Raw genomic sequence first — 115,343 nt, 5'->3', positions numbered from 1 at the left:
AAAATGAATGTTTTTTAATTCTGAATTCGAGATTTTCGATAGGTTGGTGGTTATGGATCTGCGTCGGTTTATTACGCTGAAAACGGTAGTGGAAGAGGGCTCGTTTCTGCGGGCTTCGCAAAAGCTGTGCTGTACTCAGTCGACGGTAACTTTTCATATTCAACAGCTTGAACGTGAGTTTTCCCTGCAACTGTTCGAGAAAATAGGGCGCCGAATGTGCCTGACCAATGAGGGGAAAAAGCTGATGCCGCATATCCATGAACTGACGCGTGTGATGGAGTTGATTCGTGAAGCCGCAAGGCAGGATGCGGAACCCGGCGGAGAGCTGCGCGTGGCGACAGGTGAAACCTTACTGGCGTACAAAATGCCGCAGGTTTTACAACGTTTTAAGCTGCGAGCGCCGAATGTCAAATTGTCGCTACAGTCGCTGAATTGCTATGTGATACGTGATGCGTTGCTGAATGACGAGGTCGATCTGGGCGTTTTTTATCGCGTAGGTAATGATGACGCGCTCACGATGCAGCAACTGGGGGAGCAGTCGCTGGCGCTGGTGGCCTCTCCACTGCTACAGGATGCTGATTTTACGCAGCCAGATCAGCATATTCCCTGTAGCTTCATCATCAATGAACCGCAATGTGTCTTCCGCCAGCTGTTTGAAAGTACGCTACGGCAGAGGCGGATTACGCTGGAAAACACCATTGAACTGTGGAGTATTGAAAGCATTAAACAGTGTGTGGCTGCTAACCTGGGCATCAGCTTTTTACCACGTTTTACCGTTGAACGAGAACTTAGTACCGGTCAGTTGAAAGAGCTGCCGTTTGGCGCGCCGTCGCTATCGATCATGGCGCTGTGCGCCCATCATGCCGGGAAAGCGGTCAGCCCGGCAATGCAGATATTTATGCAGTGTATGGAGGCGTGTTTTACCGTGGAAGATAAAAAAATGCCGGGTTAACGAACCCGGCATTATCATCACTCTTCGCTGGATTGCTCCTGCATTTTCGTACCGCTTGGCTTGCGGCGCTTACCGATATTTTTTGTATCGCGGTGACGTTTCTTCACGCGCGGCTTCTCTTTTTCTTTCTCTTTTTTCTTCTCGGCGCGTTTCGCCAGCACTTTTTTCGACGGTTTGCCGGTCAGCTTTTCGCTTGGCGCACGCGTGGTCGGGCGAAGCTCATCAATGACGCGCGCTTTTAGCGGCTCTTCGATGTAGCGACCGATTTTCAGCAGCAACAGATGGTCGTGGGCTTCTACCAGCGAGATTGCAGTGCCTTTGCGACCCGCACGGCCTGTACGACCAATGCGATGCAGATAGGTATCGCCACTGCGCGGCATGTCGAAGTTAATGACGTGGCTGACGTCAGGAATATCAATCCCGCGTGCCGCGACGTCGGTCGCGACCAGGACGTTAACGCGACCGTCGGTGAGACGCTTAATACCTTCGTTACGTTTGATCTGCGCCATCTCACCTTCAAGATAGCAATTGTTGATCCCTGCCAGACGCAGCGTTTCAGCCAGTTCATGGACGCGTTCACGTTTACGTACAAACACGATAGAACGGGTTGCATCGTCTTGTTTTAGCAGGTGCTTCAACAGCGCAACTTTATGTTCGAAATTGTCGGCACGGTAGTACCACTGGTGAATTTTCTTACGCTCGCGGGTTGACGGATTGGCGGAAACCTCAACCGGGTCTTCCAGCAGACGCTCGGCAAAATCTTTAATCGCATCGCCTTCCAGCGTGGCGGAGAACAGCATCGTCTGTTTACGCCAGCGGGTCTCACCGGCGATATGCTCAATGTCCTGAGCGAAGCCCATGTCGAGCATCCGGTCAGCTTCGTCAAGGATCAGTGTTTCAACCGCCCGGCAGTCAAAGTTCTCTTCTTTTATATATTGCAGCAGACGGCCCGTCGTGGCGACCACGATATCCTGGTTTTCGCTAAACACTTCAGCATGGTTCATATAGGCCACGCCGCCGGTAATCGTGGCGATATCCAGATGAGTATGCTTAGCCAGTTCACGAGCGTGATCGGCAACCTGCATTGCCAGTTCGCGGGTTGGCGTCAGGATCAGAATACGCGGCGGCCCCGATTTTTTACGCGGAAAGTCGAGCAGGTGCTGCAACGCCGGCAGCAGATATGCCGCCGTTTTACCGGTGCCTGTCGGCGCAGAACCGAGTACATCACGGCCATCGAGCGCAGGCGGAATGGCGGCAGCCTGAATGGCGGTCGGGCGAGTGAAACCTTTATCCTGGAGGGCATCCAGCAGGCTTTCGTCGAGTTCAAGTTCGGAAAAAGTCGTTACAGTCATGTTCTACCTCTGTGTGGGGCGCTGATTATAGACGTTACGGCCGCAATCTTCATCTGTTTGTATGGATATCCCTTCTCAGGTATTGTTTTCACTCGGCGCTGTCGCCGTTTTTTGCAAGGTTGTTTTTACATGTCTCAGTCTGGCTCCGTTCTTCGTCGTAACGGATTTACGTTTAAACAGTTTTTCATCGCACACGATCGGTGTGCGATGAAAGTGGGAACTGACGGTATTTTACTCGGGGCGTGGGCGCCGGTCGCGGATGTAAAGCGAATTCTGGATATCGGTACTGGAAGCGGTCTGCTGGCGTTAATGCTGGCGCAGCGGACGGATGACAATGTGCCTATTGACGCCGTGGAACTGGATGCCGGGGCTGCCATGCAAGCGCAGGAAAACGTTGCTCACTCTCCCTGGCCGCATCGAATAACAGTGCATACTGATGATATTCAGTGTTGGGCGCCTCGCCAGACGGTACGCTTTGATCTTATTATCAGCAACCCGCCTTATTACGAACCCGGTGTGGAATGCGCCACGCCGCAGCGGGAGCAGGCGCGTTACACCGCTACGCTGGATCACCAGACGTTATTGGCTATTGCGGCGGATTGTATTACCGAAGACGGCTTTTTTTGCGTAGTCTTGCCGGAACAAATAGGTAACGCTTTTACGCAGCAAGCGCTCAACATGGGATGGCATTTGCGGTTACGTACTGACGTTGCGGAAAACGAAGCGCGCTTGCCGCACCGGGTTTTGCTCGCATTCTCCCCGCAAGCCGGGGAGTGCTTTAGCGACAGATTAGTAATTCGCGGGTCAGACCAGCATTATTCTGAAAGTTATACGGCGCTGACCCAGGCATTTTATCTGTTTATGTGAGGCGTTAACGGCGAAAGGAGCGATGGGCCTGATTCAGCCAGTTGTTGCGGATAATCCAGCGTAAAGTGCAGCCCCCGGCTCTCTTTACGCATCATCGCGCAACGCACAATCAGTTCGGCCACTTGCACCAGATTGCGCAGCTCCAGTAAATTATTCGAGACGCGAAAGTTGGCGTAATATTCGTCAATCTCTTGTTGCAACATAGTAATACGCCGTAGGGCGCGCTCCAGCCGTTTCGTCGTGCGCACAATGCCCACATAGTCCCACATCAGCAGGCGCAGTTCATGCCAGTTATGCTGAATTACCACCCGCTCATCGGCGTTCTCCACGCGGCTTTCATCCCAGGCGGGAAGGACGTCAACGCTGTGGACAGAAGGCATTCGCCTGTCGATATCCATTGCTGCGGACCAGCCGTACACTAAGCATTCCAGCAACGAGTTGGACGCCATACGGTTAGCGCCGTGCAGGCCGGTGTAACTGACTTCGCCAATGGCATATAAGCCGTCTACATCGGTACGACCATAATCATCGACGACCACGCCGCCGCAGGTATAGTGTGCGGCAGGAACAACGGGAATCGGTTCTTTGGTTAAATCCATACCCAAATCGAGCAGTTTCGCATAGATCATCGGGAAGTGCTGGCGGACAAAATCGTCAGGCTTGTGGCTGATATCGAGAAACATACAGTCTGCGCCGAGTCGTTTCATCTCATGGTCAATAGCGCGGGCGACAATATCGCGCGGCGCCAGTTCCCCGCGTTCGTCAACGTCCGGCATAAACCGTGAACCGTCCGGACGTTTAAGGTATGCGCCTTCGCCACGCAGCGCTTCGGTAAGGAGAAAATTACGCGCCTGCGGGTGATAAAGGGCGGTGGGATGAAACTGGTTAAATTCCAGATTAGCGACCCGACAGCCTGCGCGCCAGGCCATCGCGATACCGTCGCCGGAGGAAATATCCGGGTTAGTGGTATATTGATACACCTTTGAGGCGCCGCCGGTCGCCAGCACCACCGACTTCGCATGACAGGTTTCAACCCACTCTTTATTGCGATTCCAGATCCAGGCGCCGACGACCCGGCGAGGCCCCGGCAGACCCATTTTATCGGAGATAATTAAATCAACGGCGTTGCTGCGTTCCAGCACCTGAATATTAGGATGATTTTGCGCCCGACTGACCAACGTGGTTTCGACTTCCTTTCCGGTAGCGTCGGCGGCATGAAGGATACGGCGATGACTATGGCCGCCTTCACGCGTGAGATGATAGCTCTCCTTGCCGTTTGGCTGGACATGCGTATCAAACAGGACGCCCTGATCGATAAGCCACTGCACGCAGGTACGAGCGTTGCTGGCGACAAACTCCACCGCGTGGCGATCGCAAATTCCGGCGCCGGCAATCAGCGTATCTTCGACATGCGACGCAATACTGTCGGTTTCATCAAACACGGCGGCAATACCGCCCTGCGCATAAAACGTGGAGCCCTCGCTCACCGGCCCTTTACTCAGGACGATAACCTTATGCTTTTCAGCCAGACGCAGCGCCAGCGAGAGCCCGGCCGCGCCGCTGCCGATAATTAACACATCACAGGACAGTTCAGGAGTTGTCATCATGGTTTTTTGTTTAATTTACTAAACACGGTTGCGGCAGATTAGCACTATATGGCGCTAAAAAGCACGTGATGATTTCGCTGGTGTTGTGCTTATTAAACATAAAATAAAAATACGGCGAGAGATAAACGGCAAAAAATATTTTATAGGGCAGGGTGTTAGCGTCGGATTTTGTAGTGAAATAAAGATGCTGTTAGGTTACTCTGCAAACGACGAAATGGGCATTTCTGTACAGATAGTGCGTTGTTCAGCATCTGTAGACTTATAATGGAAGATAAGACCTGTCTACAACATGACAAACAAAAACAAATGCGTAACGGAACTTTACGAAACATAGACACTCTAACCTGTTGCTTGCTCATAGTGCGGCTTATGGAGTGGCGTTTCGAAAGCGCGTGGAAATTTGGTTTGGGGAGACATTACCTCGGATGAGCGAGCAGTTAACGGACCAGGTCCTGGTTGAACGGGTCCAGAAGGGAGATCAGAAAGCCTTTAACTTACTGGTAGTGCGCTACCAGCATAAAGTGGCGAGTCTGGTTTCCCGCTATGTGCCATCGGGCGACGTTCCCGATGTCGTACAGGAATCATTTATTAAGGCCTATCGCGCGCTGGATTCTTTCCGGGGGGATAGCGCTTTTTATACCTGGTTGTATCGTATTGCGGTCAATACCGCGAAGAACTACCTGGTTGCGCAGGGGCGTCGTCCGCCTTCCAGTGATGTAGACGCGATTGAAGCAGAAAACTTTGAAAGCGGCGGCGCGCTGAAAGAAATTTCGAACCCTGAGAACTTAATGTTGTCAGAAGAACTGAGACAGATAGTTTTCCGAACTATTGAGTCCCTCCCGGAAGATTTACGTATGGCAATCACCTTACGGGAGCTGGATGGCCTGAGCTATGAAGAGATAGCGGCTATCATGGATTGTCCGGTGGGGACGGTGCGTTCACGTATCTTCCGGGCGCGGGAAGCTATTGATAATAAAGTTCAACCGCTTATCAGGCGTTGACGATAGCGGGATACTGGAAAAGGTATTAGGCATGCAGAAAGAAAAACTTTCCGCTTTGATGGATGGCGAAACGTTGGATAGTGAGCTGCTCAAAGCGCTTACGCACGACCCGGAAATGCAGAAAACCTGGGAGAGTTATCACCTGATCCGCGATTCAATGCGGGGGGATACGCCTGACGTTCTCCATTTCGATATATCCGCTCGCGTGATGGCCGCTATTGAAAACGAGCCAGTACGTCAGGTGTCGCCATTAATCCCTGAGGCCCAACCCGCTCCGCAGCAATGGCAGAAAATGCCGTTCTGGAAAAAAGTGCGTCCGTGGGCGGCGCAGCTTACCCAAATGGGCGTGGCGGCGTGCGTTTCACTTGCAGTTATCGTCGGTGTCCAGCACTATAATGGGCAATCTGAAACATCCCAACAACCTGAAACGCCGGTTTTCAATACCCTGCCTATGATGGGGAAAGCCAGCCCGGTAAGTCTGGGAGTGCCTTCTGAAGCAGCGCCTGTCGGCAGTCAGCAACAGCAGGTACAGGAGCAGCGTCGTCGCATTAATGCCATGTTGCAGGACTATGAACTGCAGCGCCGACTGCACTCCGAACAGCTTCAGTTTGAGCAGGCGCAAACCCAGCAAGCCGCGGTACAGGTGCCAGGAATCCAAACTTTAGGAACGCAATCGCAGTAATGAAGCAACTTTGGTTTGCCATGTCCCTTGTGGCGGCTAGCCTGTTCTTCTCAGTAAACGCCTCGGCCGACCCTGCGTCCGGGGCGTTATTGCAGCAGATGAACATCGCCAGTCAGTCACTGAATTACGAGCTGTCATTCGTCAGCATCACGAAACAAGGCGTTGAATCTCTGCGTTATCGACACGCACGCCTGGATAGTCGCCCGCTTGCGCAATTGCTACAGTTGGACGGTCCCCGCCGGGAGGTCGTACAGCGTGGTAATGAAATCAGTTATTTTGAACCGGGCCTTGAGCCGTTCACCCTGAACGGTGATTATATTGTCGATTCTCTGCCTTCCCTGATTTACACCGACTTCAAGCGCCTGGCGCCTTACTACGACTTTATTTCTGTCGGACGCACCCGTATCGCAGACAGATTGTGCGAAGTTATCCGCGTTGTGGCGCGCGATGGTACGCGTTACAGCTATATCGTCTGGATGGACATGGACACCAAACTACCGATGCGCGTTGATCTGCTGGATCGCGATGGCGAGACGCTGGAGCAGTTCCGCGTTATTGCGTTCACGGTGAGTCAGGATATCGGCAGCAACATGCAGGCGCTGGCGAAGGCGAATCTGCCGCCGCTGCTTTCTGTTCCCGGTGGCGAAAAAACGAAATTTAACTGGAGTCCATCCTGGGTACCGCAAGGCTTTAGCGAAGTTTCCAGCAGCCGTCGTCCGTTGCCGACGATGGATAACCTGCCTATCGAATCGCGGCTTTATTCTGACGGTCTGTTTAGCTTTTCCGTCAATGTGAACCGGGCGACGCAAAACAGCAGCGATCAGATGCTGCGCACCGGGCGCCGAACGGTTTATAGCAGCGTTCGCGACAACGCGGAAATCACCATTGTCGGCGAGCTTCCGCCGCAAACGGCGAAGCGCATTGCCGACAGTATCAAATTCAGGGCAGTACAATGATTAAAGAGTGGGCAACCGTTATCTCCTGGCAGAATGGTCAGGCGGTGGTGAGCTGCGACGTTAAAGCGTCATGCAGCAGCTGCGCCTCCCGTGCGGGATGCGGCAGTCGCGTGCTGAATAAATTAGGGCCGCAAACCACGCATACCATTGTTGTGCCAAGCGCGGAGCCGCTGGCGCCGGGGCAGAAAGTCGAGTTGGGCATCGCCGAAAAAAGCCTTTTAGGTTCGGCATTGCTGGTCTATATGTCGCCTTTAGCGGGGCTATTTCTTTGTGCGGCGCTTTTTCAGATGCTGTTTGGATCTGACCTTGCCGCATTAAGCGGGGCCGTGTTGGGCGGCGTGGGCGGTTTTCTGGTTGCCCGCGGCTATTCCCGAAAACTGGCGGAGCGTGACGCCTGGCAGCCGGTGATTTTAAACGTTGCCCTCCCGCCTGACCTTGTTCGCGTCGAAACTACCTCAATCGAAACGCGCCAGTAAACGTTTTGCCCAACGGTACACCTGCCGCGTTGGGTTGTTGTCCCGATAAACATGCGCTTTTCCTGCGTTGCGGTGTTTTACAGGAAAAAGCGAGGCGTTTTCCAGTTCCCGCTCTCCTTACACTATGAACATTTCCTCGCCTTAGCGTTGTAGTGTAGAATGCGGCGTTTCAGTTAAAACAGACGTTAAGCTCAGAACAGCGACCTCTAAAGTCTGGTCAACCAGGCGTAAGGCATAATAATTTATCTCTATGAAGAACATACGTAACTTTTCGATCATTGCTCACATTGACCACGGTAAATCGACGCTGTCTGACCGTATTATCCAAATCTGCGGTGGCCTGTCTGACCGTGAAATGGAAGCTCAGGTACTTGATTCGATGGATCTTGAGCGTGAGCGCGGTATTACTATTAAAGCCCAGAGTGTGACGCTGGATTTTAAAGCGTCTGATGGTGAAACTTATCAACTGAACTTTATCGACACGCCGGGACACGTTGACTTTTCCTATGAAGTTTCCCGTTCGTTAGCCGCCTGCGAGGGCGCGCTGCTGGTGGTGGATGCCGGCCAGGGCGTAGAAGCGCAAACGTTGGCGAACTGCTACACCGCGATGGAAATGGATCTTGAAGTGGTGCCGGTGCTTAACAAGATTGACCTGCCGGCCGCCGATCCGGAGCGTGTGGCGGAAGAAATCGAAGACATTGTCGGTATCGATGCGACGGACGCGGTACGCTGCTCCGCCAAAACGGGTGTCGGCGTGACGGATGTTCTGGAACGCCTGGTGCGCGATATCCCGCCGCCGCAAGGCGATCCGGACGGCCCGCTGCAGGCGCTGATTATTGACTCCTGGTTCGATAACTACCTGGGCGTGGTATCGCTGGTGCGTATTAAAAACGGCACCATGCGTAAAGGCGACAAAATTAAAGTGATGAGCACCGGGCAGACCTACAACGCTGACCGCCTGGGGATCTTCACGCCAAAACAGGTTGATCGTACCGAGCTGAAGTGCGGCGAAGTAGGCTGGCTGGTCTGCGCCATTAAAGATATCCTCGGCGCGCCGGTTGGCGATACCTTAACCTCAGCGCGTAACCCAGCGGAAAAAGCGTTGCCGGGCTTTAAGAAGGTGAAACCGCAGGTCTATGCAGGTCTGTTCCCGGTCAGCTCCGACGATTATGAAAGTTTCCGCGACGCGCTCGGCAAGCTGAGCCTGAACGATGCCTCACTGTTTTATGAACCGGAAAGCTCCTCGGCGCTGGGCTTTGGTTTCCGCTGCGGCTTCCTCGGCCTGTTGCACATGGAGATCATTCAGGAGCGTCTGGAACGCGAATACGATCTGGATCTGATCACCACTGCGCCGACCGTGGTGTATGAAGTAGAAACAACGGCGAAAGAGACTATCTATGTTGATAGCCCCTCCAAGCTGCCGCCGTTGAATAACATTTATGAACTGCGCGAGCCTATCGCCGAATGTCATATGCTGTTACCACAAGCCTATTTAGGTAACGTTATTACGCTGTGTATTGAGAAACGCGGCGTACAAACTAACATGGTATATCACGGTAACCAGGTCGCGTTGACCTATGAAATCCCGATGGCGGAAGTGGTGCTCGACTTCTTTGACCGTCTGAAATCAACGTCGCGCGGCTATGCGTCTCTGGATTATAACTTCAAGCGCTTCCAGGCTTCCGATATGGTGCGTGTTGATGTGTTAATCAACAACGAACGTGTCGATGCGCTGGCGCTGATCACGCACCGTGATAACTCGCAAAGCCGTGGTCGCGAGCTGGTGGAGAAGATGAAAGATTTGATTCCACGCCAGCAGTTTGATATCGCGATTCAGGCGGCGATTGGTACGCATATTATTGCCCGTTCGACGGTAAAACAGTTACGTAAAAACGTGCTGGCGAAGTGCTACGGCGGCGATATCAGTCGTAAGAAAAAACTGCTGCAGAAACAGAAAGAAGGTAAGAAACGCATGAAGCAGATCGGTAACGTCGAGCTGCCTCAGGAAGCGTTCCTCGCCATTCTGCATGTCGGTAAAGACAATAAATAATCCCTAAGGAGTTGGCATGGCGAACATGTTTGCCCTGATTCTGGTGATAGCCACACTGGTGACGGGCATTTTATGGTGCGTTGATAAGTTTGTTTTCGCGCCAAAACGTCGGGCGCGCCAGGCTGCCGCGCAAACGGCGTCGGGAGATGCGCTGGATAACGCTACGCTCAATAAAGTGGCGCCTAAGCCAGGCTGGCTGGAGACCGGGGCGTCGGTTTTCCCGGTTCTGGCGATCGTTCTGATCGTTCGTTCATTTCTTTATGAACCCTTTCAGATCCCGTCAGGCTCAATGATGCCGACACTGCTTATCGGCGATTTTATTCTGGTGGAAAAATTTGCCTACGGCATTAAAGATCCGATCTACCAGAAAACCCTGATTGAGACCGGTCATCCAAAGCGCGGGGATATTGTGGTATTTAAATATCCGGAAGATCCTAAGTTAGATTACATCAAACGCGCCGTCGGTTTGCCGGGCGATAAAATCACTTATGATCCGGTTGCGAAAGAGGTGACGATTCAGCCTGGCTGTAGCTCCGGTCAGGCGTGCGAAAATGCGCTGCCGGTTACCTACTCTAACGTTGAGCCGAGCGATTTTGTACAGACCTTTGCCCGCCGTAACGGCGGAGAAGCGACCAGCGGTTTCTTTGAAGTTCCGCTAAACGAGACAAAAGAAAACGGCATTCGCCTGACCGAACGTAAAGAGACGTTAGGCGATGTGACGCACCGCATCCTGATGGTGCCGATAGCCCAGGATCAGTTGGGCATGTATTACCAACAGCCAGGACAACCGCTGGCGACCTGGGTTGTACCACCGGGACAATATTTCATGATGGGCGACAACCGCGATAACAGCGCGGATAGCCGTTACTGGGGATTTGTTCCGGAAGCGAATCTGGTCGGTAAAGCGGTCGCTATCTGGATGAGCTTTGACAAGCAGGAAGGGGAGTGGCCGACAGGCGTACGCCTGAGTCGTATCGGCGGTATTCACTAACTGTGACGAAATGATCGTTCACGCTGCCGTCTTTTTAGCGGCAGCGTGAATTATTTCCTGGATAAATTCCCTCAGACTAACGACATCCCCTGTCGTTGTGTATAGAATATTCCCCCGAAGTTTTAGGTTGGCGCCGTTTGGTCGCCACGGCACACGAAACAGCGTTGGTTATAGACAACCTTCTTTCCGCTGCAGCGATGCGGCAGGACAGATGACGTGTATCAGGTCTGTTTCGTGTGCTGGATTGTTGACGCATTCATTTATTGGTATCGCATGAACCCCATCGTAATTAATCGGCTTCAACGGAAGCTGGGCTACACTTTTAATCATCAGGAGCTGTTGCAGCAGGCATTAACTCATCGCAGCGCCAGCAGTAAACATAACGAACGCCTGGAATTTTTAGGCGATTCAATCCTGAGCTTCGTTATCGCTAACGCGCTTTATCACCGTTTCCCACGGGTGGATGAGGGAGATATGAGCCGTATGCGCGCCACGTTGGTACGTGGTAATACGCTGGCGGAATTAGCCCGTGAGTTTGATTTAGGCGAGTGCCTGCGTTTAGGGCCAGGCGAATTAAAAAGCGGCGGATTTCGTCGGGAGTCCATTCTGGCGGACACCGTTGAAGCGTTAATCGGCGGAGTATTTCTCGATAGCAATATCCAGACCGTCGAGCAGTTGATCCTTAACTGGTATAAAACCCGTCTGGATGAGATAAGTCCGGGCGATAAACAAAAAGATCCTAAAACGCGCTTGCAGGAGTATTTGCAGGGTCGCCATCTGCCGCTGCCATCTTACCTGGTTGTGCAGGTACGCGGCGAGGCGCACGATCAGGAATTTACTATCCACTGCCAGGTCAGCGGCCTGAGCGAACCGGTGGTTGGCACGGGTTCCAGCCGTCGTAAGGCGGAGCAGGCTGCCGCCGAACAGGCGCTGAAAAAACTGGAGTTGGAATGAGCACCGACAAAACTTACTGCGGATTTATTGCCATCGTCGGACGTCCGAACGTTGGCAAATCCACCTTGCTGAACAAACTGCTCGGGCAGAAGATTTCGATCACTTCCCGTAAAGCGCAGACCACGCGCCACCGCATTGTCGGTATTCATACCGAAGGCCCGTATCAGGCAATCTATGTCGATACCCCGGGACTGCATATGGAAGAAAAGCGCGCCATTAACCGTTTGATGAATAAGGCGGCGAGCAGTTCGATTGGCGACGTTGAGCTGGTGATTTTCGTTGTGGAAGGCACCCGTTGGACGCCGGACGACGAAATGGTCCTGAACAAACTGCGCGATGGCAAAGCGCCGGTTATTCTCGCCGTTAACAAGGTGGATAACGTGCAGGAAAAAGCCGATTTGCTGCCGCACCTCCAGTTCCTGGCAAGCCAGATGAACTTTCTTGATATCGTACCCATCTCTGCTGAAACGGGTATGAACGTCGATACCATTGCCAGTATCGTGCGTAAACATTTACCGGAAGCGATTCACCACTTCCCGGAAGATTATATCACCGATCGCTCTCAGCGCTTTATGGCGTCTGAAATCATTCGTGAAAAGCTGATGCGTTTTCTCGGCGCCGAGCTGCCGTATTCCGTTACCGTTGAGATTGAACGTTTTGTTACCAACGAACGCGGCGGCTATGATATCAACGGGCTGATCCTCGTCGAGCGCGAAGGGCAGAAGAAGATGGTGATTGGCAACAAAGGCGCCAAAATCAAAACCATTGGTATTGAAGCGCGTAAAGACATGCAGGAGATGTTTGAAGCGCCGGTACACCTGGAACTGTGGGTGAAAGTGAAATCCGGCTGGGCCGATGACGAACGCGCTCTGCGCAGTCTCGGTTACGTAGACGATCTGTGAGTTAACACAGCGTGGAAGGGTGGCAGCGCGCATTTGTCCTGCACAGTCGCCCCTGGAGCGAAACCAGCCTGATGCTGGACGTCTTCACGGAAGAATCGGGGCGCGTGCGCCTTGTCGCCAAAGGCGCGCGATCTAAACGTTCCAATCTGAAAGGCGCGTTACAGCCTTTTACGCCGTTATTGCTACGCTACAGCGGACGCGGCGAGGTGAAAACCCTGCGCAGCGCCGAGGCAGTTTCTCTGGCGCTGCCGTTAAGCGGTATTACGCTCTATAGCGGCCTGTACATCAACGAACTCCTCTCTCGCGTACTGGAATATGAAACGCGCTTCTCCGAACTCTTTTTTGATTATCTGAACTGTATTCAGGCGCTGGCGGGAACCACCGGCTCGCCTGAACCGGCGTTGCGACGTTTCGAACTGGCGTTGCTGGGTCATCTGGGGTATGGCGTCAATTTCACCCACTGTGCAGGCAGCGGCGAACGGGTGGATGACACCATGACCTACCGTTACCGCGAAGAAAAAGGCTTTTTCGCCAGCGTCGTCATCGATAACAACACCTTTACCGGACGGCACCTGAAAGCGCTGGAGGCGCGGGAATTTCCGGATGTAGATACCCTGCGTGCCGCTAAACGCTTTACCCGTATGGCATTAAAGCCGTATCTTGGGGGAAAACCGTTAAAAAGCCGGGAGCTGTTCCGGCAATTTATGCCCAAACGCACAGTAAAAACGAAGAAAGATTAACGAGGATTGTCATGGCTGAATTACTGTTAGGCGTCAATATTGACCACATTGCCACGTTACGTAATGCGCGCGGCACCGACTATCCGGATCCGGTACAGGCGGCGTTTATTGCTGAACAGGCAGGCGCGGACGGCATTACCGTACACCTGCGCGAAGATCGTCGCCACATTACCGATCGCGATGTGCGCATTCTGCGTCAGACGCTGCATACGCGTATGAATCTGGAGATGGCGGTGACCGAAGAGATGCTGGCGATCGCCGTAGAAACCAGGCCGCATTTCTGTTGTCTGGTGCCGGAAAAACGCCAGGAAGTCACCACCGAAGGCGGTCTGGATGTGGCCGGACAGCGCGATAAAATGCGTGATGCCTGCGCGCGCCTGGCGGCGGCTGGCATCCAGGTTTCGCTCTTTATCGATGCCGATGAAGCGCAAATCAACGCGGCGGCGGAAGTCGGCGCGCCGTTTATCGAAATCCATACCGGCTGCTACGCCAACGCAGAAACCGATGCGGAACAGGCAAAAGAGCTGGCACGTATTGCCAGCGCCGCGACCCTGGCGGCCCGTCTGGGGCTAAAAGTAAATGCGGGTCATGGCCTGACCTACCATAACGTCAAAGCTATTGCCGCACTGCCGGAAATGCACGAGCTCAATATCGGTCATGCCATTATTGGTCGGGCAGTGATGACGGGGCTGAAAGAGGCGGTGGCTGAAATGAAACGTTTGATGCTGGAAGCGCGCGGCTAATGGCGATTCTCGGCCTGGGAACGGATATTGTAGAGATTGCCCGCATTGAGGCAGTGATCTCCCGTTCCGGCGAACGTCTGGCAAGGCGTGTGCTCAGTGACAACGAGTGGGCTATCTGGGAGACGCATCAGCAGCCGGTGCGTTTTCTCGCCAAGCGTTTTGCGGTCAAAGAGGCGGCAGCGAAAGCTTTTGGCACCGGCATCCGCAACGGTCTGGCGTTTAATCAGTTCGAAGTGTTTAACGATGAGCTGGGAAAACCACGTTTGCGGCTGTGGGGCGAGGCGTTAACGCTGGCGGAAAAACTCGGTGTGGCGCACATGCATGTCACGTTGGCCGATGAACGCCATTACGCCTGCGCTACGGTCATTCTGGAAAGTTAGATTTGCCGGATGGAGGCGTAAACACGTTACCTGACCTACAGGCCGATATATTGTCGGCCTGATAAGCATAGCGCCATCAGGCATTGTTGCGTTGGAAGTGCGTTAACCCGCTTACAGTTTATCTGCGTGATGCATCAGAACAAACTTATCCCACAACTGTTCTTCGGTTTCGACATGGGCGGGATCCTGCAAAATCGTATTGGGGATCGGGCAGACTTTCTGACAGGTCGGCGTTTCGTAATGGCCTACACACTCGGTGCATTTGTCGCTGTTAATCTCATAAATGCTGTCGCCCATTGAAATCGCCTCATTCGGACACTCCGGCTCGCACATATCGCAATTGATACATTTTTTGGTGATTAACAGCGCCATCAGGAAATTCTCAGAAACAACACAAATCGGGCGGGCATTATACGCCTATTTTCTGCTCGGGCCAGCTCTTTTCTGGCGCTGATTTGTTATCTACAGTGTAAAAATTTTTGATCTGCTTGAGCAGGCAGATGGTTGCGTTATCCAGTGAAAGGTCATTACTGTGCACCAGCATGACAGGAATAAAGAATGCGGGGATGCCCAGTGAAACCAGGCGAACATTTTTGGGTGTCGATAAATGGGTTAGCGAGCGGGTAATAAATGCGATGCCAATCTGCGCTTCGGCATACTCAAGGCATGAGTAGTGGTTATCCAGTTCGCAGATGACGTTAGGAACGACTTTGCGGTTATTAAATTCAGTGGTGATGATCCCTCTTAATAGCAGAGAGTCATTAAGCACGATAATGGGCTGGTCGTTTAAATCTTTTAAATGCAGACGTTCGCGTGTCGCCAGAGGATGAGAAAGTGGGATTGCAGCGATAATTTCATCTTCAAACAGCATGGTCGAGCTTAGCTGGGCAGGGAGCGCTGTTCGATAAACAATGCCAATATCAACGGCGCTATCCGTCAGCTTTTTAATGGTTTGCTCAGTTGAGAACTCTTTAACATTTAAAGATATTTCCGGATGGTGCGCCATAAAGTTGCGAAAAGCGGGCAGGACCAGGTAGCTGCCTGACACGCCGATTGAAATAGTATCGCGCTGTTGGTCCTGATAGGGAAGAAGTTCATTTTCTGCATTTTTTAAATCCAGCATTATTTTGTTAGCGTGTCGTTGCAAAATAATGCCTGCTTTTGTTAATTTAATTCCTCTACCTTTTCGCTTAAATAATATTGTTTTAAGTGATGACTCAAGTTGTTTGATTTGCTGACTTAATGATGGCTGAGTGATAAACAGGCGACTGGCTGCCCGACCATAATGTAATTCATCACACAATATCAGGAAGGAGTGTAGTTGTTTGATATTCATTAAAATTTAATGCCAATCGATTGGGTTTTGTTATAACGATTATAAAAAATACCAAATTGTTTGCCTATTTTGCTTTTTTTAAACTGTGATCAGTGCATTTTAAAAAGGGAAAATTATGTCGGCATCAATCAACCGCTGGGGAATGCTTGCCGCTCACGTGTGCATCAATTTTGTGCTCGGGGGCGTCTACGCATTTAGCTATTTCAAAACACCACTCATGGCGCAATATCACTGGGATCCGGCTACGCTGGCGTTAGCATTCTCTATCAACATGGGGATCATTCCTTTACCGATGATTTGGGGTGGGAGAATGATCGACAATGGTAAAGGAAAGCAGGCGATAGTTATCGGCGGTATCCTGTTTTCTTTAGGTTTTATCTTGTCCGGGTTTGTGGATAATTTGCCCATGCTGTTTTTAACCTACGGCGTCATTGCCGGGTTGGGATCGGGCCTGGCTTTTACGGGTAATCTTAATAATATTCTGAAATTTTTCCCTGACCGTCGCGGTCTGGCTAGCGGTATCGTACTGGCGGGTGTTGGCGTCGGGACGCTACTTTGCACCCGCCTGGCCGAATATTTTATGGCGCAAACTCACGATGTTAGTCGGGCGTTGTTATATCTGGGCATTGTTTATCTGGTGGTTATTTTTATCGTCCAGTTCTTTATTCGTAGCGCGCCAGCAAAAGATAGTGGAGGAATTAAAGCGTCGCCACTGGATAAAGACTATCGGCACATGCTGAAAGATCTGCGCTTCTGGCTGCTGTTTATGATTCTGGCGCTGGGCGTGTTCTCTGGGATGGTAATTAGCTCAAGTTCTGCGCAAATTGGTATGACGCAGTACGGTTTACTGTCCGGTGCATTAGTCGTTAGCCTGGTCTCGATATTTAACTCGATCGGTCGCCTGTTCTGGGGAGGGTTAACCGATAAATTAGGCGGCTATAATACGCTGGTTATTGTTTACCTCTTTACTTGCTTGTGTATGCTGCTGTTATTTTTCTTCAATGGCAATACTTCGGTATTTTATTTCAGCGCTCTGGGCGTGGGCTTTGCTTATGCCGGTATATTAGTTATCTTCCCTGGCTTGACCAGCCAGAATTTTGGTATGCGTAACCAGGGACTAAACTACGGCTTTATGTATTTTGGTTTTGCCGTCGGTGCGGTTATTGCTCCTTATGTAACGTCCGCTATTGCAAAATATACCGGAAGCTACAATACAGTATTTATTTTGACAACGGTGCTATTGCTTATTGGAGTCGTGTTGACCCTGATAACGAAAAAATATGTCGCAACGGTTTTAGCCAAAATTCATTAATCAGATAATAAGGAAATAAAAATGAAAATTGCAATCGCAGGTGCAGGCGCTATGGGATGTCGTTTTGGCTATATGCTGCTGGAGGCCGGGCACGACGTGACGCTTATCGATGGTTGGCAGGAGCATGTCGACGCTATTCGTAGCAAGGGGTTGTTTGTCGAAACGGAAACGACTCAGAAGTATTACCCCATCCCTGCTATGTTGGCTGATGAATCCCAGGGGGAGTTTGAGCTGGTTATTCTGTTTACCAAAGCCATGCAGTTGGATAGCATGTTACAGCGTATTAAGCCGCTGCTGCCAGCCGCGAAAGTGGTGATGATTTTATCTAACGGCCTGGGAAATATCGAAACCCTGGAGAAATATGTCGATCGGCAGAAAATCTATGCGGGTGTGACGTTATGGTCCAGCGAACTGGAGGGGGCTGGGCATATTATGGCCACCGGTACCGGAACGATTGAACTGCAGCCGATTGCCAGCCAGGATTCGGCTCAAGAGGCTAAGGTCATTGCCACCCTTAATAGCGCTGGATTGAATGCTGAAATAAGCCCTGACGTATTATTATCGATCTGGAAGAAAGCAGCCTTTAATAGCGTAATGAACACCTATTGCGCGTTACTGGATTGTAATGTCGGCGGATTTGGTCAGCGGCCTGGTGCTTTAGATTTAGCGCAAGCGGTAGTTGATGAGTTTGTGTTAGTTGCTGCCAGCCAGAATATTCCGTTGACTGAGCAAATGGTGATGAATACGGTGAAGAAAGTGTTCGATCCGCGTGAGAGCGGCCACCACTATCCTTCTATGCATCAGGATTTACATAAAGGCCGACTGACTGAAATCGACTATTTAAATGGTGCGATTGCGCGAATCGGCGCTCAGAACAATATTGCCGTACCGGTTAACACACTCCTGACGCAATTGATTCACGCTAAAGAAGCGCAATAAACTTGATGGCTCTTCTGCATGAGGCGGAAGAGTCATTTTCAAACCAGTTTTTTTACCAGCGCCTCGCTATGGCGAATACGCTCCGGCGCCCGCTCTAAATCCTGTTGTACCAGCGTCATAAACAGTAAGTCGGTCAACATCATTTGCGCATGTGTTGAGGAGATAGCGGCGCTGCGCGTCGCCTGCTCTTCAGCAATCGTATACAGACAGCGGGTGGCGCGCTGCTGCAAGGCGTTGGGAGAAAAACCGGTAATGGCCAGGATTTTCGCGCCTGCGCGTAATGTTTCGTCCGCCGCCAGGTTCAGCTCGCGCCGCTCCCCGGAATAAGAGATCGCCAGCAGCAGATCCTCCGGCGCCAGCGCCTGCACCGTCGCCAGCAGGGCGTGCATATCGCGCTCAACCACCGCGTTAATGCCAATCTTCAGTAGCTTCCAGGCAAAATTTTGCGCCACCAGCCCAGAGGCGCCAATCCCGGTGATCACAATACGGCGGGCGTGGCGCAGCATCGTGACGCTTTCTAACAGCTTTTCTTCACTGTTAACGTCCAGCGTGGCGTGCATCGCCGCCACATTCTCTTTAATTAATTTTTCTCCGACCAGGCGCATCGGATCGTCGCCGCGAATCTGGTTATGAACGGGAACGGAATGCGGATTAGGATTGCTGGCCAACGCTTCGCTGATAGCCAGTTTCAACGCCGGAAACCCTTTAAACCCCAGTTTTTGCGCGAACTTGACTACGCTGGATTGGCTGACGCCCGCTTCGGCCGCCAGTTGCTGTGAGCTCAGATGCCGCGCCGTATCCGGTTGCGCGAGCAGATAATCCGCCAGTTTCCTGTCGCTTTGCGCGAGATCCGGATAACGCTGGCGAATACGAATCAAACAGTTCATGAGCAGCTCCTGCGAAACGTGATGGCGACGACAAAACGAAATTTCACTCGCCTGGGGGAATATTCTATTCCATCATGGACGCTTATTATGAATTAAAAATTCCAGAGGGACAAAAATGAATCTTGGTACCTTAGTGTCTGAAACCCGTAACCCGCAAACGATGGATCTGGATGCGTTGTCTACTCCTGAATTAGTTAAGCGTTTTAATGAACAGGATACGCGGGTAGCGGAAGCAGTAAAAGCCACTCTGCCTGACGTTGTGCGTGCGGTGGATGCCGCTGCGGCGGCGCTGAAGTCTGGCGGACGTATCATCTATATGGGCGCGGGCACCAGTGGTCGGCTTGGCGTACTGGATGCCTCAGAATGCCCCCCGACGTTTGGCGTTCCGTACGGTCTGGTCGTCGGGCTGATTGCCGGTGGGCCGGGCGCGTTGCTGAAAGCGGTCGAAGGCGCGGAAGACAGCCAACAGGCAGGCGAAGACGATCTTGTCGCACTAAATCTGCAAGAACAGGATCTGGTCGTGGGGCTCGCGGCGTCGGGTCGTACACCCTATGTGATTGGCGGCCTGCGCTATGCGCGACAGTCCGGTTGTACCACTGTTGCCGTCTCCTGTAATCCAGATTCGCCTATTGCGCGGGAGGCTAATATCGCTATTTCTCCCGTTGTCGGGCCGGAAGCGCTTACCGGCTCCACGCGGCTGAAATCCGGCACCGCGCAGAAAATGGTGCTCAATATGATTTCTACCGGCGCGATGGTGAAATTCGGCAAGGTCTATCAAAACCTGATGGTGGATATGAAAGCCACCAACGTCAAACTGGTCGATCGCGCGTGTCGGATGGTCGTTGAAGCGACCGGGATAGGTCGTGAAGAGGCGGAAACGTTGCTGAAACAGACCGATTTTGAGGTTAAGCCCGCCATTTTGATGGCGCTTACGGGTCTGGATGCTGCAGCCGCCAGGGAAAAACTCGCCGCTCATCAGGGCTTTTTAAGGGCGGCGTTAGAACACTAAAGAGGTGTGTATGGATAAGACGGCAGCGCTCGCCAGCGACATTTTACGTGGTATCGGCGGAGAGCAAAATATTCTGCGCCTGGAAAACTGTATGACGCGAGTCAGGGTGGAGGTACAGGACGACAGCCAACTGGATATTCCGCGCTTAAAAGCGTTGCCTGGCGTCAGTGGATACGTAAAGCAAGGGGAGCAACATCAGCTGATCGTTGGGCCGGGGAAGGCTGCGCAGGTGGTTGATGCGATGCGCGTGCAGATTGCCGCAGGTGGTGTAAAGCCGGATGACGCTATGGCGCGTACCAAATCCGAGGTGAAAGCGAAGTATAAAGCGCCGATGAGCGATGCGTTGCGTAAGCTGGCGAATGTTTTTATTCCGCTTATCCCTGCCTTTATCGCATCCGGCTTGATTACCGGCATTATCAACATTCTTAAACGTCCGGATATCGTCGGCGATGTTGCCGTCCATTATCCTAACCTGCTGGGCCTGATGGGGATATTTGGTAGCGCGGTATTCGCTATCATGAATATTCTGGTTGGCGTCAATACCGCGAAAGTCTTTGGCGGATCGCAGGCGTTAGGCGGCGTGATGGCGGGGATCCTTTCCAGCCCGCAACTGGCGCAGATTACGCTCTTTGGCGAGGCGCTTCAGCCGGGACGGGGCGGCGTTATCGCCGTCCTGCTGGTGGTGGCGTTAATGTGCTGGATTGAGCGCCAGTTCCGTAAGCTGCTGCCGGGGTCGCTGGAGTTAATTCTTAACCCTTTATTGACGACTGTTATCACCGGCGCGGTAGCGATTGTCGCTCTGCAACCGCTTGGCGGCTGGATTTCAGACGCTATCGCTCACGGCGCGTCCTGGGCTATCGATCGCGGCGGTTTTCTGGTGGGCGCGGTGTTAGCCGGAACCTTCCTGCCGTTGGTACTGACCGGGCTGCATCAGGGGCTGGTGCCTATTCATGTGGAGCTGGTGCAAGCGCACGGCTATAACGCGCTGTTTCCCATCCTGGCGATGGCGGGCGTTGGTCAGATAGGCGCGGCCATTGCCGTACTGATGAAAACCCGCAATGCGCGGCTCAAAAAGGTGATTAAAGGCGCGCTTCCGGTCGGACTGCTGGGGATTGGCGAGCCGCTGATTTTTGGCGTCACGCTGCCATTGGGTAAGCCATTTATTGGCGCTTGCCTCGGCGGCGCGGTAGGCGGGGCGTTGATCAGCTACTGGAAAGTGGCGACGGTAATTACCTTTGGTATTTCCGGTTTGCCGCTGGCATTAACAATTGTTGCCGGAAAAGTCCTGTTCTATCTGTTAGGCTATTTAATAGCGGTAATTGCCGGGTTTATTTTTACCTGGCTGCTGGGGTTCAATGATCCAGAGGAGTAAGGTTTGGTCAGCCACGAGCGTCGTGTCGTCTTTTTTGATTTGGATGGAACGTTACATCAACAGGATATGTTCGGCAGTTTTCTGCGTTATTTGCTGCGCCGTCAGCCGCTAAATGCGCTGCTCGTACTGCCGTTGTTGCCCATTATCGGTATCGGTTTACTGGTAAAAGGGCGTGCGGCCCGCTGGCCGATGAGTCTGTTATTGTGGGGCTGTACTTTTGGCCATAGCGAAACGCGTTTGCAGGCGCATCAGGCGGATTTTGTCCGTTGGTTTCGCGCTAACGTCACGGCGTTTCCGGTTGTACAGGAGCGTCTGACCACCTATCTATTGAGCTCTGACGCGGATATCTGGCTTATTACCGGTTCTCCGCAATCATTGGTAGAGCAAGTCTATTTTGATACGCCGTGGTTGCCGCGCGTTAACCTCATCGCCAGTCAGATGGCGCGACGGTATGGCGGCTGGGTATTAACCGTGCGCTGTCTGGGCCATGAAAAAGTCGCGCAACTGGAACGTAAAATCGGTACGCCGCTGCGTCTTTATAGCGGCTACAGCGACAGCAAACAGGATAACCCGCTGCTTTATTTTTGCCAGCATCGCTGGCGGGTGACGCCGCACGGCGAGCTGCAGCAGCTCGAATAGTGAAACGCATAGCGTCTGTGTATAATGCCGCCCGCTTTCATTACCGGAGTTACCTCTTTGTCTGATGTCGAATTAGATCACGAATACTGGATGCGCCACGCGCTGACGCTGGCGAAACGCGCCTGGGACGAACGCGAGGTTCCGGTTGGCGCGGTATTGGTGCATAACCATCGCGTCATTGGCGAAGGCTGGAACCGACCCATTGGCCGCCACGATCCTACTGCGCATGCTGAAATAATGGCGCTGCGTCAGGGCGGTCTGGTATTGCAGAATTACCGGTTACTGGATACCACGCTGTATGTCACGCTGGAACCCTGTGTGATGTGCGCAGGCGCTATGGTGCATAGCCGCATTGGACGCGTTGTCTTTGGCGCGCGCGATGCAAAAACTGGCGCGGCCGGATCGCTAATTGACGTGCTGCACCATCCGGGAATGAATCACCGGGTCGAGATTATTGAAGGGGTGTTGCGCGATGAATGTGCGACGCTGCTCAGTGATTTTTTCCGTATGCGTCGTCAGGAAATTAAAGCTCTGAAGAAAGCCGACCGTGCGGAAGGCGCGGGGCCGGCAGTATAGCGCAATGCCGGATAAGACGTTGCGCGTCGCCATCCGATAAGACCATCGCGCTATTTTTCTTCTTTCTTCTGCGGCGTAAACAGTAAAGACGGCGAATGCGTCAGGTAGCCTGATGACTGCGATAAAAACGACAGGAAGGGGAAGGGGGCTTTATTCAGCTCCTCCGGCGACACCGCCGGGTAATCCTGCGCCAGTTTCATAGCTTCCGCTTCCTGCTTTTCTTTTTCCTGCAAATACCCCACCAAACTTATCTGGTATTTACGGATATTTTCCACATAAGCATAAGCCTCATGTCCACGCGCGTAACCGTAGGTTAGCTTACTGTAATACGGTTTTTGGCTTAACAGAGGCAAACGCTGCTTCACATCGGTCCAGCTATCCGGATTGCCTTTGGTTTTTACCGTCAGCGATCTGGCATCGAGCATGTGCGCATAACCCATATTGTAGGCGGCTAAGGCAAACCAGATACGCTCGTCTTCCGGAACGGTTTCGGGAACTTTAGCCATCATATCTTCAAGATAGCGAGCGCCGCCGCTGATGCTTTGCTCCGCATCGGTACGGTCGGTCAGCCCCAGACTTTGGGCGGTATTTTTAGTCAGCATCATCAGGCCGCGCACGCCGGTTGGCGAGGTCGCCAGCGGGTCCCAGTGTGATTCCTGATAAGAAATCGCCGCCAGCAGGCGCCAGTCTATCTCTTTGGCATATTTTTTAAATAACGGTTCCAGCTCCGGCAGGACGTTATCTACTGCTCGCAGGAAAGAGCGGGTATCAACGTAGTCGAAATCATCGCCATGTCCCAGATATTTCTCTTCGATCCGCGCCAACGACCCGTCTTCATTGATCGAATTGAAAAAATCGAGCAGCGCGGCGGAGAGCGTATTATCGTCGTCCAGTCGGCTAAACCAGGTCACGGGCTGTTCATCCGTGACATCCAGCGCCACGGCCAGCTCGGGATGAACGCGCTGAAACAGACTGATCGCCACTGAATCGGCAATGGTGTAATCCAGTTTGCCGCTGATGACCTCTTCCAGCAGCGTCGTCGAGCCTTTTTTATCATCCACTTTCCAGCTCAGGTCAGGAAACTTTGTCTCTTTTAAACGCTGTAAGTCATTGACCACGACGTGCCCTGGCGCAATGGTAAGCTGATTCTCGTTAACGGTCGCCAGCGAACGTGGGCGATATTGTCCGACCCGGTAAACGAGCTGTTGCGAAACCGAATAATACATGGGACCAGGCTGATAGTTTTTAACGCGTGCGCTGTCGTAGACCAGCCCAGCCGCGAGCAGGTCGGCATTGCCGTTATCCAGATCGTCAAACAACTGGCTGATATTCTGGCGCACCGTCACTTTCAGCTTCACGCCGAGATAGTTGGCGAACTGCTGCGCCAGTTCATAGTCCAGACCATATTTTTTACCGTTGATAACGGAATAGGTTAATGGCGAGTCGATCGTACTGACGCGCAGTATCCCCCGGGCTTGAATCGCGGCGATATGGTTTTCGGTTTTACCGAACCAGGGGATTGAGGGCCAAAGGGCTGCTGCCAGCAGCAGCGTCAATATGCCGATGAACAGATAATTAATCTTTAATTTTTTCAATTAGTTAATTCTCTGGATCGTGCGTTGCCTCGGGCTGAAAAAGATGTTTTGCTGCAATAGATAAGTCATTAATGAGCGGCATTTTGCGTAACAATGCGCCAGTTGGCAACTTATTCGCAACGATAGCCGCACCGTATGACAAGAAAAAGCGGTGATTTTATTTCTACGCAAACGGTTTCGTCGGCGCGTCAGATTCTTTATAATGACGGCCGTTTCCCCCCTTGCGCACACCGAAGCTTAGAAGACGAGAGACTTATGATGGAAATTCTGCGTGGTTCGCCTGCACTGTCTGCATTCCGTATCAATAAACTGCTGGCGCGCTTTCAGGCTGCCAACCTCCAGGTCCACAATATATACGCTGAGTATGTCCATTTTGCTGACCTGAACGCCCCGTTAAATGATAGCGAGCAGGCGCAGCTTACCCGTCTGTTGCAATACGGCCCGGCGCTTAGCAGCCATACGCCGGCGGGTAAACTCCTGTTGGTCACACCGCGTCCTGGTACCATCTCCCCCTGGTCTTCAAAAGCAACGGATATCGCCCACAACTGCGGCCTGCAACAGGTTGATCGTCTGGAGCGTGGCGTAGCGTACTATATCGAGGCTTCGACGTTGACGGCGGAACAGTGGCGACAAGTGGCCGCAGAGCTGCACGACCGTATGATGGAGACGGTGTTCTCTTCTTTAACCGATGCGGAAAAACTGTTTATCCACCATCAGCCTGCGCCGGTTTCCAGTGTCGATCTGCTGGGAGAAGGCCGTCAGGCGTTAATTGACGCCAACCTGCGTCTTGGTCTGGCGCTGGCGGAAGATGAAATCGACTATTTGCAGGAGGCGTTTACCAAACTGGGACGCAACCCGAACGATATCGAATTGTACATGTTCGCCCAGGCGAACTCCGAGCACTGCCGCCACAAGATTTTTAATGCCGACTGGATTATCGACGGTAAACCGCAGCCGAAGTCGCTGTTTAAAATGATTAAAAACACCTTCGAAACCACGCCGGACTATGTGCTCTCTGCCTATAAAGACAATGCCGCGGTGATGGAAGGATCTGCGGTGGGGCGCTACTTCGCCGATCACAATACTGGCCGTTACGATTTTCATCAGGAGCCCGCGCACATTCTGATGAAGGTCGAAACGCATAACCACCCAACCGCTATCTCTCCGTGGCCGGGGGCGGCGACCGGTTCCGGCGGCGAAATTCGTGATGAAGGCGCCACCGGGCGTGGCGCGAAACCAAAAGCCGGGCTGGTGGGCTTCTCCGTTTCCAACCTGCGTATTCCGGGCTTTGAACAGCCGTGGGAAGAGGATTTTGGCAAGCCGGAACGTATTGTCACTGCGCTGGATATCATGACCGAAGGTCCGCTGGGCGGCGCGGCGTTTAACAACGAATTTGGTCGCCCGGCGCTGACCGGTTACTTCCGTACTTATGAAGAGAAAGTGAACAGCCACAACGGCGAAGAGCTGCGCGGCTACCATAAGCCGATCATGCTGGCGGGTGGGATCGGTAATATCCGCGCCGATCACGTGCAGAAAGGCGAGATCGTCGTGGGCGCGAAGCTGATCGTCCTTGGCGGCCCGGCGATGAATATCGGCCTCGGCGGCGGGGCGGCTTCTTCAATGGCTTCCGGCCAGTCTGATGCGGATCTCGATTTTGCCTCTGTTCAGCGCGATAACCCGGAAATGGAACGCCGCTGCCAGGAAGTGATCGACCGCTGCTGGCAGTTGGGCGACGCCAACCCAATCCTGTTTATCCATGATGTGGGCGCGGGCGGTCTCTCCAACGCCATGCCGGAGCTGGTGAGCGACGGCGGGCGTGGCGGGAAATTCGAACTGCGCGACATTCTTAGCGACGAGCCGGGCATGAGCCCGCTGGAAATCTGGTGTAACGAATCCCAGGAGCGCTATGTGCTGGCGGTCGCGGCTGACCAGTTGCCGCTGTTCGACGAACTGTGTAAGCGCGAACGCGCGCCGTATGCGGTCATTGGCGACGCTACCGAAGAACAGCATCTCTCGTTGCATGATAACCATTTCGACAATCAGCCGATCGACCTGCCGCTGGATGTCCTGCTGGGCAAAACGCCGAAAATGACCCGCGATGTGCAAACATTGAAGGCGAAAGGCGATGCGCTGAACCGCGCGGATATCACGATTGCCGACGCGGTAAATCGTGTTCTGCATCTGCCGACCGTGGCGGAAAAAACCTTCCTTGTCACTATTGGCGACCGTAGCGTCACCGGTATGGTGGCGCGTGACCAGATGGTTGGCCCGTGGCAGGTCCCGGTGGCTGACTGCGCGGTCACTACCGCCAGCCTCGACAGCTACTACGGCGAAGCGATGTCGATTGGCGAGCGCGCGCCGGTGGCGCTGCTGGACTTTGCCGCTTCCGCCCGTCTGGCCGTCGGTGAAGCGTTGACTAACATTGCCGCGACGCAGATTGGCGATATCAAGCGCATTAAGCTTTCCGCTAACTGGATGGCGGCAGCCGGTCATCCTGGCGAAGATGCCGGTTTGTATGACGCGGTTAAAGCGGTGGGAGAGGAACTCTGTCCGCAGCTTGGCCTGACGATTCCGGTGGGCAAAGATTCGATGTCGATGAAAACCCGCTGGCAGGAAGGCAACGAACAGCGCGAAATGACCTCGCCGCTGTCGCTGGTGATTTCCGCGTTTGCCCGCGTGGAAGACGTGCGTCACACCCTTACGCCGCAGCTGTCAACGGAAGATAACGCCTTGCTGCTGATCGATCTTGGCAAGGGCCACAACGCGCTGGGCGCAACGGCACTGGCGCAGGTCTATCGTCAGCTTGGCGACAAACCCGCGGACGTGCGTGACGTCGCGCAACTGAAAGGCTTCTATGACGCCATGCAGGCGCTGGTCGCTGCGCGTAAATTACTGGCCTGGCACGACCGTTCCGACGGCGGTCTGCTGGTGACGCTGGCCGAGATGGCCTTTGCCGGCCACTGCGGCGTGCAGGTCGATATCGCCGCGCTGGGCGATGACCATCTGGCTGCACTGTTCAACGAGGAGCTGGGCGGCGTGATTCAGGTACGCACTGAAGACAGAGACGCGGTCGAAGCGCTGTTGGCGCAGTACGGCCTTGCTGACTGCGTCCACTACCTTGGTCAGGCCCTGGCTGGCGATCGCTTTGTGATTACCGCTAATGACCAGACGGTATTCAGCGAAAGCCGCACTACGCTGCGTGTCTGGTGGGCGGAAACGACCTGGCAGATGCAGCGTCTGCGCGACAATCCGCAATGTGCTGACCAGGAACACGAGGCGAAAGCGAATGATGCCGATCCGGGCCTCAACGTGAAGCTGTCGTTTGATATTAATGAAGATATCGCCGCGCCGTACATTGCGACAGGCGCACGACCGAAAGTCGCTGTACTGCGCGAGCAGGGGGTGAACTCTCACGTGGAGATGGCGGCGGCGTTCCATCGTGCGGGCTTTGACGCGATTGACGTCCATATGAGCGACCTGCTGGGCGGTCGTATCGGTCTGGGCAACTTCCATGCGCTGGTGGCTTGCGGCGGCTTTTCCTACGGCGACGTGCTGGGGGCGGGTGAAGGCTGGGCGAAATCCATTCTGTTTAACCATCGGGTGCGCGACGAATTCGAAACCTTCTTCCATCGTCCGCAGACGCTGGCGCTGGGCGTGTGCAACGGTTGCCAGATGATGTCGAATCTGCGCGAGCTGATCCCGGGCAGCGAACTGTGGCCGCGTTTTGTACGTAACCATTCTGACCGCTTCGAAGCCCGCTTCAGCCTGGTGGAAGTGACGCAAAGCCCATCGCTGCTGCTGCAAGGAATGGTAGGCTCACAGATGCCGATTGCGGTTTCCCATGGGGAAGGGCGCGTTGAGGTGCGGGACGATGCGCATCTTGCCGCGCTTGAGAGCAAAGGCCTGGTCGCCCTGCGCTACGTTGATAACTTTGGTAAGGTGACCGAAACCTATCCGGCTAACCCGAACGGTTCGCCGAACGGCATCACGGCGGTGACGACCGAAAATGGTCGGGTGACGATTATGATGCCGCATCCGGAACGCGTATTCCGCACCGTCGCCAACTCCTGGCACCCGGAAAACTGGGGCGAGGATAGCCCGTGGATGCGTATCTTCCGTAATGCGCGTAAGCAGCTAGGGTAGTTCCATTCGTTGCCGTCCCGTATTTGGGTGGTGTCGCGAAATGCCGACATCACCCTAAATACAGTGTCGCTAAAAGGTGACACTTAACTCATTGTTTTTCGATTAATATTAAGGTGATGGTGTTTAGTGTTGCCTTTTGGCGACATATTGCTTAAGTTTTGCTCGTTAGCGCCAGAGTGAGGTTAAGTTATAAAATATATTAAAATCATCATGTTAATTAATTGTTTTGCAACCTGGCACAATTACTGCATAATGATAACCAGTGGCTCATTCACCTTCTTATGTCAGCCCCTTAGGGACGCGCTACATAAACTTCGAATGACGCACAACAAGGTGCCTGCCGTCCAACTTCTGATAATAGCGTAGCTTTATCAACCTCCGGGCGAAACGTCGAGTTAGGCACCGCCTTATTCCATAACAAAGCCGGGTTTAGCTCGGCTTTGTTGTATCTGGCGCTTCCCTCGGTTAGCATCTTTTTTATTCTTCTTTTATGTGAGCGACACGTTGAAGCGCTGGTCTGTTTTCCCCCGTTCTTTACGACAATTGGTCATGCTGGCCTTTTTGCTGATCCTGCTGCCGTTGCTGGTTCTGGCCTGGCAGGCGTGGCAAAGCCTTAACGCGTTAAGCGATCAGGCTGCGGTGACTAACCGCAGCACGCTTATTGACGCCCGGCGCAGCGAGGCGATGACCAACGTCGCGCTGGAGATGGAGCGAAGCTACCGACAGTATTGCGTGCTTGACGATCCGACGCTGGCAAAAGTGTATCAAAGCCAGCGTAAGCGCTATAGCGATATGCTGGACGCCCATGCCGGCGTCTTGCCGGATGATAAGTTGTATCAGGCGTTACGCCAGGATTTAAACGCGCTGGCGCAATTGCAGTGTAAAGATAGCGGCCCGGAAGCGGCAGCGGCCGCGCGTCTGGAGGCCTTTGCCAACGCGAATACGGAAATGGTGCAGGCGACGCGTACTGTGGTTTATTCGCGTGGGCAACAGTTACAACAAGAAATCGCCGAGCGCGGACAATTTTTCGGCTGGCAGGCGCTGGTGCTATTTCTGGTGAGCCTGTCGATGGTGCTACTTTTTACCCGCATGATTATCGGGCCGGTGAAAGGAATTGAACGGATGATTAATCGCCTGGGCGAAGGCCGTTCTTTAGGGAATACCGTCACCTTTACCGGTCCGCGTGAATTACGATCGGTGGGGCAGCGCATTATCTGGCTGAGTGAGCGTCTGTCGTGGCTGGAATCCCAGCGCCATCAGTTTCTACGTCACTTGTCCCATGAGCTGAAAACCCCGCTGGCCAGTATGCGCGAGGGGACAGAGCTGCTGGCCGATCAGGTGGTTGGGCCGCTGACGCCGGAGCAAAAAGAGGTGGTCGATATTCTGGATGACAGCAGTCGTAATTTACAAAAATTGATTGAGCAATTGCTTGATTACAACCGGAAACTGGTAGACAGTGCCACAGAGCTGGAAGCGGTCGATATCGCGCCGCTTGTGGATATGGTGGTTTCCGCCCACAGTTTGCCTGCCCGCGCTAAAATGATGCATACCGATGTCGACCTGGAGGCCGAACGCTGCATAGCAGAGCCCATGTTGCTGATGAGCGTGCTGGATAATCTCTATTCCAACGCGGTGCACTATGGCGCTGAATCCGGTAACATTTGTATCCGTAGTCGCTCTCAGGGCTCCACGGTTTATATCGATGTGGTTAATAGCGGCGAACCGATTCCGCAAACCGAAAGAGAAATGATTTTTGAGCCTTTTTTCCAGGGAAGCCACCAGCGAAAAGGGGCGGTAAAAGGCAGTGGGTTAGGGCTGAGTATCGCCAGAGATTGTATTCGTCGAATGCAGGGAGAGATCCAACTGGTGGATGACAACGCGCAGGAAGTCTGTTTTCGCATCTCGCTGCCATTGCCTGCATCTGACAAACACTAATATGAATTTAAGCCTGGTGCGTATGTCACACGTTTTCGTCCAAACTATTAAACGATGCCTTTTGCGGTGGGGAATACCGGTGGGCATATCGTGTCTGGCGCTGACCGCATGTGTTCCCCATGCTTCACAGCAACTGCCCGGTAGCGCAGCGCAGGACACGCTCCCCCATTATCAACTGGCAGATTATCTCCCGACGGCGTGCGCGGATATCTGGTCGCTACGCGGGCAGGCGGTGGAGACGAATCCGCTGTACTGGCTACGCACGATTGACTGCGCCGATCGTCTGATGCCGGTTCAGTCGCGCGCAGAGGCGCGCGCGTTGACGGATGATAACTGGCAAAATGCCTTCAGGCGCGGGATTTTACTGGCGGATGCAAAAATTACGCCGCCGGAGCGGCGCGCCATAGTGACCCGTCTGGAGGCGTTAAGCGCGCAAATACCGGCTCAGGTACGGCCCGTCTACCAAATCTGGCATGACGGTCAGGCGCTGCAACTGGCGCTTTCTGCCGAACGTCAGCGTTATAGCAAACTCCAGCAAACGTCAGATAGTGAGCTGGATGCGCTGCGCCAGCAGCAACAGGCCTTGCAAACGCAGCTCGATCTTACCACCCGTAAGCTGGAGAGTTTAACCGATATTGAGCGCCAGCTTTCGACACGAAAACCGGCAGGGAATTACAACGCCGATACGCCGCATACGAATGACAAACCCGCGACGTCTGAAGATGGCGCGGCGCCGTCGCCGTCACAAGATGAGGTAACGCCATGATAAGCCGTAAACCGGCGCACCTGCTGCTGGTCGATGACGATCCCGGATTACTGAAATTGCTCGGTATGCGCCTGACCAGTGAAGGATACAGCGTCGTGACCGCAGAGAGCGGCCAGGAAGGACTGCGGGTACTGCATCGGGAAAAAGTGGATCTGGTAATAAGCGACCTGCGCATGGACGAAATGGATGGTATGCAACTGTTCACAGAAATTCAGAAAGTACAGCCGGGAATGCCGGTTATCATTCTGACGGCGCATGGTTCCATTCCGGATGCGGTGGCCGCTACCCAGAAAGGCGTATTCAGCTTTTTGACGAAGCCGATCGACAGAGACGCGTTATATAAAGCGATAGATGAAGCGCTGGAGCAGTCCGCTCCCGCGACGGACGATAGCTGGCGCAACGCTATCGTTACCCGTAGCCCGCTGATGCTGCGACTGCTTGAACAGGCGCGCATGGTCGCGCAGTCGGATGTCAGCGTATTGATTAACGGACAAAGCGGCACCGGGAAAGAGATTTTCGCACAGGCGATTCATAATGCCAGCCCGCGCAGTAACAAGCCGTTTGTCGCCATCAACTGCGGCGCGTTACCGGAACAGTTGCTGGAGTCCGAATTATTCGGCCATGCGCGCGGCGCCTTTACCGGCGCAGTGAGCAATCGTGAAGGGTTGTTCCAGGCGGCGGAAGGCGGCACGCTGTTTCTGGATGAAATTGGCGATATGCCCGCGCCGTTACAGGTGAAGCTGCTGCGGGTGTTACAGGAGCGCAAAGTCAGGCCGCTGGGCAGCAATCGCGATATTGATATCGATGTGCGAATTATTTCCGCGACGCACCGCGATCTGCCGAAGGCGATGGCGCGGGGCGAATTTCGTGAAGATTTGTACTACCGGCTGAATGTCGTGAGCCTGAAAATTCCGGCGCTGGCGGAGCGTACCGAAGATATTCCGCTGCTGGCTAATCATCTGCTCAGACAGTCGGCACAGCGGCATAAACCGTTTGTTCGCGCCTTTTCTACTGATGCAATGAAACGGCTGATGACGGCAAGCTGGCCGGGCAACGTGCGCCAACTGGTCAACGTCATTGAACAATGCGTGGCGTTAACCTCTTCGCCGGTGATTAGCGATGCATTGGTCGAGCAGGCGCTGGAAGGCGAAAACACCGCGCTGCCCACCTTTGCCGAAGCGCGAAACCAATTTGAACTGAACTATCTGCGCAAGTTACTGCAAATTACCAAAGGTAACGTGACGCACGCGGCAAGGATGGCGGGGCGCAACCGCACGGAATTCTATAAACTACTCTCCCGTCACGAACTGGATGCGAATGATTTCAAAGAGTAGTTTTCATGCCGTAAAGTAGCGCGAAATATGTTACGTTTAACCGATCAAAACACAGGCGACCTTTTCAAGGAATAGCATGAAAAAGATTGATGCGATTATTAAACCCTTCAAGCTGGACGATGTCCGTGAAGCGCTGGCCGAGGTAGGTATTACCGGTATGACGGTCACCGAAGTCAAAGGCTTTGGCCGTCAAAAAGGCCACACCGAGCTGTATCGCGGCGCGGAATATATGGTGGATTTTCTGCCGAAGGTAAAAATTGAAATCGTTGTGCCTGACGACATCGTGGATACCTGTGTTGACACCATCATTCGTACCGCGCAGACGGGGAAAATCGGCGACGGTAAGATCTTTGTCTTTGATGTCGCCCGCGTTATTCGTATCCGTACTGGCGAAGAAGACGACGCGGCTATCTGATGTGCCGATTCGCTGCCCGTCCCCTCCTTGTGGGCAGCGAACCACCGTTTAATCGCCCTGCGGTAGCGCCGATGTAGTCCGGGTGCAAACCCATCTCAGGCCGACAATGGCGACGATCAGCGCCACGCAACTTAGCGTCCACTCGCCCATTTGCGAGAAAAAGTGTCCGTAGGCGGCTACCGCCGTATCACTAATTTGCGATTCCGTGGTTTGTTGCGCGACGACGCCAGCCAGCCAGTTAGCGACCGCGCCGGTCGCCAGCATATAAATACCGGTTAGTACGCCCGTGACGCCAGGCAGGTTGAGGCGGGTAATTTGCGCCATCGCGACCGGATCAATAAACAGCTCCGCAAAGCCCATCAGCGCCAGCCCTGCGATCATCATTCCCATTGATGCCTGCCCATCTAACCGGGCCTGATGCGCGTTTAGCGCCAGCAGCATAAAACCGCCGCCCATTAATACCAGCCCCACGGCAAATTTAAGCCAGACGCGCAGCACCGAGCGGGCGCTCTCTTTCGGGCTGCTCAGCCACGCCAGCACCACGCCCGCCGCCATCACCGCAATCGCATTGACCGACTGGAACAATGCGGTGGGGACGGTCATGTTCAGCCAGTGGCGGTTGACAAAACGGTCGATGAATAAACTGATCGAACTTCCGCCCTGCTGCGCCAGAACCCAGAAGAGAGTGCCGGTGATCATTAACAGAACGATTTGCCACAAGGCGCGACGGTGTTCGGGAAATTTAACCATAATACGGGCGATGAGTTGCGCCGCGAAGACGCAGACAATGGCCAGCACATAGCCAGACCAGTTATTTTCCAGCAGGAGGGTGAAGAATACCGGCGCGATACACAGCATTAATACCAGCCAACCCCAGGTTGGAAGGGCGAATTTAACCGCCCGCAGCGCGGGGCGATTAACACCGCGCGTCTGCTGAAAGTGGCGATGACCGCTTAAAAAGATGAGCAGGCCGATGAACATTCCTACGCCCGCCAGCGCAAAGCCGACATGCCAGCCATACCACTGCGCCGCCAGACCACAGGCGATCGGCGCGGCTATCGATCCTATATTCCCGGCGGCGTAGAGCAGCGAGAATCCCCCGTCGCGGCGGTTGTCATCAGGGGCGTAAAGTTCGCCCAGCAGACAGCTAATATTGGATTTAAACAAGCCGTAGCCGCAGATAATAATGGCCAGCGCCGCATATAAACTCAGCGTTGAATCAGATTCTAAGCCCAATACCACATGACCCAGCGTCATCAATAAGGCGCCGGTGATAACCGCCACGCGGTTGCCAAGCAGGCGGTCGGCAAGCCAGCCGCCAAGAATAGGGGTAACGTAAACTAAAGAGGCGTAGGCGCTGAAGAGGTTGATCGCGTGGCTGTCATTAAAACCAAGCTGGTGGGTAAGATAAAGGATGAGTAAGGCACGCATGCCGTAAAAGCTGAAGTATTCCCAAATTTGAATCGCCACGATGTAAAAAATCGCGCGCGGTTGTGAGGGTGTTTTCATAAAGTCTCCTTGCTGCGTGAAAAAAGGGAAGTGGCAAGCCACTTCCCTTTGGTACTTATTTCGTATTTTCTTTCAGCACCTTAACGGTGTAACGTCCGTCTGCCTGACGATAGGCGCCGTGGATATCGGTTTCGAAGCCCGGATAGTGGGCGCCGATTTCGCACAGCATTTGCAGGAATTCCAGTACCGGACGGCTTTCCTCGGTGATCATTTCACCAGGCATCACCAGCGGCACTCCCGGAGGGTAAGGAAGGATCATGTTGGCGTTGACGCGACCAACCATCTCTTCAAGATACACCTCTTCCGTTTCGCCATGCAGCTCTTTCTGGAACGCAGTATACGGCGTCATCACCATTTTCGGCAGCACTTCAAACGCACGGTACATTAAGTCCGGCAGATTATGGTGTTCGACCAGTTTATGAATATTCTGTGCCAGTTCCTGGATGCGCATATTTTCATAAAACTCAGGCGCTTCGCGGTACAGTGCCGGCAGAATGTTTTTGACGCGCAGGTTCAGGTCAAAGGCGCGTTTAAATTCAGTGAGCGCGCGCAGCAGGCTCAGAGCTTTGGTTTTGTCGATACCAATGCTGAACAGGAACAGCAGGTTGTATGGACCGGTTTTTTCTACGATGATGCCGCGTTCATCGAGATATTTGGCGACCAGACTTGCCGGAATACCGAACTCATCCATCGTACCGTCTTTCTTCATCCCCGGCGTCAGGATAGTGACTTTGATCGGGTCGAGGTACATGTGTTCGTTATCGATATTTTTGAAGCCATGCCATGCGCTATCTGAACGCAGCGGCCAGCACTCAGCTCCATCGATATGTTCCGGCTGCCATACGTCAAAGAACCAGCCGTCAGATTCGCTTTTCAGGCGTTTAATTTCTTTACGGAATTTAATCGCACGTTCAATAGAGCCGTTAATCAGGCGTTTACCCGCATTACCTTTCATCATCGCCGCTGCGGTTTCAGTAGACGCTACGATACCGTAGTGCGGAGAAGTGGTGGTATGCATCATGTAGGCTTCGTTAAAGGTTTCTTCGTTAATGTCGCCTTTAACATGAATCATGGATGCCTGTGAAAACGCCGCCAGCAGTTTATGCGTGGACTGGGTTTCATAAATGATTTTGCCTTCTACACGGTCGCCGCTCATACCGCATTTACCCTGATAAATAGGGGAGAAATTGGTGTAAGGCACCCAGGCGGAGTCAAAATGAATGGACTTCACATCCAGAGTTTTCTTGATGTAGTCAGTGTTATACAACAGACCGTCATAGGTTGAGTTAGTAATAACAGCATGGACCGGCCAGGTTGCGTTAGGCGTCTCTTTTACCCGTTTAGCGATAGTGGCGTGCTGGAACTCGCTTTGCGGAATACCGCCAAGAATACCGTAGGCGTTACGGGTTGGGCGGAAATAAATCGGCGTAATGTCGCTCATCATCATCAGATGGGTCAGCGATTTATGGCAGTTACGGTCAATCAGTACCGTGCTGCCTGCCGGCGCGGAGTACATACCGACGATTTTGTTCGCCGTAGAGGTGCCGTTCGTCACCATGTAGCTACGTTCGGCGTTAAAGACGCGGGCGATATACTCTTCCGCTTCTTTATGCGGGCCGGAGTGGTCCAGCAGTGAACCCAGTTCGGAAACGGAAATCGAAATATCGGATTTCATCGTGTTCGGGCCGAAGAAATCATAAAAGATGCTGCCGACGGGGCTTTTCTGGAAAGCGGTCCCGCCCATGTGGCCAGGCGTACAGAAAGTATATTTCCCTTCGCGCACATATTTGAACAGTGCTTTTGTCAGCGGCGGCAGAATATTGTCGATGTATTCATCGGTATTCTGGCGAATTTTCGCCGCGATATCGGCTGCGGCGCCTAAAGCATATTCAAAGAAGCGAACCTGCATTCTCAGATCGTTGAGGCTGACGTCCAGCGTAGAGTAGCTGTTGGCGAAGGCGTACAGCGGCATATACTCGTTCAGCTTGCTAATCTCTTCGCAAAGCTCAAGGTTATATTTATCCCAGTCGAAAATGACGCCGCAAAGGCGGGAGTTATTTTCAATCAGCTTCAGCAGGTCTTCTCGGTCGTTTGGATAGACGATACGGAAATTTAAACCTTCCAGTGCACGATGCAGTTCACGAATAGGCTCTTCTTTAAAGTAGACGCCCATGTGGTTCATGATAGCAATAACGTTCATAGTCTTGTTCCTGGTAAAGTGGGCCCCTCCCGCTACGCTATAGCAGGTGACGAAAGGGGCTTTGAGAAAAAGGAGTTAGCGGTTAAAGCGCTTCAGCCGTATTGTTGTCGCTGTCGTTGTTCTGGCGCTGGTGCATTTTGCGACCGTAGAACATCAGGATGATCAGACTGACGATAAAGGTGCCGGAGAGTTCGAAGGAGCTGGCGCCCATCAGTGCGATGAAGCAAAATGCGCAGCCCAGTACAGAACAAATCAGGCTTACCGAGTTACGGATGTTGAACCCTTCGAAGCGAATCAGGTCAACACAGGAGTAGAAGTACGGCAGCATGGTAAGCAGTACGGCAATCCCGGTCAGTTCGCCGAACAGGTCGGACGCTTTACCGCCGCTGGAGTTCATGATGGTGATCAGAATCATCAGCGCCGTCATTTTCACCGCAGCCAACAGCAGACCTTTTTTCGGAATACCGTTTTTATCCATTTCACCGTAAATTTTCGGGAAGTTGCCGTCGTTGGCGGCGCGAACCCCAGCCTGGCCGACCAGCATCATCCAGGAGCCCAGAGACGTCAGGCAGGCGAAAGCGGTAAAGGCGGAAACCAGCGGCGCAGCCCAGCCACCCAGAATCGTGGAGGTACTGATAGCGAACGGCGCGCCGGAAGAGGCCATAACGGAAGCTGGGAACATCCCGGCGATAACCTGAGTCGCGGCGATATAGATGATGCCTGCCAGCGCGGTACCCAGCATGGTTGCCAGCGGTACGGTGCGTTTCGGGTTTTTCACCATGCCGGTGCTGACGGCGGCAGACTCAACGCCAACGAACGCCCACAGGCAGAGCAGAATACTTTTAACAATGGCGTGAGAGTCGGTCGTCGTGGACGTGTTCCAGTTCGCGTGATAGGTCGCGATATCGAACCAATGCCAGCCGGCGACTGCGGTCAAGACTACCGGGATCAGCACCAGGAATAGGCCAATCGTTGTCAAGCGGCTGACCCAGGCCCCACCCAGCATATTAATAAAGGTGAACAGCCAGACGATAGCAATACAGGCAATACCTGCCGGTATTGGATTATTTAATGCCGGGAAGAACGTAGAAAGATAAGAAACAGCGGTAATGCCGATGGCTAAGTTACCAATCCAGTTTGCGTGATAATAAAGAACGCCGGTCTGGAAACCAAACGCCGGAGATATTTCCCCAGCATAAGCGATAGGGCCACCCTGTTGAGGGTTTTTGGTTGCCAGCCTCGCATAAACATAAGCCAGCGACATTGCCCCAATAATAGAAATTACCCAGCCCCAGATGGCAATGCCACCAATACTGGCAAGGTTGGCGGGTAATAATGCAATCCCGCTCCCCATCATATTACCGGCAACGACGCCAGTACAGGCAAATAGCCCGATCTTTTTGACAGAACTCATGTTCATTTCTCCTGAGCTGTATTTTTAAGAACCGGGCTTATGCTTCATATATGCTGCGTGCCCGTTCAACTGTCGACAAGATTAACGAATGGGTTGAGATAAGTCCTAAAGAAAAAGTGAAATAAACACAAACATGAAAAAACTGATAGATTGATTTTTTTGAATTAACATATAAACATCATGGAAAATATCATGAAAGGATAAACATCGTTTAATTACAAAGGGTTATATTTACATTTCTTTGCGATGAATATGTTGCCAAAATTAACATAAGCTATTTTTGGCAACATATTTTTCACAAAATAAAAGCGAAAAATTTAATATCTTTTCGCTTTTATTTGTCATGGTTCAGCGTTAAATTTAATCTTCTGCCAGAAAACTATTCAGATAAGGGACAATTTTCTGAACGGATGTCTGAAATACGCCGTTCTCGATCCAGTACAGCGTGTTTTCACCTGGACGTAAATTAAAGGCGGTCAGATAGGCATCAGCGGCCAGACGATTCTCACCTTTCATTTCGTAAACTTTCCCCAACAGGACATAGTTAAACCACGACATTTCAAGCTCGATGCTTTTATTGATTTCCTCATACGCTGCATCGATATCACCTTTGCCCAAAAGATCAACGGTCTTGATTTTATAATAAACAGACGTTTTCTCAACGCCCGGAATTTGATCTATTTTTTTAAACTCTTCGTTCAGTGCGGCCACTTGTTCTTTATCAAACGGCTGCTGTGATTGCCGTAATACATCTACCAGCACTTTATATTCATAGGCATAGTTGAAATCAGGCGTTTCCTTAATAATGCCATTCAGAATATCGCTGGCTTTACCTAGCGCCTGCGCATCGCCGCTCAGAATAAGCTGGCGCGCCTCATAAAAACGCATCAGCGCGGTATTTTGCGGCGTTCTGAACAGGGCCAGTTGTTCTCGCATACGATTAGGCCAGGGCTGTGTTAAAACGAAAGACAGGCTATTAAACAGATCATCCTGGATGGACAACTGGTTAGTATTGGTGACGAAATAACGCTTATCCAGCATGGTTGAACCATCGGCGTTATCAATGAGCACTACAGACATAAAGCACTGCTGCGCCCGATAGTGGCGCTGATTGACAAACTGAATGGTTAACGTCTTACCGGAGCTGCTTGGCTCATTGACCCGGTAATTGGTTTTATCGTGCACCATAAAAGTCGAGTAGGTGTTCAGCAGGTCGGTGATTAAGCCACCCAGACCGATGGCGTAGGACTCCTGCGAGACCCAGTTATTACAGGAATTGCCGCCTTCAAAACGAACATCTATATCTCGTGGGTTAAGTAATAACCGCGTTTTTGTTACCGCGGCATTATGATCTACCACCGACATCACGATAAACACCACCAGCGTCGCCAGCGAGAGCAGGAACATCACCCACGTCCAGAAAGCGGCGATACGCGGCTTTTTCGCCTTTTTAGTCGGCGTTTGCAAAGAGGCGGGCGGCACAGGCGCAGCGGCAGGAACCCCCTCTGTCGGTTCTGCATTCGTCGCTGCGATCGGCGGCGGCGACGTTGATGGATTATCGATCTCATCGCTATTTTCTTCGCACCAGATAACCGGCGCCGTCAGCTTATAGCCGCGTTTAGGTACGGTAACGATGTATTCAGCATTGCTGTCTCCGCCATCTCTTAATGATTTGCGTAGTTCAGAAATGCTTTGGGTGACAACATGGTTGGTCACGATGGTGCGCATCCAGACATGATCAATAATGTTATCCCGGCTTAACACTTCATCCGGATGATGCGCAAAATACATCAGAAGATCGATCAGCCGTGGTTCAAGAGTAATCTGGCGTCCCTGACGACTGATCTGATTAACAGAAGGTGTAACCAGCCACTCTCCAATGCGTACAACAGGTTGCTGCATAAAAAGATGCCCTAACGAGCTAAGTCAAACGTTAATAATAACACGATTTGCACAGACTTTTTTTATTCCCCTTTTTTGTAAAAGAAAGGCATAAAAAGCAGCGCAATAAGCAGGGGAACGGGGAGGAAAACGGGCGTTCGCCTTAACGATAACGCCCGTTTTTTCAGAGGATTTCTTGCAATTACAGCACTTTATGCGGGCCGAAGCATTCGTAATGAATGTTTTCGTTATTCACGCCAAGTGAAACCAGTTGTTTTGCGGCAAACTGCATAAAGCCTACCGGGCCGCAAAGATAGAACTGCATTGCCGGATCGCTGATCGCGGCTTCCAGTTTGCTTAAATCCATCAGCCCTTCGCTGTCAAAGACGCGTTGGGTGCGATCGGCCTCGGTTGGCTCGCGGTACCAGGTATGGGCAGTGAAACGCGGCAGTGTACGGCCCAGCTCGCTCACTTCGTCGGCAAACGCATGGACGTCGCCGTTCTCCGCCGCGTGGAACCAGTTCACCTGCGCGGTATGCTGTTCTTTCGCCAGCGTATCGAGCATCGCCAACATCGGCGTCTGGCCGACGCCAGCGGAAATCAGCGAAACGGGGGTATCAGCGGCGACATTCATAAAGAAGTCACCTGCCGGCGCAGCCAGATGCACCACATCGCCTACGCTGGCGTGATGGTGTAACCAGTTTGATACCTGGCCGCCGTCTTCACGCTTCACGGCAATACGGTACCCTTTGCCATCGGGTTTACGGGTCAGTGAATATTGGCGGATCTCCTGATGCGCAAAACCTTCCGGCTTCAGCCAGACGCCCAGATACTGCCCGGGACGGTATTCCGCCACCGTACCGCCGTCGACCGGTTCAAACTCAAAGCTGGTGATCAGTGCGCTACGCGGGGTTTTCGCAACGATGCGGAAGGGGCGCGTGCCTTCCCAGCCGCCGTCTTTGCTGGCGTTCTCGTGATAAATCTCGGCTTCCCGATGAATAAAGACGTTAGCCAGTACGCCATAGGCTTTGTCCCACGCGTCCAGCACTTCCTGGCCCGGGTTGAACATTTCGTCCAGCGTCGCCAGCAGATGTGTCCCGACGATGTTGTACTGCTCCGGCTTAATCTGGAAGCTGGTGTGCTTCTGCGCGATTTTTTCTACCGCCGGCAGCAACGCCGGTAAATTTTCGATATTGCTGGCGTAGGCCGCGATAGCATTAAACAGGGCTTCACGCTGATCGCCGTTACGCTGGTTGCTCATATTGAAGATTTCTTTGAGCTCCGGGTTATGCGTAAACATACGGTCGTAGAAGTGGGCGGTCAGTTTCGGTCCTGTTTCAACCAGCAGGGGAATGGTGGCCTTTACTGTAGCGATGGTTTGTGCGTCAAGCATACGTGCTTCCTTTATGTGAAAATCTAATGATGTATATCAAATGCATCTTATAAAAATACCCTTGCATTGTAAATGGATCTTCTCTGCTTTACGTTATGGATGTAACAACGTGAAAAATCTGCATCACAAAGCTGAAAAGAAATCCGTTGAAATTCGTCAGACTCTCGTTCAGGAAACCCTTATCTGACGCACAGGTAATCGTTTGCGTAAAAACCTTTGTCAAGACCTGTTATCGAAGAATGATTCGGTTATACTGTTGGCCGAAGTCCCACGGACTGCCTTTTCAGGCACAAATTTTATTGTTAGCTGAGTCAGGAGATGCGGATGTTAAAGCGTGAAATGAACATTGCCGATTATGATGCCGAGTTGTGGCAGGCTATGGAGCAGGAAAAAGTACGTCAGGAAGAGCACATCGAACTGATCGCCTCCGAAAACTACACCAGCCCGCGCGTGATGCAGGCGCAGGGGTCTCAGCTGACCAACAAATACGCTGAAGGTTATCCGGGCAAGCGCTACTACGGCGGTTGCGAATACGTTGATGTCGTAGAGCAGCTGGCTATCGACCGCGCGAAAGAACTGTTCGGCGCCGACTACGCTAACGTGCAGCCGCACTCCGGTTCTCAGGCTAACTTCGCTGTTTACACCGCGCTGCTGCAGCCGGGCGACACCGTTCTGGGTATGAACCTGGCGCAGGGCGGCCACCTGACTCACGGCTCCCCGGTTAACTTCTCCGGTAAACTGTACAACATCGTACCTTACGGTATCGATGAGTCCGGTAAAATTGACTATGACGAGATGGCGAAGCTGGCCAAAGAGCACAAGCCGAAGATGATTATCGGTGGCTTCTCTGCCTACTCCGGCGTGGTTGACTGGGCAAAAATGCGTGAAATCGCTGACAGCATCGGCGCATACCTGTTTGTCGACATGGCGCACGTGGCGGGCCTGATTGCCGCAGGCGTTTACCCGAACCCGGTTCCGCACGCTCACGTTGTCACCACCACCACCCACAAAACCCTGGCGGGTCCGCGCGGCGGCCTGATCCTGGCGAAGGGCGGCGATGAAGAGCTGTACAAAAAACTGAACTCCGCCGTGTTCCCAAGCGCGCAGGGCGGCCCGCTGATGCACGTGATCGCCGGTAAAGCGGTAGCGCTGAAAGAAGCGATGGAGCCGGAGTTCAAAGTTTACCAGCAGCAGGTGGCGAAAAACGCCAAAGCGATGGTAGAAGTGTTCCTGAACCGCGGCTACAAAGTGGTGTCTGGCGGCACTGAGAACCACCTGTTCCTGCTGGACCTGGTGGATAAAAACCTGACCGGTAAAGAAGCTGACGCCGCGCTGGGCCGTGCTAACATCACGGTGAACAAAAACAGCGTGCCGAACGATCCTAAGAGCCCGTTCGTGACTTCCGGTATCCGTATCGGTTCTCCGGCGGTTACTCGTCGCGGCTTCAAAGAAGCGGAAGTGAAAGAGCTGGCTGGCTGGATGTGTGACGTGCTGGACAACATCAATGATGAAGCCACCATTGAACGCGTGAAAGCGAAAGTGCTGGATATCTGCGCCCGCTTCCCGGTTTACGCGTAAGCGCTTGTGTTGTGAGAATGGCCCGATGGCGCTGCGTCTGTCGGGCATTACTTATGCGCCATAACGTGACGCCGCCGGAAGTCATTATCCGGCGGCGTTGTCGTTTGAACTTCTCCCTCCGCCTGTTAACCTTATGTTACCCTTGCCAGCGCAACCGTTTACCGCCAGACTATCGCCTCCAAACGGGAGGGAATCATGGCATTGCATTCCACGCGCTGGCTGGCGCTCAGTTATTTCACCTACTTCTTTAGTTACGGTATTTTTCTGCCCTTCTGGAGCGTCTGGCTCAAAGGTCTTGGGCTAACGCCGGAAACCATCGGTCTTCTGCTGGGCGTGGGTCTGGTCGCGCGTTTTCTCGGTAGTCTGCTCATTGCGCCTCGCGTAAGCGATCCTTCGCGGTTGATCTCCGCGCTGCGCGTACTGGCATTGCTGACGCTGGTATTTGCGCTGGCATTTTGGGCAGGAACGCATGTCGCGTGGCTAATGGTGGTGATGGTTGGGTTTAACCTCTTCTTTTCACCACTGGTGCCGCTGACCGATGCGCTGGCCAATACCTGGCAAAAGCAAATTACCCTGGACTATGGTCGGGTGCGGCTGTGGGGGTCCATCGCCTTCGTGATAGGGTCGGCGCTGACCGGTAAGCTGGTGAGTTTATACGATTACCAGGCGATTCTGGCGCTACTGACGCTCGGCGTCGCCTCGATGTTGCTGGGTATGTTGTTACGTCCCAGCGTGCCGCCGCAAGGGGAAAGCCGTCAGCAGGAGAGCGCAGGCTGGCCCGCCTGGCGTACGCTGGTGGCACAAAGTTGGCGTTTTCTCGCCTGCGTCTGTTTGCTGCAAGGGGCGCACGCCGCCTACTACGGTTTTAGCGCCATCTACTGGCAGGGGGCTGGCTATTCAGCATCGGCGGTCGGCTATTTATGGTCGTTGGGCGTGGTGGCGGAAGTGATCATTTTCGCCCTGAGTAAAAAGCTATTTCGCCGGTTTAGCGCCCGCGACTTGCTGTTGCTTTCTGCTGTGTGCGGCGTGGTACGCTGGGGACTGATGGGCTGGAGTACGGCGTTGCCGTGGCTGATTGTGATACAAATCCTGCACTGTGGCACGTTTACCGTTTGCCATCTGGCCGCCATGCGCTATATCGCTGCGCGTCAGGGAAGCGAGGTGATTCGTTTGCAGGCCGTCTATTCCGCTGTGGCGATGGGCGGCAGTATCGCGATTATGACGGTATTTGCCGGTTTTCTGTATCAACATCTGGGCGGCGGCGTATTCTGGATTATGGCGCTGGTGGCATTGCCCGCTATCTTCCTTCGGCCCAAAGTGGTTGCCGCGTCATGATTCCAGGATCTTGCGGATCTGCTGCTGTTGGTGCTCTGTGAGGGCGCGATCCGCATGAATTAATGGCGGTGAGAAGAGCGGTAGCGGCGTGGCGTAAGGGGTAACAATCAGCGCTACGCCGCGCGGGCATCCCTCTTTTTGAAACGCCTGGAGCGATATCCGTCTGATATTCAGCGGCAACAGGGTCAGTTCACGCAGTTGCTGCTCAATATGCGTCTCCAGCGCATCATTTTTATCCGCTAACAATACGATCTGTCTCTCATGCAAATCGTTATCCTGCATCAGCCAGGCGCCGAAAATCACTGCCACCAGCCCCGTCTCTTCCTCGGAAAAGTGGATACCATATTCGGCTTCAAACCCGGCGAGCGCCTCACGTGTGGTGCGAACCAGACGCGGATAAAGACGGTTGAACTCTTCCGGAAGCGTATTATCGATGCCAATCGTGAATAAACTTCGGTTCAGCGCCTGGGCGAGATGGACATACAGCTGATCGTTAAGCCCTTGTTCGTCGCTGAAGCGTACGTTCCCTTTTTCTCGAAAGCGCAGCACCAGCCGCGCCACCTCCAGTCGCAGTTGCTGCGCCCGTTGATGCGTGTCGCGAATCGGGTCGGGGAGGCGAATCATTGAAAACAGTAACGCCATAAACAGCGCTTCATTGAGCGGTGCGGCCTGCATCACGTGGCGCTGCCAGTGACGACCAATTTCCTGGGCGAGTGGATATTCCGCGCACGACTGCGCCCAAATCTGCTGTACAGGGTTGAACTCCGGGGTGATGCCGGCATGGTGTTGTAGCAGACAATACTGTAAAAAGAGACGCAGGAACTGCACGTCGCGATGTTCAAATGGTTTTTGCAACCGGCGGGCGCACAGATTGATGAGCGCGTGCAGATTAATATCGTCATACAGCGGACGCGCGATACCGCGCTGCTTTAGCGCGTTTTTTAAGGCCGGGGTAAACTGTTGCGTGACGAAGGTCGGGCATAAACGCAGGCCGCGCCTGAGCCAGTGTAAAAGGCAAAGGCGCTGATCGAGTGCTGTACCTTCGATCCGATAGCAACCGTTCTGGCATGTTGTGATGGCAAGGCGATGATAGCGCTGGATCTCCAGGCTTGTCTCAGTGATATCCTCACGGGCAGTATCATCATCAACGCCATTAAGCGCGCTGAAGATTTCCACCGTGGCAATTGGCTCCGGCTGGAAAAGCGTCAGCAATACCTGACAGCGGCGCTGGGGAGCGGAAAGTACAGATGGTGGGGCAATTGTCGGCATCATCTGTCAGGTCTCCCGTTAGTTTGTCTGGTAAGGATAGCTAAAGTTTGCGTGTGAAAAATGTGATAAGCGTGCTTTTAGGCCAGGAATGCTGAGGAACGTCACAGAATTTTTATCGCGAGGAACAGATGAAGCCAGTGAAACGCAGCGCCTTAACACTATTTCTCGCCGTTTTATCTTTCGTGGCGGCAGCGCATCCGCACAGCTTCATCCGTCTGCAAACGCAGGTGGTCAGTGAAAATGAGCAATTTGTGGCGTTAAAAATGCGCTGGACAATGGACGCGCTGACGTCCGCAGATCTGCTGTATGACGCCGGAAACGCGGCACCGGGGTCAGAAATATGGAAAAAGTTGGCGGCGGAAGTGATGGCTAACGTACTTGGGCAGCACTACTTTACAGAAGTGTGGCGCAATGGCGCGAAAGTGAAGTTTAAAAACAGGCCGACAGAATACGGTATGACGCGTGACGCGCATCAGGCGGTATTGACCTTTACGCTACCGCTGGCTGAACCGCAGCCGTTAAGCGGACAGACTTATACCTTTTCAACGTTTGATCCCTCTTATTATGTCGATATGCATTATGACCAGGACAGCGATATCACGATGCCGGAACCGCTGCGCGAAAAGTGTCGGATTCAGGTTTATACTCCTGCGCCCGGCGAAGAGACGCTACGTTTCGCCCAGTCGCTGGATAAAGAGGACGCGCCGCCGGAGGATATGGATTTAGGTAAACAGTTTGCCCAAACGGTGACCTTGCAATGTCAGTAATTTTTTCTCAACGCACTCCGGGGCGACGCTGGCTCTCGCTGTGGCCACTGGCGTTATTCCTGCTGCTGATGCTGGTTGGCGGTCTGTGGATATGGCAGGCCTGGCCGCAGGTGATGTTGAAAAGCGCTCTTTGGCAGCGGGACGTGAATCAGCAGTTGAGCGCGCTGCTTAACGCGGTGGCGACGCATCCTGAGCGGGCGGGCGGATCGTTGCTTCTGCTGAGTTTTATGTATGGCGTGCTTCATGCGCTGGGGCCGGGACACGGCAAAGTGGTGATCGCGACATGGCTGGCGACGCATCCTTCGAAGCTGAAATCAAGTATCGTGTTAACCCTCGCCGCCGCGTTATTACAGGGGTTCGTGGCTATCGGGTTGGTGGTGGGCGTGCTGACCGTATTGCAACTTCCGGCCAGGCAGCTCCATCTGAGCGGTTTCTGGCTGGAAAAGGGGAGCTATGCGTTAGTTGGCGGGCTGGGCATCTTGCTGTGCTGGCGGGCCATAAAAAGGTTACGCGCGCTGCTACGTAAACCTGCCTTTATCGCTTTTACGCCGCGCCATGTTCACCATGAAAAATGCGGCTGCGGACATCAGCATTTACCGACGCAGGAACAATTGCATAGCGGCGATGACTGGCGCGCGCGACTCATGATCGTACTGTCTATGGGGATGCGGCCCTGTTCCGGCGCGATAATGGTGCTGTTATTCAGTAAAGTGATTGGCGTTTTTAGCTGGGGAATGGCGTCGGTACTGGCAATGGCGGCGGGAACCTCGCTAACGATTACCTCGCTGGCGCTGCTGGTACACACTTTTCGTGCTCTGGCGGTGAAACTCAGTGGAAACAAAGCGCCGGCGTTATGGCGGCAGGTAGGCTGGTCAACGCTGGCGCTGGCCGGAGGGGTCATACTGCTTGTTGCGGCGCTGGTCATGTGGTTTAGCGTGCCGCAGCCTGTGGGCGGGCTGCGGCCATGGCGTGGTTGATTAGTGCCCGGCGGGTTTGAGATGCATCCGCGCGACGGATTCGTCTTCGGCCCAGTAAATGCGTTCGGCGACCATCGCTTCCGGATTGAGCTGAACGCCGCGCAGTACCCGTTCTTTAAAACGCAGGTAGCCGCCTTTGTCGATCAGATGGCCCATATGGAGATAGATCGGTTTTCCGCCGAGCATCTCTTTTTCAAATTCATACAGGTTAACGATCACCTGCTTTATCACATCTTCAGTCACCCAGTTGAGGAAGAGCTTGCCGACGCGCGGCGTCTTTTTACTGGTGCGTCCGCCCAGACGGACTTGCCAGAGCTGATCCGGCTTACGTTGCCAGGCCAGCGTCGGACAGGCCAGCACGCACTCGCCGCAGCCGATACAGGCGGACTCTTCTTTGACCGCTTTGCCGTTCTTCAGCGCCAGGCAGCCTACCGCGTGGTGACTACAGGCCTTCACGCAGGCGCCGCAACCGATACAGCGATCGGCAGTGAAGCGCATTTTCGCCACGCCAATAATTCCCAGATCGGCCATTGACGCCTTCGCGCAATCATTCGGGCAGCCAACGATGACCGTTTTGAGATGATAAGGGCTGGGATAGACCAGTTTTTCAAGACGACGGGACAGACCGGTCGTGTCAGTGTTGGCTTTCTGGCAAATGCGGTTCCCCTGACAGGCGACAATATTTCGCCCGCCAATAGCGAGATAGCCCGCTTTGGTATCCTCAATCTGGACGTCGCACAGTTCTATTTCAATCTCGCGAAGAAACGGCTCCAGCGCGGCGTTCACGTTGTCGATATCTTCGTAACGGATACCCGGCATCGCCAGCTTCTGGCGGGTAGTGAGGTGAATTTGTCCGTTGCCCCAGGTTTCGGCGATGTCACGCGCCACCGTTAGCAAATGCGCAGGCAAAATACCACCGGGAATGCGGACGCTGATCATGGCTTCGCCGCGCACTTTTGACAGGCGATATTCGTTTTTCGCACGGGCTTTAATGATATCAATATCAATGCTCATGATGTTCTCCTTAATCGGCAAAACGTTGCGCGACAGCGTAGTTAAATATCGGGCCGTCGGTGCAGACATACACTTCGCCCATACGGCAGTGGCCGCACTTCCCGACGGAGCAGGCCATCCGGCGTTCGTAGTCCACCCAAATTTGCTCCGGCTTGAGCCCTTTTTGCAGCAGCATTTTTACGGTAAAGGTAATCATTATTGGCGGCCCAACGACGATGGCCTGCATGGTGTCGATATCGCTAAGCGTCATGTCGGCAAGCCGATCGGTCACCCGACCAATCTGGTAACGGTCATCAGCCTCGCCTTCATCCAGCGTGAGCACCAGATTATGTTTGCCGCGCCATGTCGCCATTTCTTCTTTGTACAGCACGCAATCGCGATTTTTATAGCCGAGAATCATATCCAGCTGACCAATTTCCTGGGGATTCTCAACGAAATAGCGCATTAAGCCTTTCACCGGCGCGACGCCCGTGCCGCCTGCGACAACCAGTAAGGGTTTATGGCGCAGCGTATCGACCGGATAGCCATTGCCATAGCAGCCGCGTAGCCACACGTTGTCGCCTTCTTTCAGCGTAAAGAGGGCGCTGGTCACTTTTCCGACATTACGAATCAGCAGATCTATCCAGCCGTCGCCGTAGTCGGAAACGGAGATGGGCGCTTCGCCGACGCGCGGCAGCGACACCTCAACAAATTGCCCCCAGTGCGCGGGAAAATCGACGGCCACGCGGAAATTCCACTCCAGCGGCGTGTGGCGAGTAATACTGAGGATGCGGTACGCCGCAGGCAGCAAACTGTGCTGCGGTTTATCATGACAGGAACAATGTGACATGCGTTATGCCTCCTCTGCCAGCGCCTGCCGAACGGCAGCGGTCATTTTATTGATAATCAAAGAAAATTTGATGTATTGCGGGCAGCGATCGTCGCAGCGGCCGCAGCCGACGCACATATGTTCAATGCCGTTGCGCGCTTTGTAGTCATTGACCTTATGCAGGGCGCGGTAGCGCAGACGCTCGCCGGGTTTTTCGCGAAAACCATGACCGCCGGCCATGTCGCTAAAGCCCGGCACCATGCAGCTTGCCCACTGGCGACGGCGTTCGCCGCGCTGCGGATTTTCATCATAGGCGACGTCAAAGACGCTATAGCAGGTACAGGTTGGGCATCCGGTAGTGCAGCGGCCACAACTGATGCAGCGGCTGTCGTAGGCGTCCCATAGCGGATGGCGGGTGAGAATGTCGCGAATTTTTTGCGGATCGCGGCAAACGCTGTCCGGCGTGACGACGGTTTCCCGGTTTTCGCTGACGAAAGAGGGGGTATAGTCAGCCTCCTGCCCCAGCCCTTGTATCGCCGCCTCGATAAAGGGATCGCGGATGCTGACAAGCGCGCCCTCATCGCTAAAACGCATGGCGGCGCTATAACAGTCAGTTTTATTGGTACCCATTGAGACGCAGAAACAATTTTCGAAGCTTTCTTCACACTCAATAAGGACGAAACGAATATGCTCCCGTAGCAGTTGATAACTGTAATCGGAATTATTCCCATTTGATAAATACATATAATCCAGCCGCGACATGGCGTTAATGTCGCAGGCACGGGCAAAGATGATTATCGGGGAAGTGTCTGTCTCGGCAATTTGGATGGTGTCTTTATCGAAATAAAAGAGCGTTTCGGTGATAGGGGCAATTATGGTATTTGGCGACATGTGCGATTTCTCGTGCCAGATGAGATCGCGCCAGCCGCTAATCCGTTGATAAATAATGTTGTCAGTGTCGGAAAAACGCCCGCCGCGAAACTCTGCGGACGGGGCAAACACGCGCCATTTTTTGTTTAATCGCTGGATAAGCAAACTAAACTCGTCAGGCGTAATTTTGATAGCCATCACATACTCCACAGTAATATTCAGGAAAAACAAATGAAAATAAATTGTTATAAAAATCAGTTGAATATTACTGTTACGCTAGCGCTAATCCACCGCCTTCGCTAACGGGAAAAAATGGTTTTTACTATCGGTATAATAAATATATTCTTAATCATAAAATATGCATATATACAGCGTCGCGCTATTTAGCGGATAGCGCGGTCTGAATAAATTTAATCATTGCATCACGGTAAAGGTTTGCATAACGTCCGGAAAAAGCATCAATGTGATCGCCGTCAGGAATGAAGATTTTTTGTTTGGGCTCCCGGGCGAGGGCATACAATTTCTCACTGTCCTGCCAGGGAATAACATGGTCTGCCGTGCCATGAAGAATCAATACCGGAATGGGGCTGACGCTGGCGATATTGCGATCCGCGCTATAGCGGTCATCAAGCAAATAGCCGCTGCCCGGGATCATCTGGTTGGCGATGGAGGAATAGGATAAAAACGTTGAGTCGAGGATAATCGCACGTATGCCCGCCTGGTCGGCGTAGCGCATATTTGCGCAGCCTACGCAGTGGCCTACGGCGGCCAGTACATTATTGCCGCCCAGGCTCTGCCCCAGCAGTATCAGGCGCTCGGGGTTAACGTCGGCGCGATGCCGCACATAATCTATCGCGCTTTTCGTATCATCCAGTAGCCCTTCTTGTGATGGAGTGCCCTCCGATTCGCCAAAACCACGGTAATCAAACATAAACAGGTTTACGTTGCGTTCTGGCAGCCAACTGACTAACGGCCAGTGCGCCGACATATTTCCGGCGTTGCCATGGACATGAATCACCGTCGCGACGGCGTTTTCCGGCCTGCCGAAAGCAGTGGGAATAAACCAGCCGTGCAGATGCGTGCCATCTTTGGCGGTAAAGGTAATGGATTCAGCTTCGGCAGGGGTTGGCCCATAGACTTTATTGTCCGGGTAATAAAAGGCATTGATCGCTACGCGGGGTAGCAGATAAATACAGACCACAATGATAAACAGAATAAAAAGGGATTTGACGATGCGTCGGGTATGTTGAAGGGTCATGTTCGCTTCCTTGCCGCTTTATGCCAATAGCGGAGCAGGGAGCGATCGTACAAAAACATGCAGGCAAGTAAAGCGATGAGGCTGTGTTTAGGAAAAACGCCTGAAAAGGCACGGCGGATGAGTGGCCCCATCCGCCGAAGAGACTTAGCGCTTCAGCGCATCGCTCAGTTCGTCGCGCATATTCGCCAGCATGGCTTTAACGACGCGCGGATTCCCCGCCACGATATTACCGGTCATCATGTAGTTATGACCGCCGGTGAAATCGCTGACGATACCGCCCGCTTCACGAACCAGCAGTTCGCCCGCGGCGAAATCCCACGGACGAAGGCCAATTTCAAAGAAACCATCGACACGACCTGCAGCCACATAGGCCAGATCCAGCGCGGCGGAACCGGTGCGGCGGAAATCGGCGCATTCGGTGAACAGCTTGCCGATAATATTAATGTAGGTGGTCGCGTATTGTTTGGCTTTGAACGGGAAGCCAGTAGCGAGGATAGTGCCGTCCAGATCGCGCGCGGTACTGCCGCGCAGACGGTAGCCGTTCAGCTGTGCGCCCTGACCGCGGGTGGCGGTGAACAGTTCGTTACGCATCGGATCGTACACGACAGCCACTTCAGTACGGCCTTTAATGCGTACAGCAATGGAAACAGCGAAGTGTGGCAGACGTTTGATGAAGTTGGTGGTGCCATCCAGCGGATCGATAACCCATTGAACATCCTGATCTGTGCCAACGTGCTCACCGCTTTCTTCGGTGATAATAGTGTGTTGCGGGTAAGATTTGCGAATGGTGTCGATAATCACCGCTTCAGCGGCCTTATCTACATTGGTCACAAAATCGTTACTGCCTTTTTGGCTCGCTTCTACAGCGTCCGGAGTTTCATAGTTTTTGGCAATTACATTACCCGCCTTGCGCGCTGCGCGCACGGCGATGGTCAGCATCGGATGCATCGGTCTCTCTCACTGGATGTTAAAGAACGGGAAAACGGCGCAGAGTATAGCAGCGAGATCGGAATCTGTCTTGGTTTTATGGTAAGATGTCAGAATAATCTTTAGCTGAAGAAAGACAATGCTGCAAAACATTCGAATTGTGCTGGTGGAAACCTCCCACACCGGCAATATGGGCTCTGTGGCTCGCGCTATGAAAACCATGGGCTTAACTAACCTGTGGCTGGTAAACCCGTTGGTGAAACCGGACTCCCAGGCCATCGCCCTGGCGGCAGGCGCCAGCGATGTGATTGGTAATGCGCAGATCGTCGATACGCTGGACGAAGCGTTGGCTGGCTGTAGCCTGGTGGTCGGCACCAGCGCCCGCTCCCGCACTCTGCCGTGGCCGATGCTTGATCCGCGCGAGTGTGGCTTAAAAAGCGTGGCGGAAGCGGCAAATACGCCGGTTGCGCTGGTTTTTGGTCGTGAGCGTGTCGGGCTGACTAACGATGAGTTGCAAAAATGCCATTATCACGTCGCGATTGCCGCTAACCCGGAGTACAGCTCGTTGAATCTGGCGATGGCGGTACAGGTCATCGCGTATGAAGTCCGTATGGCCTGGCTGGCGACGCAGGAAAACGGCGACGCGGCAGATCATGAAGAGACACCGTATCCGCTGGTGGACGATCTTGAACGTTTCTACGGCCATCTGGAGCAGACGTTGCTCTCCACTGGCTTTATTCGCGAAAACCATCCGGGGCAGGTGATGAATAAATTGCGCCGTCTGTTTACCCGCGCCCGCCCGGAAAGCCAGGAGTTGAATATTCTGCGTGGGATTCTGGCGTCTATTGAGCAGCAGAATAAAGGCAAGTAACCGCGTTAATGCCGCACGGAACGCTAAATACCTGACTAATTTACTCAAGTAAATAGTTGACCAAATTACTCGGGAATGTCAGACTTGTCCCTGCTATGCAATACCCCCATTTTACAATAAAAAACCCCGGGCAGGGGCGAGTTTGAGGTTAAGTAAGACATGAGACTGACATCTAAAGGGCGTTATGCCGTGACCGCAATGTTAGACGTTGCGCTCAACTCCGAAGCGGGCCCGGTACCGTTGGCTGATATTTCTGAACGTCAGGGGATTTCCCTTTCTTATCTGGAACAGCTATTTTCCCGTTTACGTAAAAACGGTCTGGTTTCCAGCGTACGCGGGCCGGGCGGCGGTTATCTGCTGGGTAAAGATGCTGGCAGTATCGCGGTCGGCGAAGTGATCAGCGCGGTTGATGAATCCGTTGACGCGACCCGTTGCCAGGGCAAAGGCGGCTGCCAGGGCGGCGATAAATGCCTGACCCATGCGCTGTGGCGTGATTTAAGCGATCGTCTGACCGGTTTTCTCAACAATATTACCTTAGGCGAGCTGGTGAATAACCAGGAAGTTCTGGATGTGTCTGGTCGCCAGCACACGCATGACGCGCCGCGCGCCAGTGGTCGTGCGCAGGACGCTATCGACGTTAAATTACGCGCTTAATTAAAATATTACGCCATCTCTTCTGGCGGCCTCATGCGGTGAATGCCGCGGTCGTCTGAAGGATGAAGCGTAAAAAAGAATTCAGAATCAGGCCGGGACGCGGACGTCCCGTCAACACGGTCGTACATCCAGCCGGTTGCCTGATTCCTTGCATTGAGTGATGTACGGAGTTTAAGAGCAATGAAATTACCGATTTATCTCGACTACTCCGCAACCACGCCGGTGGACCCGCGTGTTGCCGAGAAAATGATGCAGTTTCTGACCCTGGACGGAACCTTTGGGAACCCGGCGTCTCGTTCACACCGTTTCGGCTGGCAGGCTGAAGAAGCCGTCGATATCGCCCGCAACCAGATTGCTGAACTGGTCGGCGCCGACCCGCGTGAAATCGTCTTTACCTCAGGGGCGACGGAGTCCGATAACCTGGCGATCAAAGGCGCTGCCAACTTTTATCAGAAAAAAGGCAAGCACATCATCACCAGCAAGACCGAGCACAAAGCGGTGCTGGACACCTGCCGTCAGCTTGAGCGCGAAGGGTTTGAAGTGACCTACCTGGCGCCGCAGCGCAACGGCATCATCGATCTCAACGAGCTCGAAGCAGCGATGCGTGACGACACCATTCTGGTTTCCATCATGCACGTGAACAACGAAATCGGCGTGGTGCAGGATATCGCGACCATCGGCGAAATGTGCCGCGCGCGCGGTATCATCTACCACGTTGACGCCACCCAGAGCGTGGGCAAACTGCCTATCGACCTGAGCCAACTGAAAGTGGATCTGATGTCCTTCTCCGGTCATAAAATTTATGGCCCAAAAGGCATTGGCGCGCTGTATGTGCGTCGTAAGCCGCGTATTCGCATTGAAGCGCAGATGCATGGCGGCGGGCACGAACGCGGTATGCGCTCTGGTACTCTGCCTGTCCACCAGATCGTCGGCATGGGCGAAGCTTACCGTATCGCGAAAGAAGAGATGGAGACCGAAATGGCCCGTCTGCGCGGTCTGCGTAACCGTCTGTGGAACGGCATCAAAGATATTGAAGAAGTTTACCTGAACGGCGACCTTGAGCAGGGCGCGCCAAACATTCTCAACGTGAGCTTTAACTACGTTGAAGGCGAGTCGCTGATCATGGCGCTGAAAGACCTGGCGGTCTCTTCCGGTTCCGCCTGCACCTCCGCCAGTCTGGAACCGTCCTACGTGCTGCGCGCGTTGGGCATGAATGACGAGCTGGCGCATAGCTCTATCCGTTTCTCTTTAGGTCGTTTTACCACTGAAGAAGAGATCGACTACACCATTGATCTGGTACGTAAATCCATTGGCCGTCTGCGTGACCTTTCTCCACTGTGGGAAATGTACAAGCAGGGTGTGGATCTGAACAGCATCGAATGGGCACATCATTAATCGGTATCGGAATCAGGAGAATTTATAATGGCTTACAGCGAAAAAGTAATCGATCACTATGAGAACCCGCGTAACGTAGGGTCGTTTGACAACAACGACGATAACGTGGGAAGCGGCATGGTTGGCGCTCCGGCCTGCGGCGACGTCATGAAGTTGCAGATTAAAGTTAACGATGAAGGTATCATTGAAGACGCGCGCTTCAAGACTTACGGCTGCGGTTCCGCTATTGCCTCCAGTTCTCTGGTAACGGAGTGGGTGAAAGGGAAATCCCTGGACGAAGCGCAGGCGATTAAAAACACCGACATTGCAGACGAACTGGAGCTGCCGCCGGTGAAAATTCACTGCTCTATTCTGGCGGAAGACGCGATTAAAGCCGCTATTGCGGATTACAAAAGCAAACGCGAAGCGAAATAAAATAGAACGTTAACATTGAGGTTTTGTTATGTCGATTACACTTAGCGACAGTGCAGCAGCGCGAGTTAATACCTTCCTGGCCAACCGTGGTAAAGGGTTTGGTCTGCGTCTGGGCGTGAGAACCTCCGGCTGCTCAGGTATGGCTTATGTACTGGAATTTGTTGACGAGCCAACGGCGGAAGACACCGTGTTTGAAGACAAAGGCGTTAAGGTAGTGGTTGACGGCAAGAGCCTGCAATTTCTGGACGGTACACAGCTGGACTTCGTAAAAGAAGGTCTGAACGAAGGGTTTAAATTCTCCAACCCGAATGTGAAAGATGAATGTGGTTGCGGCGAAAGCTTCCACGTGTAACCGTGTTCCGCTGTTATACCGAGCATTCGTGCTGCAGAAAAGCGGCAAGCGAGTGAATCCCCAGGCGCTTACTTGAGTAAATGACTGGGGGAACCCGCGCAGACAACGCATCTGCGGCGCGAAGTAAGAAGGTATAACCCCACCGTGGTCGCCTGCGTGTGGGGTTTGTTCTGACAGGCTATCCCTGAGAATGTTATGGATTACTTCACCCTCTTTGGCTTACCAGCCCGTTATCAGATTGACACCCAGGCGCTGAGCCTTCGTTTTCAGGATCTGCAACGCCAGTATCACCCTGACAAATTTGCCAACGGCACCCAGGCGCAGCAGCTTGCCGCCGTCCAGCAATCCGCCACGATCAACCAGGCCTGGCAAACGCTGCGTCACCCTTTGACGCGCGCGGAGTATCTGCTTTCCTTACACGGGTTCGATCTGGCCAGTGAGCAACATACGGTACGCGACACCGCGTTTCTGATGGAACAACTCACGCTTCGCGAAGAGCTGGACGATATCGAGCAATCAAAAGACGACGTGCGGCTGGAAAGCTTCATCAAACGCGTACAAAAGATGTTTGATGCTCGTCTTCAGCAAATGGTGGAACAGTTGGACAACGCCGCGTGGGACACGGCGGCGGATACGGTGCGCAAACTGCGGTTTCTCGATAAACTGCGAAGCAGCGCAGAACAACTCGAAGAAAAGCTGCTCGATTTTTAACTGGAATCTAACATGGCCTTATTACAAATTAGTGAGCCTGGTTTGAGCGCCGCGCCGCATCAGCGTCGTCTGGCGGCGGGCATCGACTTAGGCACTACCAACTCTCTGGTTGCGACGGTTCGCAGCGGCCAGGCGGAAACTCTGCCTGACCACGAAGGGCGCCACCTGTTGCCTTCAGTGGTTCACTATCAGCAGCAGGGCCATACGGTCGGTTACGCTGCGCGTGACAATGCCGCGCAGGATACGGCCAACACTATCAGCTCTGTGAAACGCATGATGGGACGCTCGCTGGCGGATATCCAGGCGCGCTATCCGCATCTGCCTTACCGGTTTAAGGCAAGCGTTAATGGACTGCCGATGATTGACACGGCGGCTGGATTGCTCAATCCGGTACGCGTATCGGCTGATATTCTCAAAGCTCTGGCCGCGCGGGCTAGCGAATCGCTCTCCGGCGAGCTGGATGGTGTGGTGATTACCGTTCCCGCCTATTTCGATGATGCCCAACGTCAGGGAACGAAAGACGCCGCGCGGCTGGCAGGCCTGCATGTACTGCGCCTGCTCAACGAACCGACGGCAGCGGCGATTGCCTACGGTCTGGACTCAGGCAAAGAAGGCGTTATTGCTGTTTACGATCTCGGCGGCGGTACCTTCGATATCTCTATTTTACGCCTGAGCCGCGGGGTGTTTGAAGTGCTGGCGACGGGCGGTGATTCTGCGCTCGGCGGCGATGACTTTGACCATCTGCTGGCGGACTATATTCGCGAGCAGGCGGGGATTGCCGATCGTAGCGACAATCGCGTTCAGCGCGAACTGCTGGATGCCGCGATTGCGGCGAAAATTGCCTTAAGCGATGCCGATACCGTTCGCGTTAACGTTGCGGGCTGGCAGGGGGAGATCACTCGCGAGCAATTTAACGATCTCATTTCCGCGCTGGTTAAGCGCACGCTATTGGCCTGCCGTCGCGCATTGAAAGATGCCGGCGTTGAGCCCCAGGACGTTCTGGAAGTGGTCATGGTCGGCGGTTCGACCCGTGTGCCGCTGGTTCGTGAGCGGGTGGGCGAATTTTTTGGCCGCACACCGTTAACCGCTATCGACCCGGATAAAGTGGTCGCTATCGGCGCAGCGATTCAGGCCGATATTCTGGTCGGCAACAAGCCGGACAGCGAAATGCTGCTGCTGGACGTGATTCCACTCTCTCTTGGGCTGGAAACGATGGGCGGCCTGGTGGAAAAAGTCATTCCGCGCAACACCACTATCCCGGTGGCGCGCGCGCAGGATTTCACCACCTTCAAAGACGGCCAGACCGCGATGTCTATCCATGTGATGCAGGGCGAACGCGAACTGGTGCAGGACTGCCGCTCGCTGGCGCGCTTTGCGCTGCGCGGGATTCCGCCGCTGCCGGCGGGCGGGGCGCATATTCGCGTGACCTTCCAGGTAGACGCCGATGGCCTGTTGAGCGTCACCGCAATGGAAAAATCCACCGGCGTCGAGGCCTCCATTCAGGTCAAACCTTCCTATGGCCTGACCGATGGCGAAATCGCCTCGATGATCAAGGATTCCATGAGTTTTGCCGAGCAGGACGTGAAAGCGCGTATGCTGGCGGAGCAAAAAGTCGAAGCCGCGCGCGTGCTGGAAAGTTTGACCGGCGCGCTAACTGCCGACGCCGCGCTGTTAAGCGCCGCAGAACGTCAATGCATTGATGATGCCGCCGCACATTTAAGCGCGGTCGCACAAGGCGATGATGTTGACGCCATAGAACAAGCCATTAAAAACGTAGATAAACAAACCCAGGAATTTGCCGCTCGCCGCATGGACCAGTCGGTTCGTCGCGCGTTGAAAGGCCATTCCGTAGACGAGGTTTAACATGCCGAAGATTGTTATTCTGCCTCATCAGGATCTTTGTCCGGATGGCGCAGTTCTGGAAGCTGAGACCGGTGAAACCATTCTTGACGTTGCGCTGCGCAACGGCATCGAGATTGAACACGCCTGTGAGAAATCGTGCGCCTGCACCACCTGTCACTGTATTGTACGTGAAGGCTTCGACTCCTTGCCGGAAAGTTCGGAAGAAGAAGACGATATGCTGGATAAAGCGTGGGGGCTGGAGCCGGAAAGTCGACTGAGCTGCCAGGCCCGCGTTACCGACGACGATCTGGTTATCGAAATTCCACGTTACACAATCAACCATGCGCGTGAGCATTAACAGAGGGTAGTATGGGACTCAAGTGGACCGATAGCCGCGAGATCGGCGAAGCGTTATACGACGCATATCCTGATGTCGATCCTAAAACCGTTCGTTTCACCGATCTGCATCAGTGGATCTGCGAACTGGACGATTTTGACGACGACCCTAACGCATCCAATGAAAAAATTCTGGAGGCGATTCTGCTAGTCTGGTTGGATGAAGCAGAGTAAGTCAAATAACGGGCTGCCCTACGGCGGCCCGTTTGCTAATAAGGAAAATAACAATGACAGAAGCCATGAAAATTACGCTTTCCACGCAGCCTGCCGATGCGCGCTGGGGCGATAAAGCCACTTACAGTATTAATAACGACGGTATTACCTTGCATCTTAACGGTAAAGACGATCTGGGGTTGATCCAGCGTGCGGCGCGTAAAATCGACGGCCTGGGAATAAAACAGGTCGCGCTGACAGGCGAAGGATGGGATATCGAGCGTTGTTGGGCATTCTGGGCGGGTTACAAAGGACCAAAAGGCGTCCGTACCGTAATGTGGCCGGATTTAGACGATGCCCAACGTCAGGAACTGGATAACCGCCTGACCATTATTGACTGGGTGCGCGACACCATTAATGCTCCGGCGGAAGAGCTTGGGCCGGAGCAACTGGCGCAGCGCGCGGTGGATCTGCTGTGCAGCGTCGCGTGCGATAGCGTCACTTACCGTATCACCAAAGGCGAAGATCTGCGCGAGCAGAACTATATGGGGCTGCATACCGTAGGCCGTGGTTCTGAGCGTCCGCCGGTGCTGCTGGCGCTGGATTACAACCCGACGGGAGACAAAGATGCGCCGGTTTATGCCTGCCTGGTCGGTAAAGGTATCACCTTTGACTCCGGCGGCTACAGTATCAAACAAAGCGCTTTTATGGACTCAATGAAATCCGATATGGGCGGCGCGGCGACAGTAACGGGCGCGCTGGCGTTCGCCATTACCCGTGGGCTGAATAAACGCGTAAAACTGTTCCTGTGCTGCGCCGATAATCTGATCAGCGGCAATGCGTTTAAACTGGGCGATATTATTCGCTACCGTAATGGTAAGAATGTCGAAGTCATGAATACCGATGCGGAAGGGCGACTGGTACTGGCGGATGGCCTGATTGACGCCAGCGCGCAACACCCGCAGCTAATCATTGATATGGCGACGTTAACCGGCGCGGCGAAAACGGCGCTGGGTAACGACTACCATGCGCTATTCAGTTTTGACGATACGCTGGCGGGGCGCTTGCTGACCAGCGCGGCGCAAGAGAATGAACCGTTCTGGCGTCTGCCGCTGGCGGAGTTTCACCGTAACCAGCTGCCGTCTAACTTTGCGGAACTGAACAACACCGGCAGCGCGGCGTATCCCGCTGGGGCAAGCACCGCCGCGGGTTTTCTGTCGCACTTTGTTGAAAATTACCGCGAAGGCTGGCTGCACATTGACTGTTCCGCCACTTATCGCAAAGCGCCGGTTGAGCAGTGGGCTGCCGGGGCAACCGGTCTGGGTGTGCGCACCATCGCGAATTTGCTGACCGCCTGAACGGTGTTTTTGTAGGCCGGGTAAGCGAAGCGCCACCCGGCATTTTGCCTGATGGCGACGCCGTGCGTCTTATCAGGCCTACAACCCATATACATAATTTGTGATTCCTATGTCCGAAACTAAAAATGAATTAGAAATCTTGCTGGAGAAAGCGGCGACTGAGCCCGCGCATCGTCCGGCATTTTTCCGTACCTTACTGGAGTCCACCGTCTGGGTGCCGGGCAGCGCTGCCGAAGGCGAGGCGATAGTGGAAGACAGCGCTCTGGATTTGCAGCACTGGGAAAAAGAAGACGGCACGACCGTCATTCCCTTCTTTACTTCTCTGGAGGCGCTGCAGCAGGCCGTGGAAGACGAACATGCATTTGTGGTGATGCCGGCGCGCACGCTGTTTGAAATGACGCTTGGCGAAACGCTATTCCTCAACGCTAAATTGCCGACCGGCAAAGAGTTTATGCCGCGTGAAATCAGCCTGCTTCTCGCTGAGGAAGGCAGTCCGTTAAGTACGCAGGAAGTGCTGGAAGGCGGCGAGTCGCTTATTTTATCCGAAGTGGCCGAGCCGCCGTCGCAGATGATTGATTCCCTCATTACGCTGTTTAAAACCATCAAACCGGTGAAACGCGCATTTCTCTGCGCGATTAAAGAACATGCGGACGCCCAACCCAATCTGCTGATTGGCATTGAGGCTGACGGCGAAATTGAAGAGATCATTCACGCAGCGGGCAATGTGGCGACCGACACGTTACCGGGTGACGAACCGATCGATATTTGTCAGGTGAGGAAGGGCGAGCAGGGTATCAGCCACTTTATCACCGAGCATATCGCGCCGTTCTACGAGCGCCGCTGGGGCGGGTTCCTGCGCGATTTTAAACAGAACCGCATCATCTGAAGAAAAGAAAGCCGCCCAACAGGGCGGCCTCCTGGCTTACCTGCTCTGGACGTTGAGCGTTACGGGAACAGAACTACCTGGGTGGCTTCTGTCTGCGTGAAGACACAACGTGCCAGAAACAAGAAGCACGACACAAAAGCATCGTACCTTCATGTTGCAGTCCTTGCGAAGACCGCATCACGGCAGCACCGCTGGCGATAATGCCGTGATAGCAGGCACTACGGTGTGCCTGCGCTTACGGCCATGGGTTATCCTCTCCTGAAGCCAGCGCCCGTTTGCGAGACGGCGGAAAGGGCCGGGAAAGATAATACCTCAAATGTTGAATAGTTTCCCGGTAAATCATATTGACATTTGCTCCCTTAAAAGGGAGTATTAATCCCCTACGGTGTGCCTGCGTTGCTATGGCAACAAAGCCTGCTGGAAAGGCCGCGAACCGGACCAGCACAAAAAAACCGCTCAACTGAGCGGTTTTTTTGTGGCCTGCTTAAACCGAATTTATGTAGATTCGTTTTAAATCAGCCTGAACGGTAGGCCGGATAAGCGTGAGCGCCACCCGACATCATGTCGATTAATCGACGAGCGCGTCCAGTTTTGCCCAAAACTCCTCATGATAATCCTCCAGGTCAAGTAAAGCGGCATCGCGTTGTTCATTCATTTTTTGCTGTGCCTTCCATTGCGGAAGATGTAAATCCTCTTCGGTAAAGCCAATGTCTTTAGCGCCCGAAATAATATTATAGAGATATTCCACCAGAGAAGACTCCGCCAGCCAGAATTCATTACGTTCCATGCGGGCAATAGGGTATTCGCCGTTGGCATCCCGTTCTGTGATATAGATAAAAATGGCCTGATCGCCGACATGATCGATACGAATTAATGCCGGAAGACGGGGATCGTTACTCCAGACAGGCATCAGATCTTCAATATCAATACCTGAGCTATCCATGCCAGCGCCGTAATACGCCTCTTCATCAGGAGAGTAAGAATGTATTACTCCCTCTTTATCAATAGATCTTTGTAATGTTTCAATCACAGGCATATTATAATTGCTAAGTAGATCGCGGTCGTAGGCCAGTAGCGCCTTCAGGCTTTCAGGTAACTCAGTGGTTTCCGTATTTTGCGGATCGCGATACTTACGCACTCGCAGACGACTTATTTCCTCGGCAGACATAGGAGTAGGTACCTTATTACGGTTAACCTTTTTAACCAACTCAATTAAATTAGCGAGTAAAATATCCATTTTCCATCCTTAAAAATTATCTTTACAGGAGTTATTTTCCGGTGAAAACCAAAACAGCGGTGATGATACTCCTTATACCCGGCGTAAAGTATTTACCGATAAAAAATAGGATTTTATTAAGAGAAAATAATGCCCGTTTGCAGGACAGTGGAAAAGAGCTGAATAAAAACAATGTCTGTAGATCGTTTTACATCAGCCTGAACGGTAGGCCGGATAAGCGTGAGCGCCATCCGGCATGGCAGATATTAAGCGGGTTCAACCGGTAAATCGGTACGCGCGCCCCATTCGCTCCACGCGCCGTCGTAAAGCGTGACGTCAGGCACATCCAGCGTGGCGAGCGCCAGCACCACGACCGCGGCCGTCACGCCGGAACCGCAGCTGGCGATAATCGGTCTGTCGAAACTCACGCCGTGGCTGAAAAAAACCTCATTCAGTTCGTCAGTGGTCTTTAATTCGCCCTCATACACCAGTTCCGTCCACGGAACGTTTAGCGCGCCAGGAATGTGTCCGCGCCTCAGCCCCGGACGCGGTTCATCAGCCTGAGCGTTAAAACGCGCCGCCGGACGCGCGTCAACGATTTGCGCGGTTTTTTCATGGCTTGCCAGCAATACGTCGGTGAGGCGCACCACGGCTTGCGGCATGAATTTCGCCTCAAACTCGCCTCCTTCATGCGCTTCCTCGCCTTCGCGCAATAGCCATTCGTCGCGCTGCCAGCCCGCCAGTCCGCCCGCCAGAATGGACACTTTCTCGGCACCGAACGTGCGCAGCATCCACCATGCCCGCGGAGCGGAGAACAGATTGCCTTCATCGTATATGACCAGGTGTTTATCCTGACGAACACCCAGTTCACGCATGGCCACCGCAAACGCTTCCGGGCGCGGCATCATATGCGGCAACGGCGATGCGCGATCGGAAAGCGCTTCAATATCAAAAAACAGCGCGCCGGGAATATGTCCGGCGCGATATTCGCCCGCCATATCACGATGTTCCTGTCCTGGCGGCGCCATACGGGCGTCAAGAATTTGTATTTCCGGATCATCAATATGTTCGGCAAGCCAGTCGGCGGCGACAAAAAAGGCGGTGGTCATGGGCATCTCCATTGTTACCTGGTTATGGTCAAATTGTCGGACGTTTCCCGAAAAGGGACAAGTAGAAGAGGCTGTTTTGGCTGGCGAAACCACATTTCTGCGTAAAATTTTCGCATCATCACAGCAATACGGACTTACACAATAAAATTTCTCGCGCATAATATCTCATCAACCGTTGCTGACAGGCCGTTAAGGCCAGGGATGAAAGATGAAACATTTACGCGTGGTGGCCTGCATGATCATGCTGGCGCTGGCGGGATGCGATAACAACGATAAAACCGCCCCGACGACTAAAAGCGAAGCGCCAGCCGTAGCGCAGCCCTCGCCCGCGCAAGACCCGTCACAGCTACAAAAGCTGGCGCAGCAAAGCCAGGGCAAAGCGCTCACGCTATTAGACGCCTCCGAAGCGCAGCTCGACGGCGCGGCGACGCTGGTGCTGACGTTTTCAATTCCTTTAGATCCTGAACAGGATTTCTCCCGTGTGGTTCACGTGGTTGATAAGAAAAGCGGCAGCGTTGACGGCGCATGGGAGCTGGCGCCAAATTTAAAAGAGCTAAGGTTACGTCATCTGGAACCTGAGCGCGTGCTGGTGGTCACGGTTGATCCCGCCGTTAAGGCGCTGAATAACGCCACCTTCGGCAAGTCTTATGAAAAAACGATTACCACGCGTGATGTCCAGCCCAGCGTCGGCTTTGCCAGCCGGGGATCGCTGCTACCGGGGAAAATCGCGGAAGGACTGCCGGTCATGGCGCTTAACGTCAACCACGTTGATGTGAACTTTTTCCGCGTTAAGCCCGGATCGCTGGCGTCATTTGTCAGCCAGTGGGAGTACCGTAGTTCTCTCTCTAACTGGGAGTCCGACCATCTGCTGAAAATGGCGGATCTGGTTTATACCGGTCGTTTTGATCTTAATCCGGCGCGCAATACGCGTGAGAAGCTGCTGCTGCCATTAAGCGATATTAAGCCGCTGCAACAGGCGGGCGTATATGTGGCGGTAATGAATCAGGCTGGACACTACAACTATAGTAATGCCGCTACGTTGTTTACCCTTAGCGATATCGGCGTGTCCGCGCACCGTTACCATAATCGGCTGGATATCTTTACGCAAAGCCTGGAAAACGGCGCGGCGCAGTCGGGAATTGAGATCGTTCTTCTGAATGATAAAGGGCAGACGCTGGCGCAGGCGACGAGCGACGCGCAGGGACATGTGCAACTGGAAGCTGATAAAGCGGCGGCGCTATTACTGGCGCGTAAAGAGGAGCAGACCACGCTGCTCGATCTCACGCTTCCGGCTCTGGATCTGTCGGAATTTAATGTCGCTGGCGCGCCCGGCTACAGCAAGCAGTTCTTTATGTTCGGCCCGCGCGATCTCTACCGACCGGGCGAAACGGTTATCCTCAACGGATTACTGCGCGATAGCGACGGTAAAACGCTGCCCGATCAACCCGTTAAGCTGGAAGTGGTAAAACCAGACGGACAGGTGATGCGTACCGTCGTCAGCCAGCCGGAAAACGGGCTATACCGTTTGAATTATCCGCTGGATATCAACGCGCCGACCGGCTTGTGGCATGTCCGCGCCAACACCGGCGATAATTTGCTGCGGAGTTGGGATTTCCACGTGGAAGACTTTATGCCGGAGCGGATGGCGCTCAACCTGACGGCGCAAAAAACACCGCTGGCGCCTGCGGATGAGGTGAAATTCTCCGTTGTCGGCTATTACTTGTATGGCGCGCCTGCTAACGGCAATACCCTGCAAGGGCAACTTTTCCTGCGTCCGCTGCGCGACGCTGTCGCGGCGTTGCCTGGCTTCCAGTTCGGCAATATTGCTGAAGAGAATCTTTCGCGCAGCCTGGACGAAGTTCAACTGACGTTGGATAAAGGCGGACGTGGTGAAGTGAGTGCTGCCAGCCAGTGGCAAGAAGCGCATTCGCCGCTGCAGGTAATTCTACAGGCCAGCCTGCTGGAGTCTGGCGGTCGTCCGGTCACTCGTCGCGTAGAGCAGGCGATTTGGCCTGCCGATACGTTACCGGGAATTCGTCCACAGTTCGCCGCCAAAGCGGTATACGACTACCGTACGGATACCACCGTTAATCAACCGATTGTCGACGAAGACAGCAACGCCGCATTCGATATTGTTTACGCCAACGCGCAGGGCGAGAAAAAAGCGGTGTCCGGTTTACAGGTGCGGCTCATCCGCGAGCGTCGCGACTATTACTGGAACTGGTCGGAAAGCGAAGGCTGGCAGTCGCAGTTTGATCAAAAAGATCTGGTGGAGGGTGAGCAGACGCTGGATCTGAACGCGGATGAAACCGGAAAAGTCAGCTTCCCGGTGGAATGGGGCGCGTACCGTCTGGAGGTCAAAGCGCCGAATGAGACGGTCAGCAGCGTTCGTTTCTGGGCCGGCTATAGCTGGCAGGATAACAGCGACGGTAGCGGCGCGGCGCGTCCGGATCGCGTCACCCTCAAACTGGATAAAGCGAATTATCGTCCAGGCGACACCATGAAATTGCATATCGCCGCGCCGGTCGCCGGTAAAGGTTATGCGATGGTGGAGTCCAGCGATGGTCCGCTGTGGTGGCAGGCGATCGACGTGCCGGCGCAGGGGCTGGAGCTCACGATTCCGGTGGATAAAACCTGGAATCGCCACGATCTCTATCTCAGTACGCTGGTGGTGCGTCCCGGCGATAAATCTCGTTCCGCGACGCCAAAACGCGCCGTGGGGTTACTACACCTACCGCTGGGGGATGAAAACCGCCGCCTCGATCTGGCGCTGGAAAGCCCGGCTAAAATGCGCCCGAATCAGCCGCTCACCGTCAGGGTGAAAGCCAGCGTTAAACACGGCGAAATGCCAAAACAGATCAACGTGCTGGTCTCCGCGGTCGATAGCGGCGTATTGAATATCACCGATTACGCGACGCCGGACCCGTGGCAGGCGTTCTTCGGTCAAAAACGCTACGGTGCGGATATCTACGATATTTACGGCCAGGTCATTGAAGGGCAGGGGCGGCTGGCGGCGTTGCGTTTTGGCGGCGATGGCGACGACCTTAAGCGCGGCGGAAAACCGCCGGTAAACCATGTCAATATCATCGCGCAGCAGGCGCAGCCGATCACGCTCAATGAGCAGGGCGAAGGGGTCGTAACGCTGCCGATTGGCGACTTTAACGGCGAACTGCGGGTTATGGCGCAGGCATGGACAGCGGACGATTTTGGTCGCGGCGAAAGCAAAGTCGTTGTCGCCGCGCCAGTGATTGCCGAGCTGAATATGCCGCGTTTTCTGGCGGGAGGGGATGTTTCGCGACTGGTGCTGGACGTCACCAATCTGACCGACCGCCCGCAGACGCTGAATATTGCGCTCGCCGCCAGTGGGTTACTGGAACTGCTTAGCCAGCAGCCGCAACCGGTCAACCTGGCGCCGGGCGTGCGCACCACCTTATTCGTTCCGGTACGCGCGCTGGAAGGTTTTGGCGAAGGCGAAATCCAGGCGACCATTAGCGGTCTGAATCTGCCGGGAGAAACCCTCGGCGCGCAGCATAAGCAGTGGCAAATCGGCGTGCGTCCGGCCTGGCCTGCCCAAACGGTAAATAGCGGCATTGCGCTGGCGCCGGGAGAGAGCTGGCATGTACCAGAGCAGCATCTGGCAAACGTCTCGCCAGCCACGTTACAGGGACAACTGCTGTTAAGCGGAAAACCGCCGCTCAATCTGGCGCGCTACATTCGCGAGCTGAAAGCATATCCGTACGGGTGCCTGGAACAAACCACCAGCGGGTTATTCCCGGCGCTGTATACCAATGCCGCTCAATTGCAGTCGCTCGGTATTACCGGCGATAGCGATGAAAAACGGCGCGCCGCGGTGGATATCGGCATCTCCCGCATACTACAGATGCAGCGTGATAACGGCGGTTTTGCGCTATGGGATGAAAATGGGGCGGAAGAGCCCTGGCTAACGGCCTACGCGATGGATTTCCTCATTCGCGCGGGCGAGCAGGGATATAGCGTCCCGCCGGAGGCCATTAACCGGGGCAATGAGCGACTGCTGCGCTATCTGCAGGATCCCGGCACGATGCTGATGCTGATTCGTTATAGCGATAATACCCAGGCCAGTACTTTTGCCGCTCAGGCTTACGCCGCGCTGGTACTGGCGCGTCAGCAGAAAGCGCCGCTCGGCGCGCTGCGCGAAATCTGGGAGCGCCGTAGTCAGGCGGCTTCAGGACTGCCGCTGATGCAATTGGGCATCGCGTTAAACACGATGGGTGATGCCAGACGCGGCGAAGAGGCCATTACGCTGGCTCTGAATACGCCGCGTCAGGACGAACGGCAATGGATAGCGGATTACGGCAGTTCTCTGCGCGATAACGCTCTGATGTTGTCGTTACTGGAAGAGAACAACCTCAGACCGGACGCGCAAAACGCGCTATTAAGCTCGCTTTCTGAGCAGGCCTTCGGTCAGCGCTGGCTCTCTACCCAGGAGAACAATGCCTTGTTCCTCGCCGCGCATTCGCGACAGGCCAGCGCGGGCGCCTGGCAGGCGCAGACCTCTTTAGAGGCGCAGCCGCTGGCGGGCGACAAGGCGCTGACCCGTAATCTGGATGCTGACCAGCTGGCCGCCCTTGAGGTGACGAACACCGGTAGCCAGCCGCTATGGCTGCGTCTGGATAGCAGCGGCTATCCCTCATCTGCGCCTGAGCCTGCCAGCAACGTTTTGCAGATTGAACGACAAATACTGGGGACCGATGGTCAGCGCAAATCGCTGTCCTCGTTGCGTAGCGGCGAACTGGTGCTGGTCTGGTTAACGGTAGTGGCCGATCGCAATGTGCCGGATGCGCTGGTGGTGGACCTGCTCCCGGCCGGGCTGGAGCTGGAAAACCAGAATCTGGCTGACAGCAGCGCCAGCCTGCCGGAGAGCGGTAGCGAAGTGCAAAATCTGCTTAATCAGATGCAGCAGGCGGATATTCAGTATATGGAATTCCGCGACGATCGGTTTGTGGCTGCCGTCGTTGTCAATGAGGGCCAGCCCGTGACGCTGGTCTACCTGGCGCGCGCGGTAACGCCGGGGACGTACCAGCTTGCGCAACCGCAGGTGGAATCGATGTACGTGCCTCAGTGGCGGGCAACCGGCGCGAGCGAGGGGCTGCTGATTGTGACGCCTTAAATGAACGGTTGGCGTGGTAAACGTGGCCGCTGGCTGTGGCTGGCGGGCGCGCCGCTTTTTATTTTCCTGGCGTTATGGGCAGCGGATAAACTCTGGCCGCTGCCGCTCAATGAGGTCCATCCTGCGCGGGTCGTGGTAGCCCATGACGGTACGCCGCTGTGGCGCTTTGCCGACGCCGGGGGGATCTGGCGTTATCCGGTGACGATTGAAGAGGTCTCTCCCCGCTACCTGGAGGCCCTAATCAATTACGAAGATCGCTGGTTCTGGCGGCACCCTGGCGTTAACCCTTTCTCCGTCGCGCGCGCGGCATGGCAGGATCTTACCGCCGGGCGCGTTATTTCCGGCGGCAGTACGCTGACTATGCAGGTGGCGAGACTGCTGGACCCGCATTCGCGCACGTTCGGCGGTAAAATCCGCCAGCTTTGGCGCGCCCTCCAGCTTGAATGGCATTTGTCCAAGCGCGATATCCTGACGCTGTACCTGAACCGCGCGCCGTTCGGCGGCACGCTACAGGGTATTGGCGCTGCAAGCTGGGCCTACTTCGGCAAGCCGCCCGCGCGCCTGAGCTACGCTGACGCGGCGCTGCTGGCCGTATTGCCGCAGGCGCCGAGCCGGTTACGCCCCGACCGCTGGCCTGCGAGAGCCGAAGCGGCACGAAATAAAGTGCTGGATCGGATGGCGGCGCAGGGCGTCTGGCCTGCCGAAACGGTACGCGAGTCGCGTGAAGAGCCGGTCTGGCTGGCGCCGCGTCAAATGCCGCAACTGGCGCCGCTTTTTGCCCGAATGATGTTGAGTAAAAGCCAGAACGACAAAATTGTGACCACGCTGGACGCCGGATTGCAGCGGCAACTGGAAGATCTGGCGCGGGCATGGAAAGGGCGGCTGCCTGCACGCAGTTCGTTGGCGATGATCGTTGTCGATCATACCGATATGAGCGTGCGCGGCTGGGTCGGATCGGTAGACCTTAATGACGACAGCCGTTTTGGTCATGTCGACATGGTAACGGCGATCCGATCGCCGGGATCGGTACTCAAACCCTTTGTGTATGGTCTGGCGCTGGATGACGGCTTGATCCATCCCGCATCATTATTACAGGACGTTCCGCGCCGCACCGGAGATTACCGCCCGGGAAACTTCGACAGCGGATTTCACGGCCCGGTCAGCATGAGCGACGCGCTGGTACGCTCGCTGAATCTGCCTGCCGTTCAGGTGCTTGAAGCCTATGGGCCGAAACGATTTGCGGCAAAACTGCGTAACGTCGGCCTGCCGCTATATTTGCCTGCTGGCGCGGCGCCCAATCTTTCGCTGATTCTGGGCGGCGCGGGCGCGCGGCTTGACGAGATGGCGGCGGCATACAGCGCGTTCGCTCGTCATGGGAAAGCGGCGAAACTACGGTTACAGCCGGACGATCCGCTGTCGGAAAGACCATTAATGTCGCCGGGAGCGGCGTGGATCATTCGACGGATTATGGCGGATGAAGCGCAACCCTTGCCGGATAACGCGCTGCCGCGCATTGTGCCGTTGGCGTGGAAAACCGGCACCAGTTACGGCTATCGCGATGCGTGGGCTATTGGCGTTAACGCGCGCTATATCATCGGCATCTGGACAGGCAGACCCGACGGCACGCCTGTGGTGGGGCAATTTGGTTTTGCCAGCGCGGTGCCATTGCTTAACCAGGTCAATAATCTGTTACTGGCGCATACGGGACGCCTGCCGGAAGATCCGCGTCCGCAGACGGTAAGCCGCGGCGTCATTTGCTGGCCGGGCGGACAGACTCTGCCTGCCGGAGACAGCAACTGTCGCCGCCGACTGGCGACATGGCTGCTCGATGACAGCCAGCCGCCCACGCTGCTATTACCTGAGCAGGAGGACATCAACGGTATTCGTTTCCCGGTCTGGCTGGATGATACGGGGCGGCGTGTCGCTGCCGACTGTCCGCAGGCGCGTGCGCATACGTTTATCGTCTGGCCGCGGCCGCTGGAGCCGTGGCTGCCGCCTGCGGAAAGACGTAGCGCCCGCTTGCCCGCGGCGTCCGACCACTGTCCGCCGCTACAGGGCAGTGATGCCGCGCCGTTAATGCTGTCAGGAGTGAGGGATGGCGCGGTGATCAGGCAATTGCCAGGCCAGGAAAATGTCACGCTGCCCGTCTCGACTACCGGCGGCAAAGGGCGTCGCTGGTGGTTTTTAAATGGCGAACCTGTTAATGGCGAAAATAATCGCCTTTCTTTATTACTCAATATCGCTGGACGTTATCAACTTGTCGTAATGGATGAGTCCGGTCAGGTTGCTGCGGTTAATTTTGAATTAATACGTTAACAACTCTTCAGAATAAATTATGAATTTCATTTAATTTAAAGTTAATGAGAATTATTAATTTTTCCGGAATTACCCTTAATGAGGGAGCTTGATAAATATCAAGAGATCTGACACTTAAAAACGTGAGAATGGGTTTTTATTTGACGAGTCGGATCATGAAAAATATAAAAAGCCAGGGAAATGGCGAACAGCCCGCTATTTCTCGCCGCCACTTTATCCAGGCCAGCTCCGCGCTTATTGCGTTACCGTTTGTCTCCTCGCCAGCTACCGCTCAGGCGCGCGCTGTGACGGCCACTGAAAACAGGCCTGCGGAAAAAGTCGTTCAGACATGCAGCACTTTTGACTGCGGGGGCAAATGCGATATTCGGGCGCATGTTAGTGACGGTATCGTGACGCGAATTTCAACGCGACCGGATAATGCGCTGGATGCGCAAATGCCGGTGATGCGTGCCTGTGTTCGTGGACGCGCATACCGTAAATTTGTTTATCATCCTGACAGACTTAAATATCCCATGAAGCGCGTAGGAAAACGCGGTGAAGGAAAGTTCGAGCGAATTTCCTGGGATGAAGCGACAACCTTAATCGCCGATAATTTAAAATCGATTACTGAAAAATATGGCCCGGCTTCGCGTTATGTTCATGTTGGCACCGCCGTTTCCGGCGGCACCTTTTCCGGCGATAAAATGGCGCGTCGCCTGCTGAATCTGACCGGCGGCTATCTCGAAAGCTACCATTCTGTGAGTATGGGCAACACGGCGGCCGCGACGCCTTATACTTACGGCATTGCCGCCAGCGGCAGTTCGCTGGATACGCTTTTGGAGACCAAACTGGTGATTCTGTGGGGCCATAACCCGACGGAGACCATTTTTGGTCATACCAACTATTTCTTGCAGAAGATGAAGCAGAACGGTACGCGGTTTATCGTGGTCGATCCGCGCTATTCCGACACCGTTTCGTCGCTGGCGGATCAGTGGATCCCGCTACTGCCCACCACCGACAATGCGCTGATGGACGCGATGATGTACGTCATCATCAGCGAGAATCTGCACGATCGCGCATTTATTGCGTGCTACGCTATCGGTTTTGACGAAGACTCAATGCCGGAAGGCGTACCGGCTAACGAATCGCTGGTGGCGTATCTGACCGGCGCCAAAGACGGTGTCGTTAAGTCTCCCGAGTGGGCGGAAAAGATCACCCATGTGCCGGCGCAAACCATTCGCCAGTTAGCGCGTGATTACGCGAATACCAAACCCGCCGCGTTGATTCAGGGGTGGGGACCACAGCGCCACAACTGCGGCGAGCGCACCGCGCGCGGCTCGACCCTACTGGCGACCATTACCGGTAATGTCGGCATCAAAGGCGGTTGGGCTGCGGGTTACGGCGGCTGCGCTAACCGTAAATTCGCCGCGGGTCCGGAGATGCCGGATAACCCGGTAAAAGCCAAAATTTCGGTGATGAACTGGGTGCAGGCCGCAGACGACGCCAGCAAAGTGACGCCGGATATTGGGCTGAAAGATGCCGATAAGCTGGACAGTAACATCCGTATTCTGTTCTCGCTGGCCGGAAACTATCTGGCGAATCAGAACCCCGATCTGCACCAGGCGGTACGCGTACTGGAGGATGAATCAAAGATCCAGTTTATTGTCGCCAGCGATCTGTTTATGACGCCGAGCGCGAAATACGCTGATCTACTGCTGCCGGAAACCAGCTTCATGGAACGCTGGAACATCGGTGAAACCTGGGGCACGGCAAGCTACCTGATACTCTCTGAAAAACTGATTGAGCCTGAATTTGAGCGTCGCTCCGACTACGACTGGCTACGTGAGGTGGCGGCGAAATTAGGCATTGAGAATGAATTTAGCCAGGGGCGCGATGAGAAAGCGTGGATTGAACACATCTGGGAACAGACGCGCCTGGCGATGCCGGACGAAAATCTGCCGGATTTCGCCACGCTGCAAAAGACCCGTCAGCATCTGTTCAAAAGCGCGCCATTTATCGCCTTTGAAGACAATATTCGCGATCCGGAAAATCATCCGTTCCCGACGCCGTCAGGGAAAATAGAGATCTTCTCGAAGCGCCTCTACGACATGCAGCATCCGGAAATCCCGGCGTTATCGCACTACGTTCCCGCGCATGAAGGCCCGGAGGATGCGCTGGCGAAAGATTTTCCGCTCCAGTTAATTACGTGGAAAGGAAAAAACCGCGCCAACTCAACGCAATACGCTAACCCGTGGCTGATTGAAGTGCAGCATCAAACATTGTGGATCAACCCGCAGGATGCGCAAAAGCGCGGCATTACGCATGGCGACATGGTGCGCATTCATAACTCACGCGGGATTTGCGAAATCCCGGCGGAAGTGACGCCGCGCATTATTCCTGGCGTTGTCGCGATGCAGGCCGGCGCCTGGTGGCAGCCGGATGAGAACGGTATTGATAAAGGCGGCTGTGCGAACGTCCTCAGCTCGGCCCGTATTACCGCGCTGGCGAAGGGAAATTCACATCAAACCATGCTGGTGGAGGTGGCTAAAGCATGAGTCAGTTTACACATTACCCGCCGGTGAGCGATAAACAACTGGGATTTTTCATCGACTCCTCACGCTGCTCCGGTTGTAAAGCCTGCCAGGTGGCCTGCAAAGACAAAAACAATCTGGAAGTAGGCCGTCGTTTCCGCCGCGTCTATGAAGTCAAGGGCGGAAGTTTCATCCCGACCGGGCAGGGCGGGGTCAGCAATAACGTATTTGCTTATATGCTTTCCATTTCCTGCAACCACTGTGCGGACCCTGTCTGCACTAAAAATTGCCCGACTACCGCTATGCATAAACGCCCGGGCGACGGCATCGTGCGCGTTGATACCGACAAATGCGTCGGCTGTGGCTATTGCGCCTGGTCCTGCCCTTACGGCGCGCCGCAGCTTAACGAGCAGACCGGCCAAATGTCCAAGTGCGACATGTGCGTTGATTTACTGGCGAAAGGTGAACCGCCCGTCTGTGTTGCGACCTGTCCGCTGGAGGCCATCAAGTTTGGCCCGATTGATGAACTGCGCGCGAAGTACGGTAGCGTATGCGACGTTAACGGGCTGCCAGATTCATCCATAACCAAGCCTAATCTGGTTGTCAAAGCGCATCAGGGCGCAGAAAAAGAGGGTAAACGCCATGCATGAGTTACCGCTGCTGATTTTTACGCTCTGTTTGCAAGGGTCTGTGGGCGTGACTCTGTGGCTGGCGTTGGGCCGCCAGTACGCCGTAGAGGGACGCGTGCCTGCACGCGGCGCGCTTCCCGCGATGGCGGGGGCGTTTGTACTGGCCTGCGTGGGGCTGCTTGCTTCAGCGCTGCACATGGGCTATCCCCTGAATGCGCTAAATGCGTTACGTCATGTCGCCAGTTCGTGGCTGAGTCGCGAAATTGTCTTTGCCAGCCTTTATCTGGCGGCGCTGGGACTGGGGGTTGTGCTGCTGTTTTTCCGAAAGCCAGGCTGGCAGCCGCTGCTGGCGCTGGCGGCAGCGTTCGGGCTGGTGGATGTATTCTGCATGGCGCAGGTTTATATCCATGCCTCGGTGGCGACCTGGCAGCATAGCAACACGCTGGCGCTGTTTTTTGGCACATCAGGCATTATCGGCTCGGTAGTCATTGCGCTGGCTTATCTGCGCAACGCTGGCGCCGCAATGCGCTGCGCTGTGATAGTGGTCGCACTGATGGTGCTGATTCGCCTGATCATGCAGCCGCTATGGCTGGCGGATATTAATGCGGTGGATACGACGGTCGTCACTTTCCCGCATCATCCGCTACAGGCGCTGGCGCAGTTGCGTGACGTCTATCTTCTCGGCTGGTGTGTCTCAGCGGCGGGAATGCTCTGCTTTGCCGCAGGCGGTCTGCGAAACGCCAGAGGAACTCTGGTGGCGGGCAGCGTATTGCTGCTTATCGGCGAGATTGTGCTGCGCTACGTCTTCTTTAGTATTGGCTGATGGTTAACCTGACGATCGATCCGGCGGTAGACGTGACGCAGGCCTGCGTCCGTCGTCGCTTTCGTTTTTCTTCCTGCCGCGCTTGCGCCGATGTTTGTCCGGCGCAGGCGTTTTCACTGGCGCAGGGGCAGGTCAGCATAGATACGACGCGCTGCACAGCCTGTGGCGACTGTCTGTTTGTCTGTCCTGTTGACGCCATTACCGGTATCAAACCGGTTAAACGCTTTGTGCAGGGGGATACGTTGGTGGGGCCGTTTTCGCTACAGGCGCCAACGGTCGATGAACTGCTTCTCTGGCACAGCCAGTACGGTATTCGCTTTATTGATATTGCGGTGGAGCGATCGGCGCAGTGGCTGATGGCGCTGGCGGGGCTAAATTTAGCGCTGCGCCGCTACGGCGAGCCGGGCTGGTCTTTCAAACACGTTGTCGGCGCGGAGATTAACGCCTCGCGGCGCACTCTGTTTCATGTTCCGCGCGACGCCATTACCCCGTGCGCCGTCGAGCCGGGGAAACGGCGTCTCAGACAGGCGTTTTCCGCGTTCAGCGAATGCGTACCCGAAATCAGTCCGCAAGAGTGCAGGATGTGCGGTGCCTGCTGGCGAAGCTGCCCGGAGAACGTTATCCAGTTTGACGACAATACCCTGACGATAGTGGCGGCGCGTTGTACGGGATGCGGCGGCTGTGCGGCGGTATGTCCGCATCAGGCGCTGCGGCTGCGGTTTGACGTGGAACCCGCCTCAACGCGGCATAGTGCGGTGCATACGCTCACCTGCGACATCTGCAAACGTACTTTCCATGCTCTCACGCCTGAACACACGCACTGCGTGCTGTGTCAGTCCCCTGGGTTTGCTGTGCGCCTTTAACTTTTGTTGCTAATGCTCATTTTATTTTAAAAAAATGTTACCTGCATCCATAGGCAATTGATGGGATGCTCTTTATAATCCGCGCCTGACATAACAACAGAACATATTTCAGAGGTAAACATGGCTATTGAACGGACTTTTTCCATCATTAAACCCAACGCGGTGGCAAAAAACGTTATTGGCAGCATCTTTGCGCGCTTTGAAGCTGCAGGGTTCAAAATTGTTGGCACTAAAATGCTGCACCTGACCGTTGAGCAGGCGCGCGGCTTCTATGCTGAGCACGACGGCAAGCCGTTCTTTGACGGTCTGGTGGAGTTCATGACCTCTGGCCCTATCGTGGTATCCGTGCTGGAAAGTGAAAATGCGGTACAGCGTCATCGCGATCTGCTTGGCGCCACCAATCCGGCGAACGCGTTGGCGGGTACGCTGCGCGCCGACTACGCTGATAGCTTAACTGAAAACGGCACCCACGGTTCGGATTCGCTGGAATCCGCGCAGCGCGAAATCGCCTTTTTCTTCGGTGAAGGCGAAGTGTGCCCGCGCACCCGTTAATCTCCTTCGTCTTTCACGCTGTAAATGCGTTGGCGATAAATTATCGGTTCAAATATTATTTTTGCTAATGCCGCGTGCAGACGTGGCATCCTTACGCCAGAATTTGTACAATGCAGCGCCCCCGGACGAGCAGTAAGCTTACCGGGGCGTTTCTTTTTTCAACCCTCCAGGGGCCATAACGTGTAATAACGAGGCCGGAATAGCATATGTCTGAACAAATTGTCACACCTGAAAGCAGTACCCCGGTAGTTCTTAACAACGAAACAAAAATCAACCTGCTGGATCTCAACCGTCAGCAGATGCGCGAGTTTTTTAAAAACTTAGGTGAAAAGCCTTTCCGCGCCGATCAGGTGATGAAATGGATGTATCACTATTGCTGCGATAATTTTGATGAGATGACCGACATCAACAAAGTGTTGCGCGGCAAATTAAAAGAGGTCGCGGAAATCCGCGCGCCGGAGGTCGTTGAAGAGCAGCGTTCCTCAGACGGCACCATTAAGTGGGCGATTGCTGTCGGCGATCAGCGCGTTGAAACGGTCTACATCCCGGAGGACGACCGCGCTACGCTGTGTGTCTCTTCACAGGTAGGATGCGCGCTGGAGTGCAAGTTTTGTTCAACTGCGCAGCAGGGCTTTAACCGCAACCTGCGCGTATCGGAAATTATCGGTCAGGTCTGGCGTGCGGCGAAAATCGTCGGCGCGGCCAAAGTCACCGGCCAGCGTCCGATCACCAACGTGGTCATGATGGGGATGGGCGAGCCATTGCTTAACCTGACCAATGTCGTACCGGCGATGGAAATTATGCTCGATGACTTTGGTTTCGGCCTGTCCAAACGTCGTGTCACGCTTTCAACGTCCGGCGTGGTGCCTGCGCTGGATAAACTGGGTGATATGATAGATGTCGCGCTGGCTATCTCCTTACATGCGCCGAATGACACTATTCGCGACGAAATCGTCCCGATCAACAAAAAATACAATATCGAAACGTTCCTGGGCGCGGTTCGCCGCTATCTGGAGAAATCCAACGCCAATCAGGGGCGCGTGACGATTGAATACGTGATGCTTGACCACGTCAACGACGGCACTGAACACGCGCATCAACTGGCGGAGCTATTAAAAGAGACGCCTTGTAAGATTAATCTGATTCCGTGGAACCCGTTCCCTGGCGCGCCGTATGGCCGCAGCTCTAACAGCCGTATCGATCGCTTTTCTAAAGTTTTGATGAGTTATGGTTTCACGACCATCGTACGCAAGACGCGTGGCGATGACATTGATGCGGCATGCGGACAGTTGGCAGGCGATGTGATTGACCGTACTAAACGTACTCTGCGTAAGCGTATGCAGGGAGAGGTGATTGACATCAAGGCTATTTGATAGCAGTTGCGCCACGGGGCATTCATTATACCGTGGCGCAATGTCAGTTGAATAATGTCTGGCGTTGTACTTGTCTGGTCAATAATAACGGTGCGTTTTTGTCGACTTTAAGGCAGTATGTAATGGTGCAACAAGAGTTTAGCCTTGTGTCTTAGCGGTTTTGTCATCTGCGGCCTGACAGGCTTATACTGTCTGACTAAGGTTAACTAACCTGATGTTTCGCGGTGTGGGCGGGCATTACGGCTCGTCGGCGCCTGAATCCTAATTTACACGTACCTGTAGCTGTAGCGAATGAATACTGAAGCCACGCACGACCAAAATGAAGCACAAACCACCGGCGTTCGTCTGCGCAATGCCCGTGAACAACTCGGACTCAGCCAGCAGGCTGTCGCTGAGCGACTTTGCCTGAAGGTTTCTACGGTACGCGATATTGAAGAAGATAAGGCGCCGTCCGATCTTGCTTCAACCTTCCTGCGCGGATATATCCGCTCATATGCGCGTCTGGTGCATGTTCCAGAAGAGGAACTGCTGCCGGGGCTGGAAAAGCAGGCCCCGCTGCGCGCCGCCAAAGTCGCCCCGATGCAGAGTTTCTCATTAGGAAAGCGTCGTAAAAAACGCGACGGCTGGTTAATGTCTTTTACCTGGCTGGTACTGTTTGTGGTCGTAGGGCTGACCGGCGCCTGGTGGTGGCAGAACCATAAGGCGCAGCAGGAAGAGATCACGACAATGGCCGATCAAAGCACGGCTGAACTGAACGCAGATAAGGACAGCGGCCAAAGCGTACCGCTGGACACCCGTGACGCGACAAGCCAGGATACGACGCCAGCGCAAACGGCTCCGGTGCCTGCGACGCCGGTTGATTCGACGGCGGCGACGCAAACGCCAGCGCCAACGGCGGCGGCGACGCAAAATACGGTAGTCGCGCCTTCGCAGGCGAATGTCGATACGGCTGCGACATCTGCCGCGCCAGCGGCAACGGAGACGCCGTCCGCGCTGCCGACCAGTCAGGCTGGCGTAGCGGCGCCTGCTGCCGATCCGAACGCGCTGGTGATGAATTTTACCGCTGACTGCTGGCTCGAAGTCACTGACGCCACGGGTAAGAAGCTGTTTAGCGGTATGCAGCGTAAAGATGGTAATTTAAACCTAACCGGTCAGGCGCCTTATAAACTTAAAATTGGCGCGCCGGCCGCGGTGCAGATCCAGTATCAAGGAAAACCTGTCGATCTGAGCCGCTTTATCAGAACTAATCAGGTTGCGCGTCTGACCCTTAATGCCGAACCGACACCGGCGCAGTAACAGACGGGTAACGCGGGAGATTTTTCATGCATAACCAGGCTCCGATTCAACGTAGAAAATCGACACGTATTTACGTTGGGAATGTGCCGATTGGCGATGGCGCCCCCATCGCCGTCCAGTCGATGACTAACACGCGTACCACTGACGTGGAAGCGACGGTTAATCAGATCAAAGCGCTGGAACGCGTTGGCGCAGATATTGTTCGTGTTTCTGTACCGACCATGGACGCCGCCGAAGCGTTCAAGCTTATCAAACAGCAGGTTAACGTCCCGCTGGTTGCCGATATTCACTTCGACTACCGCATTGCGCTGAAAGTAGCGGAATACGGCGTTGACTGCTTGCGTATCAACCCCGGCAATATCGGTAACGAAGAACGTATTCGTATGGTGGTGGACTGCGCGCGCGACAAAAACATCCCTATTCGTATCGGCGTAAATGCCGGATCGCTGGAAAAAGATCTGCAGGAAAAATACGGTGAGCCGACGCCGCAGGCGCTGCTGGAATCAGCCATGCGCCATGTCGATCATCTCGATCGTCTCAACTTTGATCAGTTCAAAGTGAGCGTAAAAGCGTCCGATGTATTCCTTGCCGTTGAGTCTTATCGTTTGTTGGCTAAACAGATCGATCAGCCGCTGCATCTGGGGATCACCGAAGCGGGCGGCGCGCGTAGCGGGGCGGTCAAGTCGGCGATCGGTTTAGGTCTGCTGTTATCGGAAGGTATCGGCGACACGCTGCGCGTATCGTTGGCGGCCGATCCGGTGGAAGAGATCAAAGTCGGTTTCGATATCCTGAAGTCGCTGCGCATTCGCGCGCGCGGCATCAATTTCATCGCCTGCCCGACCTGTTCTCGCCAGGAGTTCGACGTTATCGGCACGGTGAACGCGCTGGAGCAGCGTCTGGAAGATATCATCACCCCGATGGACGTCTCGATCATCGGTTGCGTGGTGAACGGGCCGGGCGAAGCGCTGGTATCGACGCTGGGTGTGACGGGCGGCAATAAGAAAAGCGGCCTGTATGAAGACGGCGTGCGTAAGGACAGACTCGATAACGACGATATGATCGCGCAGCTTGAATCCCGTATTCGCGCGAAAGCAAGTCAACTTGATGAAGCGCGTCGGATTGACGTGCTGCAGGTTGAAAAATAAGAACGTGATGGGAAGCGGCGCGCTTCCCGTGTATGATTGAACCCGCATGGCTCCCGGTTCGTTCGGGGAAGCGCTGAGGGTTCATTTTTATATTCAGAAAGAGAATAAACGTGGCAAAAAACATTCAAGCCATTCGCGGCATGAACGATTATCTGCCTGGCGAAACCGCCATCTGGCAGCGCATTGAAGGCACACTCAAAAACGTGCTCGGCAGCTACGGTTACAGTGAAATCCGCTTGCCGATTGTAGAGCAGACCCCGTTATTCAAACGTGCGATCGGTGAAGTTACTGACGTAGTTGAAAAAGAGATGTACACCTTTGAGGATCGCAACGGCGATAGCCTGACATTGCGCCCTGAAGGTACGGCGGGCTGTGTACGCGCCGGCATCGAACATGGTCTCCTGTACAATCAGGAACAGCGTTTGTGGTATATCGGCCCGATGTTCCGTCATGAGCGTCCGCAAAAAGGCCGCTACCGTCAGTTCCATCAGCTAGGCGCCGAAGTCTTCGGCTTACAAGGCCCGGATATTGACGCGGAGCTGATTATGCTGACCGCACGCTGGTGGCGCGCGCTGGGCATCGCTGAACACGTTAGCCTGGAGCTGAACTCTATTGGTTCATTAGAGGCGCGTGCGAACTATCGCGATGCGCTGGTCGCGTTCCTCGAACAGCATCAAGAGACGCTGGACGAAGACTGCAAACGCCGTATGTATACCAATCCGCTGCGCGTGCTGGATTCAAAAAATCCGGACGTGCAGGCGCTGCTCAACGACGCGCCCGCTCTCGGCGACTATCTCGATGACGATTCACGCGAGCACTTTGCCGGCCTGTGTAAATTGCTGGACGCGGCGGGGATTGCCTACACCGTCAACCAGCGTCTGGTACGCGGTCTGGATTACTACAACCGCACCGTATTTGAATGGGTAACAAACAGTCTGGGGTCACAAGGCACCGTCTGTGCGGGTGGTCGTTATGACGGTCTGGTGGAACAACTGGGCGGTCGCGCTACCCCGGCAGTGGGCTTTGCGATGGGCCTGGAACGACTTGTTTTGTTAGTTCAGGCAGTTAATCCGGAATTTATTGCCTCTCCTGTTGTCGATATATACCTGGTAGCTGCCGGCGCACAAACGCAGTCTGCGGCAATGACGCTGGCGGAGCGGCTGCGCGATGAAATGCCAGGCGTGAAGCTAATGACAAACCACGGCGGCGGCAACTTTAAGAAACAGTTTGCCCGCGCCGATAAGTGGGGCGCCCGTATTGCACTGGTTCTTGGCGAATCTGAAGTCGCCGATGGGACTGTTGTAGTGAAGGATTTGCGCTCCGGTGAGCAAACGGCAGTGGCGCAGGACAGCGTCGCCGCGCATTTGCGCACTTTATTGGGCTAAGGAGAAGGACAGCGTGGAAATTTACGAGAACGAACACGACCAGGTGGATGCGATTAAACGCTTCTTTGCCGAAAACGGCAAAGCGCTGGCTGTCGGAGTGATTTTAGGGGTTGGCGCGCTGGTTGGCTGGCGTTACTGGAGCAGCCATCAGACGGAGTCCGCGCGTGCTGCTTCTCTGGCGTATCAAAATGCGGTGACGGCGGTAAGCGCCGATAAGCCGGATAGCATTCCCGCCGCTGAAAAATTCGCGGCTGAGAATAAAAATACCTATGGTGCGCTGGCGTCTATGGAACTGGCGCAGCAGTTTGTGGATAAGAATGAACTTAAAAAAGCCGAAGCCCAGTTGCAGCAGGGGTTGGCGGCCACCAGCGATGAAAATCTCAAAGCGGTGATTAATCTGCGTCTCGCTCGCGTTCAGTTACAGCTTAAGCAAGCTGACGCCGCGCTGAAAACTCTGGATGCCGTTAAAGGCGAAGGATGGACGGCCATTGTCGCTGATTTGCGCGGCGAAGCGTTGCTGAGTAAGGGTGATAAAAAAGGCGCGCGCAGCGCATGGGAAGCGGGCGTCAATAGCGATGCTTCTCCGGCGTTGAGCGAAATGATGCAGATGAAAATCAATAATTTGTCCATCTGAGAGGGACCCGATGCAATTGCGTAAATTACTTCTGCCAGGGTTGCTTTCCGTTACCCTGCTCAGCGGCTGTTCACTGTTTAGCGGCGAAGAAGATGTCGTCAAGATGTCTCCATTACCGCAGGTTGAAAACCAGTTTACCCCGACCACTGTCTGGAGCACCTCTGTCGGTAACGGAATTGGCGAATTTTATTCTAACCTTCATCCGGTAATGGCAGATAACGTGGTCTATGCAGCCGATCGCGCGGGCGTGGTAAAAGCGCTCAATGCGGATGATGGCAAAGAGATCTGGTCTGTGAATCTGGGCGAGAAAGACGGCTGGTTCTCTCGTTCGTCCGCGCTGTTGTCCGGCGGCGTCACGGTCGCGGGCGGTCACGTCTATATCGGCAGTGAAAAGGCCGAGGTTTATGCGCTGAATACCAGCGACGGCACTACAGCATGGCAGACGAAGGTCGCAGGCGAAGCGTTGTCTCGCCCGGTTGTCAGTGATGGAATCGTCCTTATCCATACCAGCAACGGTCAGTTGCAGGCGCTAAATCAGGCGGATGGCGCCATTAAATGGACGGTGAACCTGGATATGCCTTCGCTGTCGCTGCGCGGCGAATCTGCGCCGGCAACCGCGTTCGGCGCGGCTATCGTTGGTGGTGATAATGGCCGCGTCAGCGCCGTGTTGATGCAACAAGGCCAGATGATTTGGCAACAGCGTATCTCCCAGGCCACTGGCCCAACGGAAATTGACCGTCTGAGCGACGTTGATACCACGCCGGTTGTGGTAAACGGCGTCGTTTACGCGTTGGCGTATAATGGTAACTTAACGGCGCTGGATCTGCGCAGTGGTCAGATTATGTGGAAACGCGAGCTGGGTTCGGTCAATGACTTTATCGTCGACGGCGACCGTATCTACCTGGTCGATCAGAACGATCGCGTGCTGGCGCTGACCACTGACGGCGGCGTAACGCTGTGGACGCAAAGCGATCTGCTGCACCGTTTGCTGACCTCCCCGGTACTGTATAATGGTGATTTAGTCGTCGGCGATAGCGAAGGTTATCTGCACTGGATTAATGTTGATGACGGGCGTTTTGTGGCCCAACAAAAAGTAGACAGTTCCGGTTTCCTGACCGAACCGACGGTGGCGGATGGTAAACTGCTCATCCAGGCCAAAGACGGTACGGTCTACGCGATTACGCGTTAATCGTCACGGTTGTGCGTTTTAAAAAACGGCTCCTGGTGTAGGGGCCGTTTTCCTGTTTTTAACAATGGCGCAAAATGCGCGCGTTGTCTGATGATTTTTTTAATGAGGCTTTAAACATGGTACCTGTGGTCGCGCTTGTCGGGCGCCCTAACGTCGGAAAATCCACGCTATTTAACCGTCTGACCCGCACCCGAGATGCGCTGGTTGCGGATTTTCCGGGTCTGACTCGTGACCGTAAGTACGGTCGTGCGGAAGTTGAAGGCCGCGAGTTTATCTGTATCGACACCGGCGGTATTGACGGCACCGAAGACGGCGTCGAAACGCGGATGGCGGAACAGTCGCTGCTGGCGATTGAAGAAGCGGATGTAGTGTTATTCATGGTTGATGCGCGCGCTGGCCTGATGCCGGCGGATGAAGCGATTGCCAAACATCTGCGTTCCCGTGAAAAACCGACCTTCCTGGTGGCGAATAAAACGGATGGTCTCGATCCCGATCAGGCGGTTGTCGATTTTTACTCGCTGGGATTAGGCGAAATTTACCCTATCGCCGCCTCACATGGTCGCGGCGTATTGAGCCTGCTGGAACATGTGCTTCTGCCGTGGATGGATGATGTCGCGCCGCAGGAAGAGGTGGATGAAGACGCGGAATACTGGGCGCAGTTCGAGGCGGAACAAAATGGCGAAGAAGCGCCGGAAGATGATTTTGACCCGCAAAGCCTGCCGATCAAGCTGGCGATTGTCGGTCGCCCGAACGTAGGTAAGTCCACACTCACTAACCGTATTCTCGGTGAAGAGCGCGTGGTGGTATACGACATGCCGGGCACCACTCGCGACAGCATTTATATCCCGATGGAACGCGACGAACGGGAATATGTGCTGATTGACACGGCGGGCGTGCGTAAGCGCGGAAAAATCACCGATGCGGTAGAAAAGTTCTCGGTGATTAAAACGTTGCAGGCGATTGAAGACGCTAACGTCGTACTGTTGGTTATCGATGCGCGCGAGGGGATCTCCGACCAGGATTTGTCTCTGCTGGGCTTTATCCTCAATAGTGGGCGCTCACTCGTGATCGTAGTCAACAAATGGGATGGCCTGAGCCAGGAAGTCAAAGAGCAGGTGAAAGAGACGCTGGATTTCCGTCTGGGCTTTATTGATTTTGCCCGCGTCCATTTTATCTCTGCGTTACACGGCAGCGGCGTCGGCAACCTGTTTGAGTCCGTACGCGAGGCTTACGACAGTTCCACTCGCCGGGTGAGCACTGCGATGCTGACCCGTATCATGACGATGGCGGTGGAAGATCATCAGCCGCCGCTGGTGCGCGGTCGCCGTGTGAAACTGAAATATGCCCACGCTGGCGGCTATAACCCGCCGATTGTGGTGATTCACGGCAACCAGGTAAAAGATCTGCCAGACTCCTATAAGCGCTATCTGATGAACTACTTCCGCAAGTCGTTGGAAGTGATGGGGACGCCGATTCGCATTCAGTTTAAAGAAGGGGAGAACCCGTATGCGAACAAGCGTAACACACTGACGCCAACGCAAATGCGCAAACGTAAGCGTCTGATGAAACATATCAAGAAAAGCAAGTAATGCTTTTTCAGTAATATTCCAGGCCTGACAAGCGCTGCGCTATCAGGCCTTTCAAGTAAAAGTGAGTCACGCGCCTGAGGAGAATGTTATGGAAATAACCTGCCCCGTTTGCCATCACGCGCTGGAGCGCAATGGCGATACAGCGCATTGCGAGACATGCGCTAAAGATTTCTCGTTACAGGCAATGTGTCCTGACTGCCGCCAGCCGTTACAGGTTTTGAAAGCCTGCGGCGCAGTGGACTATTTTTGCCAGAACGGTCATGGTTTAATTTCAAAAAAACGGGTTAACTTCGTCATTTCCGATCAATAAAACCGCTGTCGACGTTGCGCCGCAGAGCAGAGGCGCCGACGTCTTATCCGGCTAAGGGCAAAAGCGTTATTCGATACTCCCGTAATATCAGCATAGTCTCCTGCCCGACGGCTATTTTATTCTTTTTATTGATTCAATTATTTATAGAGAATATTATTCCCAAAAATTAATATTAGAAATAAATAACAGCCTTCTTTTTATTTATTATATCAATATTATAAGTCTGTTTCATATTAAACTTTTCTTTTTAGGAATATATTTAGGTCTGTTAGTTATGATTCCATCTGAATCATCCATATAATATCTTTTCATCGAGGCGTGTTTATTTAACGACAGGGATATCATATGGTGCGAAGGATTCGCATTCTGGTTTTGCTATTAGTGTCTGGAGTATCGGTTGCGGCTTCCGGCGCAGATAACTCTGTATCTGCAAATGATGAAAGCCACTCCTCTCTGCCTGATTTAGCCAGCGAATCCGCGAAAAAAGAAGAACAGGAAAATAAAGGAAAGTCCTTTAAAGAACAGGGCGCTGACTACTTTATTAATTCCGCCACCCAGGGCTTTGATAATCTCACCCCGGAAGCGCTGGAATCCCAGGCGCGTAGCTATTTGCAAAACCAAATTACTTCCTCAGCACAGTCATATCTTGAAGGTGTAATGTCACCTTATGGCAAGATCCGTACCAGCCTCACCGTGGGCGAAGGCGGCGATCTGGACGGCAGTTCGCTGGATTATTTTATTCCCTGGTATGACAATCAGAGCACGCTTTTCTTTAGCCAGATTTCGGCTCAGCGTAAGGAAGACCGCACCATTGGTAACTTTGGGCTTGGCGTGCGCCAGAACGTCGGCAACTGGCTGCTTGGCGGCAACGCATTCTATGACTACGATTTTACGCGCGGTCACCGTCGATTAGGTCTGGGAACCGAAGCCTGGACAGATTACCTGAAATTCTCCGGCAACTATTACCATCCTCTTTCTGACTGGAAAGACTCCGAAGATTTCGACTTTTATGAAGAACGACCCGCGCGCGGCTGGGATATCCGCATGGAAAGCTGGCTGCCGTTTTATCCGCAGCTTGGCGCTAAATTAGTTTACGAACAGTACTACGGCGATGAAGTAGCGCTGTTTGGCACCGATAATCTGCAAAAAGATCCTCATGCCGTCACTTTGGGGCTGGAATATACGCCGGTACCGCTGGTCACGGTTGGTACGGATTACAAAGCCGGTACTGGCGATAGTAACGACTTTAGCGTTAACGCGACCGTGAACTACCAGATAGGCACGCCGTTGGCGGCGCAGCTCGATCCGGAAAACGTTAAAATTCAGCACTCCTTAATGGGCAGCCGCACCGATTTTGTCGATCGCAATAATTTCATCATTCTCGAATATCGCGAGAAAGACCCGCTGGACGTCACGCTGTGGCTGAAGGCTGACGCCACCAACGAACACCCGGAATGCGTGATTGAAGATACGCCTGAGGCCGCGGTGGGGCTGGAGAAATGTAAGTGGACGGTCAACGCGCTGATTAACCACCATTACAAAATTATTTCTGCTTCCTGGCAGGCGAAAAACAACGCCGCCCGTACGCTGGTGATGCCGGTAGTAAAAGCGAATGCGTTAACCGAAGGCAACAATAACAGCTGGAATCTGGTGCTTCCTGCCTGGGTTAACGCCGATACCGAAGAGCAGCGCACCGCCCTGAACACCTGGAAAGTACGCATGACGCTGGAAGACGAAAAGGGCAATAAGCAGAACTCTGGCGTGGTGGAAATCACCGTCCAGCAGGATCGCAAAATTGAGCTGATCGTCGACAACATTGCCGATACCGATCGCAGCGATCACAGCCATGAAGCCAGCGCGCTGGCCGATGGCGAAGACGGCGTGGTGATGGATCTGCTGATCACCGATTCCTTTGGCGACTCCACGGATCGCAATGGTGACGAACTGGTGGACGATGCCATGACGCCTCTGTTGTACGACAGCAATGATAAAAAAGTCACCCTGGCTCAGACGCCCTGCACCACGGAAACCCCCTGCGTGTTTATTGCCAGTCGTGATAAAGAAGCGGGGACGGTGACGCTTTCCAGCACCCTGCCAGGCACTTTCCGCTGGAAGGCGAAAGCAGACGCCTATGGCGACAGTAACTACGTTGACGTCACTTTTATCGGCGACAACCTGAGCGCGCTGAATGCGGTGATTTATCAGGTCAAAGCCGCCAACCCTGTCAACCTTATCGGCAAAGAAGATAAGCACCCTACGGTCAATAATACCTACCGTTTCCTGCTGTGGCGCGACAAAAATAAAGACAATGTTTTTCAGATGTCCGAGCAGCTCACGGAAGAAGAGATGGCGCTGTACGACTACCAGTGGGAGTTTACCGGGCAGAGTACAAACGGACATACCGGCGCGTTGGCCAACACCATGAATGAAGATCTTGTCCTGCCAGTAACCAATAAAGAGGCGGCGCAGAAGTTTGCCGCCAATGAGGAAGATGGCGTTCAGGGTTACGGCATACGCGTTACGTATAGCCAGAAATAGCGTCAGCGTTATGGCTGACCAGCCAGCCGCTGAATTTGGAGAAAAAGGAGAGTCTGAATGCAAGCAACAGTAAAACGGCGGCTGACGAAGGTCGCTTTAGCATTAGTGGTTGCCGGATATTGCGCCGCGCCAGCGGTGGCGGCGAACGGTAATCTGAAATCGGGGCAGTGGCAGATTGTCTCTGAACAGACGGGCACCATTCAGGGTACGGTGCCGTGGATTACCCGTGCGGCGGATAAAACCGCGGATACCGACAAAGATCACGTAACGGTAACTATCGATCGCGGCGATCGTAAAATTGTGACCGAAGGCGATAAGCAGTTTCACGTTGGCGATAAGGTCACGGTGAACTGGGCGATTGGCGATACGGAAGGCGACCTGGATGCCGACAACGCCGCCACGAAACAGACGGTGCAGTGGATGAGATACAGCGACCAGAATGGTAGCAATCCCGAAGAGATTGGCACCGAAGGTAGCGATACCTATGAAATTCAGGCGGCTGACGCAGACCATTATATCGGTATCAAAATCACGCCGACCACCACCACCGGTGACCCTGCCGTGGCAACCGAACTGCTGTTGAAAGACCTGTCGACCGATGCGGGCGGTGGTTCGGATGATGACGAAATTCCGGAAGGTCCGGTGGTGGATGACAACGTCCATGTGGTTATTCATGAGAAAGGTTCGAATACCAACCTGTTGAAGAATACAGGGACGACACTCAAAACGAATACCACCTATCAGGTATTGCTGTGGAGCGATAAGAACGGCAACGGCACCTATGATGCCGGTGAAAACGTTACCGACCAGTATGACTACCGCTGGAAATTCGTCGGCACCAGTAAAATTGCAGGTACTGGTACCGGCGGTATTGTCAACGAAAGCTGGAACGATAAAGACCTTGTCATCCCGCTTACCAACACCGAAGCGAAAGAGGCGTTCGAGGGAGCAGACGGCGGCGTTACCGTGGGTAGCGACGGTGTCCAGGGCTTTGGTTTGTCCATCGACTACAAACGCAAATAAGTTGTCCTCAACATACCACTCCCCGCGGGGAGTGGTATTTTCCGCGCACTTTGCTTAGCCGCACGCTAAGCAAAGTGGGTTGAATTACGACAGAGAATGAAAACGGGTGGCTATCGCTCATGGACAGGAATCGGCAAGTGAATAAAGTTGTACATTTCTTACTGACATTACTGGTCATGTTTGCAGCGTCGATCGCGCCTGCGCAGGCGCTATTGAAGGGCGGAACCTGGCAAGAGCTGAACTCGACGACCGGCGCGGTTAACGGCACCGCGCCGCTGGCCGACGGCGCGATTATTCCCCTGTATCAGGGCAGTACGTTGCTTGACCCGAGCAAAACCCACGATATTGAATTCAGCGCCATGCCGCGCGATTTTAGCGCGGATGCTACCTCAACCTCGATGCAGGCGGTCAATTCCACCGATACCGAAGGCGATCTCTTTAGCGATCCGCCCACCATCGCCTGGGAAAACCGCCAGCCGCCCGCCATGGGGCTGGTATGGGCCGATGCCGCCACGCCCGACACGCCGCTCTCGCCGCAGCCGGTTCCGAACCTGACCTTTTGCGCCCAAAACCTCGCCGGGCGACAGCTGGTGGCCTGGGCGCAGGTGGAAGATGAAACCAACGTTCCCGCGCTGTGGCTCTTTACGAATACCGGGGTGCCGAATTATGCGACCATTCCGCTGTTAAGCCCGAAAGTGACGCTCAACATTAAACCAGCCACCGACACGCCGGTTACGGTCAGCGGCGATCACGTTGATTCGGCTTTTGAGGCATCAAAAGTGAAGGTAGGGGAGAGCATCACCCTCACCATCACCACCAAAGCGTGCGACGGCACGCCTGAAGGCAACGCGCCGTTTGTCATCCGCCGTAAAGATGCGGAAAACCGCCAGGGTGTGGTCAACAATGCCAACCCGGTTCGCGTTGGCGATACCGAACTTACGACCACCCAAACGGAATATCGCGGCGTCACTGACGCCAACGGCAACGCCACGGTGGTGGTCACCCAGAAGGAAGGCCCCGGCGTCAAAACGCCGCTGGTTGTCAGCTCGGTCAACTTCCCGGCGCTTACGGCTGAAACCGCCGTCATTTTCACCACCATCACCAGTCCGGACAGCGATAAGGCCAGTATGTACGGCCACATGATAGAGAGCGCTACCGCGACGCTGAACGGTATAACCTACACCTTCACCCGCCCGAAGCTGGCGGCGGAAGCGAGCGGCGCTGACAAAAGCGTCGTCGATACCAACGAAACCTGGGCGCTGTTCGACTGGAACGGCGCCGATAACCATTGCAATATTCTGCCGGACGCCGAACAACTGGTGCAGATGCGACATGAGCACAGCACGCTGGCAACGTACACCGGCTGGCCGGCGACGGACGATGCCGAATACTGGTCGTCGACCAAAGATCAGATGAGCGGCTACCACGCTGCCGTACATATGAACAGCGCGTCGGTTGCCAGGGCCGCCGACAGCGACACGCTGCTGGTCAGCTGTGTGGATAAAGCCCAGCCTGCGGCGCACCCGCAGATTACTCTCTCCCCGCAAGGGCCGTATAAAGCGCGGGTAGGAGAGTCGATTGATCTGGTGATGACAGTGGTTGACAGGGACACGCAAAAACCGCTGCCTTACCGTTATATGGAGCTGTTTATCGACCCGGCGAAAAACCGCAAAGGGGAGCATCAGGACGCGTGGGATAACCTGCGGGTCACCGTCGATTCCGAAGGCATGAGCGCCTCCTCGCCGGAGCACTATACCGGCGTGACTGACGTTAACGGCCAGGCGCATCTGACGTTAAAACACGACAGCGGTATGGGGGTCGAAACGCCTATCCGCATCGTGATGCCGGACGACGAAGGCGGCAACGTCGAGCTGCCCTTTAGCGTGATTTTCACCGTAATCACCAGCCCGGACGTGGACGGCGCCAACATGTGGGGCCATATGCGCGGCGTGGTGGACGCGGGCAACCTGTACAAACGCCCGCTGCTGGCGGTGGAGGCCAGCCATAAAGACGGCCAGTTCGACGAAAACAACGAACAGTGGGCGACATTTAACTCCGTGGCGTCGGCCACCGCGCAGTGCGGTACCGGCCAGGTGCCGGATCAGTCGTCGCTGGCGCATTTGTACAGCGAGCATCCGAGCGGACAGATGGAAAGCGAACACGGCTGGCCGACCGAAGATTATTTCATCGCCGCCGACAATGACGCCTCCGGGACGGTACACGTCAACCTCGAAAACGGCGATAGCGGCAAATTTACCGATACGCCGAACTACCTGACCTGCTCGGCCAACGAAATGGTGGCGGTGCTGGACGTCTATTTCAACGACGACCCGGCGACCAAAAACGCCGATATGACCGCCAAAGTGGGTGAACAGATTAAGCTGAACATCCATTCGCGCAACGCTCTTAACGGCATGGCGATCGCCAATACCGACTTCACCGTCACCATGGCGAACGGCAGGCGGCGCGACGGGCTGACGACCGGTTTTACCGATACCAGCAACGGCGAGATGCAGTTTGACGGCGTCGGCTACATTGCCGGACAGGTTTATCAGGGGATCACCGACGCCAACGGCGATGCGACCATTATCCTCACCCAGGATAAGGGCGTGGGGTTGCTGACACAGTTAAGCATCGTGCCCATCCATTCATACATCAATACGCCGGTTTCCCGCAGCGTGAAGTTTACCGTCGCCACCAGCCCGGATACGGCAAAAGCCAAAATGTGGGGCCATATGGCCGACACAATTACCGTGGGTGACTGGACCTTTGAGCGGCCCAAACTGGCGGGTGAAGTGAGTAACCCGCTGCGTACCCAGGACGAGAGCAATGAGACCTGGACGCGTGTGGCCCACACCGACGCGGCGAGCAACCCGGATGCGGGCGGCTGCGCGGCGAACCGCCTGCCGCGCATCGACCAGCTTGAGGCGCTGTACAACGCCAACAGCGGCGGCAAGATTCACAGCATTCAGGGCTGGCCAATCTATCTTAACTACTGGTCGTCCACCTACCAGAGCGCCACCACCTGGAAACTGATCGCGCTGGCGAACGGCAGTGAATTTGCCAACAGCAACGTCTCCATTTATGCCAGCTGCCTGGCCAGCGACAACCCGGTACCAGCCGCCATCACCATTGAACCGGTCGATCCATCGCTGTGGTACGACGGCAGCGACGTCCACGCGGTCAAAGTGAAAAAGGGCGATACCCTACAACTCAAGGTGACGGTGAAGGACGCCAGCGGCAACCCGATCCCGGAAGCGCCGTTTGTGCTCACCCGCGGCGACGGTTACGATCGCCGTGGCGAAAAGTATACCGCCCAGGACGGTGACGATCTGCAAGGCATCGTGACGCCCGTGGTGATCGACGGCGAATCGCTGGCCTGGACCACCACTAAAATGGGGTCGCAGACCGGCCCTGACGGCACCCGCATTATTAGTGTTACCCGCCCGGACACCCACGGCACCCGCACCGCGATTAACGCGACGCTGTATGAAAATGCCGCCGTGAGCGCCAGCATTGACACCATCTTTACCGTCGTCACCAGCCCGGATGTCAGCGTCGCCCGCATGTGGGGGCATATGGCGCCATCGCTGACGGCGGCAGATGGCGCGGTGTACCAGCGCCCGCTGTTGTACGCTGAGCTGGCCAGTACGGACAATACTACGTCTAAGCAAGAAACCAACGAAACCTGGGCGATTTTTCATGGGCCAGCCAATACAGGGGCAAATCCGGCCCGCTGCGCGGCGGGCTATTACCCTGCCGTTGAGGCGCTGGATTCGCTCTACAGCAAATACCCGAACCGAACGATAAATACTGCCCAGGGCTGGCCGGTCTACTATTCTTACTGGAGCGGATCGAACTCGACGTCACTCTCCAGCGGGGCAAAAGTTGACTTCTATTACGTTGTCGATCTGGCTGATGGTTCGCGTCGGTCAGAAAACAGCTCGCCCAACTCTGTCTGGCAGTACCAAATTTGCGCCAGGACACCGATACCGCAGGCCACGCAGATCACCCTCACCTCCCCGCAGGCGATGGATGACGCTATTCAGGCGGTGAAGGCGAAAAACAGCGAGTCGATCCCGCTGCTCATCACCACTACCGATGCGATGGGCAACCCGATGCCTTATACGGCTTTTTCGCTTAAACGCGACGCCGGGACGCCGCGCAACACTGACTATAATAAATTTGTAGCCACTAACGGCACCAACATGACGGTGACGCCGCTAGCCGGTGCGCAGCAACAGTTTTACTATGCCACATCGGCTCTGACCGGCACCACCGGCGCGGACGGTACGCTGACTCTGACACTTGCCGAACCCGGCGGCATAGGGTTGAAAAACCTGCTGACCGCGAGTCTGTACGATACGCCGACGGCGACCTCATCGCTGCCGGTGGTGTTCACCGTCCTCACCAGCCCGGACAGCGACAAGGCCAACATGTACGGCCATATGCCGGAGACCTTCACCGCCAGCAACGGTGCGGAGTTTAAGCGCCCGCTGGTGGTAGGCGAGCCCTCATCGGAGGCGCACACGGATACCTATTTCGAAACCAATGAATACTGGATCATGGTGAATAATTTTAATACCGGTAATTACGGTGGGTGCCCGATGAACCAGATGGCTGCGATGGATGATTTCACGGCGCTGTACAACGATCACCCAGGCGGCAAGGTGGCGACCGATATTGGATTGCCCGTCGGGAAGCGGTGGTGGGCTGGCGATAGCCTGCTGAAAGGCTCAACCCTTTACTGGCAGTATAAAGATCTCAAGACGGGGAAAAACTACAGCATGTCGGAAAACCCGGGTAACTACTACTTACAACTCTGCCTGACAACATCGCGCAGCGGGCTGAATATCGCGCTCTCTTCCGACGCATGGAACGCCGATAAATCAGCGGCCGTGGCGAAAAAAGGCGAAACGATACCGATGACGGTAACGGTGACTAACGACGACGGGCAGCCGCAGGCCGGGGTGGCCGTACTGTTGACGCGTGGATACGCTTATTCGCGCGGTGCGGTGGATAAGCAATACATTGATCCCGGCGTGATTGGCGAGCCGGTTCCGTTTACAACTTCGCCAGCGAATATGATGCTGACGCCGGTTGCACCTGCGGGTACGGCAGTGGTGTTTAATAACCAGAATGGCCTCAGCACAAAATGGTCTGGCTTCACTGGCGATGACGGTAAGTTGCGGTTTACGTTAACTCAGGATAAATCGTCGGGGTTAAAAACGTCTGTCACGGCGGCGCTTGCGAATCAATTTGATGAGGCGGCGAGTGTGGATGCAATCTTTACGGTACAAACCAGCCCGGATACGCCGTATGCGTCATACTGGGGTCATATGCCGGATACCGTGCAGGTGAACGGCGTTACGCTGCGCCGCCCGTATCTGAAAGCCGAGCTCTCTGCTATGCCCCAGTATACCTGGCTGATGACTAACGAATACTGGGCGTCGAACTATTATTATCAGTCCGAGCACGTTGAAACATCGCTGACACATCTTTGCGGATCGCAGGAAAATATGGCCTCGCTGGACGATCTGAAAGCGTTGCAGAGCGTTATCGGCACGTTGCAATGGCCGACGACATCGTCCTGGGATTATGTGTCGCAAGATGAAGGTCAAAGCAATAAGGTCTACTGTTCATTTAACGAAACGACCGGCCAGACAACCTGTAATCGTGAAAAATCGACGACCTCGGGCTTAGGCTCGTGCCGGGTGCCGTAGTGAATGGGGCCGGGAGCGCCTTTGACTGTTGGGTGACGCATTGCGTCGCCCAACCTGGGTATCCCTTGCGGCTGGCGTTGTTCCGGTAGCGATGCATTTTTACGTTTTTGTATTCACGGAATGAACTGCAACGAAATGGACCTTTCTCAGGTACGTCAGTGAAATCGAAAAAGTGTGTCGGTTTTTTATTCTGGCTGCTGCTATGCGCCCTCAGTTTAACGCCTTTCTTCGCGCAGGCCGTGCGAAGCAGCGGCGCATGGCAGGAACTCACTGAGCAAACTGCGGCTATTAACGGCACTCCCCCTCAGGCCGATAGTGTAACGAACCCGGTATATCAGGGCAGCGTTCAGTTGCGCTCTGATGCGGCGAATCCTGTAGCTCGTTAGGCTGGCCGACGCAGGGCTATCCCTGTTTATCTAAATCAACCTCGAGCGGCGGCATGTATTGCGGCGTGGATGAGAATACCAGGCAACAAAACTGCGCCATTAAGCTGGCAAGCACAGCAGGTTATGCGACGTGTGTGTATTAACGTATTACGCGTCTGGCGCTACCTATATACTCTAAATAATTCGAGTTGCAGGAAGGCGGCAAGCGAGCGAATCCCCGGGAGCTTACTAAAGTAAGTGACTGGGGTGAGGGAACGCAGCCGCAGCACATGCAACTTGAAGTATGACGAGTATATTTAAAACAACGCCAGGTGTCGCATGATAATTACCCCTTTTTGCCTCGCGCATCTATTTATCTCAATATATGAAATCATTAAATGATATTCACAATATAAATATATATAAAAGAGATGGATATATTTATATCAATTATAAATTAATCAAAAGTTGACCTGATATTGAAATAGGCCTTGAAATTGGTTAATAATTTGGCTTTGATAATATATTGTTACAGGTGATTGCAATCATTCATAAAACCATATTTTTATCATTTATTATTTATCTCATTTATATACACCATTTAAAAGCTATTTACAGCCAATCAAAATCCAGTTTGCTTCGTGAACGTTATTAAAAGGAAATTTAAAAATTGAACAGGACCTACAGTATTGTCTGGAGCGCCGTGCGAAATATGTATGTCGTGGCTTCAGAACTGGCGCGAGGCCACAGCAAAGTTAAAGCGCAAGTATGCGCGAGTGAAACCCATTCCCCAAATAAAAAGTCCGAATATGGACAAATAATAAAAGCAACGCGCAATGTGCTGGCTTGCGCCGTGGCTGCGGCGCTCGGATTTTTCAGCCCGTTGGCCATGGCCGACAATCAGGTATCCTACATTGACGGAACCGAGCACGACCTGAGCACAGAAACGTCTCCAATCTCTTATTCAGGTACCGGCCAGGGTACAGCACTGTCTCTGGAAGGTCTGCCAACGGATAAGGGGGGCTGGCAGGCAACGTCGGGTATAGGCACGGATGTTGTGATTGAAACAGACGGCGGTGGAGACATCCTCTCAGGTAGTACTCGTGCGATCGGCACGGCGGTTTCGCTTAACAAAGGGGCGACGCTTAACCTTACCGACGCACAAATCACTACGACAGGAATCTACACTGCCGGCATCGATCTCAAAGAACAAAGTAGCATGACACTAACGGGGGGAATCATCCAGATCGGGGGGAACTATGGTGTCCTGACGCTCAATGGCGAGTCAAAAGCAACCTTGATAGGGACTGAGGTTAAGGCGACAACGGAAAATACCAGTGACTTAACATCGCAAGAAGGAAGTACGCTGAGAATTGAGGGCGGCAGCACAATCACGCTGACAAACGGCCAGGTGCGTGTGGTTGGCGATACGACATACAACTCCTGGCTGGAGGTGGACGGTAGTGCAGTTAGTTCCACGGGTACAGACAGTACTGTTATCGCGTCCAACAAGGGCGTTCTTGATATTACGAACTCTACCGTCACGCACGATAATGCCAAAGGCGCCGCCATTGAGGCCGCTAACGCCTCAACGGTGAATATTTCCGGCAAAAAAAGTTTGATGGTCATCACCTCCGAAGATATAGGCATTAAAAGCGCGAGATCTTCCGTCAAAATTAATGGCGCCACCGTCGGAGCCAAAGGCGATGGCATTTTGATGACCACGGGAGGCAGCAGTTTTTACAGCAATATCTCCGGGCTGACGGTCGAAAATGCGGACGTGACCTCAGACAACGCCGCCGCGCTGCACGTTGATAAAAACACGGTGATAGAAACGCCCATTACATTAACCGACAGCACATTGACCGGCCCAACGGCTATTAAACTGGATAATGCGGCAACCGTAGAGGCCAAAAACACAACGCTGAATGGCAACATTGAGACGGGGAGCACAGTATCGGCCTTGTCGCTGGCCGAAAAATCCTCACTGCAAGGGAGCGTCAACGGCCTGAACAGTTCATTGACGCTCGACGACACCAGCCTGTGGAACATGACCGACCCGTCAATCATCGGCAATCTGACCAACGACGGCGGCATTACGCTGGGCAACGCGAGCGGTTCGACAGGTACGCTACTGACGGTGGACAATACCCTGACTTTGCAGGATGACAGCCAGATAAACGCGACGTTGGATACCGCCAACAGCTCGCCAATTATCAAAGCCGCCAACGTCACGCTGGGCGGGACGCTGAACCTTAGCTCAACGGCCACCTTTGTCGCGCCCGAAACCGACGAACACTTTGGATCGGTCACGCTGATTGATTCGCAAACCGCGATCACTACCGATTTTGACAGCGTAACGCTGGATGCCGACACCTCCGCTATGCCGGATTACCTTACGATCAACGCGGGCGTTGATGCGAATGATAATACCAACTACGAGTTGTCTACGGGCTTGAGTTGGTACGCGGGCGCAAATTCTGCGCGCGCTGCGCATGGCACTTTTACCGTTGATGCAGACAGTACCTTTACCGTCACCAGCGAACTGGACGAAACCACGGCTACCTCCGACTGGGGTGGCAGCAAGCTAACCAAACAAGGCGACGGCACGCTGATCCTCAGCAACACCGGCAACGACTACGGCGACACTGAAATTGTCGGCGGCATTCTGGCCGCCAAAGACGCCGCCTCGCTCGGCACTGGCGATGTGACGATTGCAGAAAGCGCAACGCTTGCGCTGAGCCAGGGCACGCTGGATAACAACGTGACCGGCGAGGGCCAAATTGTCAAAAGCGGTAGCGATGAGCTGATCGTGACCGGCGATAACACTTACTCCGGCGGCACCACTATTTCCGGCGGTACGCTGACGGTTGACCATGCGGATTCGCTGGGGACCGGGACTATTGCCAACAGCAGCGTGCTTCAGGTCGGCGAGGGCGAGCTGGAAAATACGCTTTCCGGCACCGGTTCGCTGGTGAAAACCGGCACAGGCGAGCTGACGCTAAGCGGCGATAACAGTTACTCCGGCGGCACCACCATTACCGGCGGTACGCTGACGGCTGACCATGCGGATTCGCTGGGGACCGGGACTATTGCCAACAGCGGCGTGCTTCAGGTGGGCGAGGGCGAGCTGGAAAACACACTTTCCGGCAGCGGCTCGCTGGTGAAAACCGGCACAGGCGAACTGACGTTAAACGGCGATAACGATTACTCCGGTGGCACCACCATTGACGACGGTGTGCTGATTGCTGACAATGCGGATTCACTGGGGACCGGAGCTGTTGCCAACAACGGCGTGCTTCAGGTCGGCGAGGGCGAGCTGAAAAATACGCTTTCCGGCACCGGTTCGCTGGTGAAAATCGGCACGGGCGAGCTGACGTTAAACGGCGATAACGATTACTCCGGCGGCACCACCATTGACGACGGTGTGCTGATTGCTGACAATGCGGATTCACTGGGGACCGGAGCTGTTGCCAACAACGGCGTGCTTCAGGTCGGCGAGGGCGAGCTGAAAAATACGCTTTCCGGCACCGGTTCGCTGGTGAAAATCGGCACGGGCGAGCTGACGTTAAGCGGCGATAACACTTACTCCGGCGGCACCACTATTTCCGGCGGTACGCTGACGGCTGACCATGCGGATTCGTTAGGCAGCGGCGATATCGACAACAGCGGCGTGCTTCAGGTGGGCGAAGGCGAGCTGGAAAATACGCTTTCCGGCAGCGGCTCGCTGGTGAAAACCGGTACCGGCGAGCTGACGTTAAGCGGGGACAACAACACTTACTTCGGCGATACCACCATCGCTGGCGGTACGCTGATTGCCGCCAACGTCAACGCGCTGGGCAGCGGCAATATCGACAACAGCGGTACGCTGATGCTGGATGCCAACGGCGCATTTAAGCTTGCGAACGTCACCACCCATAGCGGCGCCACTACCGCGCTGGCAGCGGGCAGCACCCTTGACGCGGGCCAGTTCACCCAGGAAGACGGCAGTACGCTAAGTATTGACCTCGGCGCGGCCACCGACGACGCCGTGATTACCGCCGACAGCGTCACGCTGGGCGGCACTCTGAATGTTACCGGCATCGGCAGCGTTACGGACAGTTGGACGCCTGAGGCATACACCTACACGCTGATTGACAGCGACAGCGCCATTACGAGCGATTTCGACGATCTGACCATTGCAGGGATGAACCGCGAAGATGTTGACTTCCTGACTATCGACGGAAAAGTCGATGAAACGGACAACACCAACTATGACCTGACGGCCTCCCTTTCCTGGTATGCGGACAGAGACAACGCCACTACCAACGCCCACGGCACCTTTACCCTGAGCGACCCTGACGGCAGCTTTAACGTTGCGGCTACACTGACAGACGTTGATGACACGCTGGATCCGGGTAGCAGATGGGACGGTAAATCGCTGACCAAAGAAGGCGCAGGCACGCTGATCCTCTCCGGCGACAACGACTACAGCGGCGGCACCACCATCAATGAAGGTACGCTGGTCGCCGCCAGTACGACGGCGCTGGGCACCGGTCTGGTAGACAATAACGCCACGCTGGTGCTGGACGTAGACGGCGAAGTCAGCGCGGTGGGCGGCATCACCACTCATAGCGGCGCGACGACCCAACTGGCGCTCGGCACCTCGTTGGATCTCGGCGACAGCGCGTTAATTCAGCAAGATGGCAGTACGCTGAACGTTGAGCTGAATAGTGACTCAGTGCAACCGCTGATCACCGGCGGCAGCGCCACGCTTGGCGGCGATTTGGTCGTCAGCGACGCCAGCCTGCAAGCGCGCGCCTCCGACGCGGAGTTCCAGTCCTTTAAACTGATGGATATGGACAGCGATATCAGCGGCGACTTTACCAGCCTGACGATGAACCTCACCGACCAGCCGGACTATCTGACCGTAACCGGGACAATCAATCCTGCAGATGCGTCAGAATATTTGCTTACCGAAGGGCTGAGCTGGAATGCGACCGCCACGTCAGCGACGCCAGCACACGGCACGTTTACTCTGGGCGCAGGCGACAGTTTTGAAGTCACCAGCGTACTGGGCGATAAAACCGGCAACGGCGACTGGGACGGTAAATCGCTGACCAAACTGGGCGCGGGTAAATTGACGCTGAGCGGCGCGAACACCTATAGCGGCGATACCAACGTACAGGAAGGCACGCTGTGGCTGGCCGGAGACGGTACGATTGGCGAAGTGGGCAGCCAGCAGGCGGTGAACGTCGCCTCCGGGGCGACCTTCGGCGGCAGCAACGGTACGACCGTTAACGGTAAGGTGACCAACGAAGGGACGCTGGTCTTTGGCGACAGCGAGGAGACAGGCGCTATCTTCACCCTCAATGGCGATCTGATCAACATGGGGACAATGACCAGCGGTAGCAGCTCCAGCACGCCTGGCAATACGCTTTATGTTGATGGCAATTACACCGGCAACGGCGGCTCGCTTTACCTGAATACCGTCCTGGGCGACGATGATTCGGCAACCGATAAGTTGGTCATTACCGGCGATGCCTCCGGCACCACCGATCTGTACATCAACGGCATCGGCGATGGAGCACAGACCACTAACGGTATCGAAGTGGTGGATGTTGGCGGCGTATCGACCAGCGATGCGTTTGAGCTAAAAAATGAGGTTAACGCCGGTCTGTATACCTACCGTCTGTACTGGAATGAAAGTGACAACGACTGGTATCTGGCGTCAAAAGCACAGTCTGATGATGACGACAGCGGCGGTGATGACACGCCTTCGGATGGCGGTGACGATGGCGGTAATGTCACACCTCCGGACGATGGCGGCGATGGCGGTAATGTCACGCCTCCGGACGACGGCGGCGACGGCGGCGATGTCACGCCTCCGGACGATGGCGGCGATGTCGCACCGCAGTACCGTGCGGATATCGGCGCGTACATGGGCAACCAGTGGATGGCGCGCAACCTGCAAATGCAGACCCTCTATGACCGCGAGGGCAGCCAGTATCGTAATGCCGATGGCAGCGTATGGGCGCGCTTCAAAGCGGGTAAAGCGGAATCCGAGGCTGTCAGCGGCAATATCGATATGGACAGCAACTACTCCCAGTTCCAGTTAGGCGGCGACATTCTGGCCTGGGGCAACGGCCAGCAGAGCGTTACCGTTGGCGTCATGGCGAGCTACATCAACGCCGATACCGACAGCACCGGTAACCGTGGCGCAGACGGTAGCCAGTTCACCAGTAGCGCCAACGTAGACGGCTACAACCTTGGCGTCTATGCCACCTGGTTTGCCGATGCCCAAACGCATAGCGGCGCGTATGTCGATAGCTGGTACCAATATGGTTTCTACAACAACAGCGTAGAGAGCGGTGATGCGGGATCTGAATCTTATGATTCAACCGCTAACGCCGTCTCGCTGGAAACTGGTTATCGCTACGATATTGCGCTTAGCAACGGCAATACTGTCAGTCTGACGCCGCAGGCGCAGGTTGTCTGGCAGAATTACTCAGCGGATAGCGTGAAGGATAACTACGGCACCCGGATCGATGGTCAGGATGGCGACAGTTGGACAACGCGTCTGGGTCTGCGTGTTGACGGCAAGCTGTACAAAGGCAGCCGTACGGTTATCCAGCCGTTTGCTGAAGCTAACTGGCTGCACACCAGCGATGATGTGTCGGTATCGTTTGATGATGCCACGGTAAAACAGGATCTTCCGGCTAACCGTGCGGAGCTGAAAGTGGGTCTGCAGGCAGATATCGATAAGCAGTGGAGCGTTCGCGCTCAGGTTGCCGGGCAGACTGGCAGCAATGACTTTGGCGATCTGAACGGTAGCCTCAATCTGCGCTATAACTGGTAAGTTAGACAAAACCGGGCGGGTATTCCCTGCCCGGTTTTGAGGCGAATGACAAACCGGTTGATCGTCGGATTGTGGCTACACCTTATCCGGCGTAGCGCGTGGGTTGGCTGAGGCGAAGTCGAAACCCAACATCGCGGTGCAAAGGGTGGGGGAGTGTTGGATTACGTGCCCGGCGTGACGGATTTGACTTCACTTTCAAGCCAGCCGTCCTCCAGTCGCGTAGTCATAATATCGCCTGCTTTGACCTGTTTGATCTTTTTCAGCACCTTGCCGTTCGTTGTCGTCGAAACCGTATAGCCGCGCGCCAGCGTGGCTAACGGGCTGACCGCCTCCAGATGCGTGACCGCGTTGCCGAAACGCTCGCGCTGTTCGCTTAACCGTGAGCGGATATTCTCCGTCAGACGATATTCCAGCTGTTGGATGCGCGACTGCGCGCGGTGAATGCGCGGCTGCGGATTTTGCTGGCTCAGGCGTTGACTTACGCGCTGTTGGCGCTGAGTGGCCTGCTTAATCCTGGCCTCAAGCGCAAATCCCATCCGTTGGCGTAAACGTTCCAGGGCGGTTTGCTGACGGGCCAGACGCAGCTGCGGATGTTGCTGTTGCAGGCGGTGAAAAATCTGCGTGAAACGACGGCTGCGGTTGGCGAGGTAGTAGTCCATCGCCATACCCAGACGCTGCTGTGCGGACTGGATCTGACGCAACAACTCCTGCTGGTTGCGGCTGACAATTTCTGCCGCTGCTGATGGCGTAGGCGCGCGCAGGTCGGCGACAAAATCAGCTATCGTCACGTCGGTTTCGTGGCCGACGGCGCTGACTACCGGAATGCGGCTGGCAAAAATCGCCCGCGCCACGCGTTCGTCGTTAAAACTCCACAAATCTTCCAGCGAACCGCCGCCGCGCCCGACGATCAGTACATCACATTCGCCGCGCGCGTTCGCCAGTTCGATAGCACGAACGATCTGCCCCGGCGCGTCGTCGCCCTGGACCGCCGTCGGGTAGATAATTACGGGCAGGGATGGGTCACGACGCTTTAGCACGTGGAGAATGTCGTGCAGCGCCGCGCCGGTTTTCGAGGTGATCACCCCCACGCAGTGGGCCGGGGAGGGCAACGGCTGTTTATGCTGCTGATCGAACAAGCCTTCGGCCTGCAGTTTGGCTTTTAGCTGCTCATATTTCTGCTGCAACAAGCCTTCGCCCGCCGGCTGCATACTTTCGGCGATGATTTGATAATCGCCGCGCGGCTCGTACAGCGTAATGTTGGCGCGTACCAGCACCTGCTGCCCGTGCTGCGGACGGAACGTCACCCGGCGGTTGCTGTTACGGAACATCGCACAGCGCACCTGAGCGGTATCGTCTTTGAGCGTAAAGTACCAGTGGCCCGACGCAGGCTGCGTGAAATTAGAAATCTCGCCGCTGATCCATACCTGTCCCATCTCCTGTTCTAACAGCAGACGAACCGTCTGGTTAAGGCGGCTTACGGTAAAAATTGAGGAAGTTTGAGAGGATAACATGTGAGCGGGATCAAATTCTAAATCAGCAGGTTATTCAATCGATAGTAACCTGCTCACGGGGGATCGCAAGCACTATTTGCAAAAAAATGTAGATGCAACCGATTACGTTCTGTATAATGCCGCGGCAATATTTATTAACCTCCCAGGTGAGATATTGCCCATGCTACGTATCGCTAAAGAAGCCCTGACGTTTGACGACGTCCTCCTTGTTCCCGCTCACTCCACCGTTTTGCCGAATACTGCCGATCTCAGCACGCAGTTGACGAAAACTATTCGTCTGAATATTCCTATGCTTTCTGCGGCGATGGACACCGTGACGGAAGCGCGCCTGGCAATTGCCCTGGCCCAGGAAGGCGGCATTGGTTTTATCCACAAAAACATGTCCATTGAGCGCCAGGCGGAAGAAGTTCGCCGCGTGAAGAAACACGAGTCCGGCGTAGTGACCGACCCGCAGACCGTCCTGCCAACCACCACGTTGCATGAAGTGAAAGCCCTGACCGAGCGTAACGGTTTTGCGGGCTATCCGGTGGTGACTGAAGATAACGAGCTGGTGGGTATCATCACCGGTCGTGACGTGCGTTTTGTGACTGACCTGAACCAGCCGGTTAGCGTTTACATGACGCCGAAAGAGCGTCTGGTGACCGTTCGTGAAGGCGAAGCCCGTGAAGTCGTGCTGGCAAAAATGCACGAAAAACGCGTAGAAAAAGCGCTGGTCGTTGATGATAACTTCCATCTGCTTGGCATGATTACCGTAAAAGATTTCCAGAAAGCGGAACGTAAACCAAACTCCTGTAAAGATGAGCAGGGCCGTTTACGTGTCGGCGCGGCGGTCGGCGCAGGCGCGGGCAACGAAGAGCGCGTTGACGCGCTGGTGGCGGCAGGCGTTGACGTACTGCTGATCGACTCTTCTCACGGTCATTCAGAAGGCGTGTTGCAACGTATCCGTGAGACGCGCGCTAAATATCCTGACCTGCAAATCATCGGCGGCAACGTCGCCACTGGCGCAGGCGCTCGCGCACTGGCGGAAGCCGGTTGCAGCGCGGTGAAAGTGGGTATCGGCCCTGGCTCTATCTGTACGACTCGTATCGTGACTGGCGTGGGCGTTCCGCAGATCACCGCTGTTTCTGACGCAGTTGAAGCGCTGGAAGGCACCGGGATTCCGGTTATCGCTGACGGCGGTATCCGTTTCTCCGGCGACATCGCCAAAGCCATCGCCGCAGGCGCGAGCGCGGTAATGGTGGGCTCTATGCTGGCCGGTACAGAAGAATCCCCGGGCGAAATCGAACTCTACCAGGGCCGTTCGTACAAATCTTATCGCGGGATGGGCTCGCTGGGCGCGATGTCCAAAGGTTCCTCCGACCGTTACTTCCAGAGCGATAACGCTGCCGACAAACTGGTGCCGGAAGGTATCGAAGGCCGCGTAGCCTATAAAGGTCGCCTGAAAGAGATCATTCACCAGCAGATGGGCGGCCTGCGCTCCTGTATGGGCCTGACCGGTTGTGCTACCATCGACGAACTGCGTACTAAAGCGGAGTTTGTGCGTATCAGCGGTGCGGGTATCCAGGAAAGCCACGTTCACGACGTGACCATCACCAAAGAGTCCCCGAACTACCGTCTGGGCTCCTGATTTTCTTCGCCCGACCTTCGCGTCGGGCGATTTATTTAATCTGTTTCACTTGCCTCGGAATAAGCGTCAATGACGGAAAACATTCATAAGCATCGCATCCTCATTCTGGACTTCGGTTCTCAGTACACTCAACTAGTTGCACGCCGCGTGCGTGAGCTGGGTGTTTACTGCGAACTGTGGGCGTGGGATGTGACAGAAGCACAAATTCGTGACTTCAACCCAAGCGGCATTATTCTTTCCGGCGGCCCGGAAAGCACCACCGAAGAAAACAGCCCGCGCGCGCCGCAGTATGTCTTTGAAGCAGGCGTGCCGGTATTTGGCGTCTGCTACGGGATGCAGACCATGGCGATGCAGCTTGGCGGTCATGTAGAAGGTTCTAATGAGCGTGAATTTGGTTACGCGCAGGTCGAAGTGTTGACCGACAGCGCGCTGGTTCGCGGTATTGAAGATTCCCTGACCGCCGACGGCAAACCGCTGCTTGATGTCTGGATGAGCCACGGTGATAAAGTGACGGCGATTCCGTCCGACTTCGTGACCGTCGCCAGCACCGAGAGCTGCCCGTTCGCCATTATGGCCAACGAAGAAAAACGCTTCTACGGCGTACAGTTCCACCCGGAAGTGACTCACACCCGCCAGGGTATGCGCATGCTGGAGCGTTTTGTGCGTGATATCTGCCAGTGTGAAGCACTGTGGACGCCGGCGAAAATTATCGACGACGCCGTGGCACGCATTCGCGAGCAGGTAGGCGACGATAAAGTGATCCTCGGTCTCTCCGGCGGTGTGGATTCTTCCGTAACCGCAATGCTGCTGCACCGCGCGATCGGTAAAAATCTGACCTGTGTTTTCGTCGATAACGGCCTGTTGCGCCTCAACGAAGCCGAGCAGGTGATGGACATGTTTGGCGACCATTTTGGTCTGAACATTGTTCACGTACCGGCAGAAGATCGCTTCCTGTCCGCGCTGGCTGGTGAGAACGATCCGGAAGCCAAGCGTAAGATCATCGGTCGCGTTTTTGTGGAAGTATTCGACGAAGAAGCGCTCAAACTGGAAGACGTGAAATGGCTGGCGCAGGGCACCATCTACCCTGACGTTATCGAATCTGCGGCGTCTGCAACCGGTAAAGCGCACGTCATCAAATCTCACCACAATGTCGGCGGCCTGCCGAAAGAGATGAAGATGGGTCTGGTTGAACCGCTGAAAGAGCTGTTCAAAGACGAAGTGCGTAAGATTGGTCTGGAGCTGGGCCTGCCGTACGACATGCTGTATCGCCATCCGTTCCCGGGGCCGGGCCTCGGCGTTCGTGTTCTGGGCGAAGTGAAGAAAGAGTACTGCGACCTGCTGCGTCGTGCGGACGCTATCTTCATTGAAGAGCTGCGCAAAGCGGATCTGTACGACAAAGTCAGTCAGGCGTTCACCGTGTTCCTGCCGGTCCGTTCCGTTGGCGTGATGGGCGATGGTCGTAAGTATGACTGGGTTGTCTCTCTGCGTGCCGTCGAAACCATCGACTTTATGACCGCACACTGGGCGCACCTGCCGTATGACTTCCTCGGTCGTGTTTCCAACCGCATCATCAATGAAGTCAACGGGATTTCTCGTGTGGTGTATGACATCAGCGGTAAACCACCGGCTACCATTGAGTGGGAATAAGCCGATAATCCTTCCTGTGTTTACATGAACAGGTAAAAATGAATTTAACCCTCTGTTTTTGCAGAGGGTTTTTGTTTATGTGCATAGATGAGTTTTCTGTGTAGCGCACAGCTCCTGACGGCAAATTTGACGTAATTACGAACCCACGAAGGTTGGCTGTATCTTGCCGTGGTCGTTGATTTGTTCTCGCGCAAAGTTATCGGCTGGTCAATGCAACCACGAATGACAAAAGATATTGTCCTGAATGCGCTTCTGATGGCCGTGTGGCGACGTCATCCCAAAAACAGGTGCTGGTTCATTCTGATCAGGATAGTCAGTACACCCGCTATGAATGGCTGAAATCGCACGGACTGGAGGGCAGTATGAGCCGTCGTGGCAACTGTCATAACAATGCGGTTGCAGAAAGCTTTTTCCAGCTACTGAAGCGTGAACGGATAAAGAAAAAGATCTACCAACGACTCAGAAGTGCCCAGGTTATCCGTGGCGATTCAGCCCAAATAAGGGGTATTTAAAATATAATAACTTTATTCTTCAACTATATAACCAACGTCCAGCTTTAGCACTTTCAACGAGCATACCAACCGTTAGTGGCTTACGCGGATCAGGCTCTTTACTTCCAAAGTACTCTGGATTCAGATAGTTGAGTATGTCAAATCCTTCTGGATCTACATTCCAACGCTTGAAGTACTCTTGTAGAAGTTCTTCACTATCTTCAAAAACGAGTTTTAGATCATCCTTAATACTGATATCAAGCGTGATGGTTCGCTTTGGCCCACAGAGAAAGTACTTTTTAGTGTTATATTCCTGATCGATAAAATCGATAATTTCTTTCTTAATATCTCTCATTAGAAGTACGTCCACTGAATGCGATCTTTAGGAACCGCCACACGATTAAATGTATCTTTAATATCACGCTGGATATCATAAATCGTAGTGAATGTCATAACCCAACCGAGCCAGGGTACATTACGACCAACGAAACGACCTAAATTATTCGTTGAGCTTAGCTGTAATGAGTTGATGGTTTTGCCTGTCAACGTTGGTAATCTGATCCCAGGTGGCAGTTTATAGTTCAACCAATTACTGATGTACTTAGAAGCAATTGATGTTCCTGGAGTTGTCCCACGAGGTTTACCCCTCGTAGGTAGAACTGGTTGCCCTGAGATAACCAGTGCAGCATCGACCGCTGAGATCCCCAGATGATCGCTCACAACGGCGATGGTGATAGCCCACCATAGTTGTTGTGGTGTCAGGTTGGATAACCCGCCGTAGAAGTACGTACCATTCAATGTTTCAGTAGTGTCCATTTACTCACCCCTTCTAACCATGACCAAAAATTATACAACACCTAATCTCTTTGTTCTAACTAATAATTACGGGGTAGTAAGCGATTCACCTCTTTGAAAAAAAAGATCATCGGGGTTGTTTTGCAGTACATGATAGGGGCACGCTGAAGGCTATCGGGTTTTGTATTCGGTCGAGGGAATCTTAGTAACCGCGCATGTGATCTTATCACCCAGGCAGGATATCCCGCGGTTGCTCTTTAAGCGTCTGATCATGGCCTGAACCCATTGAGTGGGTTGTCTTTTTGCGTTAACGCTAAAGCTTCTTTTTCTTGCGCGGGCTTTTTAACGGATAACAGCTTAACGTTGTCCCGGTGTGGTGACAGAAAGCGATGACTGTTGCGCTTCTTTTTTATCCTGATGGTGCTGCCAGGCGCCGATAGAAGAGTAGACGAAACGTCCAAAGAAGAAGAGAAAACTGATAAGCAGTACGATACGGGTCATGCGAGTGTTAAATCGATGTCGTTTTCGCATACTGTTGGCCTGACTCACAAAGGGTTCCTTAACGTTGGCCCAGCGGTATGGGCGGGATCAGGCTGGGTTCTTCAAGGGTATTATCAAGGCGAAGAACGTAACAAGCCTGCGTTCACTCTACATTAAGGCATACTGCGAACCGATGGTCAATTCCTCTTAATGTAAAATTGCGTCAGTTGATTTATCTTATATTGTTATGGAAGATAATTTTAGTATTTACATTAATAATAAATTAATGATAACAAAGAATAAAAAGGCGAATAAAGGCTGCAGGAGAAAGGTAATAATTGACTTAAATCAAATGTTACTTTTGTTTAATAATTACAATCGATGACTATCGTGTGATGTATATCGCATCATCAATTTAAAGTCAGGTGGGATGCCTGTCTGTTAACGCCCCTTTGGGATTGGGGGGTTCTGCTGAGCATCTATGAAACTAAATAAAACTTATATAAATATCAGAGATAAATGGTGGGGACTACCGCTCATCCTTCCTTCGATTTTACTACCTGTTTTAAGTAGCGCAAATACTTATGCGCTTACCAGCACTGGAAATGTGGTTCTTTTTTACCTGCCGTTAGCTTTTATGCTTAGCCTGATGCTCTTTTTCGGCTGGGCAGCACTGCCGGGCATTGTGCTTGCTATCTTCTGGCGCAGATACCCGCAGACAGGGCTGTATGAAACCCTTTCTGTGACGATGCACTTTATCATTACTATCGTGCTAAGCTGGGGCGGCTATCGTGTCTTTTCCCCCCGGCGAAACAATGTTTCCCACGGCGACGCCCACCTGTTGTTTCAACGAATATTCTGGCAGGTATTTTGTTCTGCAACATTATTTCTGGTCATCTACCAGTTTGCCGCTTTTGTTGGCATGTACGAAAGCAAAGCCAGCCTGATGGGGGTAATGCCCTTTAATATCAACACGCTGATTAATTACCAGGCGTTACTGGTCGGTAACCTTGTCGGCGTGCCATTGTGCTATTTTATTATTCGTACTCTCCGCAATCCGCTGCACCTGCGGGGGTATTATCAGCAATTAAAGCTACAGATTGATAGCAAGGCCACTAAAAAAGAGATCGTTATTTGGCTGGCCGTATTGACTACACTAATGTTTATACTGTGTATGCCATTGACTGATAATAGTTCAATATTTAGTACCAACTATACGCTTTCGTTATTATTGCCGGTCATGCTGTGGGGTGCGATGCGCTATGGCTATAAGTTTATTTCAATTATCTGGGCCGTCGTGCTAATTACGTCGATTCATTATTATCAGCGTTATATGCCCTGGTATTCAGGTTATGATACGCAATTAGCGATTACCTCTTCGAGCTATCTGGTTTTTTCTTTTATTGTTAATTATATGTCTGTACTGGCCACGCGTCAGCGCGTAGTGAGTGGTCGCGCACGGCGGCTGGCCTATCTTGACCCGGTTGTACATCTTCCCAATTTACGTGCGTTAAACCGCGCGCTCCAAAATGCGCCCTGGTCTACGATCTGTTTTTTACACGTGCCGGGCTTGGAGCTATTGGGTAAAAATTATGGCGTCATGCTACGCATCCAGTATAAGCAAAAGCTCTCTCACTGGATTACGCCGATGCTGGCCTCAAATGAGTGCGTCTACCAGATGTCAGGGCACGACCTGGTGCTGCGTCTTAATACAGAGGCGCATCAGCAGCGTATTGAAGCGCTGGATAAACATATTAAGCAGTTTCGGTTTATCTGGGATGGACTGCCGCTACAACCGCCTGTCGGCGTGAGCTACTGCTGCGTGCGTTCTCCGGTTAGCCACCTTTATCTTCTGCTGGGCGAATTAAGCACCAGTTCCGATCTTTCGTTAACGACTAACGCGCCGGAGGATTTACAGCGGCGCGGCGCAATGCACCTGCAGCGCGATTTGAAGGGCAGAATTGCGATGATGAATCGCCTGCAACAGGCGTTGGAGCACGATCATTTTTTCCTGATGGCGCAGCCTATTTTTGGTGTTCGTGGGGACGTTTACCATGAAATTTTACTGCGACTCAGGGATGACAACGGCGACGTTATCAACCCGGACAATTTTTTACCCGTGGCGCATGAGTTTGGTTTGTCTTCCGCTATCGATCTCTGGGTGATTGAAAACACGCTGCGGTTTATGGCGGCCAGCCGGGAATATATGCCCGCGCATCGTTTTGCCATTAATCTGTCGCCAACATCGGTATGCCGCGCTCGTTTTCCTGCAGAAGTTAAGCAGCTGCTTACGCAATATCAGGTTGAACCCTGGCAACTGGTTTTTGAGGTAACGGAAAGCAACTCTCTCACCAATGCTGAGCAGGCGCAGTTGACGCTGGGACAGCTACAGCAGTTTGGCTGTCAGATAGCGATTGATGATTTCGGTACTGGCTACGCCAGCTATGCGCGGCTGAAAAACGTTGACGCCGATATTCTTAAAATTGACGGCAGTTTTATTCGCAATATAGTGTCAAACAGTCTCGATTATCAGATTGTGGCTTCTATTTGTCATTTAGCGCGAATGAAAAATATGCAGGTCGTCGCGGAGTATGTCGAGAGCGAAGAAATACGAAGCGTCGTGCTCTCGTTGGGAATCGACTATCTTCAGGGATATTTAATTGGCGAGCCGCAGCTATTATCTGAGATTCAGTAAAGGCAGACGCCGCGGCGCGGCGTCTGATTCACAATTTACGCGGCGATCTCCGGCGAGCTTTCTTCCTCAATATTGAGACGCCAGCCAGTTACCGCTTCCCAGTACTGCTGTTCTTTTTCCAGATCAAGCAGTACCAGCGCATTCTGGCTGAACCAGTCATGCGGAAAACATAACGTCCAGTGGCTGTCATCGGTCGTTAGCCGCAGCGTCGGCGGCGTGGTGGTCGCCTGCCGCTGGTTGTTCAGTAATACGCCCAGCCGAAGTAGCTGAATTAACGGCAGATACTGTTTTTTCTTAAACAGCGTAAAGCGGGGCATATCATCCAGTTTTATGGCTTTACGATGGTAACGTACCAGCGTCGCCATCATCATTTGCTGCTCCTGATTAAAGCCGGGCAAATCGCTGTGTTGCAGAATATAAGCCGAATGGCGATGTAAACCGCTGTGATTAATATTCAGTCCAACCTCATGCAGCATTGCCGCCCAGCGGAGCAACGCTTCAAGCTGTGGATGCGCCAGTTTTGGCTGCTGGGCCTGCCACTGCTCGTACATCTGCATGGTGGTTTCCAGCACGCGTCTGGCCTGTTCTCTGTCAATGTTGTATTGATTGGCCAGACTTTTTGCGGTACGGCTGCGAACATCCTGATGGCGGAAGCGGCCTTCCATTTCATACAGCACGCCTTCGCGCAACGCGCCGTCGGAAAGGCGAAGCTCGCGGATAGCCAGAGCATCAAAAACGCCGCACAGAATCGCCAGGCCCGGCACAAAGACCGCTTTGCGTTCTTCAGACAGACCCGGCAGGCTGAGCGCATTAAAGGAGCGGTGCTTCAACACTTCTGACTTCAGTTTATCAAGGCGCTCCGGCGTAATGAAGCCATCTTTCTCACCCAGCGCCAGGAGAACTTCATGAGCGGCCTTAATCGTACCGGAAGCGCCCATCGCTACGTTCCAACCCTGAATACGATACTGCCAGGTTAAGGTTTCCAGTTTTTGCGCCGCCGCCATTCGGGCGCGCTGGAAGTTTTCTTTATTGATAACGCCGCCGGGAAAGTAGAGCTGCGCGAAGCTCACGCAGCCCATACGACGGCTTTCAACCAGCCTGGGTTCGAAGTTTTCGCCAATGACCAGCTCTGTTGACCCGCCGCCGATATCGATCACCAGCTTGCGGCCTTTTTCCGGCTGCGTATGTTCTACGCCCATAAAAATCAGGCGCGCTTCTTCGTTACCGGAAATAATCTCTATCGGGTAGGGAATAACCTTTTCCGCGCGTTTGAGAAAATCAGCGGCATTTTGCGCCTGACGTAACGTATGGGTGCCTACGATACAGACGCTGGAAGGGGAGAAACCTTGTAAGCGTTCAGCAAACAGCGACAGACAGCTAAGCCCCCGTTCCATGGCTTCTTCGCTGAGTTTGTTATCTGCGCCCAGCCCGTCCGCCAGATGGACGCGCTGTTTTAAGCGCCCGATAATCTGCATTGCGCCGTCAACCACGCGGGCAATGACCATATGAAAGCTGTTTGAGCCGAGATCGACCGCAGCGAACTCCTGCGGGCGGGGGGATTTATCGTAAATTGGCATAGCGTTAGTCTGGTTGCTCGAGTGATTTGATGTAGTCATAAATTGCCAGCTGCGCCTGGACTTTACGGCGATTGCCGCGCGGTACGTAGCGGTTGCTGAGTTCTTTATCGATAAAACGCGCTTTTACCGTGTCGCTAAACAGAATGTCAATGATATCCAGGACGCGTTGTTTAAGCCGCGGGTCGAGGATAGGCGTAGCGACTTCGATACGGTAGTCAATATTACGCGTCATCCAGTCAGCTGAAGAGAGCCAAACTTGCTTATCACCGCCGTTTTCGAAAATATAAACCCGATCGTGTTCCAGATAGCGATCCACGATGCTAATCGCACGAATATTATCGCTAATGCCTTCCAGTTGCGGAATAAGAGAACACATACCGCGCACCAGCAGATTGACCTGGACGCCCGAACCCGACGCGGCGTATAGCCTGTCGACCAACCCTTTATCGACCAGGTTGTTAAGCTTTAAGGTAATCCCTGACGGTAAGCCTTGCTGGGCATTGGCGATTTCACGATCGATCATCTCATACAGCAGACGCCGTGAGTTTTGTGGAGAAACCATCAAATAATCGAAAGTGACCGGGCGATAGGGGTTTTCAATAAAATTAAAGACCCGGCGCACTTCATTGGTAATGCGCGCATCGGCGGTCAGCAGCGAATAATCGGTATACAGCCGCGCTGTTTTTTCGTTGAAGTTACCGGTGCCGATATGCGCATAACGTACCACGTCATCGCCCTCTTTTCGTGAGATGAGGAAGAGTTTGGCGTGAATTTTCAGCCCGGGCGCAGAGAAAATAACGTGGACGCCCGCTTCGGTTAACCGCTTGGCCCAGTGAATATTTGCCTCTTCATCGAAGCGCGCCTGCAACTCCACCACCACGGTGACTTTTTTGCCGTTATGGGCGGCATGGATCATCGAGTCAATAATGCGCGAGTCTTTCGCTACGCGATAAATATTGATTTTGATCGCCAGCACGCTTGGGTCAAACGACGCCTGACGCAGCAGTTCCAGCACATGTTCAAAGGTGTGATAAGGATAATAGAGCAGCACATCACGTTCGCGAATCGCGTCGAAACCGTTACGAAACTTCTCTTTATCAAACCAAAGATGGCGTAACCGCGGTAACGGCTTATTGACCAGGTTGGCTTTACCGACATTCGGAAAATTAATAAAGTCTTTAAAATTGTGGTAGCGCCCGCCGGGTACGATTGAGTCATACCGGGAGATCGTCAGTTTTTCCCGCAGTACGTCGACCAGCGCGGCGGGCATATCGCGTTGGTAGACAAAGCGCACAGGCTCAGCGGTCAGGCGCTGCTTCAGGCTGGAAGACATCAGCTCCATCAGACTGGATTCCATCTCATGCACCAGGTCATATTCGGCATCGCGGGTCATTTTCATCGAATAGGCATTAAGCGCGTCATAGTCGAAGAACCCTTTAAAAATGTCATCCAGGCAGTAGCGCAGAATATTATCCAGAAGGATCATCGGCTTGCGTCTGCGTGGTGTTTCCGGCGGCAGATTAACGAAGCGTGGGACTTTGTCGGACGGTATCTCCAGCAGCGCATAGTTGATGGTGTCGCCGCGGATAATCTCCACCGCCAGATAGGTGTAATCATCTTTTAAAAACTGAACAAGATCCGTCTCCCGGTTAATGAGAATCGGGGTAATATGCTGGCGCAAATAGTGCTTAAAATAGTGGCGCAACCAGCTTTGTTGGTTCACCGAGAGCTGACGCTCGTTGATCAGAAAGATTTGATTACGCGCCATTTCCAGCAGTAATTCGTTGTACAGGCCGTCGAACTCCTGGTCTGCTTTCAACACGCGGGACTGAATTTTGCCTAACAAATGGCGTGAATGAGAATTTGAACCCTGTTCTTCGCTGATAATAATACGTCGTTTCAGTTCAGCGAAACGCACTTTGTAGAACTCGTCGAGGTTATTAGAATAGATTCCCAGGAACCGCATCCGCTCAATCAACGGGTTGGATTTGTCCGCCGCTTCCTGTAACACGCGTTCGTTAAATGCTAACCAGCTTAGTTCTTTCTCGATATATAGCTTTTCCTGACCCATTACTACCTATACTCCGTTTTATTCACGGGACACTGCCTGATGATTATGGCGAGCATTACGCGTTAATGTCCAACTGCGCCAGAAAAATATGACAATAAACTGATAGCATAAAGGAAGGGAAAAGAGTAGGCCGGATAGGCATTTATGCCGCCATCCGGCAAGCAGACGCAGTCCTGTTCGATGACGTATTATTCGTCAGACGCATAACCTTGCGGCGGCAGACGACGCCCGTCCAGCCAGGCGGCGTTATCGCGCATCTTTAGACGCCCCTGCGCAAACCAGCTAATCACCAGCGGATAAATCGCATGTTCCTGAGTCTGTACGCGTGCGGTGATATCATCTTCGCTGTCGTCGGCAAAAACCGGCACCTTCGCCTGGAGAATGACCGGGCCGCCGTCGAGTTCGTCTGTCACGAAATGCACCGAGGTACCGTGCTCCTCATCGCCGTTTTCCAGCGCCTGGCGATGGGTATGCAACCCCGGATATTTTGGCAGCAGGGAAGGGTGAATGTTCAGCAGACGCCCGTAGTAATGCGCGACAAACATCGGACTCAGAATACGCATAAAACCGGCCAGCACGACCACATCGGGCGCATACGCGTCTATCTTGCGAATCAACTCGCGATCGAAGGCGTCGCGGCTGTCAAACCGATCGGCAGTCAGCGCTTGCGCCGGAATGCCGGCTTCTCTGGCGCGTTCAAGGCCGAACGCGTCGGCCTTATTGCTGAATAC

Annotated in this window: 92 protein-coding genes and 3 pseudogenes (1 of these 95 running past the window's edge); 67 read left to right on the top strand and 28 right to left on the bottom strand. The window is 54.0% G+C overall.

Features of this window, described 5'->3' with window-relative positions:
• Positions 1 to 52 precede the first annotated feature (52 nt).
• Entirely contained in the window at positions 53 to 952 is a 900-nt protein-coding gene (locus ABVN36_RS14635; protein ID WP_023245307.1) for a LysR family transcriptional regulator, read from the top strand.
• 17 nt (positions 953 to 969) lie between these two features.
• Here the strand turns inward: ABVN36_RS14635 and srmB are convergent, their stop codons facing one another.
• Positions 970 to 2,304 carry an ATP-dependent RNA helicase SrmB gene (gene srmB, locus ABVN36_RS14630; protein ID WP_000219174.1) on the bottom strand — a complete coding sequence of 445 codons (1,335 nt, stop codon included), beginning with the start codon at positions 2,302 to 2,304 and terminating at the stop codon, positions 970 to 972.
• A gap of 129 nt (positions 2,305 to 2,433) precedes the next feature.
• On the opposite strand from srmB, the gene trmN reads away from it, so the two are divergent.
• Positions 2,434 to 3,171 (top strand): tRNA(1)(Val) (adenine(37)-N(6))-methyltransferase TrmN, encoded by a 738-nt coding sequence (gene trmN / locus ABVN36_RS14625; RefSeq protein ID WP_023138107.1) that lies wholly within the window; start codon positions 2,434 to 2,436, stop codon positions 3,169 to 3,171.
• Here trmN and nadB read toward each other — a convergent pair.
• Positions 3,156 to 4,778, bottom strand: coding sequence for an L-aspartate oxidase (gene nadB, locus ABVN36_RS14620; protein WP_023138108.1), 1,623 nt, complete (start codon positions 4,776 to 4,778; stop codon positions 3,156 to 3,158). The two genes, trmN and nadB, sit on opposite strands and share 16 nt — an antisense overlap.
• Before the next feature lie 264 nt (positions 4,779 to 5,042).
• On the opposite strand from nadB, the gene rseD reads away from it, so the two are divergent.
• The 12 genes from rseD to acpS all read left to right on the top strand — a co-directional run bounded on the left by rseD (position 5,043) and on the right by acpS (position 14,653).
• Positions 5,043 to 5,207 (top strand): rpoE leader peptide RseD, encoded by a 165-nt coding sequence (gene rseD / locus ABVN36_RS14615; protein WP_014344135.1) that lies wholly within the window; start codon positions 5,043 to 5,045, stop codon positions 5,205 to 5,207.
• Positions 5,204 to 5,779: an RNA polymerase sigma factor RpoE gene (gene rpoE, locus ABVN36_RS14610; protein ID WP_000003307.1), complete on the top strand. Its 576-nt coding sequence runs from the start codon at positions 5,204 to 5,206 to the stop codon at positions 5,777 to 5,779. Before rseD ends, rpoE begins: the two co-directional genes overlap by 4 nt.
• A 31-nt stretch (positions 5,780 to 5,810) precedes the next feature.
• A complete protein-coding gene (gene rseA / locus ABVN36_RS14605; RefSeq protein WP_001168374.1) occupies positions 5,811 to 6,461 on the top strand; it encodes an anti-sigma-E factor RseA in 651 nt (216 codons plus the stop codon).
• Complete coding sequence (gene rseB / locus ABVN36_RS14600) at positions 6,461 to 7,417, top strand: sigma-E factor regulatory protein RseB (RefSeq protein ID WP_000812021.1); 957 nt, start codon at positions 6,461 to 6,463, stop codon at positions 7,415 to 7,417. The genes rseA and rseB overlap by 1 nt, the downstream gene beginning before the upstream one ends.
• Positions 7,414 to 7,893: a SoxR-reducing system protein RseC gene (gene rseC / locus ABVN36_RS14595; protein WP_000589049.1), complete on the top strand. Its 480-nt coding sequence runs from the start codon at positions 7,414 to 7,416 to the stop codon at positions 7,891 to 7,893. The genes rseB and rseC overlap by 4 nt, the downstream gene beginning before the upstream one ends.
• A 250-nt stretch (positions 7,894 to 8,143) precedes the next feature.
• Positions 8,144 to 9,943, top strand: a complete 1,800-nt coding sequence (gene lepA, locus ABVN36_RS14590) for a translation elongation factor 4 (protein ID WP_000790154.1) — start codon at positions 8,144 to 8,146, stop codon at positions 9,941 to 9,943.
• Positions 9,944 to 9,959: 16 nt separating this feature from the next.
• A complete protein-coding gene (gene lepB, locus ABVN36_RS14585) occupies positions 9,960 to 10,934 on the top strand; it encodes a signal peptidase I (RefSeq protein WP_000002559.1) in 975 nt (324 codons plus the stop codon).
• Positions 10,935 to 11,207: 273 nt separating this feature from the next.
• Positions 11,208 to 11,888, top strand: coding sequence for a ribonuclease III (rnc, locus tag ABVN36_RS14580; RefSeq protein WP_001068341.1), 681 nt, complete (start codon positions 11,208 to 11,210; stop codon positions 11,886 to 11,888).
• Positions 11,885 to 12,790: a GTPase Era gene (gene era / locus ABVN36_RS14575; RefSeq protein ID WP_000102231.1), complete on the top strand. Its 906-nt coding sequence runs from the start codon at positions 11,885 to 11,887 to the stop codon at positions 12,788 to 12,790. Before rnc ends, era begins: the two co-directional genes overlap by 4 nt.
• 11 nt (positions 12,791 to 12,801) lie before the next feature.
• Positions 12,802 to 13,530 (top strand): DNA repair protein RecO, encoded by a 729-nt coding sequence (recO, locus tag ABVN36_RS14570; protein ID WP_000399380.1) that lies wholly within the window; start codon positions 12,802 to 12,804, stop codon positions 13,528 to 13,530.
• A gap of 11 nt (positions 13,531 to 13,541) precedes the next feature.
• Positions 13,542 to 14,273, top strand: a complete 732-nt coding sequence (gene pdxJ, locus ABVN36_RS14565; RefSeq protein WP_000818964.1) for a pyridoxine 5'-phosphate synthase — start codon at positions 13,542 to 13,544, stop codon at positions 14,271 to 14,273.
• Positions 14,273 to 14,653, top strand: coding sequence for a holo-ACP synthase (gene acpS / locus ABVN36_RS14560; RefSeq protein WP_000986043.1), 381 nt, complete (start codon positions 14,273 to 14,275; stop codon positions 14,651 to 14,653). Before pdxJ ends, acpS begins: the two co-directional genes overlap by 1 nt.
• 111 nt (positions 14,654 to 14,764) lie before the next feature.
• On the opposite strand, the gene ABVN36_RS14555 is transcribed toward acpS, so the two are convergent.
• Together ABVN36_RS14555 and ABVN36_RS14550 are read right to left on the bottom strand one after the other, a co-directional pair.
• The gene (locus ABVN36_RS14555) at positions 14,765 to 15,025 is read right to left on the bottom strand and encodes a YfhL family 4Fe-4S dicluster ferredoxin (protein ID WP_001196291.1); all 261 of its coding nucleotides are present in this window, start codon (positions 15,023 to 15,025) and stop codon (positions 14,765 to 14,767) included.
• A gap of 37 nt (positions 15,026 to 15,062) precedes the next feature.
• A complete protein-coding gene (locus ABVN36_RS14550) occupies positions 15,063 to 15,989 on the bottom strand; it encodes a LysR family transcriptional regulator (protein ID WP_001022463.1) in 927 nt (308 codons plus the stop codon).
• 115 nt (positions 15,990 to 16,104) lie between these two features.
• On the opposite strand from ABVN36_RS14550, the gene ABVN36_RS14545 reads away from it, so the two are divergent.
• Entirely contained in the window at positions 16,105 to 17,301 is a 1,197-nt protein-coding gene (locus tag ABVN36_RS14545; protein WP_001276364.1) for an OFA family MFS transporter, read from the top strand.
• Between the two features lie 21 nt (positions 17,302 to 17,322).
• On the top strand, positions 17,323 to 18,240 hold the full coding sequence (locus tag ABVN36_RS14540) for an oxidoreductase (RefSeq protein ID WP_000684023.1): 918 nt from the start codon (positions 17,323 to 17,325) through the stop codon (positions 18,238 to 18,240).
• Positions 18,241 to 18,278: 38 nt separating this feature from the next.
• On the opposite strand, the gene ABVN36_RS14535 is transcribed toward ABVN36_RS14540, so the two are convergent.
• Positions 18,279 to 19,127 carry a MurR/RpiR family transcriptional regulator gene (locus ABVN36_RS14535; RefSeq protein WP_000995695.1) on the bottom strand — a complete coding sequence of 283 codons (849 nt, stop codon included), beginning with the start codon at positions 19,125 to 19,127 and terminating at the stop codon, positions 18,279 to 18,281.
• Positions 19,128 to 19,242: 115 nt separating this feature from the next.
• Between ABVN36_RS14535 and murQ the strand changes: the two genes are divergently transcribed.
• Genes murQ through tadA form a run of 4 tightly spaced genes read left to right on the top strand, consistent with a single transcriptional unit; the run spans position 19,243 to position 22,723 of the window.
• Positions 19,243 to 20,136 carry an N-acetylmuramic acid 6-phosphate etherase gene (gene murQ, locus ABVN36_RS14530; protein ID WP_023138109.1) on the top strand — a complete coding sequence of 298 codons (894 nt, stop codon included), beginning with the start codon at positions 19,243 to 19,245 and terminating at the stop codon, positions 20,134 to 20,136.
• Between the two features lie 10 nt (positions 20,137 to 20,146).
• Positions 20,147 to 21,508, top strand: a complete 1,362-nt coding sequence (locus ABVN36_RS14525; RefSeq protein ID WP_000361667.1) for a PTS transporter subunit EIIC — start codon at positions 20,147 to 20,149, stop codon at positions 21,506 to 21,508.
• 3 nt (positions 21,509 to 21,511) lie between these two features.
• Positions 21,512 to 22,147 carry a phosphatidylglycerophosphatase C gene (gene yfhb / locus ABVN36_RS14520; RefSeq protein ID WP_000253558.1) on the top strand — a complete coding sequence of 212 codons (636 nt, stop codon included), beginning with the start codon at positions 21,512 to 21,514 and terminating at the stop codon, positions 22,145 to 22,147.
• A gap of 24 nt (positions 22,148 to 22,171) precedes the next feature.
• Positions 22,172 to 22,723, top strand: coding sequence for a tRNA adenosine(34) deaminase TadA (gene tadA, locus ABVN36_RS14515; protein WP_001134566.1), 552 nt, complete (start codon positions 22,172 to 22,174; stop codon positions 22,721 to 22,723).
• Between the two features lie 50 nt (positions 22,724 to 22,773).
• On the opposite strand, the gene mltF is transcribed toward tadA, so the two are convergent.
• Positions 22,774 to 24,318 carry a membrane-bound lytic murein transglycosylase MltF gene (gene mltF, locus ABVN36_RS14510; protein ID WP_000734241.1) on the bottom strand — a complete coding sequence of 515 codons (1,545 nt, stop codon included), beginning with the start codon at positions 24,316 to 24,318 and terminating at the stop codon, positions 22,774 to 22,776.
• Positions 24,319 to 24,549: a hypothetical protein gene (locus ABVN36_RS14505; protein ID WP_001667158.1), complete on the bottom strand. Its 231-nt coding sequence runs from the start codon at positions 24,547 to 24,549 to the stop codon at positions 24,319 to 24,321. It abuts the gene before it with no gap.
• A gap of 24 nt (positions 24,550 to 24,573) precedes the next feature.
• On the opposite strand from ABVN36_RS14505, the gene purL reads away from it, so the two are divergent.
• The 5 genes from purL (at position 24,574) to glnB (ending at position 32,911) form a co-directional block, all read left to right on the top strand.
• Positions 24,574 to 28,461: a phosphoribosylformylglycinamidine synthase gene (purL, locus tag ABVN36_RS14500; protein WP_023138110.1), complete on the top strand. Its 3,888-nt coding sequence runs from the start codon at positions 24,574 to 24,576 to the stop codon at positions 28,459 to 28,461.
• Between the two features lie 504 nt (positions 28,462 to 28,965).
• Positions 28,966 to 30,396: a two component system sensor histidine kinase QseE/GlrK gene (qseE, locus tag ABVN36_RS14495; protein ID WP_139760045.1), complete on the top strand. Its 1,431-nt coding sequence runs from the start codon at positions 28,966 to 28,968 to the stop codon at positions 30,394 to 30,396.
• A 1-nt stretch (position 30,397) separates the two neighbouring features.
• Positions 30,398 to 31,162 carry a two-component system QseEF-associated lipoprotein QseG gene (gene qseG / locus ABVN36_RS14490; protein ID WP_001054239.1) on the top strand — a complete coding sequence of 255 codons (765 nt, stop codon included), beginning with the start codon at positions 30,398 to 30,400 and terminating at the stop codon, positions 31,160 to 31,162.
• Positions 31,162 to 32,496, top strand: coding sequence for a two-component system response regulator GlrR (gene glrR / locus ABVN36_RS14485; protein WP_024131115.1), 1,335 nt, complete (start codon positions 31,162 to 31,164; stop codon positions 32,494 to 32,496). The genes qseG and glrR overlap by 1 nt, the downstream gene beginning before the upstream one ends.
• A 76-nt stretch (positions 32,497 to 32,572) precedes the next feature.
• Complete coding sequence (gene glnB, locus ABVN36_RS14480; RefSeq protein WP_000717694.1) at positions 32,573 to 32,911, top strand: nitrogen regulatory protein P-II; 339 nt, start codon at positions 32,573 to 32,575, stop codon at positions 32,909 to 32,911.
• A 48-nt stretch (positions 32,912 to 32,959) separates the two neighbouring features.
• Here glnB and dtpD read toward each other — a convergent pair whose 3' ends face one another.
• From dtpD to hmpA, 5 genes are all read right to left on the bottom strand, one after another.
• Positions 32,960 to 34,420 (bottom strand): dipeptide permease DtpD, encoded by a 1,461-nt coding sequence (dtpD, locus tag ABVN36_RS14475; RefSeq protein ID WP_000856793.1) that lies wholly within the window; start codon positions 34,418 to 34,420, stop codon positions 32,960 to 32,962.
• A gap of 55 nt (positions 34,421 to 34,475) precedes the next feature.
• Positions 34,476 to 36,620, bottom strand: a complete 2,145-nt coding sequence (cadA, locus tag ABVN36_RS14470; RefSeq protein WP_001100652.1) for a lysine decarboxylase CadA — start codon at positions 36,618 to 36,620, stop codon at positions 34,476 to 34,478.
• A gap of 82 nt (positions 36,621 to 36,702) precedes the next feature.
• Positions 36,703 to 38,034, bottom strand: a complete 1,332-nt coding sequence (cadB, locus tag ABVN36_RS14465) for a cadaverine/lysine antiporter (protein WP_000100008.1) — start codon at positions 38,032 to 38,034, stop codon at positions 36,703 to 36,705.
• Positions 38,035 to 38,394: 360 nt separating this feature from the next.
• Complete coding sequence (gene cadC / locus ABVN36_RS14460; protein WP_023138112.1) at positions 38,395 to 39,936, bottom strand: lysine decarboxylation/transport transcriptional activator CadC; 1,542 nt, start codon at positions 39,934 to 39,936, stop codon at positions 38,395 to 38,397.
• Between the two features lie 181 nt (positions 39,937 to 40,117).
• Positions 40,118 to 41,308: an NO-inducible flavohemoprotein gene (gene hmpA / locus ABVN36_RS14455; protein ID WP_000883139.1), complete on the bottom strand. Its 1,191-nt coding sequence runs from the start codon at positions 41,306 to 41,308 to the stop codon at positions 40,118 to 40,120.
• Positions 41,309 to 41,632: 324 nt separating this feature from the next.
• Here hmpA and glyA point away from each other — a divergent pair, with 324 nt between their 5' ends.
• Both glyA and ABVN36_RS14445 read left to right on the top strand, forming a co-directional pair.
• Complete coding sequence (glyA, locus tag ABVN36_RS14450; RefSeq protein ID WP_000919178.1) at positions 41,633 to 42,886, top strand: serine hydroxymethyltransferase; 1,254 nt, start codon at positions 41,633 to 41,635, stop codon at positions 42,884 to 42,886.
• A 195-nt stretch (positions 42,887 to 43,081) separates the two neighbouring features.
• Positions 43,082 to 44,221: a 3-phenylpropionate MFS transporter gene (locus tag ABVN36_RS14445; protein ID WP_001173729.1), complete on the top strand. Its 1,140-nt coding sequence runs from the start codon at positions 43,082 to 43,084 to the stop codon at positions 44,219 to 44,221.
• Here the strand turns inward: ABVN36_RS14445 and csiE are convergent.
• The gene (csiE, locus tag ABVN36_RS14440) at positions 44,216 to 45,493 is read right to left on the bottom strand and encodes a stationary phase inducible protein CsiE (protein WP_000982961.1); all 1,278 of its coding nucleotides are present in this window, start codon (positions 45,491 to 45,493) and stop codon (positions 44,216 to 44,218) included. The two genes, ABVN36_RS14445 and csiE, sit on opposite strands and share 6 nt — an antisense overlap.
• A 125-nt stretch (positions 45,494 to 45,618) precedes the next feature.
• Here csiE and ABVN36_RS14435 point away from each other — a divergent pair, with 125 nt between their 5' ends.
• Together ABVN36_RS14435 and ABVN36_RS14430 are read left to right on the top strand one after the other, a co-directional pair.
• Entirely contained in the window at positions 45,619 to 46,257 is a 639-nt protein-coding gene (locus ABVN36_RS14435; protein ID WP_000805728.1) for a DUF1007 family protein, read from the top strand.
• Positions 46,248 to 47,234: a nickel/cobalt transporter gene (locus ABVN36_RS14430; protein WP_023138113.1), complete on the top strand. Its 987-nt coding sequence runs from the start codon at positions 46,248 to 46,250 to the stop codon at positions 47,232 to 47,234. The genes ABVN36_RS14435 and ABVN36_RS14430 overlap by 10 nt, the downstream gene beginning before the upstream one ends.
• Here ABVN36_RS14430 and asrC read toward each other — a convergent pair whose 3' ends face one another.
• From asrC to suhB, 5 genes are all read right to left on the bottom strand, one after another.
• Positions 47,235 to 48,248 (bottom strand): sulfite reductase subunit C, encoded by a 1,014-nt coding sequence (gene asrC, locus ABVN36_RS14425; RefSeq protein ID WP_023138114.1) that lies wholly within the window; start codon positions 48,246 to 48,248, stop codon positions 47,235 to 47,237.
• Between the two features lie 10 nt (positions 48,249 to 48,258).
• The gene (gene asrB, locus ABVN36_RS14420) at positions 48,259 to 49,077 is read right to left on the bottom strand and encodes an anaerobic sulfite reductase subunit AsrB (RefSeq protein ID WP_000017587.1); all 819 of its coding nucleotides are present in this window, start codon (positions 49,075 to 49,077) and stop codon (positions 48,259 to 48,261) included.
• 3 nt (positions 49,078 to 49,080) lie between these two features.
• Positions 49,081 to 50,124 carry an anaerobic sulfite reductase subunit AsrA gene (gene asrA, locus ABVN36_RS14415; RefSeq protein ID WP_000985209.1) on the bottom strand — a complete coding sequence of 348 codons (1,044 nt, stop codon included), beginning with the start codon at positions 50,122 to 50,124 and terminating at the stop codon, positions 49,081 to 49,083.
• 181 nt (positions 50,125 to 50,305) lie between these two features.
• Positions 50,306 to 51,184, bottom strand: a complete 879-nt coding sequence (locus tag ABVN36_RS14410) for an alpha/beta hydrolase (RefSeq protein WP_023138115.1) — start codon at positions 51,182 to 51,184, stop codon at positions 50,306 to 50,308.
• 144 nt (positions 51,185 to 51,328) lie between these two features.
• The gene (gene suhB / locus ABVN36_RS14405) at positions 51,329 to 52,132 is read right to left on the bottom strand and encodes an inositol-1-monophosphatase (protein WP_000553467.1); all 804 of its coding nucleotides are present in this window, start codon (positions 52,130 to 52,132) and stop codon (positions 51,329 to 51,331) included.
• A gap of 118 nt (positions 52,133 to 52,250) precedes the next feature.
• On the opposite strand from suhB, the gene trmJ reads away from it, so the two are divergent.
• From trmJ to sseB, 11 genes are all read left to right on the top strand, one after another.
• Complete coding sequence (gene trmJ, locus ABVN36_RS14400) at positions 52,251 to 52,982, top strand: tRNA (cytosine(32)/uridine(32)-2'-O)-methyltransferase TrmJ (protein ID WP_000940032.1); 732 nt, start codon at positions 52,251 to 52,253, stop codon at positions 52,980 to 52,982.
• 159 nt (positions 52,983 to 53,141) lie between these two features.
• Positions 53,142 to 53,636 (top strand): Fe-S cluster assembly transcriptional regulator IscR, encoded by a 495-nt coding sequence (gene iscR / locus ABVN36_RS14395; RefSeq protein WP_001241346.1) that lies wholly within the window; start codon positions 53,142 to 53,144, stop codon positions 53,634 to 53,636.
• Positions 53,637 to 53,816: 180 nt separating this feature from the next.
• Positions 53,817 to 55,031 (top strand): cysteine desulfurase, encoded by a 1,215-nt coding sequence (iscS, locus tag ABVN36_RS14390; RefSeq protein WP_000775263.1) that lies wholly within the window; start codon positions 53,817 to 53,819, stop codon positions 55,029 to 55,031.
• A 27-nt stretch (positions 55,032 to 55,058) separates the two neighbouring features.
• Entirely contained in the window at positions 55,059 to 55,445 is a 387-nt protein-coding gene (iscU, locus tag ABVN36_RS14385; RefSeq protein WP_000331704.1) for a Fe-S cluster assembly scaffold IscU, read from the top strand.
• A 28-nt stretch (positions 55,446 to 55,473) separates the two neighbouring features.
• Positions 55,474 to 55,797, top strand: a complete 324-nt coding sequence (gene iscA, locus ABVN36_RS14380) for an iron-sulfur cluster assembly protein IscA (RefSeq protein WP_000028952.1) — start codon at positions 55,474 to 55,476, stop codon at positions 55,795 to 55,797.
• A gap of 195 nt (positions 55,798 to 55,992) precedes the next feature.
• Positions 55,993 to 56,508 carry a co-chaperone HscB gene (gene hscB, locus ABVN36_RS14375; protein WP_023138116.1) on the top strand — a complete coding sequence of 172 codons (516 nt, stop codon included), beginning with the start codon at positions 55,993 to 55,995 and terminating at the stop codon, positions 56,506 to 56,508.
• Positions 56,509 to 56,520: 12 nt separating this feature from the next.
• Positions 56,521 to 58,371 carry a Fe-S protein assembly chaperone HscA gene (hscA, locus tag ABVN36_RS14370; RefSeq protein WP_001196653.1) on the top strand — a complete coding sequence of 617 codons (1,851 nt, stop codon included), beginning with the start codon at positions 56,521 to 56,523 and terminating at the stop codon, positions 58,369 to 58,371.
• A gap of 1 nt (position 58,372) precedes the next feature.
• Positions 58,373 to 58,708, top strand: coding sequence for an ISC system 2Fe-2S type ferredoxin (gene fdx / locus ABVN36_RS14365; protein WP_001124466.1), 336 nt, complete (start codon positions 58,373 to 58,375; stop codon positions 58,706 to 58,708).
• Positions 58,709 to 58,719: 11 nt separating this feature from the next.
• A complete protein-coding gene (gene iscX, locus ABVN36_RS14360; protein ID WP_000523621.1) occupies positions 58,720 to 58,920 on the top strand; it encodes a Fe-S cluster assembly protein IscX in 201 nt (66 codons plus the stop codon).
• Positions 58,921 to 58,973: 53 nt separating this feature from the next.
• Positions 58,974 to 60,257: an aminopeptidase PepB gene (pepB, locus tag ABVN36_RS14355; RefSeq protein WP_000133536.1), complete on the top strand. Its 1,284-nt coding sequence runs from the start codon at positions 58,974 to 58,976 to the stop codon at positions 60,255 to 60,257.
• A gap of 109 nt (positions 60,258 to 60,366) precedes the next feature.
• Positions 60,367 to 61,143: an enhanced serine sensitivity protein SseB gene (gene sseB, locus ABVN36_RS14350; RefSeq protein ID WP_162623947.1), complete on the top strand. Its 777-nt coding sequence runs from the start codon at positions 60,367 to 60,369 to the stop codon at positions 61,141 to 61,143.
• A 36-nt stretch (positions 61,144 to 61,179) separates the two neighbouring features.
• Here sseB and timP read toward each other — a convergent pair whose 3' ends face one another.
• On the bottom strand, positions 61,180 to 61,296 hold the full coding sequence (gene timP / locus ABVN36_RS14345) for a small toxic inner membrane protein TimP (protein WP_242618368.1): 117 nt from the start codon (positions 61,294 to 61,296) through the stop codon (positions 61,180 to 61,182).
• A gap of 415 nt (positions 61,297 to 61,711) precedes the next feature.
• Positions 61,712 to 62,380: a DUF5066 family protein gene (locus ABVN36_RS14340; protein WP_023137823.1), complete on the bottom strand. Its 669-nt coding sequence runs from the start codon at positions 62,378 to 62,380 to the stop codon at positions 61,712 to 61,714.
• Positions 62,381 to 62,421: 41 nt separating this feature from the next.
• Here ABVN36_RS14340 and ABVN36_RS14335 point away from each other — a divergent pair, with 41 nt between their 5' ends.
• Entirely contained in the window at positions 62,422 to 62,646 is a 225-nt protein-coding gene (locus ABVN36_RS14335) for a hypothetical protein (RefSeq protein ID WP_012535673.1), read from the top strand.
• Here the strand turns inward: ABVN36_RS14335 and sseA are convergent.
• The gene (sseA, locus tag ABVN36_RS14330) at positions 62,626 to 63,468 is read right to left on the bottom strand and encodes a 3-mercaptopyruvate sulfurtransferase (RefSeq protein WP_000205246.1); all 843 of its coding nucleotides are present in this window, start codon (positions 63,466 to 63,468) and stop codon (positions 62,626 to 62,628) included. The two genes, ABVN36_RS14335 and sseA, sit on opposite strands and share 21 nt — an antisense overlap.
• Before the next feature lie 208 nt (positions 63,469 to 63,676).
• Here sseA and ABVN36_RS14325 point away from each other — a divergent pair, with 208 nt between their 5' ends.
• The 20 genes and pseudogenes from ABVN36_RS14325 to shdA all read left to right on the top strand — a co-directional run bounded on the left by ABVN36_RS14325 (position 63,677) and on the right by shdA (position 101,718).
• Positions 63,677 to 68,617, top strand: a complete 4,941-nt coding sequence (locus ABVN36_RS14325) for an alpha-2-macroglobulin (RefSeq protein WP_023137822.1) — start codon at positions 63,677 to 63,679, stop codon at positions 68,615 to 68,617.
• On the top strand, positions 68,618 to 70,933 hold the full coding sequence (gene pbpC, locus ABVN36_RS14320; RefSeq protein WP_023137821.1) for a peptidoglycan glycosyltransferase PbpC: 2,316 nt from the start codon (positions 68,618 to 68,620) through the stop codon (positions 70,931 to 70,933).
• A gap of 155 nt (positions 70,934 to 71,088) precedes the next feature.
• On the top strand, positions 71,089 to 73,467 hold the full coding sequence (locus ABVN36_RS14315) for a DMSO/selenate family reductase complex A subunit (RefSeq protein ID WP_023137820.1): 2,379 nt from the start codon (positions 71,089 to 71,091) through the stop codon (positions 73,465 to 73,467).
• Positions 73,464 to 74,093 (top strand): DMSO/selenate family reductase complex B subunit, encoded by a 630-nt coding sequence (locus tag ABVN36_RS14310; protein WP_023137819.1) that lies wholly within the window; start codon positions 73,464 to 73,466, stop codon positions 74,091 to 74,093. Before ABVN36_RS14315 ends, ABVN36_RS14310 begins: the two co-directional genes overlap by 4 nt.
• A complete protein-coding gene (locus ABVN36_RS14305; protein WP_023137818.1) occupies positions 74,086 to 74,895 on the top strand; it encodes a dimethyl sulfoxide reductase anchor subunit family protein in 810 nt (269 codons plus the stop codon). The genes ABVN36_RS14310 and ABVN36_RS14305 overlap by 8 nt, the downstream gene beginning before the upstream one ends.
• Positions 74,895 to 75,758: a 4Fe-4S binding protein gene (locus tag ABVN36_RS14300; RefSeq protein WP_023137817.1), complete on the top strand. Its 864-nt coding sequence runs from the start codon at positions 74,895 to 74,897 to the stop codon at positions 75,756 to 75,758. Before ABVN36_RS14305 ends, ABVN36_RS14300 begins: the two co-directional genes overlap by 1 nt.
• 120 nt (positions 75,759 to 75,878) lie before the next feature.
• Positions 75,879 to 76,310, top strand: coding sequence for a nucleoside-diphosphate kinase (gene ndk, locus ABVN36_RS14295; RefSeq protein ID WP_000963846.1), 432 nt, complete (start codon positions 75,879 to 75,881; stop codon positions 76,308 to 76,310).
• A 206-nt stretch (positions 76,311 to 76,516) separates the two neighbouring features.
• The gene (locus ABVN36_RS14290) at positions 76,517 to 77,683 is read left to right on the top strand and encodes a bifunctional tRNA (adenosine(37)-C2)-methyltransferase TrmG/ribosomal RNA large subunit methyltransferase RlmN (protein WP_000003206.1); all 1,167 of its coding nucleotides are present in this window, start codon (positions 76,517 to 76,519) and stop codon (positions 77,681 to 77,683) included.
• Between the two features lie 291 nt (positions 77,684 to 77,974).
• Positions 77,975 to 78,979 carry a cytoskeleton protein RodZ gene (gene rodZ / locus ABVN36_RS14285; RefSeq protein WP_023137816.1) on the top strand — a complete coding sequence of 335 codons (1,005 nt, stop codon included), beginning with the start codon at positions 77,975 to 77,977 and terminating at the stop codon, positions 78,977 to 78,979.
• A 26-nt stretch (positions 78,980 to 79,005) separates the two neighbouring features.
• Complete coding sequence (gene ispG / locus ABVN36_RS14280) at positions 79,006 to 80,124, top strand: flavodoxin-dependent (E)-4-hydroxy-3-methylbut-2-enyl-diphosphate synthase (RefSeq protein ID WP_000551804.1); 1,119 nt, start codon at positions 79,006 to 79,008, stop codon at positions 80,122 to 80,124.
• Between the two features lie 110 nt (positions 80,125 to 80,234).
• Positions 80,235 to 81,509, top strand: coding sequence for a histidine--tRNA ligase (gene hisS / locus ABVN36_RS14275; protein ID WP_001107141.1), 1,275 nt, complete (start codon positions 80,235 to 80,237; stop codon positions 81,507 to 81,509).
• A gap of 13 nt (positions 81,510 to 81,522) precedes the next feature.
• On the top strand, positions 81,523 to 82,143 hold the full coding sequence (locus tag ABVN36_RS14270; protein WP_000409190.1) for a YfgM family protein: 621 nt from the start codon (positions 81,523 to 81,525) through the stop codon (positions 82,141 to 82,143).
• A 10-nt stretch (positions 82,144 to 82,153) separates the two neighbouring features.
• Entirely contained in the window at positions 82,154 to 83,332 is a 1,179-nt protein-coding gene (bamB, locus tag ABVN36_RS14265) for an outer membrane protein assembly factor BamB (RefSeq protein WP_001177072.1), read from the top strand.
• Positions 83,333 to 83,448: 116 nt separating this feature from the next.
• Positions 83,449 to 84,921, top strand: a complete 1,473-nt coding sequence (gene der, locus ABVN36_RS14260; protein WP_000249411.1) for a ribosome biogenesis GTPase Der — start codon at positions 83,449 to 83,451, stop codon at positions 84,919 to 84,921.
• An 88-nt stretch (positions 84,922 to 85,009) separates the two neighbouring features.
• On the top strand, positions 85,010 to 85,231 hold the full coding sequence (locus tag ABVN36_RS14255) for a zinc ribbon domain-containing protein (protein ID WP_000406469.1): 222 nt from the start codon (positions 85,010 to 85,012) through the stop codon (positions 85,229 to 85,231).
• 345 nt (positions 85,232 to 85,576) lie between these two features.
• The gene (gene sinH / locus ABVN36_RS14250) at positions 85,577 to 87,769 is read left to right on the top strand and encodes an intimin-like inverse autotransporter SinH (protein WP_023137815.1); all 2,193 of its coding nucleotides are present in this window, start codon (positions 85,577 to 85,579) and stop codon (positions 87,767 to 87,769) included.
• 57 nt (positions 87,770 to 87,826) lie between these two features.
• Positions 87,827 to 88,792, top strand: coding sequence for a SinI family autotransporter-associated protein (locus tag ABVN36_RS14245; protein WP_023137814.1), 966 nt, complete (start codon positions 87,827 to 87,829; stop codon positions 88,790 to 88,792).
• A 119-nt stretch (positions 88,793 to 88,911) separates the two neighbouring features.
• Entirely contained in the window at positions 88,912 to 94,515 is a 5,604-nt protein-coding gene (ratA, locus tag ABVN36_RS14240; protein ID WP_071591247.1) for a DUF823/DUF824 repeat adhesin RatA, read from the top strand.
• A gap of 158 nt (positions 94,516 to 94,673) precedes the next feature.
• Positions 94,674 to 94,892, top strand: a pseudogene (locus ABVN36_RS14235) (hypothetical protein); the annotation flags it as partial.
• Positions 94,893 to 95,550: 658 nt separating this feature from the next.
• Positions 95,551 to 101,718 carry a fibronectin-binding autotransporter adhesin ShdA gene (shdA, locus tag ABVN36_RS14230; protein ID WP_050901202.1) on the top strand — a complete coding sequence of 2,056 codons (6,168 nt, stop codon included), beginning with the start codon at positions 95,551 to 95,553 and terminating at the stop codon, positions 101,716 to 101,718.
• Between the two features lie 161 nt (positions 101,719 to 101,879).
• Here the strand turns inward: shdA and xseA are convergent, their stop codons facing one another.
• Entirely contained in the window at positions 101,880 to 103,229 is a 1,350-nt protein-coding gene (xseA, locus tag ABVN36_RS14225) for an exodeoxyribonuclease VII large subunit (RefSeq protein WP_020899077.1), read from the bottom strand.
• A 160-nt stretch (positions 103,230 to 103,389) separates the two neighbouring features.
• Here xseA and guaB point away from each other — a divergent pair, with 160 nt between their 5' ends.
• The 3 genes and pseudogenes from guaB to ABVN36_RS14210 all read left to right on the top strand — a co-directional run.
• The gene (guaB, locus tag ABVN36_RS14220) at positions 103,390 to 104,856 is read left to right on the top strand and encodes an IMP dehydrogenase (RefSeq protein WP_000944174.1); all 1,467 of its coding nucleotides are present in this window, start codon (positions 103,390 to 103,392) and stop codon (positions 104,854 to 104,856) included.
• 69 nt (positions 104,857 to 104,925) lie between these two features.
• Positions 104,926 to 106,503 (top strand): glutamine-hydrolyzing GMP synthase, encoded by a 1,578-nt coding sequence (guaA, locus tag ABVN36_RS14215; RefSeq protein WP_000138293.1) that lies wholly within the window; start codon positions 104,926 to 104,928, stop codon positions 106,501 to 106,503.
• A 135-nt stretch (positions 106,504 to 106,638) separates the two neighbouring features.
• Positions 106,639 to 106,958: pseudogene (locus ABVN36_RS14210) on the top strand (DDE-type integrase/transposase/recombinase); the annotation flags it as partial.
• Between the two features lie 76 nt (positions 106,959 to 107,034).
• Here the strand turns inward: ABVN36_RS14210 and ABVN36_RS14205 are convergent.
• Positions 107,035 to 107,364, bottom strand: a complete 330-nt coding sequence (locus ABVN36_RS14205; RefSeq protein WP_077908639.1) for a DUF1493 family protein — start codon at positions 107,362 to 107,364, stop codon at positions 107,035 to 107,037.
• Entirely contained in the window at positions 107,349 to 107,810 is a 462-nt protein-coding gene (locus ABVN36_RS14200) for an STM2901 family protein (protein ID WP_000381628.1), read from the bottom strand. The genes ABVN36_RS14205 and ABVN36_RS14200 overlap by 16 nt, the downstream gene beginning before the upstream one ends.
• 139 nt (positions 107,811 to 107,949) lie before the next feature.
• Here ABVN36_RS14200 and ABVN36_RS14195 point away from each other — a divergent pair.
• Positions 107,950 to 108,069: pseudogene (locus tag ABVN36_RS14195) on the top strand (hypothetical protein); the annotation flags it as partial.
• 77 nt (positions 108,070 to 108,146) lie between these two features.
• Here the strand turns inward: ABVN36_RS14195 and ABVN36_RS14190 are convergent.
• Positions 108,147 to 108,338, bottom strand: a complete 192-nt coding sequence (locus ABVN36_RS14190; protein ID WP_000075924.1) for a YfgG family protein — start codon at positions 108,336 to 108,338, stop codon at positions 108,147 to 108,149.
• Between the two features lie 178 nt (positions 108,339 to 108,516).
• Between ABVN36_RS14190 and ABVN36_RS14185 the strand changes: the two genes are divergently transcribed.
• Together ABVN36_RS14185 and ABVN36_RS14180 are read left to right on the top strand one after the other, a co-directional pair.
• Positions 108,517 to 108,654 carry a hypothetical protein gene (locus ABVN36_RS14185; RefSeq protein ID WP_001540598.1) on the top strand — a complete coding sequence of 46 codons (138 nt, stop codon included), beginning with the start codon at positions 108,517 to 108,519 and terminating at the stop codon, positions 108,652 to 108,654.
• 96 nt (positions 108,655 to 108,750) lie between these two features.
• Positions 108,751 to 110,964, top strand: coding sequence for a sensor domain-containing phosphodiesterase (locus tag ABVN36_RS14180; protein ID WP_000773647.1), 2,214 nt, complete (start codon positions 108,751 to 108,753; stop codon positions 110,962 to 110,964).
• Between the two features lie 35 nt (positions 110,965 to 110,999).
• Here ABVN36_RS14180 and ppx read toward each other — a convergent pair whose 3' ends face one another.
• The 3 genes from ppx to purN form a co-directional block, all read right to left on the bottom strand.
• The gene (gene ppx, locus ABVN36_RS14175; protein WP_001123330.1) at positions 111,000 to 112,541 is read right to left on the bottom strand and encodes an exopolyphosphatase; all 1,542 of its coding nucleotides are present in this window, start codon (positions 112,539 to 112,541) and stop codon (positions 111,000 to 111,002) included.
• Between the two features lie 4 nt (positions 112,542 to 112,545).
• Entirely contained in the window at positions 112,546 to 114,612 is a 2,067-nt protein-coding gene (gene ppk1 / locus ABVN36_RS14170; RefSeq protein WP_000529555.1) for a polyphosphate kinase 1, read from the bottom strand.
• Between the two features lie 188 nt (positions 114,613 to 114,800).
• On the bottom strand, positions 114,801 to 115,343 hold the 3' portion of the coding sequence (gene purN, locus ABVN36_RS14165; RefSeq protein WP_001028589.1) for a phosphoribosylglycinamide formyltransferase. The gene runs 96 nt beyond the window's last position; the window shows 543 of its 639 coding nt (coding positions 97–639); the start codon falls outside the window, past its right edge; its stop codon occupies positions 114,801 to 114,803.

Source organism: Salmonella sp. SJTUF15581 (genome assembly GCF_043356775.1).
Classification (GTDB): Bacteria; Pseudomonadota; Gammaproteobacteria; order Enterobacterales; family Enterobacteriaceae; genus Salmonella; species Salmonella enterica.
Note: the sequence above shows the minus strand (reverse complement) of the source record. Positions and strands in the feature narration are given on the sequence as shown.

What these genes read in the sequence shown, in the direction of transcription:
- ABVN36_RS14635 (WP_023245307.1), top strand. Translation starts at nt 53, where the DNA reads ATGGATCTGCGTCGGTTTATTACGCTGAAAACGGTAGTGGAAGAGGGC.
- srmB (WP_000219174.1), bottom strand. Translation starts at nt 2,304, where the DNA reads ATGACTGTAACGACTTTTTCCGAACTTGAACTCGACGAAAGCCTGCTG.
- trmN (WP_023138107.1), top strand. Translation starts at nt 2,434, where the DNA reads ATGTCTCAGTCTGGCTCCGTTCTTCGTCGTAACGGATTTACGTTTAAA.
- nadB (WP_023138108.1), bottom strand. Translation starts at nt 4,778, where the DNA reads ATGATGACAACTCCTGAACTGTCCTGTGATGTGTTAATTATCGGCAGC.
- rseD (WP_014344135.1), top strand. Translation starts at nt 5,043, where the DNA reads ATGGAAGATAAGACCTGTCTACAACATGACAAACAAAAACAAATGCGT.
- rpoE (WP_000003307.1), top strand. Translation starts at nt 5,204, where the DNA reads ATGAGCGAGCAGTTAACGGACCAGGTCCTGGTTGAACGGGTCCAGAAG.
- rseA (WP_001168374.1), top strand. Translation starts at nt 5,811, where the DNA reads ATGCAGAAAGAAAAACTTTCCGCTTTGATGGATGGCGAAACGTTGGAT.
- rseB (WP_000812021.1), top strand. Translation starts at nt 6,461, where the DNA reads ATGAAGCAACTTTGGTTTGCCATGTCCCTTGTGGCGGCTAGCCTGTTC.
- rseC (WP_000589049.1), top strand. Translation starts at nt 7,414, where the DNA reads ATGATTAAAGAGTGGGCAACCGTTATCTCCTGGCAGAATGGTCAGGCG.
- lepA (WP_000790154.1), top strand. Translation starts at nt 8,144, where the DNA reads ATGAAGAACATACGTAACTTTTCGATCATTGCTCACATTGACCACGGT.
- lepB (WP_000002559.1), top strand. Translation starts at nt 9,960, where the DNA reads ATGGCGAACATGTTTGCCCTGATTCTGGTGATAGCCACACTGGTGACG.
- rnc (WP_001068341.1), top strand. Translation starts at nt 11,208, where the DNA reads ATGAACCCCATCGTAATTAATCGGCTTCAACGGAAGCTGGGCTACACT.
- era (WP_000102231.1), top strand. Translation starts at nt 11,885, where the DNA reads ATGAGCACCGACAAAACTTACTGCGGATTTATTGCCATCGTCGGACGT.
- pdxJ (WP_000818964.1), top strand. Translation starts at nt 13,542, where the DNA reads ATGGCTGAATTACTGTTAGGCGTCAATATTGACCACATTGCCACGTTA.
- acpS (WP_000986043.1), top strand. Translation starts at nt 14,273, where the DNA reads ATGGCGATTCTCGGCCTGGGAACGGATATTGTAGAGATTGCCCGCATT.
- ABVN36_RS14555 (WP_001196291.1), bottom strand. Translation starts at nt 15,025, where the DNA reads ATGGCGCTGTTAATCACCAAAAAATGTATCAATTGCGATATGTGCGAG.
- ABVN36_RS14550 (WP_001022463.1), bottom strand. Translation starts at nt 15,989, where the DNA reads ATGAATATCAAACAACTACACTCCTTCCTGATATTGTGTGATGAATTA.
- ABVN36_RS14545 (WP_001276364.1), top strand. Translation starts at nt 16,105, where the DNA reads ATGTCGGCATCAATCAACCGCTGGGGAATGCTTGCCGCTCACGTGTGC.
- ABVN36_RS14540 (WP_000684023.1), top strand. Translation starts at nt 17,323, where the DNA reads ATGAAAATTGCAATCGCAGGTGCAGGCGCTATGGGATGTCGTTTTGGC.
- ABVN36_RS14535 (WP_000995695.1), bottom strand. Translation starts at nt 19,127, where the DNA reads ATGAACTGTTTGATTCGTATTCGCCAGCGTTATCCGGATCTCGCGCAA.
- murQ (WP_023138109.1), top strand. Translation starts at nt 19,243, where the DNA reads ATGAATCTTGGTACCTTAGTGTCTGAAACCCGTAACCCGCAAACGATG.
- ABVN36_RS14525 (WP_000361667.1), top strand. Translation starts at nt 20,147, where the DNA reads ATGGATAAGACGGCAGCGCTCGCCAGCGACATTTTACGTGGTATCGGC.
- tadA (WP_001134566.1), top strand. Translation starts at nt 22,172, where the DNA reads ATGCCGCCCGCTTTCATTACCGGAGTTACCTCTTTGTCTGATGTCGAA.
- purL (WP_023138110.1), top strand. Translation starts at nt 24,574, where the DNA reads ATGATGGAAATTCTGCGTGGTTCGCCTGCACTGTCTGCATTCCGTATC.
- qseG (WP_001054239.1), top strand. Translation starts at nt 30,398, where the DNA reads ATGAATTTAAGCCTGGTGCGTATGTCACACGTTTTCGTCCAAACTATT.
- glnB (WP_000717694.1), top strand. Translation starts at nt 32,573, where the DNA reads ATGAAAAAGATTGATGCGATTATTAAACCCTTCAAGCTGGACGATGTC.
- dtpD (WP_000856793.1), bottom strand. Translation starts at nt 34,420, where the DNA reads ATGAAAACACCCTCACAACCGCGCGCGATTTTTTACATCGTGGCGATT.
- cadA (WP_001100652.1), bottom strand. Translation starts at nt 36,620, where the DNA reads ATGAACGTTATTGCTATCATGAACCACATGGGCGTCTACTTTAAAGAA.
- cadB (WP_000100008.1), bottom strand. Translation starts at nt 38,034, where the DNA reads ATGAGTTCTGTCAAAAAGATCGGGCTATTTGCCTGTACTGGCGTCGTT.
- cadC (WP_023138112.1), bottom strand. Translation starts at nt 39,936, where the DNA reads ATGCAGCAACCTGTTGTACGCATTGGAGAGTGGCTGGTTACACCTTCT.
- hmpA (WP_000883139.1), bottom strand. Translation starts at nt 41,308, where the DNA reads ATGCTTGACGCACAAACCATCGCTACAGTAAAGGCCACCATTCCCCTG.
- glyA (WP_000919178.1), top strand. Translation starts at nt 41,633, where the DNA reads ATGTTAAAGCGTGAAATGAACATTGCCGATTATGATGCCGAGTTGTGG.
- ABVN36_RS14445 (WP_001173729.1), top strand. Translation starts at nt 43,082, where the DNA reads ATGGCATTGCATTCCACGCGCTGGCTGGCGCTCAGTTATTTCACCTAC.
- csiE (WP_000982961.1), bottom strand. Translation starts at nt 45,493, where the DNA reads ATGATGCCGACAATTGCCCCACCATCTGTACTTTCCGCTCCCCAGCGC.
- ABVN36_RS14435 (WP_000805728.1), top strand. Translation starts at nt 45,619, where the DNA reads ATGAAGCCAGTGAAACGCAGCGCCTTAACACTATTTCTCGCCGTTTTA.
- ABVN36_RS14430 (WP_023138113.1), top strand. Translation starts at nt 46,248, where the DNA reads ATGTCAGTAATTTTTTCTCAACGCACTCCGGGGCGACGCTGGCTCTCG.
- asrC (WP_023138114.1), bottom strand. Translation starts at nt 48,248, where the DNA reads ATGAGCATTGATATTGATATCATTAAAGCCCGTGCGAAAAACGAATAT.
- asrB (WP_000017587.1), bottom strand. Translation starts at nt 49,077, where the DNA reads ATGTCACATTGTTCCTGTCATGATAAACCGCAGCACAGTTTGCTGCCT.
- asrA (WP_000985209.1), bottom strand. Translation starts at nt 50,124, where the DNA reads ATGGCTATCAAAATTACGCCTGACGAGTTTAGTTTGCTTATCCAGCGA.
- ABVN36_RS14410 (WP_023138115.1), bottom strand. Translation starts at nt 51,184, where the DNA reads ATGACCCTTCAACATACCCGACGCATCGTCAAATCCCTTTTTATTCTG.
- suhB (WP_000553467.1), bottom strand. Translation starts at nt 52,132, where the DNA reads ATGCATCCGATGCTGACCATCGCCGTGCGCGCAGCGCGCAAGGCGGGT.
- trmJ (WP_000940032.1), top strand. Translation starts at nt 52,251, where the DNA reads ATGCTGCAAAACATTCGAATTGTGCTGGTGGAAACCTCCCACACCGGC.
- iscR (WP_001241346.1), top strand. Translation starts at nt 53,142, where the DNA reads ATGAGACTGACATCTAAAGGGCGTTATGCCGTGACCGCAATGTTAGAC.
- iscS (WP_000775263.1), top strand. Translation starts at nt 53,817, where the DNA reads ATGAAATTACCGATTTATCTCGACTACTCCGCAACCACGCCGGTGGAC.
- iscU (WP_000331704.1), top strand. Translation starts at nt 55,059, where the DNA reads ATGGCTTACAGCGAAAAAGTAATCGATCACTATGAGAACCCGCGTAAC.
- iscA (WP_000028952.1), top strand. Translation starts at nt 55,474, where the DNA reads ATGTCGATTACACTTAGCGACAGTGCAGCAGCGCGAGTTAATACCTTC.
- hscB (WP_023138116.1), top strand. Translation starts at nt 55,993, where the DNA reads ATGGATTACTTCACCCTCTTTGGCTTACCAGCCCGTTATCAGATTGAC.
- hscA (WP_001196653.1), top strand. Translation starts at nt 56,521, where the DNA reads ATGGCCTTATTACAAATTAGTGAGCCTGGTTTGAGCGCCGCGCCGCAT.
- fdx (WP_001124466.1), top strand. Translation starts at nt 58,373, where the DNA reads ATGCCGAAGATTGTTATTCTGCCTCATCAGGATCTTTGTCCGGATGGC.
- iscX (WP_000523621.1), top strand. Translation starts at nt 58,720, where the DNA reads ATGGGACTCAAGTGGACCGATAGCCGCGAGATCGGCGAAGCGTTATAC.
- pepB (WP_000133536.1), top strand. Translation starts at nt 58,974, where the DNA reads ATGACAGAAGCCATGAAAATTACGCTTTCCACGCAGCCTGCCGATGCG.
- sseB (WP_162623947.1), top strand. Translation starts at nt 60,367, where the DNA reads ATGTCCGAAACTAAAAATGAATTAGAAATCTTGCTGGAGAAAGCGGCG.
- timP (WP_242618368.1), bottom strand. Translation starts at nt 61,296, where the DNA reads ATGAAGGTACGATGCTTTTGTGTCGTGCTTCTTGTTTCTGGCACGTTG.
- ABVN36_RS14340 (WP_023137823.1), bottom strand. Translation starts at nt 62,380, where the DNA reads ATGGATATTTTACTCGCTAATTTAATTGAGTTGGTTAAAAAGGTTAAC.
- sseA (WP_000205246.1), bottom strand. Translation starts at nt 63,468, where the DNA reads ATGACCACCGCCTTTTTTGTCGCCGCCGACTGGCTTGCCGAACATATT.
- ABVN36_RS14325 (WP_023137822.1), top strand. Translation starts at nt 63,677, where the DNA reads ATGAAACATTTACGCGTGGTGGCCTGCATGATCATGCTGGCGCTGGCG.
- pbpC (WP_023137821.1), top strand. Translation starts at nt 68,618, where the DNA reads ATGAACGGTTGGCGTGGTAAACGTGGCCGCTGGCTGTGGCTGGCGGGC.
- ABVN36_RS14315 (WP_023137820.1), top strand. Translation starts at nt 71,089, where the DNA reads ATGAAAAATATAAAAAGCCAGGGAAATGGCGAACAGCCCGCTATTTCT.
- ABVN36_RS14310 (WP_023137819.1), top strand. Translation starts at nt 73,464, where the DNA reads ATGAGTCAGTTTACACATTACCCGCCGGTGAGCGATAAACAACTGGGA.
- ABVN36_RS14305 (WP_023137818.1), top strand. Translation starts at nt 74,086, where the DNA reads ATGCATGAGTTACCGCTGCTGATTTTTACGCTCTGTTTGCAAGGGTCT.
- ABVN36_RS14300 (WP_023137817.1), top strand. Translation starts at nt 74,895, where the DNA reads ATGGTTAACCTGACGATCGATCCGGCGGTAGACGTGACGCAGGCCTGC.
- ndk (WP_000963846.1), top strand. Translation starts at nt 75,879, where the DNA reads ATGGCTATTGAACGGACTTTTTCCATCATTAAACCCAACGCGGTGGCA.
- ABVN36_RS14290 (WP_000003206.1), top strand. Translation starts at nt 76,517, where the DNA reads ATGTCTGAACAAATTGTCACACCTGAAAGCAGTACCCCGGTAGTTCTT.
- rodZ (WP_023137816.1), top strand. Translation starts at nt 77,975, where the DNA reads ATGAATACTGAAGCCACGCACGACCAAAATGAAGCACAAACCACCGGC.
- ispG (WP_000551804.1), top strand. Translation starts at nt 79,006, where the DNA reads ATGCATAACCAGGCTCCGATTCAACGTAGAAAATCGACACGTATTTAC.
- bamB (WP_001177072.1), top strand. Translation starts at nt 82,154, where the DNA reads ATGCAATTGCGTAAATTACTTCTGCCAGGGTTGCTTTCCGTTACCCTG.
- der (WP_000249411.1), top strand. Translation starts at nt 83,449, where the DNA reads ATGGTACCTGTGGTCGCGCTTGTCGGGCGCCCTAACGTCGGAAAATCC.
- ABVN36_RS14255 (WP_000406469.1), top strand. Translation starts at nt 85,010, where the DNA reads ATGGAAATAACCTGCCCCGTTTGCCATCACGCGCTGGAGCGCAATGGC.
- sinH (WP_023137815.1), top strand. Translation starts at nt 85,577, where the DNA reads ATGGTGCGAAGGATTCGCATTCTGGTTTTGCTATTAGTGTCTGGAGTA.
- ABVN36_RS14245 (WP_023137814.1), top strand. Translation starts at nt 87,827, where the DNA reads ATGCAAGCAACAGTAAAACGGCGGCTGACGAAGGTCGCTTTAGCATTA.
- ratA (WP_071591247.1), top strand. Translation starts at nt 88,912, where the DNA reads ATGGACAGGAATCGGCAAGTGAATAAAGTTGTACATTTCTTACTGACA.
- xseA (WP_020899077.1), bottom strand. Translation starts at nt 103,229, where the DNA reads ATGTTATCCTCTCAAACTTCCTCAATTTTTACCGTAAGCCGCCTTAAC.
- guaB (WP_000944174.1), top strand. Translation starts at nt 103,390, where the DNA reads ATGCTACGTATCGCTAAAGAAGCCCTGACGTTTGACGACGTCCTCCTT.
- guaA (WP_000138293.1), top strand. Translation starts at nt 104,926, where the DNA reads ATGACGGAAAACATTCATAAGCATCGCATCCTCATTCTGGACTTCGGT.
- ABVN36_RS14200 (WP_000381628.1), bottom strand. Translation starts at nt 107,810, where the DNA reads ATGGACACTACTGAAACATTGAATGGTACGTACTTCTACGGCGGGTTA.
- ABVN36_RS14185 (WP_001540598.1), top strand. Translation starts at nt 108,517, where the DNA reads ATGGAAGATAATTTTAGTATTTACATTAATAATAAATTAATGATAACA.
- ABVN36_RS14180 (WP_000773647.1), top strand. Translation starts at nt 108,751, where the DNA reads ATGAAACTAAATAAAACTTATATAAATATCAGAGATAAATGGTGGGGA.
- ppx (WP_001123330.1), bottom strand. Translation starts at nt 112,541, where the DNA reads ATGCCAATTTACGATAAATCCCCCCGCCCGCAGGAGTTCGCTGCGGTC.
- ppk1 (WP_000529555.1), bottom strand. Translation starts at nt 114,612, where the DNA reads ATGGGTCAGGAAAAGCTATATATCGAGAAAGAACTAAGCTGGTTAGCA.